This window comes from Microbacterium sp. NPDC055312 (assembly GCF_053645675.1).
In genome coordinates this window covers 1-114,645 of the sequence record NZ_JBSHMU010000001.1, presented here as the reverse complement: position 1 = coordinate 114,645, position 114,645 = coordinate 1, and the positions used below count along the sequence as shown (strand labels likewise).

At 69.1% G+C, this 114,645-nt stretch carries 102 protein-coding genes (1 of these 102 only partly in view); 44 read left to right on the top strand and 58 right to left on the bottom strand.

From position 1 onward, the window contains the following. The 5 genes in view from ACWIDW_RS00510 to ACWIDW_RS00490 are tightly spaced (each overlapping or abutting the next) and all read left to right on the top strand, a layout consistent with a single transcriptional unit that may run on beyond the window. Positions 1-501: the end of an ABC transporter substrate-binding protein gene (locus tag ACWIDW_RS00510; protein ID WP_454122087.1), read on the top strand. The gene continues 1,026 nt to the left of window position 1, outside the view; the window shows 501 of its 1,527 coding nt (coding positions 1,027-1,527); the start codon falls outside the window, past its left edge; the stop codon is at positions 499-501. Then, positions 498-1,451, top strand: a complete 954-nt coding sequence (locus ACWIDW_RS00505) for an ABC transporter permease (protein WP_454122085.1) — start codon at positions 498-500, stop codon at positions 1,449-1,451. The genes ACWIDW_RS00510 and ACWIDW_RS00505 overlap by 4 nt, the downstream gene beginning before the upstream one ends. Then, positions 1,451-2,317, top strand: coding sequence for an ABC transporter permease (locus tag ACWIDW_RS00500; protein ID WP_454122083.1), 867 nt, complete (start codon positions 1,451-1,453; stop codon positions 2,315-2,317). Before ACWIDW_RS00505 ends, ACWIDW_RS00500 begins: the two co-directional genes overlap by 1 nt. Continuing rightward, on the top strand, positions 2,314-3,117 hold the full coding sequence (locus ACWIDW_RS00495) for an ABC transporter ATP-binding protein (protein ID WP_454122082.1): 804 nt from the start codon (positions 2,314-2,316) through the stop codon (positions 3,115-3,117). The genes ACWIDW_RS00500 and ACWIDW_RS00495 overlap by 4 nt, the downstream gene beginning before the upstream one ends. After that, on the top strand, positions 3,114-3,926 hold the full coding sequence (locus tag ACWIDW_RS00490) for an ABC transporter ATP-binding protein (RefSeq protein ID WP_454122080.1): 813 nt from the start codon (positions 3,114-3,116) through the stop codon (positions 3,924-3,926). The genes ACWIDW_RS00495 and ACWIDW_RS00490 overlap by 4 nt, the downstream gene beginning before the upstream one ends. Before the next feature lie 11 nt (positions 3,927-3,937). On the opposite strand, the gene ACWIDW_RS00485 is transcribed toward ACWIDW_RS00490, so the two are convergent. The 3 genes from ACWIDW_RS00485 to ACWIDW_RS00475 are packed head-to-tail and all read right to left on the bottom strand — an operon-like array spanning position 3,938 to position 5,918. Next, the gene (locus tag ACWIDW_RS00485; protein ID WP_454122078.1) at positions 3,938-4,441 is read right to left on the bottom strand and encodes an N-acetyltransferase family protein; all 504 of its coding nucleotides are present in this window, start codon (positions 4,439-4,441) and stop codon (positions 3,938-3,940) included. After that, positions 4,438-5,136, bottom strand: a complete 699-nt coding sequence (locus ACWIDW_RS00480) for a uracil-DNA glycosylase (RefSeq protein WP_454122077.1) — start codon at positions 5,134-5,136, stop codon at positions 4,438-4,440. Before ACWIDW_RS00480 ends, ACWIDW_RS00485 begins: the two co-directional genes overlap by 4 nt. Next, positions 5,136-5,918, bottom strand: a complete 783-nt coding sequence (locus tag ACWIDW_RS00475) for an SDR family oxidoreductase (RefSeq protein ID WP_454122076.1) — start codon at positions 5,916-5,918, stop codon at positions 5,136-5,138. Before ACWIDW_RS00475 ends, ACWIDW_RS00480 begins: the two co-directional genes overlap by 1 nt. A gap of 151 nt (positions 5,919-6,069) precedes the next feature. Here ACWIDW_RS00475 and ACWIDW_RS00470 point away from each other — a divergent pair, with 151 nt between their 5' ends. Further along, entirely contained in the window at positions 6,070-7,392 is a 1,323-nt protein-coding gene (locus ACWIDW_RS00470; RefSeq protein ID WP_454122074.1) for a bifunctional o-acetylhomoserine/o-acetylserine sulfhydrylase, read from the top strand. A 306-nt stretch (positions 7,393-7,698) separates the two neighbouring features. Here ACWIDW_RS00470 and ACWIDW_RS00465 read toward each other — a convergent pair whose 3' ends face one another. Beyond that, on the bottom strand, positions 7,699-8,454 hold the full coding sequence (locus tag ACWIDW_RS00465; protein ID WP_454122072.1) for an endonuclease domain-containing protein: 756 nt from the start codon (positions 8,452-8,454) through the stop codon (positions 7,699-7,701). Between the two features lie 577 nt (positions 8,455-9,031). Between ACWIDW_RS00465 and metX the strand changes: the two genes are divergently transcribed. Further along, positions 9,032-10,237 (top strand): homoserine O-acetyltransferase MetX, encoded by a 1,206-nt coding sequence (metX, locus tag ACWIDW_RS00460; protein ID WP_454122070.1) that lies wholly within the window; start codon positions 9,032-9,034, stop codon positions 10,235-10,237. An 18-nt stretch (positions 10,238-10,255) separates the two neighbouring features. Here metX and ACWIDW_RS00455 read toward each other — a convergent pair whose 3' ends face one another. From ACWIDW_RS00455 to ACWIDW_RS00435, 5 genes are read right to left on the bottom strand one after another with little or no spacing between them, the layout of a single operon-like run. Beyond that, on the bottom strand, positions 10,256-10,900 hold the full coding sequence (locus ACWIDW_RS00455) for an NUDIX hydrolase (protein ID WP_454122068.1): 645 nt from the start codon (positions 10,898-10,900) through the stop codon (positions 10,256-10,258). A 9-nt stretch (positions 10,901-10,909) separates the two neighbouring features. Further along, positions 10,910-12,109: an MFS transporter gene (locus ACWIDW_RS00450; protein ID WP_454122066.1), complete on the bottom strand. Its 1,200-nt coding sequence runs from the start codon at positions 12,107-12,109 to the stop codon at positions 10,910-10,912. Positions 12,110-12,151: 42 nt separating this feature from the next. Continuing rightward, entirely contained in the window at positions 12,152-12,484 is a 333-nt protein-coding gene (locus tag ACWIDW_RS00445; RefSeq protein ID WP_454122064.1) for a thiamine-binding protein, read from the bottom strand. Positions 12,485-12,529: 45 nt separating this feature from the next. After that, positions 12,530-13,738: a hypothetical protein gene (locus ACWIDW_RS00440; protein ID WP_454122062.1), complete on the bottom strand. Its 1,209-nt coding sequence runs from the start codon at positions 13,736-13,738 to the stop codon at positions 12,530-12,532. Between the two features lie 16 nt (positions 13,739-13,754). After that, the gene (locus tag ACWIDW_RS00435; protein WP_454122061.1) at positions 13,755-14,606 is read right to left on the bottom strand and encodes an ADP-dependent NAD(P)H-hydrate dehydratase; all 852 of its coding nucleotides are present in this window, start codon (positions 14,604-14,606) and stop codon (positions 13,755-13,757) included. A gap of 52 nt (positions 14,607-14,658) precedes the next feature. Between ACWIDW_RS00435 and ACWIDW_RS00430 the strand changes: the two genes are divergently transcribed. Then, on the top strand, positions 14,659-15,741 hold the full coding sequence (locus tag ACWIDW_RS00430; protein ID WP_454122059.1) for an NADH:flavin oxidoreductase/NADH oxidase: 1,083 nt from the start codon (positions 14,659-14,661) through the stop codon (positions 15,739-15,741). A gap of 60 nt (positions 15,742-15,801) precedes the next feature. Here ACWIDW_RS00430 and ACWIDW_RS00425 read toward each other — a convergent pair whose 3' ends face one another. Both ACWIDW_RS00425 and ACWIDW_RS00420 read right to left on the bottom strand, forming a co-directional pair. Further along, positions 15,802-16,863, bottom strand: a complete 1,062-nt coding sequence (locus ACWIDW_RS00425) for a hemolysin family protein (protein WP_454122057.1) — start codon at positions 16,861-16,863, stop codon at positions 15,802-15,804. Continuing rightward, positions 16,860-18,176 (bottom strand): hemolysin family protein, encoded by a 1,317-nt coding sequence (locus ACWIDW_RS00420; protein ID WP_454122055.1) that lies wholly within the window; start codon positions 18,174-18,176, stop codon positions 16,860-16,862. The genes ACWIDW_RS00425 and ACWIDW_RS00420 overlap by 4 nt, the downstream gene beginning before the upstream one ends. A gap of 249 nt (positions 18,177-18,425) precedes the next feature. Between ACWIDW_RS00420 and ACWIDW_RS00415 the strand changes: the two genes are divergently transcribed. Further along, positions 18,426-22,097 carry a multifunctional oxoglutarate decarboxylase/oxoglutarate dehydrogenase thiamine pyrophosphate-binding subunit/dihydrolipoyllysine-residue succinyltransferase subunit gene (locus tag ACWIDW_RS00415; protein WP_454122053.1) on the top strand — a complete coding sequence of 1,224 codons (3,672 nt, stop codon included), beginning with the start codon at positions 18,426-18,428 and terminating at the stop codon, positions 22,095-22,097. A gap of 84 nt (positions 22,098-22,181) precedes the next feature. On the opposite strand, the gene ACWIDW_RS00410 is transcribed toward ACWIDW_RS00415, so the two are convergent. The 3 genes from ACWIDW_RS00410 to ACWIDW_RS00400 are packed head-to-tail and all read right to left on the bottom strand — an operon-like array spanning position 22,182 to position 24,367. Next, the gene (locus tag ACWIDW_RS00410) at positions 22,182-23,480 is read right to left on the bottom strand and encodes a GNAT family N-acetyltransferase (RefSeq protein WP_454122052.1); all 1,299 of its coding nucleotides are present in this window, start codon (positions 23,478-23,480) and stop codon (positions 22,182-22,184) included. Positions 23,481-23,534: 54 nt separating this feature from the next. Continuing rightward, positions 23,535-23,777 (bottom strand): zf-HC2 domain-containing protein, encoded by a 243-nt coding sequence (locus ACWIDW_RS00405; RefSeq protein WP_454122050.1) that lies wholly within the window; start codon positions 23,775-23,777, stop codon positions 23,535-23,537. After that, positions 23,774-24,367, bottom strand: a complete 594-nt coding sequence (locus tag ACWIDW_RS00400) for a sigma-70 family RNA polymerase sigma factor (protein WP_454122048.1) — start codon at positions 24,365-24,367, stop codon at positions 23,774-23,776. Before ACWIDW_RS00400 ends, ACWIDW_RS00405 begins: the two co-directional genes overlap by 4 nt. Positions 24,368-24,490: 123 nt before the next feature. Between ACWIDW_RS00400 and aroA the strand changes: the two genes are divergently transcribed. The 3 genes from aroA to bcp are packed head-to-tail and all read left to right on the top strand — an operon-like array spanning position 24,491 to position 27,339. Further along, positions 24,491-25,816 carry a 3-phosphoshikimate 1-carboxyvinyltransferase gene (gene aroA / locus ACWIDW_RS00395; RefSeq protein WP_454122047.1) on the top strand — a complete coding sequence of 442 codons (1,326 nt, stop codon included), beginning with the start codon at positions 24,491-24,493 and terminating at the stop codon, positions 25,814-25,816. Beyond that, positions 25,813-26,856, top strand: a complete 1,044-nt coding sequence (rsgA, locus tag ACWIDW_RS00390) for a ribosome small subunit-dependent GTPase A (RefSeq protein WP_454122045.1) — start codon at positions 25,813-25,815, stop codon at positions 26,854-26,856. The genes aroA and rsgA overlap by 4 nt, the downstream gene beginning before the upstream one ends. A gap of 9 nt (positions 26,857-26,865) precedes the next feature. Next, positions 26,866-27,339, top strand: a complete 474-nt coding sequence (bcp, locus tag ACWIDW_RS00385) for a thioredoxin-dependent thiol peroxidase (protein WP_454122043.1) — start codon at positions 26,866-26,868, stop codon at positions 27,337-27,339. Between the two features lie 25 nt (positions 27,340-27,364). On the opposite strand, the gene ACWIDW_RS00380 is transcribed toward bcp, so the two are convergent. Then, positions 27,365-27,781 (bottom strand): hypothetical protein, encoded by a 417-nt coding sequence (locus ACWIDW_RS00380; RefSeq protein WP_454122042.1) that lies wholly within the window; start codon positions 27,779-27,781, stop codon positions 27,365-27,367. A 201-nt stretch (positions 27,782-27,982) separates the two neighbouring features. On the opposite strand from ACWIDW_RS00380, the gene ACWIDW_RS00375 reads away from it, so the two are divergent. Next, positions 27,983-28,231, top strand: a complete 249-nt coding sequence (locus ACWIDW_RS00375; RefSeq protein WP_071641453.1) for a WhiB family transcriptional regulator — start codon at positions 27,983-27,985, stop codon at positions 28,229-28,231. A 112-nt stretch (positions 28,232-28,343) separates the two neighbouring features. On the opposite strand, the gene ACWIDW_RS00370 is transcribed toward ACWIDW_RS00375, so the two are convergent. Together ACWIDW_RS00370 and ACWIDW_RS00365 are read right to left on the bottom strand one after the other, a co-directional pair. Further along, positions 28,344-29,822, bottom strand: coding sequence for a sensor histidine kinase (locus ACWIDW_RS00370; protein ID WP_454122039.1), 1,479 nt, complete (start codon positions 29,820-29,822; stop codon positions 28,344-28,346). Positions 29,823-29,853: 31 nt separating this feature from the next. Then, entirely contained in the window at positions 29,854-30,246 is a 393-nt protein-coding gene (locus ACWIDW_RS00365) for an Rv3235 family protein (protein ID WP_071641457.1), read from the bottom strand. A gap of 148 nt (positions 30,247-30,394) precedes the next feature. Between ACWIDW_RS00365 and ACWIDW_RS00360 the strand changes: the two genes are divergently transcribed. After that, positions 30,395-30,988 carry a hypothetical protein gene (locus ACWIDW_RS00360; RefSeq protein ID WP_454122037.1) on the top strand — a complete coding sequence of 198 codons (594 nt, stop codon included), beginning with the start codon at positions 30,395-30,397 and terminating at the stop codon, positions 30,986-30,988. A gap of 21 nt (positions 30,989-31,009) precedes the next feature. Here the strand turns inward: ACWIDW_RS00360 and ACWIDW_RS00355 are convergent, their stop codons facing one another. Beyond that, on the bottom strand, positions 31,010-31,288 hold the full coding sequence (locus ACWIDW_RS00355) for a helix-turn-helix domain-containing protein (protein ID WP_454122036.1): 279 nt from the start codon (positions 31,286-31,288) through the stop codon (positions 31,010-31,012). Positions 31,289-31,385: 97 nt separating this feature from the next. On the opposite strand from ACWIDW_RS00355, the gene ACWIDW_RS00350 reads away from it, so the two are divergent. Both ACWIDW_RS00350 and ACWIDW_RS00345 read left to right on the top strand, forming a co-directional pair. Next, positions 31,386-32,000 carry an SAF domain-containing protein gene (locus ACWIDW_RS00350; protein ID WP_454122034.1) on the top strand — a complete coding sequence of 205 codons (615 nt, stop codon included), beginning with the start codon at positions 31,386-31,388 and terminating at the stop codon, positions 31,998-32,000. Beyond that, positions 31,997-33,205 carry an AAA family ATPase gene (locus ACWIDW_RS00345; protein ID WP_454122033.1) on the top strand — a complete coding sequence of 403 codons (1,209 nt, stop codon included), beginning with the start codon at positions 31,997-31,999 and terminating at the stop codon, positions 33,203-33,205. The genes ACWIDW_RS00350 and ACWIDW_RS00345 overlap by 4 nt, the downstream gene beginning before the upstream one ends. Here the strand turns inward: ACWIDW_RS00345 and ACWIDW_RS00340 are convergent. Beyond that, positions 33,153-34,376 carry a pyridoxal phosphate-dependent aminotransferase gene (locus ACWIDW_RS00340; protein ID WP_454122031.1) on the bottom strand — a complete coding sequence of 408 codons (1,224 nt, stop codon included), beginning with the start codon at positions 34,374-34,376 and terminating at the stop codon, positions 33,153-33,155. The two genes, ACWIDW_RS00345 and ACWIDW_RS00340, sit on opposite strands and share 53 nt — an antisense overlap. Before the next feature lie 69 nt (positions 34,377-34,445). Beyond that, on the bottom strand, positions 34,446-37,196 hold the full coding sequence (secA, locus tag ACWIDW_RS00335; protein ID WP_454122030.1) for a preprotein translocase subunit SecA: 2,751 nt from the start codon (positions 37,194-37,196) through the stop codon (positions 34,446-34,448). A gap of 215 nt (positions 37,197-37,411) precedes the next feature. On the opposite strand from secA, the gene ACWIDW_RS00330 reads away from it, so the two are divergent. Next, positions 37,412-38,005, top strand: a complete 594-nt coding sequence (locus tag ACWIDW_RS00330; RefSeq protein ID WP_454122028.1) for a PadR family transcriptional regulator — start codon at positions 37,412-37,414, stop codon at positions 38,003-38,005. A gap of 80 nt (positions 38,006-38,085) precedes the next feature. After that, positions 38,086-39,411 (top strand): hypothetical protein, encoded by a 1,326-nt coding sequence (locus ACWIDW_RS00325; RefSeq protein ID WP_454122026.1) that lies wholly within the window; start codon positions 38,086-38,088, stop codon positions 39,409-39,411. A gap of 201 nt (positions 39,412-39,612) precedes the next feature. On the opposite strand, the gene hpf is transcribed toward ACWIDW_RS00325, so the two are convergent. The 5 genes from hpf to mtrA all read right to left on the bottom strand — a co-directional run bounded on the left by hpf (position 39,613) and on the right by mtrA (position 45,248). Beyond that, positions 39,613-40,269: a ribosome hibernation-promoting factor, HPF/YfiA family gene (hpf, locus tag ACWIDW_RS00320; RefSeq protein WP_454122024.1), complete on the bottom strand. Its 657-nt coding sequence runs from the start codon at positions 40,267-40,269 to the stop codon at positions 39,613-39,615. A 101-nt stretch (positions 40,270-40,370) separates the two neighbouring features. After that, entirely contained in the window at positions 40,371-41,012 is a 642-nt protein-coding gene (locus ACWIDW_RS00315) for a ComF family protein (RefSeq protein ID WP_454122023.1), read from the bottom strand. A 92-nt stretch (positions 41,013-41,104) separates the two neighbouring features. Next, positions 41,105-42,823 (bottom strand): LpqB family beta-propeller domain-containing protein, encoded by a 1,719-nt coding sequence (locus tag ACWIDW_RS00310; protein ID WP_454122021.1) that lies wholly within the window; start codon positions 42,821-42,823, stop codon positions 41,105-41,107. After that, positions 42,820-44,553 carry an MtrAB system histidine kinase MtrB gene (gene mtrB / locus ACWIDW_RS00305; RefSeq protein WP_454122019.1) on the bottom strand — a complete coding sequence of 578 codons (1,734 nt, stop codon included), beginning with the start codon at positions 44,551-44,553 and terminating at the stop codon, positions 42,820-42,822. Before mtrB ends, ACWIDW_RS00310 begins: the two co-directional genes overlap by 4 nt. Before the next feature lie 14 nt (positions 44,554-44,567). Beyond that, positions 44,568-45,248, bottom strand: a complete 681-nt coding sequence (mtrA, locus tag ACWIDW_RS00300) for an MtrAB system response regulator MtrA (protein ID WP_454122017.1) — start codon at positions 45,246-45,248, stop codon at positions 44,568-44,570. 159 nt (positions 45,249-45,407) lie between these two features. Here mtrA and ACWIDW_RS00295 point away from each other — a divergent pair, with 159 nt between their 5' ends. From ACWIDW_RS00295 to ACWIDW_RS00260, 8 genes are all read left to right on the top strand, one after another. Next, positions 45,408-46,835, top strand: coding sequence for a glycerophosphoryl diester phosphodiesterase membrane domain-containing protein (locus ACWIDW_RS00295; protein WP_454122015.1), 1,428 nt, complete (start codon positions 45,408-45,410; stop codon positions 46,833-46,835). Beyond that, complete coding sequence (locus ACWIDW_RS00290) at positions 46,832-47,494, top strand: DUF4129 domain-containing protein (RefSeq protein WP_454122013.1); 663 nt, start codon at positions 46,832-46,834, stop codon at positions 47,492-47,494. The genes ACWIDW_RS00295 and ACWIDW_RS00290 overlap by 4 nt, the downstream gene beginning before the upstream one ends. Then, on the top strand, positions 47,491-48,681 hold the full coding sequence (locus tag ACWIDW_RS00285) for a DUF4350 domain-containing protein (protein WP_454122011.1): 1,191 nt from the start codon (positions 47,491-47,493) through the stop codon (positions 48,679-48,681). The genes ACWIDW_RS00290 and ACWIDW_RS00285 overlap by 4 nt, the downstream gene beginning before the upstream one ends. 56 nt (positions 48,682-48,737) lie before the next feature. Further along, positions 48,738-49,661: an AAA family ATPase gene (locus ACWIDW_RS00280; protein ID WP_454123219.1), complete on the top strand. Its 924-nt coding sequence runs from the start codon at positions 48,738-48,740 to the stop codon at positions 49,659-49,661. 1 nt (position 49,662) lies between these two features. After that, positions 49,663-50,970 carry a DUF58 domain-containing protein gene (locus tag ACWIDW_RS00275; protein ID WP_454122010.1) on the top strand — a complete coding sequence of 436 codons (1,308 nt, stop codon included), beginning with the start codon at positions 49,663-49,665 and terminating at the stop codon, positions 50,968-50,970. A gap of 53 nt (positions 50,971-51,023) precedes the next feature. Then, positions 51,024-51,461 carry a Fur family transcriptional regulator gene (locus ACWIDW_RS00270; RefSeq protein ID WP_454122008.1) on the top strand — a complete coding sequence of 146 codons (438 nt, stop codon included), beginning with the start codon at positions 51,024-51,026 and terminating at the stop codon, positions 51,459-51,461. Further along, complete coding sequence (locus ACWIDW_RS00265) at positions 51,454-52,950, top strand: catalase (RefSeq protein ID WP_454122006.1); 1,497 nt, start codon at positions 51,454-51,456, stop codon at positions 52,948-52,950. The genes ACWIDW_RS00270 and ACWIDW_RS00265 overlap by 8 nt, the downstream gene beginning before the upstream one ends. Before the next feature lie 140 nt (positions 52,951-53,090). After that, positions 53,091-53,867, top strand: coding sequence for an aquaporin (locus ACWIDW_RS00260; RefSeq protein ID WP_454122004.1), 777 nt, complete (start codon positions 53,091-53,093; stop codon positions 53,865-53,867). 43 nt (positions 53,868-53,910) lie between these two features. On the opposite strand, the gene ACWIDW_RS00255 is transcribed toward ACWIDW_RS00260, so the two are convergent. Then, positions 53,911-54,900, bottom strand: coding sequence for a stage II sporulation protein M (locus tag ACWIDW_RS00255; RefSeq protein ID WP_454123217.1), 990 nt, complete (start codon positions 54,898-54,900; stop codon positions 53,911-53,913). A 16-nt stretch (positions 54,901-54,916) separates the two neighbouring features. Between ACWIDW_RS00255 and ACWIDW_RS00250 the strand changes: the two genes are divergently transcribed. Continuing rightward, positions 54,917-55,726, top strand: a complete 810-nt coding sequence (locus ACWIDW_RS00250) for an RDD family protein (protein ID WP_454122002.1) — start codon at positions 54,917-54,919, stop codon at positions 55,724-55,726. A gap of 38 nt (positions 55,727-55,764) precedes the next feature. Here ACWIDW_RS00250 and ACWIDW_RS00245 read toward each other — a convergent pair whose 3' ends face one another. The 4 genes from ACWIDW_RS00245 to ACWIDW_RS00230 all read right to left on the bottom strand — a co-directional run bounded on the left by ACWIDW_RS00245 (position 55,765) and on the right by ACWIDW_RS00230 (position 59,116). Then, a complete protein-coding gene (locus ACWIDW_RS00245; RefSeq protein ID WP_454122000.1) occupies positions 55,765-56,976 on the bottom strand; it encodes an ABC transporter permease in 1,212 nt (403 codons plus the stop codon). Continuing rightward, positions 56,973-57,773 (bottom strand): ABC transporter ATP-binding protein, encoded by an 801-nt coding sequence (locus tag ACWIDW_RS00240; RefSeq protein ID WP_454121998.1) that lies wholly within the window; start codon positions 57,771-57,773, stop codon positions 56,973-56,975. The genes ACWIDW_RS00245 and ACWIDW_RS00240 overlap by 4 nt, the downstream gene beginning before the upstream one ends. Beyond that, positions 57,770-58,699 carry an efflux RND transporter periplasmic adaptor subunit gene (locus tag ACWIDW_RS00235; protein ID WP_454121996.1) on the bottom strand — a complete coding sequence of 310 codons (930 nt, stop codon included), beginning with the start codon at positions 58,697-58,699 and terminating at the stop codon, positions 57,770-57,772. The genes ACWIDW_RS00240 and ACWIDW_RS00235 overlap by 4 nt, the downstream gene beginning before the upstream one ends. Before the next feature lie 138 nt (positions 58,700-58,837). Further along, positions 58,838-59,116, bottom strand: coding sequence for a DUF3499 family protein (locus tag ACWIDW_RS00230; protein WP_454121994.1), 279 nt, complete (start codon positions 59,114-59,116; stop codon positions 58,838-58,840). A gap of 67 nt (positions 59,117-59,183) precedes the next feature. Here ACWIDW_RS00230 and ACWIDW_RS00225 point away from each other — a divergent pair, with 67 nt between their 5' ends. After that, a complete protein-coding gene (locus ACWIDW_RS00225) occupies positions 59,184-59,612 on the top strand; it encodes a hypothetical protein (RefSeq protein ID WP_454121992.1) in 429 nt (142 codons plus the stop codon). A 36-nt stretch (positions 59,613-59,648) separates the two neighbouring features. Here ACWIDW_RS00225 and ACWIDW_RS00220 read toward each other — a convergent pair whose 3' ends face one another. The 3 genes from ACWIDW_RS00220 to ACWIDW_RS00210 all read right to left on the bottom strand — a co-directional run bounded on the left by ACWIDW_RS00220 (position 59,649) and on the right by ACWIDW_RS00210 (position 64,364). Beyond that, complete coding sequence (locus ACWIDW_RS00220) at positions 59,649-61,019, bottom strand: DUF5719 family protein (RefSeq protein WP_454121991.1); 1,371 nt, start codon at positions 61,017-61,019, stop codon at positions 59,649-59,651. Beyond that, positions 61,016-63,979 (bottom strand): glycosyltransferase, encoded by a 2,964-nt coding sequence (locus tag ACWIDW_RS00215; RefSeq protein ID WP_454121989.1) that lies wholly within the window; start codon positions 63,977-63,979, stop codon positions 61,016-61,018. The genes ACWIDW_RS00220 and ACWIDW_RS00215 overlap by 4 nt, the downstream gene beginning before the upstream one ends. Before the next feature lie 67 nt (positions 63,980-64,046). Beyond that, positions 64,047-64,364 (bottom strand): WhiB family transcriptional regulator, encoded by a 318-nt coding sequence (locus ACWIDW_RS00210; RefSeq protein WP_191711837.1) that lies wholly within the window; start codon positions 64,362-64,364, stop codon positions 64,047-64,049. A gap of 202 nt (positions 64,365-64,566) precedes the next feature. Here ACWIDW_RS00210 and ACWIDW_RS00205 point away from each other — a divergent pair, with 202 nt between their 5' ends. From ACWIDW_RS00205 to ACWIDW_RS00190, 4 genes are all read left to right on the top strand, one after another. After that, on the top strand, positions 64,567-65,982 hold the full coding sequence (locus ACWIDW_RS00205) for an O-antigen ligase family protein (protein WP_454121987.1): 1,416 nt from the start codon (positions 64,567-64,569) through the stop codon (positions 65,980-65,982). Continuing rightward, entirely contained in the window at positions 65,979-67,304 is a 1,326-nt protein-coding gene (locus ACWIDW_RS00200) for an O-antigen ligase family protein (protein ID WP_454121986.1), read from the top strand. Before ACWIDW_RS00205 ends, ACWIDW_RS00200 begins: the two co-directional genes overlap by 4 nt. Before the next feature lie 70 nt (positions 67,305-67,374). Next, positions 67,375-68,334, top strand: a complete 960-nt coding sequence (locus ACWIDW_RS00195; RefSeq protein ID WP_454121984.1) for a glycosyltransferase family 2 protein — start codon at positions 67,375-67,377, stop codon at positions 68,332-68,334. Next, positions 68,331-68,930 carry a hypothetical protein gene (locus ACWIDW_RS00190; RefSeq protein WP_454121982.1) on the top strand — a complete coding sequence of 200 codons (600 nt, stop codon included), beginning with the start codon at positions 68,331-68,333 and terminating at the stop codon, positions 68,928-68,930. The genes ACWIDW_RS00195 and ACWIDW_RS00190 overlap by 4 nt, the downstream gene beginning before the upstream one ends. Before the next feature lie 57 nt (positions 68,931-68,987). Here the strand turns inward: ACWIDW_RS00190 and ACWIDW_RS00185 are convergent, their stop codons facing one another. The 10 genes from ACWIDW_RS00185 to rfbA all read right to left on the bottom strand — a co-directional run bounded on the left by ACWIDW_RS00185 (position 68,988) and on the right by rfbA (position 82,763). After that, positions 68,988-69,725 carry an ABC transporter ATP-binding protein gene (locus ACWIDW_RS00185; protein WP_454121981.1) on the bottom strand — a complete coding sequence of 246 codons (738 nt, stop codon included), beginning with the start codon at positions 69,723-69,725 and terminating at the stop codon, positions 68,988-68,990. Beyond that, positions 69,725-70,543 carry an ABC transporter permease gene (locus ACWIDW_RS00180; protein ID WP_454121979.1) on the bottom strand — a complete coding sequence of 273 codons (819 nt, stop codon included), beginning with the start codon at positions 70,541-70,543 and terminating at the stop codon, positions 69,725-69,727. Before ACWIDW_RS00180 ends, ACWIDW_RS00185 begins: the two co-directional genes overlap by 1 nt. Positions 70,544-70,550: 7 nt before the next feature. Continuing rightward, positions 70,551-71,699 (bottom strand): UDP-galactopyranose mutase, encoded by a 1,149-nt coding sequence (gene glf, locus ACWIDW_RS00175; RefSeq protein WP_454121977.1) that lies wholly within the window; start codon positions 71,697-71,699, stop codon positions 70,551-70,553. Between the two features lie 91 nt (positions 71,700-71,790). Beyond that, complete coding sequence (locus ACWIDW_RS00170) at positions 71,791-73,866, bottom strand: acyltransferase family protein (protein WP_454121976.1); 2,076 nt, start codon at positions 73,864-73,866, stop codon at positions 71,791-71,793. A 180-nt stretch (positions 73,867-74,046) separates the two neighbouring features. Next, a complete protein-coding gene (locus ACWIDW_RS00165; protein WP_454121974.1) occupies positions 74,047-75,942 on the bottom strand; it encodes a glycosyltransferase in 1,896 nt (631 codons plus the stop codon). 11 nt (positions 75,943-75,953) lie between these two features. Next, a complete protein-coding gene (gene glf, locus ACWIDW_RS00160; RefSeq protein WP_454121972.1) occupies positions 75,954-77,090 on the bottom strand; it encodes a UDP-galactopyranose mutase in 1,137 nt (378 codons plus the stop codon). 254 nt (positions 77,091-77,344) lie between these two features. Further along, positions 77,345-79,477 carry an acyltransferase family protein gene (locus ACWIDW_RS00155; RefSeq protein WP_454121971.1) on the bottom strand — a complete coding sequence of 711 codons (2,133 nt, stop codon included), beginning with the start codon at positions 79,475-79,477 and terminating at the stop codon, positions 77,345-77,347. Then, entirely contained in the window at positions 79,474-80,889 is a 1,416-nt protein-coding gene (locus ACWIDW_RS00150; protein ID WP_454121970.1) for a sugar nucleotide-binding protein, read from the bottom strand. The genes ACWIDW_RS00155 and ACWIDW_RS00150 overlap by 4 nt, the downstream gene beginning before the upstream one ends. A gap of 6 nt (positions 80,890-80,895) precedes the next feature. Beyond that, the gene (gene rfbB, locus ACWIDW_RS00145; protein ID WP_454121969.1) at positions 80,896-81,894 is read right to left on the bottom strand and encodes a dTDP-glucose 4,6-dehydratase; all 999 of its coding nucleotides are present in this window, start codon (positions 81,892-81,894) and stop codon (positions 80,896-80,898) included. Next, the gene (rfbA, locus tag ACWIDW_RS00140; protein ID WP_454121968.1) at positions 81,894-82,763 is read right to left on the bottom strand and encodes a glucose-1-phosphate thymidylyltransferase RfbA; all 870 of its coding nucleotides are present in this window, start codon (positions 82,761-82,763) and stop codon (positions 81,894-81,896) included. Before rfbA ends, rfbB begins: the two co-directional genes overlap by 1 nt. A 110-nt stretch (positions 82,764-82,873) precedes the next feature. Here rfbA and ACWIDW_RS00135 point away from each other — a divergent pair, with 110 nt between their 5' ends. From ACWIDW_RS00135 to ACWIDW_RS00120, 4 genes are read left to right on the top strand one after another with little or no spacing between them, the layout of a single operon-like run. After that, positions 82,874-84,922, top strand: a complete 2,049-nt coding sequence (locus tag ACWIDW_RS00135; RefSeq protein WP_454121966.1) for a hypothetical protein — start codon at positions 82,874-82,876, stop codon at positions 84,920-84,922. Positions 84,923-84,972: 50 nt separating this feature from the next. Next, positions 84,973-85,695: a glycosyltransferase family 2 protein gene (locus ACWIDW_RS00130; protein WP_271639675.1), complete on the top strand. Its 723-nt coding sequence runs from the start codon at positions 84,973-84,975 to the stop codon at positions 85,693-85,695. Further along, positions 85,692-86,102, top strand: a complete 411-nt coding sequence (locus ACWIDW_RS00125) for a DUF2304 domain-containing protein (protein WP_454121964.1) — start codon at positions 85,692-85,694, stop codon at positions 86,100-86,102. Before ACWIDW_RS00130 ends, ACWIDW_RS00125 begins: the two co-directional genes overlap by 4 nt. After that, entirely contained in the window at positions 86,086-86,994 is a 909-nt protein-coding gene (locus tag ACWIDW_RS00120; RefSeq protein ID WP_454121962.1) for a glycosyltransferase, read from the top strand. The genes ACWIDW_RS00125 and ACWIDW_RS00120 overlap by 17 nt, the downstream gene beginning before the upstream one ends. Here the strand turns inward: ACWIDW_RS00120 and ACWIDW_RS00115 are convergent. After that, positions 86,969-87,991 carry a glycosyltransferase gene (locus ACWIDW_RS00115; RefSeq protein ID WP_454121960.1) on the bottom strand — a complete coding sequence of 341 codons (1,023 nt, stop codon included), beginning with the start codon at positions 87,989-87,991 and terminating at the stop codon, positions 86,969-86,971. The genes ACWIDW_RS00120 and ACWIDW_RS00115 overlap by 26 nt on opposite strands. Positions 87,992-88,175: 184 nt before the next feature. Here ACWIDW_RS00115 and ACWIDW_RS00110 point away from each other — a divergent pair, with 184 nt between their 5' ends. The 3 genes from ACWIDW_RS00110 to ACWIDW_RS00100 are packed head-to-tail and all read left to right on the top strand — an operon-like array spanning position 88,176 to position 91,353. Beyond that, the gene (locus ACWIDW_RS00110) at positions 88,176-89,447 is read left to right on the top strand and encodes a lipopolysaccharide biosynthesis protein (RefSeq protein ID WP_454121958.1); all 1,272 of its coding nucleotides are present in this window, start codon (positions 88,176-88,178) and stop codon (positions 89,445-89,447) included. Further along, positions 89,447-90,547 (top strand): glycosyltransferase family 4 protein, encoded by a 1,101-nt coding sequence (locus ACWIDW_RS00105; protein WP_454121957.1) that lies wholly within the window; start codon positions 89,447-89,449, stop codon positions 90,545-90,547. The genes ACWIDW_RS00110 and ACWIDW_RS00105 overlap by 1 nt, the downstream gene beginning before the upstream one ends. Before the next feature lie 41 nt (positions 90,548-90,588). Then, positions 90,589-91,353 carry a glycosyltransferase gene (locus ACWIDW_RS00100; RefSeq protein WP_454121955.1) on the top strand — a complete coding sequence of 255 codons (765 nt, stop codon included), beginning with the start codon at positions 90,589-90,591 and terminating at the stop codon, positions 91,351-91,353. Between the two features lie 13 nt (positions 91,354-91,366). On the opposite strand, the gene ACWIDW_RS00095 is transcribed toward ACWIDW_RS00100, so the two are convergent. Both ACWIDW_RS00095 and ACWIDW_RS00090 read right to left on the bottom strand, forming a co-directional pair. Next, positions 91,367-92,257, bottom strand: coding sequence for a glycosyltransferase (locus tag ACWIDW_RS00095; protein WP_454121953.1), 891 nt, complete (start codon positions 92,255-92,257; stop codon positions 91,367-91,369). Positions 92,258-92,285: 28 nt separating this feature from the next. After that, positions 92,286-94,202 (bottom strand): DUF6541 family protein, encoded by a 1,917-nt coding sequence (locus tag ACWIDW_RS00090; RefSeq protein WP_454121951.1) that lies wholly within the window; start codon positions 94,200-94,202, stop codon positions 92,286-92,288. Positions 94,203-94,392: 190 nt separating this feature from the next. Here ACWIDW_RS00090 and ACWIDW_RS00085 point away from each other — a divergent pair, with 190 nt between their 5' ends. From ACWIDW_RS00085 to ACWIDW_RS00075, 3 genes are read left to right on the top strand one after another with little or no spacing between them, the layout of a single operon-like run. After that, a complete protein-coding gene (locus ACWIDW_RS00085) occupies positions 94,393-95,262 on the top strand; it encodes an ABC transporter permease (protein WP_454121949.1) in 870 nt (289 codons plus the stop codon). Further along, a complete protein-coding gene (locus ACWIDW_RS00080) occupies positions 95,246-95,986 on the top strand; it encodes an ABC transporter ATP-binding protein (RefSeq protein ID WP_454121947.1) in 741 nt (246 codons plus the stop codon). Before ACWIDW_RS00085 ends, ACWIDW_RS00080 begins: the two co-directional genes overlap by 17 nt. 46 nt (positions 95,987-96,032) lie before the next feature. Continuing rightward, positions 96,033-97,448 (top strand): hypothetical protein, encoded by a 1,416-nt coding sequence (locus ACWIDW_RS00075; RefSeq protein WP_454121945.1) that lies wholly within the window; start codon positions 96,033-96,035, stop codon positions 97,446-97,448. 27 nt (positions 97,449-97,475) lie between these two features. Here the strand turns inward: ACWIDW_RS00075 and ACWIDW_RS00070 are convergent, their stop codons facing one another. The 9 genes from ACWIDW_RS00070 to ACWIDW_RS00030 form a co-directional block, all read right to left on the bottom strand. Further along, positions 97,476-98,543, bottom strand: coding sequence for a glycosyltransferase (locus ACWIDW_RS00070; RefSeq protein ID WP_454121944.1), 1,068 nt, complete (start codon positions 98,541-98,543; stop codon positions 97,476-97,478). Positions 98,544-98,664: 121 nt separating this feature from the next. Beyond that, complete coding sequence (locus ACWIDW_RS00065; protein ID WP_454121943.1) at positions 98,665-100,281, bottom strand: RecQ family ATP-dependent DNA helicase; 1,617 nt, start codon at positions 100,279-100,281, stop codon at positions 98,665-98,667. Between the two features lie 166 nt (positions 100,282-100,447). Then, a complete protein-coding gene (locus ACWIDW_RS00060) occupies positions 100,448-101,920 on the bottom strand; it encodes an LCP family glycopolymer transferase (protein ID WP_454121941.1) in 1,473 nt (490 codons plus the stop codon). Then, entirely contained in the window at positions 101,917-102,384 is a 468-nt protein-coding gene (gene purE / locus ACWIDW_RS00055) for a 5-(carboxyamino)imidazole ribonucleotide mutase (RefSeq protein WP_313354700.1), read from the bottom strand. Before purE ends, ACWIDW_RS00060 begins: the two co-directional genes overlap by 4 nt. Before the next feature lie 101 nt (positions 102,385-102,485). Further along, positions 102,486-103,607, bottom strand: coding sequence for a 5-(carboxyamino)imidazole ribonucleotide synthase (locus tag ACWIDW_RS00050; RefSeq protein WP_454121939.1), 1,122 nt, complete (start codon positions 103,605-103,607; stop codon positions 102,486-102,488). Positions 103,608-103,670: 63 nt separating this feature from the next. Beyond that, positions 103,671-104,216, bottom strand: coding sequence for a PH domain-containing protein (locus tag ACWIDW_RS00045; RefSeq protein WP_454121938.1), 546 nt, complete (start codon positions 104,214-104,216; stop codon positions 103,671-103,673). Positions 104,217-104,273: 57 nt separating this feature from the next. Next, positions 104,274-105,032 carry a biotin--[acetyl-CoA-carboxylase] ligase gene (locus tag ACWIDW_RS00040; protein ID WP_454121936.1) on the bottom strand — a complete coding sequence of 253 codons (759 nt, stop codon included), beginning with the start codon at positions 105,030-105,032 and terminating at the stop codon, positions 104,274-104,276. Beyond that, complete coding sequence (locus ACWIDW_RS00035; RefSeq protein WP_454121935.1) at positions 105,032-106,303, bottom strand: CDP-glycerol glycerophosphotransferase family protein; 1,272 nt, start codon at positions 106,301-106,303, stop codon at positions 105,032-105,034. Before ACWIDW_RS00035 ends, ACWIDW_RS00040 begins: the two co-directional genes overlap by 1 nt. 31 nt (positions 106,304-106,334) lie before the next feature. Continuing rightward, positions 106,335-107,558: a hypothetical protein gene (locus tag ACWIDW_RS00030; protein WP_454121933.1), complete on the bottom strand. Its 1,224-nt coding sequence runs from the start codon at positions 107,556-107,558 to the stop codon at positions 106,335-106,337. Positions 107,559-107,675: 117 nt separating this feature from the next. Here ACWIDW_RS00030 and ACWIDW_RS00025 point away from each other — a divergent pair, with 117 nt between their 5' ends. Then, positions 107,676-108,695 carry a glycosyltransferase family 2 protein gene (locus ACWIDW_RS00025; RefSeq protein WP_454123214.1) on the top strand — a complete coding sequence of 340 codons (1,020 nt, stop codon included), beginning with the start codon at positions 107,676-107,678 and terminating at the stop codon, positions 108,693-108,695. Positions 108,696-108,863: 168 nt separating this feature from the next. Here ACWIDW_RS00025 and ACWIDW_RS00020 read toward each other — a convergent pair whose 3' ends face one another. The 3 genes from ACWIDW_RS00020 to ACWIDW_RS00010 all read right to left on the bottom strand — a co-directional run bounded on the left by ACWIDW_RS00020 (position 108,864) and on the right by ACWIDW_RS00010 (position 113,199). Beyond that, positions 108,864-110,300, bottom strand: a complete 1,437-nt coding sequence (locus tag ACWIDW_RS00020; protein WP_454121931.1) for a CDP-glycerol glycerophosphotransferase family protein — start codon at positions 110,298-110,300, stop codon at positions 108,864-108,866. After that, positions 110,297-111,550 (bottom strand): CDP-glycerol glycerophosphotransferase family protein, encoded by a 1,254-nt coding sequence (locus ACWIDW_RS00015; RefSeq protein ID WP_454121930.1) that lies wholly within the window; start codon positions 111,548-111,550, stop codon positions 110,297-110,299. Before ACWIDW_RS00015 ends, ACWIDW_RS00020 begins: the two co-directional genes overlap by 4 nt. Positions 111,551-111,621: 71 nt before the next feature. Continuing rightward, entirely contained in the window at positions 111,622-113,199 is a 1,578-nt protein-coding gene (locus ACWIDW_RS00010) for a trypsin-like peptidase domain-containing protein (RefSeq protein WP_454121928.1), read from the bottom strand. Between the two features lie 98 nt (positions 113,200-113,297). Here ACWIDW_RS00010 and ACWIDW_RS00005 point away from each other — a divergent pair, with 98 nt between their 5' ends. Further along, positions 113,298-114,497, top strand: a complete 1,200-nt coding sequence (locus ACWIDW_RS00005) for an aminotransferase class I/II-fold pyridoxal phosphate-dependent enzyme (RefSeq protein ID WP_454121927.1) — start codon at positions 113,298-113,300, stop codon at positions 114,495-114,497. The last annotated feature ends 148 nt before the right edge of the window (positions 114,498-114,645 follow it).

Genomic DNA, 114,645 nt, shown 5'->3' with positions numbered 1-114,645 from the left:
CCGGCGCGGGCGAAGAAGCTGCTGAAAGAGGCCGGTCACGAGAAGCTCGACCTCACCCTCACCATCCCGTCCTTCTACGGCACGACCGCGGCGCAGGTGCTGGTGTCCGATTACGCGAAGGTGGGCGTCTCGCTCGAGGTCAAGCGCGTCGAGTTCCCGACCTGGCTCGACGACGTCTACACGAACCACGACTACGAGCTCAGCTTCGTGCTGCACGTCGAGCCGCGCGACTTCGTGAACTTCGCCAACCCCGACTACTACTTCGGCTACGACAACCCCGAGGTGCAGAAGCTGTACGCGCAGTCCCAGACCGAGATCGACCCGAAGAAGTCCGCCGACCTGCTGCAGAAGGCCGCGCGCATCGTCTCGGAGGATCACGCGGCCGACTGGCTGTACAACGGCGCCACGCTCACCGCGCACACCGCCGCCGTCGCCGGCTTCCCGACCGACTCGATCAACTCGCGCATCGACCTCGCCGGCGTGACGAAGTCCGCGGAGTGATCCGCTACGCGCTCACTCGAGGAGCCCTGCTGCTTGCAGGGCTCCTCGTGTCGAGCGCGATCATCTTCCTCACCCTGCGGGTGTTCCCCGGAGACGTCGCGCAGCTCATCGCGGGCACCCAGGCCGACCCGCAGACCGTCGCCGCGCTGCGCGAATCGCTGGGCCTCGACAAGCCGCTGCCCGCACAGTACACCGACTGGATCGGCGGCATCCTGCGCGGCGACCTAGGCACCTCGCAGCTCAGCGGCGCCTCGGTCGGCGCCGAGCTGATCGAGAAATCACGGGTGACCGTTCCGCTCGGGCTGATGGCGCTGACCATCGCCCTGCTCATCGCCGTGCCGTTCGGCGTGGCATCGGCTGTGCTGCGCGGCCGCGCCGGCGGCACCGCTCTCAGCTTCGGAGCACAGGCTCTCGCCGCCGTGCCCGTGATCTGGGCAGGGATGATGCTGGTCGTCGTCTTCGCGCACTGGCTGGGCTGGCTGCCCGCGCAGGGCTTCCCCCGTTCGGGGTGGACGACACCCGCCAAGGCGTTCGAATCGCTGCTGCTCCCGGCGCTCACCATCGGCATCGTCGAGGGCGCCATGCTCATGCGGTTCGTGCGCAGCGCCACCCTGCAGGCCGCGGGGCAGGACTTCGTGCGCACCGCCGCGGCGAAAGGGCTGACCCGCCGCCAAGCGCTCATCCGTCACGGCATCCCCGCGGTGGGACTCTCGATCGTCACGGTGCTCGGGGTGCAGGTCGCCGGCATCATCGTGGGCTCGGTGGTCATCGAGCAGCTGTTCACGCTACCCGGCATCGGCCGCATGCTGGTGGCCGACGTCGGCACCCGCGATCTGATCAAGGTGCAGAGCGAGCTGCTCGTGCTCACCGGGTTCGTGCTGATCATCGGCTTCATCGTCGACCTCGTGCACCACGCCGTGGACCCCCGGCAGAGAGCGGAGGAGAGCTGATGCCCCGCTGGCTGCGCGTGCTGCTGTCGTCGTGGACGGGCCGGTTCGCCGTGCTCGTCGTGGTGCTGATCGCGCTGACCGCCGTCGTCTCGGCGTTCTGGACGCCGTTCGACCCGATGCTCACCGACGTGCGCGGACGGTGGGCCGCGCCCGGCTGGCCGCACCTGCTCGGCACCGACGGCACGGGACGCGACATCCTCAGCCTGATCATGGCGGGCGCGCGCACAACGGCCTTCGTCGCCGTCGGGGCGGGCGTCATCGCCACGCTCGTCGGCGTCTCGCTGGCCACCCTGGGGGCGCTGACCACGAGATGGGTGCGCGAGAGCGTCGCGGTGCTGGTCGACATCCTCATCGCGTTCCCCGTGCTGATGATCGCCATGATGATCTCGGCCGTCTGGGGCGGGTCGCTGTGGGTGGTCGTCTTCGCGGTCGGCATCGGCTTCGGCGTGAGCATCGCGCGGGTCACCCGCCCCGAGCTGCGACGCGTGCAGCAGAGCGACTTCGTGCTCGCGGGCCGGGCATCCGGACTCTCCACCGGGCAGAACCTCACCCGCCACCTGCTGCCGAACATCGCCCCGGTGTTCATCGTGCAGCTGTCGTGGTCGATGGCCGTCGCGGTGCTCGCCGAGGCGGGACTGTCGTATCTCGGATTCGGCGCCTCGCTGACCGAGGCCTCGTGGGGCACGCTGCTGGCCGACCTGCAGCGCTACATCGGCGTGCATCCGCTCACCGTCGTCTGGCCGGGCATCGCCATCACCCTCACCGTGCTGGGTCTGAACCTGCTCGGCGACGCGCTGCGCGAGGCCACCGACCCGACGCTCACACGCCGTTCCGCTCAGGTGCACGTGCCGGAGGTGGTCGCATGACGCTCGAGGTCGAATCGCTGGTCGTCGAGCTCGACGGCGCGCGCGTGGTCGACGGCGTCTCGTTCACCGTCGCCGACGGTCAGCGGCTGGGCCTGATCGGCGAGTCCGGGTCGGGCAAGTCGATGACCGCGCTGGCGATCCTCGGCCTGCTGCCCGAGAACGCGCGGGTCAGCGGCAGCATCCGCTGGGACGGCACCGAGCTGGTCGGGATGCCCGACCGCGACCTCGCGCGGCTGCGGGGCGACGAGATCGGCATGGTCTTCCAGGAGCCGCGCACCGCGCTCAACCCGATCCGCACCGTGGGCAGGCAGATCGCCGAATCGGTGCGCATCCACGAGCGGATCGGCAGACGCGAGGCGCGCGAGCGCACCGTCGCCGAGGCGGCGCGCGTGCAGCTGCCCGACCCGGCATCCATCGTCGACCGGTATCCGCACCAGCTGTCCGGCGGTCAGCGGCAGCGCGTGGCCATCGCGATGGCGCTCGCGTGCCGCCCCCGGCTGCTCATCGCCGACGAGCCCACCACGGCGTTGGACGTGACCATCCAGGCCGAGGTGCTGAATCTGCTGCTCGGTCTCGTCACCGATGAGGGGATGTCGCTCGTGTTCATCACGCACGACCTCGCCGTGCTCGCACAGGTCGCGACCCACGGCGTCGTGCTCGAGCACGGTCGGGTGGTCGAGCAGGCGCCGATCTCGACGCTGCTCAGCTCGCCGGAGTCTCCCGTGACCCGGGCTCTGCTGCGCGACGCCACAGCCACGCTGTGGCGAGCGGATGCGGGCGACGAGAGGACCGGAGAATGACCCCGCCCGCCCGCGCCGACCGCGCGCTCGTCGTCGCGGAGGGTCTCAGCCGCAGTTTTCCCGTGCGACGGCGCACGATGTTCGACCGCCCCCGCACGAGCATCGCCCTGCACCCGACCGACCTCGAGGTCGCCGAGGGTGAGTCGCTGGGGCTGATCGGCGAATCCGGATCGGGCAAGTCGACCCTCGTCAGGCTGCTGCTCGGTCTCGACCGGCCGACCAGCGGTCGGGTGCGTGTCGCCGGCCGCGACGTGAACGCCGCGGCGAGCGCGAGATCGCTGCACTGGCTGCGGCGGGAGACCGGGCTGGTGTTCCAGGACCCGTACGCATCGCTCGACCCGCGGATGAGCATCGGGCGGATCATCGCCGAACCGCTCTGGGCCCTCGACATCCCGGGTGACCGGCGTGCGCGGGTGCGCGAGGTGCTCGCACAGGTCGGCCTCGACGCCGACATGGCCGACCGGCATCCGCACGAGTTCTCGGGAGGGCAGCGCCAGCGCATCGCCCTGGCCCGGGCGATCGTGCACCGACCGCGGATCCTCGTCGGAGACGAGCCGATGTCGGCGCTCGACGTCACCGTGCGCGCGCAGATCCTCGCGCTGCTCGCCAGGCTGCGCGTCGATGAGGGGCTGACGATGATCACGGTCTCGCACGACATCGGACTGGTGCAGCACCTCAGCGACACGGTCGCGGTGATGAAGGACGGCCGCATCGTGGAGCGCGGCACGGTCGCCGCGGTGCTGCAGCACCCCGAGCAGGAGTACACGAAGCGGCTGCTCGCGGCGGTGCCGGTGATCCCGTCGCCCTGAGGCGCGGGGAGCTACAGCGTCTTCTGCAGGAAGTGCACACCCAGCCGGTCGCCGAACTTCTCCCCCACCTCGGTGAGCCGACCGGCGTCGACGAAGCCCGCTTTGCGGTGCAGCGCGATCGACGCATCGGCACCCCGATCGGCGATCACGGCGATGACCTGGCGCAGACCCGCGTCCCGGCACCGGTCGAGGAAGACCGCCAGCAGCGCCCAGCCCACTCCCCGGCCCGCCGCCGACGGGGCGAGGTAGATCGAGTTCTCGATCGTGAACCGGTATGCCGACTTCGCCGACCAGGGCACGCCGAGTGCGTACCCGAGCAGGTCGCCGTCGGTGGTCTCGGCGACGAGGAACGGGATGCCGGCGCCGGCGATCCGGGCGGCTTTGCCCTTCCAGTCGGCGACGGTCGACTCGACCTCGTCGAAGGTCACGGTGGACGATCGCACGTAGTGGTTGTAGATGTCGCGGATCGCGGGGAGATCGGCATCCGTCACCGCACGCACCCGCAGCTCGCTCACGCCTCTCCCGCCACGCGCCAGTCGACCGGGTCGGCGCCCATGGATTCGAGCAGCGCGTTCACGCGCGAGAACGGGCGGGAGCCGAAGAAGCCCCGGTTCGCCGAGAGCGGCGACGGATGCGCCGACTCGATCGTGGCCGTCTCGCCCAGCAGCGGCTTCAGCGCCGCGGCATCCCTCCCCCACAGCACCGCCACGAGCGGCTGCTCGCGGGCGACGAGTGCGCGGATCGCCAACTCGGTCACCTGCTCCCACCCCCACCCGCGGTGGGACGCCGGAGCACCCGGCCGCACGGTCAGCACCCGGTTCAGCAGCAGCACACCCTGATCGCTCCACGCGGTGAGATCGCCGTGCGGTGCCGGCGGGATGCCGAGGTCGCTGTGGCGTTCCCGGTAGATGTTGCCGAGGCTGCGCGGCAGCGGGCGCACCTCGCGCTCGACGGCGAACGACAGGCCGATCGGGTGCCCGGGTGTCGGGTACGGATCCTGCCCGGTGATCAGCACCCGCACATCGGCCAGCGGCCGCTGGAAGGCGCGCAGCACGTTCGCGCCGGCCGGAAGGTAGCCCCGGCCCGCCGCCTGCTCAGCCCGCAGCCGGTCGCCCAGTTCGGTGAGCAGCGGCTGCGCGGGCTCGAGCGACTGCGCCCAGCCGGGGTCGATCGAACCGTCCTCGGCGAGTTCGGCGAGGGTGCGCCGCATCAGTCGTCCGTGCGCACATGCAGCGCACCGCGCGCCAGCAGGTGCTGGGCGGCCTGCGCCAGCGGGCGCATGGTGACCAGGTCGAGGTTCACGCGACGCGGGGCGTTCAGCGCGTAGGCGATGAGGTCGGCCACGTCATCCGCGATCAGCGGCTCCGCGACGCCGTCGTAGACCGACTCGGCTGCCACCGCATCGCCGCCCAGACGGTTGAGCGCGAACTCCGCGGTGTGCACCATTCCCGGTGCGACCTCGACCACGCGGATCGGCTCGCCGTGCAGCTCCTGGCGCAGCACCTTCACGAGCATCGACTCGGCGGCCTTGGCCGCGTTGTAGCCGCCGCCTCCCGGGTACGCGGTCTGCGCAGCGGTCGAGGTGACGAACACCGTGTCGGCATGGCCGTCGGCGGCCGCCGCCCGGCGCAGCAGCGGAAGCAGGCCCGCGACCAGCCGCTGCGTGGCGAGAACGTTGGCGTCGTACATCCATTGCCAGTCGTCGATCGATCCCTGCTCGACGCTGTCGGTGCCGCGCGCACCGCCGGCCACCTGCACCAGCGCGTGCACCGGCCCGGTGCGCTCGAGCTCGGCGACGAGGGCGGCGACGGCATCCGGGTCGGTCAGATCGCACGCGATGGTCGACGCGCCGGTATCGGATGCCAGCTGCGCCAGGCGCCTCTGCCGCCGCGCGACGCCGACGACCTCCCAGCCCTGGGCGCGCAGCACGCGCACGGTCGCCTCTCCAATACCCGAACTCGCTCCGGTCACGACGGCTCGTCTGATCACCATGCTCTCCACCGTATGCGCAACACGGCTGGATCCCGCCATCCCACTGTGTTACGTAACATTTCCGGGCGCTTGTCGACGACCGCGCGGCTTCGTAGTGTCGCTTCCAGGCATCCGCCGACCGACCCCACGACCCGAACCCTGGGAGCACGTCATGACCGCAGCCGAGAACTGGCGCTTCGAGACCAAGCAGATCCACTCGGGCGCCGCGCCCGACCCGGTCACGAGGGCGCGCGCCACGCCGATCTACCAGACCACGTCGTACGTGTTCGACAACGCCGACCACGCTGCGAACCTGTTCGCGCTGGCCGAGTTCGGCAACATCTACACCCGCATCCAGAATCCGACGCAGGATGTTCTCGAACAGCGCCTCGCGGCTCTCGAGGGGGGCACCGGAGCCCTCGTGCTCTCCAGCGGCCAGGCCGCCTCGACCCTCGCGATCCTGAACATCGCTCAGGCGGGCGACCACTTCGTGGCCTCCAGCGCGATCTACGGCGGCACCTTCAACCTCTTCAAGTACACGCTGGCCAAGCTCGGCGTCGAGGTCACCTTCGTCGAGAACCAGGACGACCTCGACGAGTGGCGTGCGGCCGTGCGGCCGAACACGAAGCTCTTCTTCGCCGAGACGATCGGCAACCCGAAGATCAACGTGCTCGACATCCGCGGCGTCGCCGACGTCGCCCACGAGAACGACGTGCCGCTGATCGTCGACAACACGATCGCCACGCCGTACCTCATCCGTCCGTTCGAGCACGGCGCCGACATCGTCACGCACTCGGTCACCAAGTTCCTCGGCGGGCACGGCACCACCATCGGCGGCGCGATCATCGACGGCGGCACCTTCGCCTGGTCGCAGCACGTCGACAAGTTCCCCGGCCTCACCGAGCCCGACCCCTCGTACCACGGCGCGTCGTACACGACCGCTGTCGGCGACGGGCTCGCCTACATCATCAAGGCGCGCGTGCAGCTGCTTCGCGACCTCGGCACGGCCATCGCGCCGCAGAGCGCGTGGAACCTGATCCAGGGCGTCGAGACCTTGTCGCTGCGCATCGAGCGTCACGTGCAGAACGCGCAGGAGATCGCCGAGTGGCTCGAGAACCACGACGACGTCGCCTCGGTGAACTACTCGGGTCTGCCGTCGTCGCCCTGGTACGCCAAGGCCAACGAGTACGCGCCCAAGGGCGTCGGCGCGGTGCTGTCGTTCGAGCTGAAGGGCGGTGTGGAGGCCGGACGCGAGTTCGTCAACAGCCTGAGCCTGTTCAGCCACCTCGCCAACATCGGCGATGTGCGCTCGCTCGTCATCCACCCGGCGTCGACCACGCACTCGCAGCTCTCGCCCGAGCAGCAGCTCTCGGCCGGCGTGACACCCGGTCTCGTGCGCCTCTCGGTCGGCCTCGAGAACGTCGACGACCTCAAGGCCGACCTCGACAGCGCTCTCGCGGCGGCGCGCCGCGTCGCGGAGGCCGCTCGCGCCTGACGCTCGTCCTCGTCGAAAAGCGCGGATGCCCCGGACCGGTCGGTCCGGGGCATCCGCCGTTCCGGTCGAGGAGATCGGCGCGGGAGCCGGATGCCGGTACCCAGGCCCCATCACCGACATCTGGCTCCTCCCACGCCGCTCCTGGGCAGCATCGGATATCCAGACGAGCCAGAGTGGGAGCCGGATGCCGGTTCCCACGCCCCAGAGCTGACATATGGCTCCCCCCACCCGTCCTCACCCGCCGGCAGATCCCTGGCCGACGTCGAGCGGGAGCCAGATGCCGGCCCACGCCCCGTGGCACGAGCGTCATGCGCGGTCAGCGGTCGCCAGACGAGTCGCGCGGGCTCGCGCGAGCCGAGTGAGAAATGCCGATGGTTTCGTCAGGTCGGACTGTGTCAGCCGGATGACGATCCACCCGAGATCCTCGAGACGTCGTTGGCGCCGGATGTCCGCGCGCCATTGCTCCTTGTCCGTGCGGTGGCCGTCACCCTCGTACTCGATCGCGACCTTCAGCTCGGGATAGGCCAGGTCGACGCGCGCCACGAGAACTCCTCCGTCGTACACGCCCCACTGCATCACGGGCTCCGGCAACCCGCTCTCCATGATCCGCACGCGCGTCTCGGACTCCTTCGGCGACTCGGCGCCCTCGCGCGCAAGGTCCAACGCGCGACGCGCCCTGGCGCATCCCGAGAATCGGCCCCACTCCTCCAGCCGGCGCTCGATCTCGTCGCGGGTCGCCATCGGTCTGGTTGCGTTGATTCCCGGGTAGTTGTCCGCTGCGGTGAGGAGCGCGTCGAAAGCGGCGACGAGTTGAACGAAGTCGAGGTCAGACCGCGTCGTCAGCACCGCCGCGACGGGGTCGACCACCGCCGCCCCGGTGAAGATCATCCGCTGCGCCCGGTGAGGGACCAGCCGTCTGCCCTTCACTCGCTTCCCACGTGGTGGCGCGGCATCCGTCCCAACGCAGACATGCAGCGGCTCAGCAGGGGTCCAGACGCTCGGCACCGGCAAGCCCCACAGACGCATCGCGGTCAGACCGACGAACACCTGCCCGGGAAGCATGATGACGCGATAGCAGTCCACGAGAGCCCGAAATCCGGTCGGGACGCTCCTCGCGCGAGCACCGTGGAACGGACGAGCGAGGTCGTCGGCATCTCTTCTCGACCGCCCCACGCCGGCATCGGCAGCAGAACGGGTCGCGAAACGGTCACCGAGTCGACGGGGCAGAGGCTTGGTTCGGCGCATTCCGTCATCGTCGCCGAATCCGGATCGGCTCGGATGCGGAGATCCCGGTACCCGTGCACAACTTCTCGGATTCCGCACTCTGTGGAAATCTGCTCACGTTGAGGTTGCGGTCGCGCGAGTGTCGCGTCCGCGTATGCCCGGGAGCCAGATGCCGCCCTCACGGGCTAAGAACCAGCATCCGGCTCCTGCCCAGCACCCCGACGGCAGCAACCGGCACCCCAACCCCGCCCCGAGCCCATGCCCGGGAGCCAGATGTCGCCCACACGGGCTCAGAACCAGCATCCGGCTCCTGCCCAGCACGCCGACGACAGCAAACCGGCGCCCAGACCTCACCCCGTCCGCACCCGCCCGTAACCTGCGGCGGATCCCGAGGCGCACAGGCGAGAATGGACGCATGGACTGGCAGACGACCTCTGAGGACACGGTGCCGTCGGCTCCCGTGACCGAGGCCGATGTGCGTCTGCTGCGCGCCCGCCCGCCGGCGACCGGCGCCTGGCGCGACGGCGACCCTGCGGGCGATCGTCGCTTCACGTTCCTCGGCGACTTCCGCACCGAGAACGGCGAGCTGCTCCCGGCCACGCGCCTGGCGTGGGAGAGCTGGGGTGAGCTGAACGACGCCCGTGACAACGCGGTGCTGATCCTGCACGCGCTCACCGGCGACAGCCATGTCCGCGGCCCGGCGGGCGCCGGCCACCCCACCGCCGGCTGGTGGGAGGACATCGTCGGCCCGGGGTCGGCGATCGACACCGACCGCTGGTTCGTGATCGCCCCGAACATGCTGGGCGGATGCCAGGGTTCCACGGGGCCTGCGAGCATCGCCCCGGACGGCCGGGAATGGGCATCCCGCTTCCCGTACCTCACCATCCGCGACCAGGTCGCGGCGCAGATCGCCCTCGCCGACGCGCTCGGCATCGAGCGCTGGGCCGCGGTGATCGGCGGCTCGATGGGCGGGATGCACGCGCTGGAGTGGGCGGTGATGCAGCCCGAGCGGGTCGAGCGCCTCGCCGTGCTCTCGTCTCCCCCGGTGACGACGGCCGACCAGCTGGCGCTGAACTTCGTGCAGCTCGAGACCGTGCGCATGGACCCGCGGTTCGCCGGCGGCGAGTACTACGACGCGGCACTCGGCGAGGGCCCGCACCGCGGTCTCGCCCTCGCGCGCCGCATGGCGCTGCTGAACTACCGCAGTCCGATCGAGCTCAACCAGCGGTTCCAGCGGTCGTGGCAGTCGGATGTGTCTCCTCTCGGCCGCGGCGGACGCTTCGCGGTCGAGTCGTACCTCGACTTCCACGGCAACAAGTTCACCCGCCGCTTCGACGCGAACAGCTACCTCACGGTCGTCGAGGCGATGAACTCCCACGACATCGGCCGCGATCGCGGCGGGGTCGAGCAGGCGCTGCACACCGTCACGGCGCGCACGCTCGTGCTGGGCATCGACACCGACCGGCTGTTCCCCGTCGACGGGCAGCAGCGCATCGCGCGCAGCATCCCGAACCTCATCGACGACGAGACCGTGGTGCTCGCCAGCGATTTCGGGCACGACGGATTCCTCATCGAGACCGATCCCGTCGGAGCCCATCTGGAGCGGCTGCTCGCGTCGTGACAGGGCGCCGGATGCCGGTCAGCGCCGCTCGTACACCCACGGCAACGTGCTCATGGTCAGCCGGTGCCGCGCACCCGGTGCGCCCGGCGCATCCGGATGCTCCTCGTCGCCCGCCCACAGCGCCCGCATCCCGCGCTCGAGCTTCTGCATCCGCGTCTCGTAGCGGGCGAACCCGCTGACCGCCCCGAACGCGTCGTCGACCGTCGCGTGCTCACGCAGCCCATGCAGGGTGATCCAGGTCGGCGGGAACAGCGTGAGCTCTCCTCCCGCGTGTCCGGCGAAGGCGCGAGCGGGGGTCATCCAGACCGCCTCCTCGATCTCGCCCGGGTTCGGCCGCAGCGGCTCGCCGCTCTCCCGTGCGAGGAAGAACCAGGTGCGGAACCTCACCGGGGTCTCGGCCGGCGGCACCCAGCGCGAGAGCGTCGCCAGATCCCGGATGCCGATGCCGGCCTCCTCACGGGTCTCGCGGACGGCCGCGCGCAGGGCCGCCTGCTCCTCGTCGCCGCCGTCACGCTCGTCGTCGGGATCGACGCGGCCACCGGGGAAGACCCAGGCACCGGGAAACGACCCCGTGGCGGGGCGCCGCAGCAGCAGCACTTCCAGGCCGTCGGCCCCGTCTCGCAGCACCACGGCCGTGCCGGCGACGCGCATCGGGGCATCCATACCGGCACTCTAGTGCGCGCGTGCGGCACCCGCGGTCACCGGCGTCCGCGACTGCGCGCGGTAGGCGATCAGCGCGATGGCCAGGCCGAGCGCGGCCAGCACCGCACCCACCCATTCGGGTGCGGTGTAGCCGAGACCGAGCGAGATCGCCGCCCCGCCGAGGAAGGCGCCCAGGCTGTTGCCGATGTTCAGCGCCGAGTGGTTCAGCGCCGCAGCGATCGACTGGTTGTCGCCGGCGACATCCATCAGACGGGTCTGGATCGCCGGGCTCAGCACCGACGCGAGCGCGCCGACGAGCATCGCGGTGATGATCAGCGGCACCACCGAGAAGGCCAGCACGGCGAGCAGCACGAGCACTCCGGCTAGCGCGGCGAGGCCCCAGATGAGCGTGCCGCGCAGATCGTGATCGGCAAGACGGCCGCCCGCCAGGTTGCCCACGGTCATGCCCACCCCGACCAGCACCAGGGTCACCGGCACGACCCACTGCGGGGCGCCGGCGACCTCGGTGACCAGCGGGGCGATGTAGCTGTACATCGCGAAGAACCCGCCGAAGCCGATCGCCCCCATGCCGAGCGTGAGCCAGACCTGCGGCACGCGGAACACGCCCAGCTCGGACCGCAGCGTGCGGCCGGGATCCCCCGGATGCGCCGGCACGAACAGGGCGATGCACACCGCCGCGACGGCGAACACCGCAGTGACGACGAGGAAGGCGGTGCGCCACCCCCACTGCTGCCCCAGGTAGGTGCCCAGCGGCACGCCGACGACGTTGGCGACGGTCAGACCGGTCAGGATGAACGCGACGCCCTGCGCCCGCTTGCCGGGGCCGAGCACGTCGGCCGCCACGAGAGCGCCGATGCCGAAATACGCGCCGTGCGGCAGGCCGGCGAGCAGTCTCGACGCGCCGACCAGCCCGAAGCCCGGCAGCACCACGGTGAGCGCGTTGCCGAGGGTGAGCGCTATGGCGAGCGCCAGCAGCACCCGATGCCGCGGAAAGCGCGCCACCGCACCGGCGATGGTGGGCGCGCCGATCACGACGCCGAGGGCGTAGAGCGAGATGAGCCATCCGCTCTGGCCGATCGCCTGCTCGCTGCTCGCCGCCCACACGTCGGGCAGCAGGTCCTGGGCGATCTCGGGCAGCAGGCCCATGATGACGAATTCCGTCATGCCGATGCCGAAGCTGCCGATGGCGAGGGAGAGGAGCGCCCTCATCGCCGCCCCCCTCGAAGGAGTCGAGGGAGTCACCCGCTCATGCTACCGGCCGATCGCGTCACCGCCGGCGGATGCGTCGATGGCCTTCTCGAGACGCTCGATCTTGGCATCCAGCTCGCCGCTGTATCCGGGACGGATGTCGGCCTTCAAGACGAGCGAGACGCGCGACCCGAACGGCATGACCGCCTCGGTGGCCCTCTTGACGACATCCATGACCGAGTCCCAGTCGGGCCCTTCGATCTCGGTGAACATGCTGGTGGTGCGGTGCGCGAGGCCCGACTCGCGCACCACCCGCACGGCGGCCGCGACGGCATCGTGCACCGAATCACCCGAGCGGCCGTCACCGGATGGGGCGACCGAGAATGCGACGAGCATGGTTCCTCCTGTTTTCGTGGTCGATCTGTTTCGTGGTCGATCGCGTCAGCGACGCGGCGCGGGAGTGCGCAGCACGGCACGCGCGGCGACGACGAGCGTCACCACGAGCATCGCATTGCGCACGGTCAGCAGCAGCACGGGCAGCGGCTGGGCGGCGAGCAGTCCGTCGTAGGTGAGCGGGTAGACGCAGAACGTCAGGGCGCACAGCAGCAGCACGAGAGCGGTGGGCGTGTACGCGCGTGCGTGATCGAAGACGATCCACAGCATCGCGGGAACGATGAGCCAGGTGGTGAACTGCGGCGATCCCACCCGGTTCGTGACGATCAGCGCCGCGACCAGCGCGAGCGCGAGCGGTGGCAGCAGGCGCGTCCAGGCGGCACCCCGCCGTGCCCGCAGAACACCGAGCACGACGATCCCGGCAACGACCAGCACCATCGCCGGTGTCGTCGCCGCAGCGACGAATGCTGCCCCGGGCGCCTCGATCTGGAAGGTGAGCATGTCGAAGCTGTACTCGATCTTCGCGTCGCCGCGGACCGCCGCCCACAGGAAGGGCGTCGCGGCGACCGCCTCGATCTGCAGACCCCGGCCGTTCTGTGCGGTGATGAATCCGAAGAGCCGCTCACCGGATCCCAGCGCGAGCAGCGCGGCGGCGATCGCGGCAGACACCGCGGCGGCGGTCACCGCCAGATGCAGACCGCGCCGGCCGGCCGCGATCGCGGCGACCAGCAGCGCGCCGGGCCAGATCTTGATCCACGCGCCGATGGCGAGCGCCGCCGCCCCCACGCGCGGATGGCGGGCCAGCCACAGACCGCCCGCGAGCGCGAGTGGCACCGTGATCGCGTCGATCCTGTACATCGCGATCGGACCGAGCAGCAGCAGCGCGACGATCCAGAACCACGCGGCCGACTCGCGGTGCCGCCCCCGACCTCGCAGCAGCACGGCGAGCCCGAGCGCGTCGCACGCGGTGACCAGCAGCGCCCAGCCCACCAGGTACGCTCCCGGGGCGCCGAGCGCCGTCGTGAACGGCAGCGCCAGTGCGTGAGCGGCCAGCATCGGCAGCAGGGCGAGCTGCGGATACACCCAGCTCTGGGTGATCCCCACGATCGCCTCGCCGCTGAGCGCCGCCTGCGCCCACGGCTGGTACACGAGCACGACGTCGCCCATCGGCCGGCTCGGCAGCAGCCACCCGGCCGCCGCGACCACCGCATGCACGATCAGGAACGCCGTCCACACCGCCCAGCGTCGGGAGATCACCTCCGGCGCCCCGGCGTCATGTCAGCAGCTCGCCGATGGCGCCCGGCAGTGCCTCGGCGACGTCCAGCGCGACGATCGGATGCCCGGCAGCTCGTCGCTGTGCCGACGCCGCCCCCGCGATTCCGGATGCCCGTGCCGCGGCGTGTCCGTGCAGCCAGACGGCCGCTGCGGCCGACTGCGCCAGAGAACGGCTCGGGTCGGCGGCGATGAGCGCGCCGATCACCCCACCCAGCACGTCTCCGGTCCCGGCGGTCGACAGCCAGGCCGGGGCGTTGCCGACCACGATCGGTGCGCCGTCGGGGCCGGCGATCACGGTGCGGGCCCCCTTGAGCAGCACGGTCGCACCGAGCCGCGACGCGGTCTCGATGACCCCCGCGACACGGCGGTCCTCGGTGCCGAGGTCGATCTCGGCGAGCCCGAGCCCGGCGCGCAGCCGTCCGAACTCGCCGGCGTGCGGTGTGAGCACCATCGGCGCGGTGCCGTCTGCGGCGAGATCCAGCGCGCCCGCGTCGACGACGACCGCGGCGTCGCCGTGCAGAATCTCCGCGAGTGCCTCGCGCTCGTGTGCGTCGCGGTGCTCGGCATCCGTCCCCGACCCGATCACCCACGCGCCGACCCGGGTTCGCCCGGCGTCGGCCCTCGCCACGGTCTCGGGTCGGCGGGCCAGCACGGCCTCCCGCGCGCCGCCGGTGTACAGCACGTACCCCGCCCCGGCTCGCCAGGCCGCCTCGACTCCGAGCACCGCGGCGCCCGGATACGCGGCGGAGCCGGTCCGCAGCCCCACGACACCGCGCGAGTACTTGTCGTCGTCGGCGGTCGGCACGCGCAGCAGCGCACCGGTGTCGGCTCTCGTCCACTCCCGCAGCATGAAGAACACGCTAGCGCGCCCTGCTCCCCCGCCCGGGCGATAGCGTCGAGATGTGACCACCCCCTCGACGCCCCGTCTCTTCACCCCGTTCACGATCCGCTCGCTCACCGTGCCGAACAGGCTGTGGGTGTCGCCGATGTGCATGTACAGCGCCGTCGACGGCGTGCCGCAGGACTGGCACCGCACGCACCTGGCACAGTTCGCGTCCGGCGGCGCCGGGCTGATCGTCGCGGAGGCGACCGGTGTGCTTCCCGAGGGGCGCATCTCGCCGCGCGACACCGGAATCTGGAACGACGAGCAGCGGGATCTCTGGGCCCGCATCGTCGACGATGTCCACGCGCGTGGCGGGCTGATCGGCATCCAGCTCGCCCACGCCGGGCGGATGGCCTCGACCTGGTGGCCGTGGGCCGACCAGCGCGGCACGGTGCCCGCCGCCGAGGGCGGCTGGCCGACCGTCGCCCCCTCCGCGATCGCGTTCGAGGGGTACGCGGCTCCGTCGGCTCTGGACGCGGCCGGTGTCGAGCGGATCGTCACGGCCTTCGCCGACGCGGCCCAGCGGGCCCTGGATGCCGGGTTCGACGTGCTCGAGGTGCACGGCGCGCACGGCTACCTGCTGCACGAGTTCCTCTCACCGCTGGCGAACGTGCGCGACGACGAGTACGGCGGGTCGCTCGAGAACCGCGCCCGGCTGCTGCTGCGCATCGTGCGGCGGGTGCGCGAGGTCGCCGGCGTCGACATGCCGATCTTCGTGCGACTCTCGGCCACCGACTACGCCGAGGGCGGGTTCACCCCCGACGAGGCCGCACGGGTGGGCCGGTGGGCGGTGGATGCCGGCGCCGACCTCATCGACGTCTCGAGCGGCGGCATCATCGCCCGGCCCCGGATCGACTACCGTCCCGGCTTCCAGGTGCCGTTCGCCGAGACCGTGCACGCCGGCGGCCTCGTGCCCACCGCGGCCGTCGGCCTGATCACGACCGGCTCGCAGGCCGAGCAGATCCTCGCCTCGGGCGCCGCCGACGCGATCTTCGCCGGACGCGAATGGCTGCGCGACCCGCATTTCGGCCTGCGCGCCGCGCACGAGCTGGGCGCCGAGGTGCCCTGGCCGCCGCAGTACCAGCGAGCGCACTGGCGCTGACGCACGCGCACGACGGCCCGGCGGGTGGATCCCGCCGGGCCGTCGTGCGTCAGGTGCGGGTCAGCGTCCGTGACCGCGGCGAGTCGCGTCCTGCACCTCGCCGACGAGCTCCTCCAGGATGTCCTCGAGGAACAGCACGGCGGTGGTCCGGCCCGAGCGGTCGCGCACCTTGGCGAGGTGCCGTCCCGCGCGGCGCATCGAGGCCAGCACATCCTCGAGGTCGGTCTCCTCCTGCACCGGCAGCATGTGGTGGATGCGCTTGGCCGGCAGGGGCTGGGAGATCCGCTCGTCGGGCTCGGGGCCCTCGGCCGCACGCAGCACGTCCTTCAGGTGCACGTAGCCGATCGGCGACTGCTCGTCGTCGACGATCACGTACCGCGAGAACCCGTAGCGAGCGACCGCGCGCTCGACGTCGTCGGGGGTGGCCGTCTCGGGCAGGGTGATCAGGTCGGCGAGCGGCACGGCGATGTCGCGCGCCTTCTTGTCGGTGAACTCCACCGCCGCGGCCACGGCACCCGACGAGTCGGTCAGCACGCCCTCGCGCCGTGAGCGGTCGACGATCGTCGCGACCTCCTCGAGCGTGAACGTCGACGCCGCCTCGTTCTTCGGCTCGACCCCGAACAGGCGCAGCACGCTGTTCGCGATGCCGTTCAGCGCCCAGATGATGTGGCGGAACACGCGCGACACCCAGACCAGCGGGGGTGCGAGCACGAGCACGGCGCGATCGGGGATCGAGAACGCGAGGTTCTTCGGCACCATCTCGCCGAACACGACGTGCAGGAACGACACGAGCGCGAGGGTGATCACGAACGCGCTGACCGAGATCACCGCAGGATCCCAGCCGAGGGCGTGCATCGGCACCTCGAGGAGGTGGTGGATGGCCGGCTCCGAGACGTTCAGGATCAGCAGCGAGCAGATCGTGATCCCGAGCTGCGAGGTCGCGAGCATCAGCGTGGCATGCTCCATCGCGTACAGCGCGGTCTTGGCCGCACGGGATCCGCGTTCGGCGAGCGGCTCGATCTGCGAGCGGCGTGCGGAGATCACGGCGAACTCCCCGCCGACGAAGAAGGCGTTCGCGGCGAGTAGCACGACCAGCCAGACGAGTCCTGCCCAATCGCTCATCGCTCGTCCTCCGTCGCGTCGACGGCCGGGTCGGCGGTGTACCGGATGCGGTCGATGCGCCGACCGTCCATGCGCGCGACGCGCAGCACGCCGCTGTCGATCCTCACCTCGTCGTCGATGACGGGCACCCGCTCGAGCAGGCTCATCATGTAGCCCGCCACGGTGTCGTAGACCTCGCCTTCCGGCACCTCGATCCCCGTGCGCGAGAGCAGCTCGTCGGGGCGCAGCTCACCGGGGAACGTGATCGAGTCGGGCCGGCGCACGATTCCCGCCCGCGAGCGGTCGTGCTCGTCCGACACCTCGCCGACGATCTCCTCGATGAGATCCTCGAGCGTCACGATGCCGGCGGTGCCGCCGTACTCGTCGACCACGACGGCCATCTGGTAGCCCTTCGTGCGCAGTTCGGCCACCAGCACGTCCAGGTGCACCGTCTCGGGCACGCGCAGCGGCTCGGTGCTCAGCGCGCCGACCGGCACCTCCGCCCGCTTCTCCCGCGGCACCGACACAGCGGCCTTCACGTGCACCACGCCGGTGATGTCGTCGAGGTCGTCGTCGTACACCGGGAAGCGACTGTGACCGGTGCGCCTGGCCAGCCGGATCACGTCATCGGCCGAGTCCCCCACCGAGATGGCGTGCATGCTCGGCCGTGGGGTCATGATGTCGTCGGCGGTGAGCCGCGCGAAGTTCAGGCTCCGATCGAGCAGCGTCGCCGTGTCCTTCTCGAGCACGCCCTGGCTCGCCGAGCGGCGCACCAGCGACGAGAGCTCCTCCGCGCTGCGCGAGCCCGAGAGCTCCTCCTTCGGCTCGATGCCCATACTGCGCAGCACGGCGTTGGCGCTGCCGTTGAGCAGCACGATGGCGGGCTTGAAGACGGCGGTGAACACCGTCTGGAACGGGATCACCAGCTTCGCCGTGGCCCGCGGCAGCGCGAGCGCGAAGTTCTTCGGCACGAGCTCGCCCAGGATCATCGACAGGAAGGTGGCGATGAGCATCGCGACCGTCACCGAGATGGCCGTGGCCGCGGCATCCGGTGTTCCCCAGGCCTCGAGAAGCGGCGCGAGCAGCTTCGAGATGGCCGGCTCCATCGTGTATCCGGTCAGCAGGGTCGTCAGCGTGATGCCGAGCTGCGCCGACGACAGATGCGTGGAGGTGATCTTCAGCGCGCGGATCGTCAGGCCCAGCCGGGACTCGCCCCGGGCCTGGCGGGCTTCGAGGTCTGCGCGGTCGAGATTGACCAGAGCGAACTCGCTGGCGACGAAGAGTCCCGTCCCCACGATGAGCAGCAGCCCCACGCCCAGCAGCAGGAATTCCATCAGCTGCTTCCCTCGACATCCTCGCGGAGCGGGCAGTGGGGCGATGTACTGCAAGAAGGAGGGTCGTCCATAGTGCGCCCGATCTTACCGAATGCCGCTGTGCTCGCATCGGACGAAACGGCCGTCGGCGCAGACGATTCGGAATCCGTTTGGCGTTAGGCTTGATGACTGTTACGCAAGTGCGACCCGGGCGCTGCAGTCAGCGCCAGGTGGCACGTGAGCTTCAGCGACGAAAGAGGGCGATAGAGCGTGTCGAACCAGGTGACCGGCGTCGGTGGCGACGGGGGGTTCGGAGCCAACTCCTGGCTCGTGGATGAGCTCTACGAGCAGTTCCAGAACGACCGCAACTCGGTCGACAAGGAGTGGTGGCCGATCCTCGAGCAGTACACCCCGGATGCCGCGGCTCAGCCGGCCGGCGGTGCGCCGGCGGCCTCGGCGGAACCCGCGCACCCTGTCACCGCCCCCATTCCCGTGATCGGCGCGCAGCCGGTCGCCCGCACGACGGCCAAACCCGCCAAGCAGGCACCCATCCCCGCCCAGGCACCCAAGCGCGAGGCGAAGGACGACGCTCCCGCCGAGGAGGAGCGCGTCACGCCGCTGCGCGGCATGCCGAAGACCCTCGCGGCCAACATGGATCAGTCGCTGACGGTGCCTACCGCGACGAGCGTGCGCACGATCCCCGCGAAGCTGATGATCGACAACCGCATCGTCATCAACAACCACATGGCGCGCACACGCGGCGGCAAGGTCAGCTTCACCCACCTCATCGGCTGGGCGCTGATCCGCACGCTCAAGGACTTCCCGAGCCAGAACGTGTTCTACGCCGAGGTCGACGGCAAGCCGTCGGTCGTCGCGCCGGCGCACGTCAACCTGGGCATCGCCGTCGACGTCCCTAAGCCCGACGGCACCCGCGCCCTGCTCGTGCCGAGCATCAAGCGCGCCGACACCATGACCTTCGGCGAGTACCTCGCCGCGTACGAGGACATCATCGCCCGGGCGCGCGCGAACAAGCTCACCGCGGCCGACTTCGCCGGCACCACCGTCTCGCTGACCAACCCCGGCGGCATCGGGACCGTGCACTCGGTGCCGCGTCTGATGAAGGGCCAGGGCTGCATCATCGGCGCCGGCGCCCTCGACTACCCGGCCGAGTTCCAGGGCTCGAGCCAGCGCACGCTGACCGAGCTGGGCATCGGCAAGACCATCACGCTCACCAGCACCTACGACCACCGCGTGATCCAGGGTGCCGGATCGGGTGAGTTCCTCAAGAAGGTGCACGAGCTGCTGATCGGCGAGCGCAGCTTCTACGAGGACATCTTCGCGTCGCTGCGCATCCCCTACCAGCCGATCCGCTGGAACGCCGACATCGCGGTGGACCTGGCCGAGCGCGTCGACAAGCAGTCACGCGTGCAGGAGCTCATCAACTCGTACCGGGTGCGCGGTCACCTGATGGCGGACATCGACCCGCTCGAGTACGTTCAGCGCTCGCACCCCGACCTCGAGATCGAGAGCCACGGACTCACCTTCTGGGACCTCGACCGAGAGTTCGTCACCGGCGGCTTCGGCGGACGCCGCGTGATGAAGCTGCGCGACATCCTCGGTGTGCTTCGCGACTCGTACTGCCGCACCCTCGGCATCGAGTACATGCACATCCAGGACCCCGAGCAGCGCCGGTGGTTCCAGGAGAAGCTCGAGGTCAAGTACGTCAAGCCCAACCACGACGAGCAGCTGCGCGTGCTGCGCAAGCTCAACGAGGCCGAGGCGTTCGAGACGTTCCTGCAGACGAAGTTCGTCGGGCAGAAGCGCTTCTCGCTCGAGGGCGGCGAATCGCTCATCCCGCTGCTCGACGAGGTGCTGCAGGGTGCGGCGAACGCCGGCCTGGACGGCGCCGCGATCGGCATGGCGCACCGCGGTCGACTCAACGTGCTGACCAACATCGCCGGCAAGACCTACGGTCAGGTGTTCCGCGAGTTCGAGGGATCGCTGACCCCCGGCAACCAGCGCGGGTCGGGCGACGTCAAGTACCACCTCGGCACCGAGGGGACGTTCGTCGCCGAGGACGGCGCCGAACTGCCCGTCTACCTCGCCGCCAACCCCTCGCACCTCGAGACCGTCGACGGCGTGCTCGAGGGCATCGTGCGCGCCAAGCAGGACCGCAAGCCGATCGGCACCTTCGCCTGGCTGCCGATCCTCGTGCACGGCGACGCGGCGTTCGCCGGTCAGGGCGTAGTGGTCGAGACCCTGCAGATGTCGCAGCTGCGCGGATACCGCACCGGCGGCACCGTGCACGTCGTCGTCAACAACCAGGTGGGCTTCACCACGCTGCCGACCGACTCGCGCACGTCGGTGTACGCCACCGACGTGGCGAAGACCGTCCAGGCACCGGTGTTCCACGTGAACGGCGACGACCCCGAGTCGGTCATCCATGTCGCGCGACTGGCGTTCGATTACCGCGAGCGCTTCCACCGCGATGTCGTCATCGACCTGGTCTGCTACCGACGCCGCGGTCACAACGAGGGCGACGACCCCTCGATGACCCAGCCGCTGATGACCGATCTGATCGAGGCGAAGCGCTCGGTGCGCAAGCTGTACACCGACGGCCTGGTCGGCCGCGGCGACATCACCGAGGAGGAGTACGAGCAGGCCAAGGCCGACTTCCAGAACCGTCTGGAGATCGCCTTCGCCGAGACGCACGCCGCCGAGACGGGCGCGACTCCGATCGCCCCGGAGCTCAACCAGGTCGATGACCAGATCGGCGCCCCGGAGGTCACGGGTGTGCCGCTCGAGGTGGTCCACCTCATCGGAGACGCGCACGCGAACAAGCCCGACGGCTTCACGGTGCACTCGAAGCTGCAGCAGCAGCTCGACAAGCGCGTGAAGATGAGCCGCGAGGGCGGCATCGACTGGGGCTTCGGCGAGCTGCTCGCCTTCGGCTCGCTGCTGGTCGAGGGCACCCCGGTGCGCCTGGCCGGCCAGGACTCGCGCCGCGGCACGTTCGTGCAGCGTCACGCGGTGCTGCACGACCGCGCGAACGGCCAGGAGTGGCTGCCGCTGGCGAACCTGTCCGAGAACCAGGGCCGCTTCTTCGTGTACGACTCGCTGCTCAGCGAGTACGCGGCCCTCGGCTTCGAATACGGCTACTCGGTCGAGAACACCGAGGCGCTGGTGCTGTGGGAGGCGCAGTTCGGCGACTTCGCCAACACCGCCCAGGCCGTCATCGACGAGTACGTGTCCTCGGCGGAGCAGAAGTGGGGCCAGCAGTCCGGTGTGGTGTTGCTGCTGCCGCACGGCTACGAGGGCCAGGGGCCCGATCACTCCTCGGCGCGCATCGAGCGATTCCTGCAGCTGTGCGCGCAGGACAACATGCTCGTCGCGCGTCCGTCGACGCCGGCGTCGTACTTCCACCTGCTGCGACGCCAGGCCTACGCCCGTCCGCGCAAGCCGCTGATCGTCTTCACCCCGAAGGCGATGCTGCGCCTGCGCGGCGCGACCAGCCCGGTCGAGGACTTCACCCAGGGTCGGTTCGAGCCGGTGATCGACGACGACCGCGGTCTCGACCGCGGCGCCGTGAAGCGCGTGCTCGTGCACTCCGGGAAGATCCACTGGGACCTGCGCAGCGAGCTCGAGAAGAACCCGAACCCCGAGATCGCGCTGGTGCGGATGGAGCAGCTGTACCCCACGCCGATCGACGAGCTGAAGGCGATCACCGACTCGTACCCGAACGCCGAGCTGGTGTGGGTCCAGGACGAGCCCGAGAACCAGGGCGCCTGGCCGTTCCTCGCGCTGGAGTTCGCCGCGGTGCCCGGCCCCCGGCAGTTCCACGCGGTCACGCGGCCGGCTGCGGCGTCGCCGGCGACGGGCTCGTCGAAGGTGCACGCGGCCGAGCAGGTCGCTCTGCTGAAGACCGCGCTGACGCTCGACTGACGCCGGAGCGGATGCGAAAGGCCGCCGCCCTCATCGAGGGCGGCGGCCTTTCGCGTGCGGGCTCTCGCCCGGTGCCGGATGTGGTCAGTACCAGATGCCGAGGACGGGCGACGGGGTGGTCAGGAAGGCGCGGGAGAGTGCGCTCACCGCGTCGGCATCACCGCGGATGCGCCCGGCTGCGGCGAGCTGTGCGGGCGGCACTCCCCCGGCGTAGATCGCCGAGAGCTCGACGACGCCGAGCGTGACGTCCGGAGCGTCGGATGTCGCTGCGATCCGACCGCGACCGCCCTCATCGACCGTGACCCGCCAGTCGCCTGCGGCGAACCCGAGCGGGTCGTCCACACGGAGCACGATGTCGAGCGGCCCGCTGTAGGTGCGCGCGGTGAGGGCCGCGTCGACGTCGAGCACCCGCAGCCAGCCGTGGTCGTGCACCTCGGCCGTGACCGCGCGCTGGTCTGCGACCAGCCACGGCAGCGGGTCGTCGACAGGGCGCAGGTCGACGCGGGCCCTGGTGACCAGGTCGTGCTGCACGACGAACCGCCAGATCTCGCGCAGAGCCTCGTCGGAGGTCGTGATGATCGAGCGGATGCGCATCTCCGAGCGGAACACTCCGGCGAGCTCCGCGAGCGTATACGCCATGGCGCCCTGCACGGCACCGTCCGCGTCCGTGAACCGCACGCCGCGGACGGCGGCGGCCTCCTTGTCGCCCTCGGCCAGGCCCGCCATGCGCTGCCACCGACCGCGCCATCCCGCGACCTGCCCGGAACGCCGTGTCCGGGAGGTCTCGTGCAGGCGCTCGAGATCGGCGGCGAGGGTCTGCTTGTCGGCATACACGAGCCGCCCTGTCGACGGCTCTTCGCTGCCGCGCCAGCCGGCGCGGGCCGTGTCGACGGTGAATCGCATCACCGGGACGGCGGGTCCGAAGCCGTACCGGCCGTAGATCGTCGCCTCGGATGCCGTGAGGCCGGCGACCGCGACGCCGGCGCCTGCGGCTGCCCGCAGCTCGCCCTCGAGCAGATTGCGCGCGATGCCTCGTCGACGGTGGGTTCCGGCGACGGTGACCGAGCTGATCGCCCACATGTCGATCTCGCCACCGGGCAGGCTCAGCGGTGTCACCCAGCTGTTGACCGTCGCGATCGGCCAGCTGCCGGCCGCGGGATCGTAGACGCCGATGTTGCGGCGGGCACGCATGGTCTCGCGCATCTGAGCCAGCTCGGCGTCGGTGGGGTCCTCATCGAGGAATCCGCGCGAGTCGGCGCGGAGGAACCCCTCCGCGTCGGCGTCGACCGACATGTCGGCGATGCGGTAGTCCAGCCCGTTCTCGCGCAGGCGGCGCTGCGAGTCCGGGTCGACGGCGATGATGGTCTCGTCCGGTTCGGTCATCCACTCAGCCTACGGGGAGGCGGCGCGACCGATCTCGCCGTCGTCCGTGCTTCGTCAGTGGGTCGCCTGAACGGCGCGCAGCCTGGCGAGCACCTGGTCCCGCAGCTCTTCGGGAGCGGTCTCCTTGCAGGCGCGTGCCACGACCTCGGTGAGGGTCCTCGCGACCAGTGCCTCGTCCTTGCATTCTTCGCAGTTCTCGAGATGCTCGCGGATCTCGGTGTGCCCGGTGCGGCACACCTCGTTGCGGAGGTACTCCTCTAGATCCCGGCGCGCCTTCTCGCAGCCGCAGTCGCTCATTTCCTGCTCCTCGGTTCAGCCGCACGGATTCCCCGTTCAGCGGCGTAGTCGGCCAGCAGCTCGCGGAGCATGCGCCTGCCACGATGCAGACGGCTCATCACGGTGCCGATGGGGGTTTTCATGATGTCGGCGATCTCCTGGTAGGAGAATCCCTCGACGTCGGCGAGGTAGACCGCGAGGCGGAAGTCCTCGGGCACCTCCTGCAGGGCATCCTTCACGACGGATGCCGGCATCCGGTCGATCGCCTCCGCCTCGGCGGAGCGACCGTGCGTGGCGGTCGTCGATTCGGCGCCGCCGAGCTGCCAGTCCTCGAGCTCGTCGATCGTGCCCTGGAACGGCTCGCGCTGACGCTTGCGATAGATGTTGATGTACGTGTTCGTGAGGATGCGGTACAGCCACGCCTTCAGGTTGGTCCCCGGCGTGAAGCTCGACCACGCGGCGTAGGCCTTCACGAACGTCTCCTGCACGAGATCGGCGGCATCCGCCGGGTTGCGCGTCATGCGCATGGCCGCGGCGTAGAGCTGATCCATGAAGGGGATCGCCTGCTCCTCGAAGTCGCGTCGAGGATCGCGGGAAGCTGTCTCGTCCATCACGGGCCAGTCTAGGCGCGAGAGTGCGTCGGCACCGTGGACGTCAGAGCGATCGAGCATCGCGTTCGCCGTCATGTGTCTTCTCCGCTCCGTGTGTCGCAGCCTTCACTAGGCTTACAACCGATGAGCACTGAACGGTATTCCCCTGCACCCGCGAGCGGCCGGTACGCCGCCCCGGTCGCCGAGCACGCCGTGCACGCGTCCGTCACGATCCCCGGCTCGAAGTCGATCACCAACCGCGAGCTGGTGATCGCCGCGATCGCCGACGGTCCGGGCCGGTTGATCCGCCCGCTGCACTCGGACGACTCCCGTCGCATGGTCGACGCGCTGCGTCAGCTGGGGGTGGGCATCGAGGAGGAGCCGTCCGACGGCGAGTTCGGCCCCGATCTGCTCGTCACTCCCGCTCGCCTGCGCGGCGGGGTGACCGTCGACTGCGGTCAGGCCGGCACGGTGATGCGCTTCATCGCCCCGCTCGCGGGCCTTGCAGAGGACGAGATCCACCTGACCGCACACGAGAGCGCCCTGCACCGCCCGATGGGAGCGCTGATCACCGGACTTCGCGACCTGGGCGTCGACGTCGACGACGAGGGCACCTGGTCGCTGCCGTTCACCGTGCGCGGGCACGGGCGCATCCGCGGGGGCAGGGTCGAGATCGACGCCTCGGGGTCCAGCCAGTTCGTCTCGGGGCTGCTGCTCGCCGCGCCACGCTTCGACGTCGGACTGCACCTCGTGCACACCGGCGAGCGGCTGCCCAGCCTGCCGCACATCGACATGACCATCGAGTCGCTCAGCCGGCGAGGAATCCGCATCGAGCGTCCCGCCGCAGGCGAGTGGCTCGTCGAGGCGGGCGTCCCGCGGGCGAAGGACGTGGCGATCGAGCCCGACCTGTCCAACGCGGCGCCGTTCCTGGCCGCGGCGCTGGTGACCGGTGGAGAGGTCACGATCGCAGGGTGGCCGCTGCACTCCACCCAGCCGGGCGCCCTGCTGCCCGACATCCTGCACGCGCTGGGCGCGCACACCAGCCGGCACGGCGGTGCGCTCACGGTGCGCGCGGGCGACAGCATCCGCGGACTCGACATCGACCTGTCTGCGGCGAGCGAGCTCACGCCGACCATCGTGGGCCTTGCCGCCTTCGCCGACGGTCCCACCGTCATCCGCGGGGTCGGGCACATCCGCACCCACGAGACCGACCGCATCGCGGCGCTGGTGAACAACCTGCGCGCACTCGGCGGCGACGCCGAGGAGCTGCCCGACGGCCTTCGCATCACGCCGCGGCCGCTGCACGGCGGCATCTGGCCGGCGCATCACGATCACCGGATGGCGACCACGGGCGCCCTCATCGGGCTGCGCGTCGCGGGGGTCGAGATCGACGACATCGGCACGACCGCGAAGACCCTGCCGGAGTTCACCCAGCTGTGGGAGCGCATGCTGACGGGCGCCATCGCGTGAGCTGGCTCGGCGACGACGACGAACTCGACGATGTCGAGGACTTCGACGAGAGCCGCATCCGCACCCGCCCCAACCCGAAGGCGAACCGTCCGCGCACGAAGCGCCGCCCCGCCCACGACGATGCCGAGATCGGACGCATCCTCGGGGTGGACCGCGGCCGATACAGCGTCCTGCTGGGCGAAGACACCGCCGAGGAGCGCACGATCACCGCGGCCAGGGCCAGAGAGCTGCGGCGCACCCCGATCGTGACGGGCGACCGCGCGCGCGTCGTGGGAGACCGTTCCGGCGACGACGGCACGCTCGGCCGCATCGTCGGCATCGTCGAGCGCACATCGCTGCTGCGGCGGAGCGCCGACGACACCGATCAGGTCGAACGGGTCATCGTCGCGAACGCCGACCAGATGCTGGTGGTCGTGGCGGCGGCGGACCCCGAGCCCCGCGCCCGCCTGGTGGATCGCTATCTCGTGGCGGCGCTGGATGCCGGCATCCGCCCGCTGCTGGTCGTGACGAAGACCGATCTCGCCGACCCCGCCGACTTCCTCTCCCACTTCGACGGTCTGGATCTGACGGTGTTCACCAGCGCCCAAGGGCACATGCCCCTCGACGAGATCGGCGCGGCCCTCGTCGGCCACTCCACCGTGTTCGTCGGGCACTCGGGCGTGGGGAAGTCGACGCTCGTGAATGCCCTGGTCCCCGAGGCGCACCGCGCGACGGGCCATGTCAACGAGGTGACCGGCCGCGGCCGGCACACGTCGTCATCCACCGTGTCGCTGCGCTACGTCGGCGCGACGGGCAGCGGCTGGGTCATCGACACCCCCGGGGTCCGTTCGTTCGGGCTCGGACACGTCGATCCCGCGAACATCCTCACCGCGTACACCGAGCTCGCCGAGATCGCCCAGGACTGCCCGCGCGGATGCACGCATCTCGCCGACGCCGAGGACTGCGCACTGAATGAAGCCGCAGCCGACGGCGAACTGAGCGAGACCGGGCGGGCCCGGCTCGAATCGCTGCAGCGGCTGCTGGCCACCTTCGCCGGATAGGCTGGTCGGGTGACGACACGCCTGGAACCCGGTACCCCCGCCCCCGACTTCTCGCTGCTCGATCAGGACGGCACGGCCGTCTCGCTGGCCGACCTGCGCGGCCGGAAGGTCATCCTGTACTTCTATCCGGCGGCCATGACTCCCGGCTGCACGACGCAGGCATGCGACTTCCGCGACAGCATCTCATCGCTTCAGGGCGCGGGTTACACGGTCGTGGGCGTCTCACGTGACGAGCCCGAGAAGCTGAAGGCCTTCCGCGAGCGCGACGGGCTCACCTTCACCCTGCTCAGCGATCCGGACCACGCGGTGCACACGGCTTATGGCGTGTGGGGCGAGAAGATGAACTACGGCAAGGTCATCGAGGGTGTGATCCGCTCGACGTTCGTGATCGACGAGCAGGGCACGATCACCACGGCGCAGTACAACGTGAAGGCGACGGGTCACGTCGCCCGGCTGCGCAAGACCCTCGGCGTCGACGCCTGAGCCTCCGACGCTGCGGCGTCGCCCGTCAGCCGCGGTCGCGCGGCTCGTCGCCGGGGCGCAGGCGCGGATCGGACGCGCCGTCGCGGCGTGTGGCGCTGATCAGCAGCATCAGCCCGACCAGCGCCGTTCCGCCGACTCCGATCGTGAACAGCCACACCTTCGGCTCGAGGCTGAGCGATGCCAGCCCGAGGGCGACGCCGAGGACCTGGAACAGCACTCCCCCGGATCGAGCCCAGGACGCGCGCCGCAGCGTGCCCCACGAGAAGGCTCCGAGGGCCGCGGCGGCGACCAGCGTGAGCACGATGAGCGCGATGCCGCCCACGTTCGAGGAAGTGTCGCCCGCACCCAGTGCCAGCAGTTCGATGATGCAGACGACCCCCAGGGCGACGCCCTCCAGGGCGAGCACGATGGCGGCGGCGGTGGTCGGGCCGGATGTGCGCACGGAGCTCCTTTCAGGAGCGTGGAAAAACCTTGATTTCAGATTGTTTCTGTAACACAATGGTACGAGCCATGTGCTCCCACATCGGAGTGGGGCGGGCATCGCCCGCATCACCAGGGTAGCCGACCCCGATCCGCTCACCCGATCTGCGCGCCGCTCGAACGGCGCCCCACACCGAAACACCTATCTCTGAGGAGCCCCCGTATGGACTGGCGCGATAAAGCAGCCTGCCTGACCGTCGACCCCGAGCTGTTCTTCCCCGTCGGGAACACCGGGCCCGCGGTCGATCAGATCGAGAAGGCCAAGGCCGTGTGCGCCACCTGCACCGTGACAGAGATCTGCCTGCAGTACGCCCTCGAATCCGGTCAGGACTCGGGCGTGTGGGGCGGCCTGTCCGAAGATGAGCGCCGCGCTCTCAAGCGCCGTGCCGCCCGCGCCCGCCGCGCCGGCTGACCCACCCTCTCGACGCACTCCGCTCGGCTCCCGAGCACGCGATCCGCGAAGCGCCGGTCATCCTCCGGGATGACCGGCGCTTCTGCGCGACGTCGGGCCAGGGGTCCGACGGTCAGACGGAGATCCAGCGCATCGGGATCTCGATGATCACCTCGGTGCCCTCGCCCTCGGCACCCTTCCACTCGATGCTGCCGCTGAGCTCGCCCTGGATGAGGGTGCGCACGATCTGCGTGCCCAGTCCCTGCCCCACCCGTCCCTCGGGAAGGCCGTGTCCGCTGTCGGCCACGGTCACACGCAGCAGCTCGGAGGTGCGGCTCGCCTCGATGCGCACGATGCCCTCCTGACCGGCCAGGCCGTGCTCGACGGCGTTGGTCACCACTTCGGTGAGCGCCAGGGCCAGCGGGGTCGCGTATTCGCTCGGCAGCACCCCGAAGCGTCCCTCGAGCTGCGTGCGCGCGCGGGTGTTGGGCGCGGAGGCCACCTCTGCCACGAGCTTGAGCACCCGGTCGAACACCTCGTCGAAGTCGACCGTCTGCGCCAGACCGCTGGCGAGGGTGTCGTGCACGACGGCGATCGCCTCGACGCGGCGCATCGCCTGCGTGAGCGCCTCCCGAGCCTCATCGGAGTGCGTGCGACGCGCCTGGATGCGCAGCAGCGAGCCCACCGTCTGCAGGTTGTTCTTCACCCGGTGGTGGATCTCGCGGATCGTCGCGTCCTTGGTGATCAGCTCCTGCTCCTGATGGCGCAGCTCCGACACATCGCGACACAGCACGATCGCACCGATCCGGGTGCCGTGGTCCTTGAGCGGGATGGCCCGCAGCGACACGGTGACACCGCGCGCCTCCATGTCGGTGCGCCAGGGGGCGCGTCCGGTGACGACGACCGGCAGCGACTCGTCGACCTGACGCGACGGCGGGACGAGCCGGGTGGTGACCTCGGCGAGCGACTCCCCCTCGAGCTCGTCGTCGAAGCCCATCCGATTGAACGCCGACAGCGCGTTCGGGCTCGCGAAGGTCGTGATGCCGTCGACGTCGAGACGGATCAGGCCGTCTGACGCGCGCGGCGCGCCGCGGCGCGGCGCGGTGGGAGCGGACAGGTCGGGGAATTCTCCTGACGCGATCATGTGGAACAGGTCGTTCGCGCACTCGTCGAAGCTGATCTGCTGGCGCGACGGCATCCGCACCTCGCCGAGGTTGGTGTGCCGGGTGAGGACGCCGATGATCTCGCCCTCGTCCTTGCCCTCGCGGCGGCGGATCGGCACGGCGCGCACCCGGGTCGGGGTCTCCTCGAACCAGTCCGGCGAGGAGGAGTCGACGATCGCGCTGGACTCGAACGCCGCCTGCACCTGCGTGCGCCATTGCGGACGGACCTTCTCGCCGACGAGATCACGGTAGAACAGCGTGGCGGCGCCGCTCGGGCGCGAATGAGTGACCGCGATGAACGAGCCGTCTGAGGTCTCGATCCATATCACCATGTCGGCCGAGGCGAGGTCGGCCAGCAGCTGGCCGTCGCCGGCCAGGCGGTGCAGCCATTCGACGTCGGCATCGGTGAGGAGCCCCTGGGCGTGGACGAGGTCGCTGAGTGTTGACACGGTTTCAGCCTACTGGCGCGCCGTGCCCGCTTCAGAGGATGGCGAGGGAGCTGGCCCGCCAGCGTCCGTCGAAGCCCTCCAGCCGGATCGCGACCGCACGCGTGCGCCCGGGCCCCGCCACCACCACGACCGCTTCGATCACGTTGTCGACGGGTGCGCTCTCGCGGATCGAGAGGATCTGGAAGCTGGGGCGCGTCGGGGCCTGATTGCGTGCGCTGCGGGCGCGCGCCGACAGGTTCGCCCGGGTGACCAGGGCGCGGAACGCGTCTTCGCTGAACCATCGCGCGAGCTGATCGACCTCGCGGACACCGGCGAGAACCTCCAGCGCGCCCTGGGTGAGACTGCGCAGCAGTGGCACGGGATCGGGAAGCTCGGCCGCCGAGGTCGGCTGCGGAGCGAAGTACTCGTTCAACGTCGTCGTCATTCCCCGATACCCCCCGGCTCGTGGTGCTGCTCTTCTTCGTAGCGAACCCCACGAAAATAACACACGGCATCCGAACGGCCGAGGGTGATCGCACCCGGCTGTGGAGAACCCGCATCGCCCGCACCGGTTCTGCTCTACTGTCGACAGCGTGGAATGGGAGCATCTCTTCGACGACCTGGAGGGTCAGCTCGCGGCCGAGTGGGAGGCGGAGCGCGCGGCCCTGGATGCCGAGTCCGAGCGGCTGCGGATCTCGAAGCTGACCCTGCACGACCGGCTGCGGACGATGACCGCGACCGACGGCAGGATGGTGCTGGAACTGGCCGGCGGCGAGCGATGGGATGCCGTGCTGCGCGTCGTCGGCGCCGATTGGGTCGGGGTGAGCGCGGGCGGCGACTCACGCATGCGGATCGCCCCGCTGGAGGCCATCGAGTCGCTCGCGGTCGATCACGGCACCCTGCTCGGCAGCCTCTCCGCCGACGCACCGGACGGCGGCCTGCGCGGACGGATGACGCTCGGCTTCGTCCTGCGCGACCTCGCGCGGCGGCGCATCCCCGTGACGGTCGGCAGACGCTCGGGCGACCCTCAGCACGGCACCATCGACCGCGCGGGCGCGGATCACCTCGATCTGGCGCTGCACGATCCGCACGAGCCGCGGCGCGTGCGCTCGGTGCACGGATTCCGCAGCATCCCGTTCACCACGCTCAGCTGGGTGCGCGTGGAGGACGCCTCGGACGTCGTCTGAGCGGGCGGCGGTGAGCGCGGTTCAGTCTCGACGCAGCGGCGCCGTCCCCCACACCTCGGGGAAGCTGGCCTCGTTCGACTGCCGCCACAGCGCCATCCGACGTGCCTCCTCGGACTGCGCGTCGAGGTAGTCCGCAAGACTGGAGTACTCCACCCGCCACCGCGCCGGCGACCCCACCTGGGAGCCGCGCAGCCGACCCGCGTGCACGAGGTCGATGACTTCGTCGACCTCGATGCTGAGAAGCTCTGCCACCTGCGCGGGCGCGAGGAAGCGCGGAGCCTCTCGGGATGCGTCGGACATGCACTCATTCTCCCCCGTGCTGGCATGAAAGCCGTCACCGACCGGCCGCTGTGGATAACTTCGGCGGCGATCGTCCGACTTCTGTGACGATGTCTGCATGATCCGCTCCCGCGCCCACCGCCCGTTCTTCGGCGATCTGCGATTCCTGATCGGCGTGGCGCTCGTGCTCGCATCGGTCGCCGGCGTGTGGCTTCTGGTGTCGACCTCGCGTCAGACCGCTCCGGTGCTGCAGGCGACGAGAACGGTGCTTCCCGGCGAGACGATCAGCTCGGCCGAGTTGCAGGTCGTCGAGGTGGGGCTCGGCGCGCTCAGCGACTCGTACATGGCGCCGCAGAACCTGCAGCCCGGTGCCGTCGCGGTGCGCACCCTCACCGCGGGCGAGCTGGTGCCGTCCGCCGCCGTCGGCGACCCCGACGAGCTGCGCACGACGTCGGTCGTGATCCGCAGCACGGCCGTCCCCGCCGACGTGTCGGCCGGGGCGGTGGTCGAGCTGTGGCATGCACCCCCGATCGACGACGGGCGCGCGTTCGAGGAGCCGCGGATACTCGTCGCGGATGCGGTGATCGCGCGTGTCGCCGAGGAGGACGGGATGCTGGCGGGAGCGCGGACCGACGTCGAGGTCGTCGTCGACCGGGCCGATGTCGCGGATGTGCTGGCCGCGATCACCGGCGGGGACGCCGTCTCGATCGTCCCGACAGGGGCCGGGTCGTGATTAATCTGATCATCGTCGACGACGGCGTCGATGCGGCGCTGCTCGCGAGCGATCTCGAACTCGAGGGAGCGCAGGTCACGCTCGTGCGCCCCCATGATGTGCCGGCTCTGCACCTGGCGGGCATCGATGCGCTGCTCGTCCCGCCGACCCGCGCTCTGCTGACGTCCGACCTGATCAGCTCCTGCGATCGCGCCGCCGTGCGCGTCGTCCCGATCGGAACGGCGGACTCCCGGCTCGCCTCCCGCTTCGGCCTGCCGGCGCCGCTGCCGTCCGACACGCCGGCGGCGCAGGTGCTCGCCGCGATCACCGGCGGGGGCGCCGCCGTCGGATCGGACGACGCCGGCCGGCCGCCGCGCGTGCTCGCCGTGTGGGGTCCGCACGGCGCACCGGGGCGCACCACGCTGGCCATCCAGCTCGCCGTGGAGCTGACCAGGGCCGGGCGTCGCACCGCACTGGTCGACGCCGACAGCGTCGCTCCGTCGATCGCGCTTCAGCTGGGTCTGGGCGATGAGTCCCCCGGGCTCGCCGCGGCATGCCGACGAGCCCAGCTCGGAAGTCTCGACGTCGCGGAGCTGTCGCGACTCGCCGTGCCGGTGGAGACGTCGGCAGGAGTGCTCGACGTGCTGGGCGGTCTGAACCGTCCGAGCCGCTGGCCGGAGCTCGGCGCGGCGCGCCTGCGCGCGACGCTCGCGGTCGCCAGGGACTGGCAGGACGAGACCGTCGTCGACGTCGCCGCGGCGTTCGACGAGGACGACGATCAGCTCGGGCCCGACGCGCCGCAGCGCCACGCGGCGACCGCCGCCGTGCTGCTCGAGGCCGATGCGGTGATCGCCGTGCTCAGCGCCGATCCGCTCGGTGTCAGCCGGTTCCTGCGCGGATACGCCGAGCTGCGCCACCTGGTCGGCGAGACCCCGGTCACGGTCGTCGCCAATCGAGCACGTCCGGGCCCGCTCGGCATCGACGCCAGAGGACAGATCCGGCGCACGCTCAGTCGGTTCGCGGGCATCGACGACGTCGCCTTCGTGCCGCACGACCAGCGGGCGACCGATTCTGCGGCCCTGCACGCGAGAGCGATCGCGGACGTCTCGCCGCGGTCTCAGCTGGTGAGCGCGGTGCGGCGGATCGCCGCCGGGCTCGGCGCCCGAGCGGAGCTCACTGCCGGTAGCTCGCGAGGAAGTTCCCGAGGCGCTCGATCGCCTCGCTGAGCACGCGCGCCTCCGGCAGGGTGACGACCCGCAGGTGATCCGGGGTCGCCCAGTTGAATCCGGTGCCCTGCACGAGCAGGATCTTCTCGGACACGAGCAGGTCGTAGACGAGCTTCTCGTCGTCGCGGATCTCGTGCACCTCGGGGTCCAGGCGCGGGAAGGCGTACAGCGCTCCGGCGGGCTTCACGCAGCTGACGCCGGGGATCGCCTCGAGACCGCTCCAGGCGATGTCGCGCTGCTCGTGCAGTCGGCCGGTCGGCGCGATCAGCGAGTCGATCGACTGCACCCCTCCGAGTGCCGCCTGCACGGCGTACTGCGCCGGCACGTTGGGACACAGGCGGGTGGATGCCAGCAGCGTGATGCCCTCCAGGAACCCGCGGGCGTGCGACTTCGGCCCGGTGATGACCACCCATCCGGATCGGTAGCCGGCGACCCGGTAGGTCTTGGAGAGCCCGTTGAAGGTGAGGCAGAGCAGATCGGGGGCGAGCGTGGCGGTCGGGATGTGCTCGGCGTCGTCGAAGAGGATGCGGTCGTAGATCTCGTCGGAGAGCAGCAGCAGCTCGTTCTCGCGCGCGATCTGCACGAGGCCCTCGAGCACCTCCTTCGAGTACACGGCGCCGGTGGGGTTGTTGGGGTTGATGATGACGATCGCCTTGGTGCGCGGTGTCACCTTCGCGCGGATGTCCTCGAGGTCGGGCTGCCAGCCGTTCTCCTCGTCGCAGATGTAGTGCACCGGCGTGCCGCCGGCGAGCGAGGTCATGGCCGTCCACAGCGGGTAGTCCGGGGCGGGGATGAGCACCTCGTCGTCCTCATCGAGCAGCGCCTGCATGACCATGGTGATCAGCTCGGAGACGCCGTTGCCGAGATACACGTCGTCGGGGTCGAAGCGCGGGAAGCCCTCGACCTCCTCGTAGCGGCTGACGACCGCGCGGCGAGCGGAGATCACGCCCTTGCTGTCGCTGTAGCCGTGCGCGGTCGGCAGAGCCGCGAGCATGTCGCGCACGATCTGGTGCGGCGCCTCGAAGCCGAAGGTCGCCGGGTTTCCGGTGTTCAGCTTCAGGATCTGGTGCCCCTCGGATTCGAGGCGCGCCGCCTCGACCAGTGCCTTGCCGCGGATCTCGTAGAGAACGTTCCTCAGCTTCGACGACTGGTCAAGAGTGCGGCGGGTCATTCCGTCAGGATACCGGGAGCGGCGCGTGCTGCTGACGCGGGCGGTGCCGGCCGCCCGCGTCAGGGTGCACTACTTCTTCTTCTTGCTCTGCGCCCGGCGCTGCTCGCGGTTGCCGGCGGGCTGCTCATCGGCATCCACCGACTGACCGAATGCGCCGCGGGCGGAGGCGCGCGCGGTGGCCGCCTTCTGCACCTGACCGCTCTCGTTGCGCACCTCGACGCCGCCGGCGTCGTCGGGCGCCGAGTACTCCAGCTTCTGCACGGGCTGCTCATCGACCAGGCCCTTGGCCTCGACCTCGGTCTGGTCGTCGCCGGCGCGACGCACCTCGACTTCGAGGTTGAACAGGTAGCCGACCGACTCCTCCTTGATCTGACCCATCATCGCCTGGAACATCGCGTATCCCTCGCGCTGATACTCGATCAGCGGGTCGCGCTGCGCCATCGCCCGCAGGCCGATGCCGTCCTTGAGGTAGTCCATCTCGTAGAGGTGGTCACGCCAGCGGCGGTCTAGCACCTGCAGCACGACGCGGCGCTCGAGCTCGCGCATCGCGGCCTCGCCGAGCGTCTCCTCGCGCTTCTCGTACGCGATCCTGGCGTCGGAGAGCAGCTCGCGCTTGAGCCCCTCGGCGGTGATGGCGCCCTTGCGGTCTCCCGCCTCGGCGACGACCTCGTCGATCGTCACGTCCATCGGGTACAGGGTCTTCAGCTCCGCCCACAGCGCGTCGAAGTCCCAGCTCTCGGTGTGGCCGGTGCTCGTGTGGTCGTCGACGATCCCGCCGATCGCGTCCTCGACGAAGTGCTGCACGCGGTCGGCGATGTCATCGCCGTGCAGGATGTGACGGCGGTCGGCGTAGATCGCCTCGCGCTGGCGGTTCAGCACGTCGTCGTACTTGAGCACGTTCTTGCGCATCTCGGCGTTGCGCGCCTCGACCTGCGACTGGGCGCTGCGGATGGCGCGGCTGACCAGTCCCGACTCGATCGGCACGTCATCGGGGAAATTGGTGCGGGCCAGGATCGCCTCGGCGGCACCCGACTGGAACAGGCGCATCAGGTCGTCGGTGAGGCTCAGGTAGAAGCGGCTCTCGCCGGGGTCTCCCTGGCGACCCGAACGTCCGCGCAGCTGGTTGTCGATGCGGCGCGATTCGTGGCGCTCGGTGCCGAGCACGTACAGGCCGCCCGCCTCGGTCACCTTGATGGCGTCCTCGGCGACCTGCTTCTTCATCGCCTCGTAGGTGTCGTCCCACGCGGCCTCGTACTCCTCGGGAGTCTCCTCCGGGTCGAGCCCCTTGGCCCTGAGCTCCTGCACGGCGAGGAACTCGGCGTTTCCGCCGAGCATGATGTCGGTGCCTCGACCGGCCATGTTCGTGGCGACCGTGACCGCCCCGAGCTTTCCGGCGAGCGCGACGATCTCGGCCTCGCGTGCGTGGTTCTTCGCGTTGAGCACCTCGTGCTTGACGCCCTTCTTCGCGAGCAGGCGCGAGAGATACTCGCTCTTCTCGACGCTCACCGTGCCCACGAGCACCGGCTGACCGGCCTGGTGCCGCTCGGCGATGTCCTCGACGACCTGCGCGAACTTCGCCTGCTCGTTCTTGTACACGAGGTCGGGCTGGTCCTTGCGGATCATCGGACGGTTGGTCGGGATCGGGACCACCCCGAGCTTGTAGGTCGACATGAACTCGGCCGCCTCGGTCTCAGCGGTTCCGGTCATGCCGGCGAGCTTCTCGTACAGACGGAAGTAGTTCTGCAGCGTGACGGTGGCCAGCGTCTGGTTCTCAGCCTTGACCGGGACGGCCTCCTTGGCCTCGATGGCCTGGTGGATGCCCTCGTTGTAGCGGCGCCCGACGAGGATGCGGCCGGTGTGCTCGTCGACGATCATGACCTCGTCGTTCATCACGACGTAGTCGGTGTCGCGCTTGAACAGCGCGATGGCCTTGATCGAGTTGTTCAGGAACGAGATGAGCGGGGTGTTGGCCGACTCGTAGAGGTTGTCGATGCCGAGGTAGTCCTCGACCTTCTCGATGCCCGGCTCGAGGACGCCGATGGTGCGCTTCTTCTCGTCGACCTCGTAGTCGACGCCGGCCTCGAGCGTGCGGGCGATCTTGGCGAACTCGGTGAACCACCGGTTCGCCTCGCCGGAGGACGGTCCGGAGATGATCAGCGGCGTACGGGCCTCGTCGATCAGGATCGAGTCGACCTCGTCGACGATCGCGAAGAAGTGCTCGCGCTGGACGAGGTCCTCCTTGCGCCACGCCATGTTGTCGCGCAGGTAGTCGAAGCCGAACTCGTTGTTCGTGCCGTAGGTGATGTCGGCGGCGTACTGCTGGCGTCGCACCTCGGGGGTCTGGCCCGACACGATGGTTCCGGTCGTCATGCCCAGAGCGCGGTGCACGCGGCCCATGAGCTCGGACTGGTAGGAGGCGAGGAAGTCGTTCACCGTGATGACGTGCACGCCCTTGCCGGCGATGGCGTTGAGGTACGACGGGAAGGCGGCGACGAGCGTCTTTCCCTCACCGGTCTTCATCTCGGCGATGTTGCCGAAGTGCAGCGCGGCACCACCCATGATCTGCACGTCGTACGCGCGCATGCCCAGGGTGCGGCGCGCAGCCTCGCGCACCGCGGCGAAGGCCTCGGGCATGAGCTGGTCGAGAGTCTCGCCCTTCTCGAATCGCGCGCGCAGCTCGGCGGTCTCATTCCGCAGCTCGTCGTCGCTGAGCTTCTCGAAGTCGTCTTCGAGCGCGTTCACGGCCTTCGTGACCTGCTTGAGCCGACGGAGGATGCGTCCCTCGCCCGCGCGCAGCAGCTTCTCGAGAGGATTCGCCACGGATGTCTCCCTTGGATATACGTCCCGGAACAATGGTCTGCACCGGACATGCTTTGCCATGTTACCGGCGCGTGACCTGCGCACGCTGTGCACCTGCAGGTCGGTGCACGCTCACGGCGAACGGACACGCCGTGCGGGATCCCGCCGGCATCCGATGTTGCCGGATATGCATATACCGAGAAACGCAATACCGGTGCGTCCGGTCGAGGAGTCACATGTCCGTTCGCCAGAGCCTGCTCGCCATCCTCGATCAGGGACGGTGCTACGGCTATCAGCTGCGCGCCGAGTTCGATCGCCGCACCGGCTCGACCTGGCCGCTCAACGTCGGTCAGATCTACAACACCCTCGAGCGCCTCGAGCGCGACGGCCTCGTCGAGAGGGGCGCGACGGACGAGCGCGGTCACGTCTACTGGCAGATCACGCCCGCGGGGCGGGCCGAGGTGCGCGTCTGGCTGGACCGCCCGGTCGAGCGCGGACACGGCACCCGCGACGAGCTCGCCATCAAGCTGGCGGTCGCCGCCACACTGCCCGGCGTCGACGTCGCGAGCGTCATACGGCATCAGCGGACGGCGTCGTTGACGCAGCTGGAGCGGCTGACCGGCGCCAGGCCCGACGGAGCGGACCCGGGCGGCCCCGAGGAGCTCGCCCGGTCGCTGGTGGCCGATTCGATGATCTTCGCCGCCGAGGCCGAGGTGCGTTGGCTCGATCACATCGAGCAGCGTCTCAGCGATCATCCGCAGCACGCGATGCACCTGGAGCTCTCGACCGAGCGACCCAAGCGCGGGCGCCCGGCCAAGGCTCCGGCCTGAGCGGTCGCCTCCCCCGCTGTTCGCGAGGGGCGCACCCGATGCACAGCACGCACATCGGCCGACGACCGTAGGATCGTCACATGGCCGGATTCTGGGGCAGACGCAGACGTGAGGACGAGGCGCTGGCGGCGCAGGACGCGGATCTCGCGCGCCGCGCCGAGCAGGCGCTGGTCGCGGCGGACGAGCGCATCCGCACCACCTCCGACGAGCTCGCGTTCGCGCAGGCCGAGCTCGGCGACTCGCTGACCGCCGACCTCGGCAACGCGCTGCGGTCGGTGCGCACGCATCTGGGTGAGGCGTTCCAGCTGCACCAGCTGAACCACGACGAGATCCCCGACACCGTCGAAGAGCTGCGCACCCGCAACGCGCGCATCGTGCAGCTGTGCGAGTGGGCCGAGAACCTCCTCGACGAGAAGACCGGTGAGCTGGCCGAGACGGTCGCGACGGTGCGCCGGGCTCCCGAGATCATCGCCCAGGTGCGGCGGGATGCCGAATCCCTCGCATCTCGCATCCCTCAGGCGCGCGCGACGATCGAGCGCCTCTCGACGCGGTACTCCGAGACCGCGATGCGCCGGATCGCGTCGTCAGGCGATGAAGCGGAGCAGCTGCTCGCCTTCGCCACGCACAGCGCCGACGTGTCCGAGCGCCGTCGCGCGGCACGCCAGAACGAGGAGGCGAACCTCGCCCTCGAAACCGCGACCGAGGCCGTGCGCCGTGCCGGTGCACTGCTGGATGCCGTCGAGGACTTCGAGATCCAGGCGCTGCGCGCCGAGTCCACCCTCGCCGACGTGGTCGCCGACTCCCGCGGCGACGTCGTCGCGGCCCGCAACGCGCCGCAGACGCCGGAGGTCGCGAAGGCGACCGGCGAGCTCGAGGCGGCGCTGCTCGCGATCGCGCCGGCCGGCACCCGCAACGACCCGTTCGCCGAGCTCACCCGGCTGCGCGCCGCCAACACCGCTCTCGACGAGGCGATCGCCAAAGCGCAGTACCGCGCGCAGAACCCGCTCCCCTCGCTCGGTCACGTGCAGCACGCCCTCGATGACGCCGACCGTCAGCTGGGCGTGGCCCGCGGACTCATCGCGGGTCACCGCGGCTGGATCGGCGCCGACGCGCGCACTCGGCTGGCCGAAGCTGAGCGGCTGCGCATGGACGTGCCCGCGATGCTTCCTGCGGAGGACACCCGGGAGCAGGCGCTGGCGGCCGCCCGGCGCGTGGCGCTGCTGGCATCCGAGGCTCTGCAGCTCGCCCAGCGCGACATCGACTCGTCCCGCCCGCAGAACCAGAGCTGGGGCGGCGACGGCTGGGGCGGCGGCGGACGCCGCGGCGGCATGGGAGGCGGCGACATCATGGGCGGCGTCCTCGGCGGCCTGGTGATCGGCAGCATCCTGGACGGCATCTTCGACTAGCCCTTCGGCGGGGTCAGGGCCCTTCGACAGGCTCAGGGACCCAGACGGGGTCAGGGCCCTTCGCTCCCCACGCCCCACTCTGAGCGCCGCTCCGCGTCACTCAGAGCCTCGGGGGCGCGTGGGCCCGGCTCAGGGACCCAGACGGCTCGCGGACCCAATGACAGAGGCGCCTTCCCCGCGGGGAAGGCGCCTCGTGGATCGTCAGGAGGCGATCGCCTCCTCCGGCGGGGCCGCGGTGGTCAGCGAGATGACACCGTAGTCCCACCCCTTGCGGCGGTAGACGACGCTCGGGTGGTCGGTGCGGGCGTCCACGAAGAGGAAGAAGTCGTGCCCGACCAGCTCCATGCGGTCGACGGCCTCTTCGACGGTCATCCATTCGGCATCGAAGTTCTTCGTGCGGATGACGACGGGCGAGTACTCCTCTTCCTCGTCGGCCTGCACGGGGATCGCCCCGGTCGCCACGGCGCGCAGCACCTCGACCGACGCCGGCTGCACATCGATGCCGGCGAGTGCCCCGCTCTCCTTCTCGAAGTGAGCACCGCGGGGGTGGTTGCGGCTGTCGATGCGCTTCTCCTTGGCGCGGCGCAGCTGTTCGGCGAGCTTGTCGAGCGCCAGGTCGAACGCGGCGAACTTGTCGGGATCGACCGCCTCGGCCCGGATCACCGGTCCCTTGCCGAGCAGGGTGAGCTCGACCGTCTCATCGGGGATCCGCCCGTTGCGGTAGGCACGATGGGTGACCTTGATCTCGAGTCGCTGCGCCCGCGGGGCGAGCGTCTGGATACGGGCCGTCTTCTCTTCGACAACGGTGCGGAATCGATCGGAGATGCTCACTCCGACGCCGACGATGCTCGTTTCCATCACTGTCTCCTTGTCCCGGTCCGCCCGGCCAAGGGCGGACCGTGGTCGCCTTGTGAACACCTACGCTAGTCGCCGTGCAGCGGCATGTCACTATCCGTGCATCATGAGATGAGCGTGTCGCGCAGACGCGGCGTGGCGGCGAGCGCGATGGCGCACACGGGGGTGTATCCGCCAGCGAGCAGCGCCCGTGCCGCCTCGTCGAGTGTCGCGCCCGTCGTCACCACGTCGTCGACGATGACGACCCTCCCGCGCCCCGGGTGAGCGGCGCGCATGCTGGCCGTGACGTTGCGGGCTCGCGCCTCACGCCCCAGGCCGCGCTGATCCCCCGTGCGCCGCGCGGGCACCAGCAGCCGGTGCGGCGCGACGCCGGCGCGCCGCACCAGCAGATCGGGCACCCGGTAGCCGCGCCGGCGGAACGCCGCTCGGCTGGTCGGCACGGGCACGATCAGCGCGTCGTGCGCCGTCGTGGACAGGATGCCCGCCAGCGCGGCTCCGAGCGGACGGGCCAGCATGGTCGTGCCGTCCTCCTTCAGGCGTCTGATCGTCCGCGCGGGGACGCCCTCGTACCGCAGCGCGGCGTGCACGGCCATGCCCTGCGGTGTGCGCACCACGTGCGGCGCGGGGCGCAGCAGCATCCGGCATCCGTCGCACAGCAGAGTGCCGCTGCGGTCGCAGCCGGGGCAGCTCGCGGCGAGCAGCAGGGCGAGGACGTCGCCGGCGAGCCGCCGCAGATCCGCATCCATGCTCCGACTGTGCCCGATCCCGCACCACCCGGATGCCCGGCGGCGCACCACCCGGGGAGAACCGGGCGGCACGACATCCTGTGCAGGGCGAGTCAGTACCCGGCTCTGGTGCCGAGCACCCGCACGTCGGCGATCGCCTCCTGCCAGAACGAGCCGCGCTTGGCGTACACCGACTCGTCGGTGGAGAGCACCCGCACCCCGGTGACCGTCTTGGCGCCGGCGAGGGCGGCCGCCCCGGCCGGTGCCGACGACACCGTCGACGGGCCGCCGATCGTGTACGTCGTCAGCGTGGGATCGGATGTGGCGCTGAGCACCGCCACGGCATCCGCTCCGACCCACGACAGTCCCTGCACCGCTCCCGAGAGCTGTGCCACGTCGAAGTAGGGCGCACCGAGGCTGACCGGACGCTGCTCCTCGTCGCGGATGATGGAGGCGACGACGAGCCGGCGCTCACCCCCGGAGGTGACGATCGCGGCGACTCGCGCGCCGTCGGCCGACACGCGCAGCTGGCTGATGGCGTCCGCCGACGGCCAGGCGTCGACGACGGTCGACGGCTTCGCCTGCGCAGTCGAGACCTGCACCGCGGCGGGGTTCGAGGTCGGCACCGTCCAGATCAGTCCGAACGGATCCAGCGACGGGGCGATCAGCCCGCTGCGGCCGTCGACCTGGTTCGTGTGGCCGTCACTCACCGCGAACACGCGTCCGTCCCGCAGCTGCACCGAGGCGAGCTGCGCGTCGGCGGACACATCGATGGCGGCGATCGGATCGACGGTCTTCGCGATCTGCGCGGTGAGGCCGCTGACCGGGGCGATCTTGCCGCTCGACGTGGCCGTGCCGAACATCTCGTCGTCGAGCACCAGCACGCCCGGGTCGACGATCGGGTCGTCGACGGTGATGCGACCGGCATCGAGCGGCACTCCGTCGACGAGCAGACGCACCTCGCTCACCCCCGAGCCGTCGAGGCTCGCCTCGAGCTGGGTGCGCATCCGCGCCAAGTCGGTCGGCGAGGCGGACAGCGCCGCGCGGTTCAGGGGCACGGAGGCCACCTGCGACGCGTCGACCGTCACCGCGTCGCCGACCATCTCGACGTCGGACGAAAACGATCGCACGGCCGGGGCGAGCCATTCGCTCGGCTCGCCCGAGATCAGCGCCCGCACCACTGTCGTCGCCATGGCGGCGCGGCGCGGGAACCAGCGCACATCGGGCACGAGATGGGTCCAGGTGGGATCGAAGTACTTCAGCGAGAACTTCTCGTAGACCTGCCCGAACGTCTCGATGTCGAGGGTGATGCCGTCGGGCGCCTCGGCGATGCGCCACTCGCCGCCCTTCTCGCGCGCGAGCCGGTAGCTGGCGGTCGCCGCGCCGGTGTCGGCGCTGTAGGCGCCGGTGCCGTCGACGCTCGCGACCTGCCCGAGCGTGACGCTGACCTCCGCCGACGTCGCGTCTTCGTCGTCCGGTTCGACCGTCGAGTCGTAGTCGCGGTCCTCGACCGACCTGTCGATCGTCACGCCCGCATCGGGCTTCCAGGCGCTCTGGAAGTCGTCGGTGAGGAACTTCCGCGCGGTGCCCCACGAGTCCGCCGGTGACATGGACGCGTCGAGGAAGCCCTCGACGATCCGGGCCGGACCCGCCCCCGGCTCCGGGTCCTCGGCGAGGAACGAGAACGGTGCCTCCTCGATCTCCTCCCCCACCGCGAGTCCGGCGTTGGGAGGGCCCGAGGTCGGCAGCCCCGTGCAGCCGGCCAGCACGAGGGTGGCGGCGAGGGCGGCGCCGATCGCCGACAGGCGACGGATGCCGGTGCGCGAGCTCATGATGTCTGCCGGCCCTTCTCGCCGAGGTCGCGGGCGTGACCGGACTCGTCGTGCGGTGTGCTCGGCTGCGCGTCGTCGTGCACGCCGCGCAGGGTGATCGGCTCGGTGACGTCGACGACGTCGACGATGCCCTCCGCCGGCTCCAGCGGGACGGGACCCCGACCGATCTCGACGTCGGGGCTGCGCGGGATGGTCAGCACGAAGTTCGTGCCGACGCCGAGCTCCGACCACACCTCCAGCGTGCCGCGGTGCAGTCTGGCGTCGCCGAGCGCGATCGAGAGCCCCAGCCCCGTCCCGCCGATCGTGCGCTTGCGCGACGGGTCGGCCCGCCAGAACCTGTCGAACACGTGCTCGACGTCTTCGGGGCGCATGCCGAGTCCGAAGTCCCGCACGCCGATCGCCACGGCGTGCTGATCGCTGTCGACGGTGATCACGATCGGCTCGCCCTCGCCGTGCTCGATCGCGTTGCCGATGAGGTTTCGCAGCACACGGCGCACACGGCGGGGGTCCATGTCGACGGGTGAATAGCCTCCCGGCGCCACCAGACGCAGCTCGGTGTCGTGCGCGGCGGCGAGCGGACGCATCTGGTCGACCATCTCCTCGGCGAGCTGGGCGAGACTGGTCGCCTCGACCTCGAGCTGCACCGATCCGGCGTCGTACCGGCTGATCTCGAGCAGATCCGCCAGCAGCGTCTCGAAACGCTGCACCTGGGTGTGCAGCAGCTCTGCAGTGCGGGCGGTGACCGGATCGAAGTCGTCCCTCGTGTCGTTGATCATCTCGGCGGCAAGGCGGATCGTGGTCAGCGGCGTGCGTAGCTCGTGCGAGACGTCCGACACGAAGCGCTGCTGCACGAGCGAAAGCTCTGCGAGCTCTTTGATCTGACTCTGGATGCTGTCGGCCATCGCGTTGAACGAGCGCCCGAGGCTCGCGAGCTCGTCTTCCCCGTACACCGGCAGGCGCACCTCCAGATCGCCCGCGGCGAGACGCTCACTGGTCTCGGCCGCCTCGATGATCGGCGCGGAGACCGAGCGCAGCACCAGCCACAGGATGCCGGTGATCAGCGCGACGAGCGTGATCCCGGCGAACCACAGCGTGCGCTGCACGAACAGCAGGGTCTCGTCGGCATCCACCAGGTCGTAGGCGATGTACACCTCGTAGGTGCCCACGCCGCGGAACTCGAGCAGCTGGCCGACGACTATTCCCGCAGCGACCGTGCCGTCCGCCTGGGGCAGGGCGATCGACTGCCAGGCCTGGCGGGTCGCCACCTGCTTCACGCGGGTGCGCAGCTCGTCGCTGAGCGCCAGCTGTGCCGACGAGTACTCGAGGCTGCGGAAGCCGGTCGGCGTGTAGCCGTCGCCCTGGGCCGAGGAGATGAAGCCGACGATGCGGCTCGACGAGGCCGTCCGGCCCAGCACGCGCTGCGCTTCGCCCCACACCGCGGCGATCGTGGCGCGGTCATCACCGGTCTGTCCCGAGTCGAGCTGCTTCTGCGCGGCCGAGACCGCTGCTCGGGCGTTGTGCAGCGCTTCGTCCTTGCGCGATTCGAAGAGGTCGCCGCGGATGACCAGGGCGATCACGACGCAGATGATGAAGATGGCGAGCGAGGTGAGCACCAGCGTGATCGCCGTGGCGCGGAACCGCATCGACGTGCGCCACAGGGCGGAGAGCACCTCGGGCCACCGGCGCGGCCCGCCCCAGAGCGCTGCCGTGACGCGCGTCGGAGGATTCACGGCCACGATCGGACCTAGCCGACGCTGCCCGCGCGATAGCCCACGCCGCGGACGGTCGTCACGATGCGCGGGTTGTCGGGGTCGAGCTCGACCTTCGCGCGCAGCCGCTGCACGTGCACGTTCACCAGGCGCGTGTCGGCCTTGTAGTGGTAGCCCCACACCTGCTCGAGCAGCATCTCGCGTGAGAACACCTGCTGCGGCTTGGATGCCAGGGCGACGAGCAGCTGGAACTCGAGCGGTGTCAGCGCGATGGGCGCGGTGCCGCGGCGCACCTCGTGCGCGTCGACGTCGATCGTCAGGTCGCCGACCCGCAGCACCTCGGTCTCGGTCTGCGGTGCAGGCCGGAGACGGGTGCGGATGCGCGCAACCAGCTCCTTCGGATTGAACGGCTTGACGATGTAGTCGTCGGCGCCGACCTCGAGGCCGCGCACGACATCCGCCGTGTCGCTGCGGGCGGTGAGCATGATGATGGGCACGCCGGATTCGGCGCGGATGCGGGTGCAGATCTCGATGCCGTCCATACCCGGCAGCATCAGGTCGAGCAGAACCAGGTCGGGGCGGCTGGAGCGCCACTCGTCGACGGCCAGCGCGCCGTCGGCGCAGAACAGCGCCTCGAAGCCCTCGGTGCGCAGCACGATGCCGATCATCTCGGCGAGCGCCGTGTCGTCGTCGACCACGAGGATACGAGAGGTCATGTTCCGCTCAGCCTCAGCTTTCTTCCCTGTGCGGCATCGGCAGCGCCCTGTGAGGCGGCTCGGATCAGCCTACTTGACAATGCGCCGCACGCGCGGAGGTCGGCGCACGCGCCCGCCGGACGGTATGCCACGATGGGAGGGCGCAGGGAGGGAGTGCGAATGAGCGGTCAGACCTGGACCCCAGCACCGAAGAAGAGTGCGATCCCGTTGCACCCGATGACCTTCGGGATGATCCTGGGGCGGTCGTTCAGCGCTCTGCGGCACAACCCGAAGGTGCTGTTCGGATTCGCGGTGGCCGTGCAGTTCGGCATCACCGCCATCGCCGTGATCGTGATCGTGCTCGTCGCCGGTTTCTCGGCGGCGCGCATCGCGAGCGTCCCGGCGGGCTCCCCGGATCAGGGACCGATCATCGCCGGCACCGTCGCGATCAGCATCGTGGTCGGCATCGTGCTGACCCTCGCGAGCGTCGCCTTCACCTCGATCGTGCAGGGGCTCGTCGCCGCCGATGTGTCCTTCGCCGCGCTCGGCCGCAAGGCCCCGCTGCGTTCGCTGTGGTCGCGTGTGCGCCCCGCGTTCTGGCGACTGTTCGGCTACGCGCTGCTGCAGGGTGTCGCCGTGCTGCTCTGGATGCTCGCGGTCGCCGCCGCGGCGATCGCGATCATGGCAGGCAACGACTTCTCGGGCGGCTCGATCGGCCTCGCGGTGGGGCTCGTCGTGCTGCTCGTGCTGGCCAGCATCCCGCTGGTGGTGTGGCTGGGCACGAAGCTGCTCGTCGTGCCCGCAGCCCTCGTGCTCGAGCGGGCGACGCTCGGCACGGCGCTCGTGCGATCGTGGCGTCTCATCCGCGGCCGTTTCTGGCCGGCGCTCGGAGTGATGTTCCTGATCGGCGCGATCATGGGGCTGGCAGCCCAGGTGGTCAGCGTGCCCGGCTCGATCATCTCGGGGGTTCTCGGCGGCGTCGTGGCGCCGTCAGGATCACCGGATGAGAGCGAGGTGATCGCCGTGCTGACGCTGACGATCCTTCCGCAGATCCTCGTGCTCGCCGTCCAGGCGATCACGCTCGTCGTGCAGGGAACCGGCGCGACCCTCATCTACCTCGACAGCCGCATGCGGTACGAGGGCCTGGACCAGACGCTGATCCGCTTCGTCGAGCACAGCGCGCACGGCGCGTCCGACGCCGAGCTGGGCGACCCGTACGCGGTCGATCCGGCCCGCGCGGTGTCGAAGACTCCCCCGCCCAAGCAGCAGGCTGCCGCGTACGCCGGGTACCCGGCGGGCGCGTACGCGGGCCAGCCGTACGCCGGTCAGCCGTACGCAGGTCAGCCGTACGCGGGTCAGCCGTACGCGGGTCAGCCTTACCCGGGACAGCCTTACCCGGGACAGCAGACCCCGGCACAGCAGACCCCGGGACAGCAGACCCCGGGACGGCCGTACCCGGCACAGCAGTACCCGGGCCAGCCCTCGCCGGCACAGTCCTATCCGGCACAGCCGTCGCCGGCGCAGTCCTATCCGGCAGCGCAGCCCCCGGCGGCCCCGCCCGCGGCATCCTCCTCCGACGACTGGGCAGCGCCGGGCGGAGCCGGATGATCGCACTGCTCGCCGCCGCAGACGTGTTCGTCCCCGACGGCGACGAGGCGCGTCGCCGCGCGCAGGAGGAGCTGTCGAAGCCGGAGTACCAGGCGGCGAAGCCGAACTGGTTCGACCAGCTCGCCGCCGACGTCGCCGACTGGTTCTTCGGCCTGTTCGACGGAGACGGCACCGGCGCCGTCGCTCCCCTGGCGCTCACGATCATCACGATCGTCGTCGTCGCCGCGGTGGTCGTCGCCCTCGTCGTGTGGGGCCGGCCCCGCTCGTCGCGGACGGTGCGCGGCCGCGCGGATCTGCTCGGCGAGAAGGACGACCGTACGGCGGCCCAGCTGCGCGCCGAGGCCGAGCGTCGCGCGCGCGACGGGAACTGGGACGGCGCCGTCGTGCTGCGCTTCCGCGCCCTCGCCCGCGGGCTGCTCGAACGCGACCTCATCGACCCCGCCCCCGGCGCCACCGCGCAGGGCATCGCCCGGGAGGCGGCACCCGCGCTTCCGCAGCTCGCGGAGCCGCTGCACGACGCGGCCACCCTGTTCGACGCGGTGCGATACCTGGGCACGTCGGCGAGCGAATCCGACTACCGTGCTCTCGCCGCGACCGACGAGCGCATCGAGACGACCGCACCGCATCTGCACGCCGGCACCGGGACGGTGCCTGCATGAGCACCACGGTCTCCCCGCCCGACACCCTCGGCAGCACCGCCGCCCCGCCACGACCCGGCCGACGTGCCGACGTGCTCGGCTGGGTGTTCGTCGTCGCCCTGCTGGTCGGCATCGCCCTGCTCTCGCTGCGCCTGGTCACCACCGCTCCCCCGCTCGAGGGCGTGCTCCATCCCGAGTCGCCGGCACCGGGCGGTGCGAAGGCGATCGCCGAGCTGGTGCGCCAGCAGGGCACCGAGGTCGAAGTGGTGCGCAGCCGCGCCGCGGCCGTCGCGGCGCTCGATCCCGGCAGCACGCTCGTGCTCACCGACCCGGTCGCTCTCACCGACGACGCGGTGCTCGACCTGCTCGGCGGCGCCGACCGCGTGGTGCTGCTCAGCACGAGCGCCCGCATGCTCGACCTGCTCGACCTCGGCACCGGAACCGGCGGTCTCGGCGCGGTCGACTCCGGCTGCGACCGCGCCGAGTTCGCCGAGACGGGCACGGTCGAGACCGAGCGGATGTTCCAGCCCGCCGGCGGCGTCGACGGATGCTTCCGTGGCGCGGACGGCGGCGCCGCGCTGCTCATCGCCGATCGCGACGGAACGCGGATCTCGTTCATCGAGGCGACCCGCATGCTCTCCAACCGCCATCTCGCCGAGAACGGCAACGCCGCCCTCGGGCTCGCCCTGCTCGCGCAGACCGATCACGTGGTCTGGTACGTCGGGTCGCTCGACGACGGCGATCGCGTGGCCGACGATTCCGCGACCCTCGGCGAACTCACCCCCGCGTGGCTCACGCCGGCCATCCTGCTCCTGCTCCTCGCCGGCATCGCCGCGATCTGGTGGCGGGGAGCGCGCTTCGGTCCCCTGGTCTCGGAGTCGCTGCCCGTGACGGTGCGCGCGTCCGAGACCATGCACGGCCGGGCCCGCCTCACGGCGAAGGCCGCGGATGCCCCGCATGCCGCCGCCGCGATCCGCGCGGGCACGCGCGCCAGGCTCGCGCGACGCCTCGCCCTCAGCCCGCGGGCGACGGACGTGGAGGTCGCGGATGCGGCATCCGACCGCCTCGGCGTGCCGCGCGGGTCGCTGCACGACCTGCTCGGCGGCGCCCCACCCGCCGACGACCGCGAGCTCGTCGAGCTCGCCAGACGACTCGCCGAACTCGAGACGGCCGTCGACGCCGCCCATACCGAAAGGAATCGCCCGTGAGCGACGAGAGCACCACCCCCACCGCGACGCTGAATGACGATGCGCTGCGTCAGGCGATGCACCGCGTGCGCACCGAGGTCGACAAGGCCGTGGTCGGTCAGGCCGGCACCGTCACCGGCCTGCTCGTCGCGCTGCTGGCCCGCGGTCACGTGCTGCTGGAGGGTGTGCCGGGAGTGGCGAAGACCCTCGTGGTGCGCAGCTTCGCGCGCGCCGTCGGGCTCGACACCAAGCGGGTGCAGTTCACCCCCGACCTCATGCCCGGAGACGTCACCGGCTCTCTCGTGTACGACGCCCGCACCGGCGAGTTCGAGTTCCGCGCGGGCCCCGTGTTCACCAACATCCTGCTCGCCGACGAGATCAACCGCACTCCGCCGAAGACGCAGGCCGCCCTGCTCGAGGCGATGGAAGAGCGTCAGGTGTCTGCCGACGGCCTGAGCCGGCCGCTGCCGGACCCGTTCCTCGTCGCCGCCACGCAGAACCCCGTCGAGCACGAAGGCACGTACACGCTGCCCGAGGCGCAGCTCGACCGGTTCCTGATGAAGCTCGTGGTCGGGATGCCCGAGCGCGACGCCGAGGTGTCGGTGCTGCGACTGCACGCGAGCGGATTCTCACCCCGTCTGCTCACCGGCGTCCAGGCCGCCGTCACCGCCGACGAGATCCGCGCCGCGCAGGACGCCGCGGCACGCGTGCAGGTGAACGACGACGTGCTCGGCTACGTCGTCGACCTCGCCCGGGCCACCCGTCACTCGCCCTCGGTCGAGCTGGGCGCGAGCCCCCGCGCCTCGACCGCCCTGCTCGCGGCCGCCAAGGCCTGGGCCTGGCTGAACGCGTCGACCGCTGTGACGCCCGATCACGTGCAGACCATGCTCATGCCGGTGTGGCGTCACCGCCTGCAGCTGCGACCGGATGCCCAGATGGAGGGTGTCTCCCCCGACGCCGTGCTGCAGTCGGTGGTGCAGCAGACCCGAGTGCCGATCTGACATGTTCGTCACCGCCCTGCTCGCCCCGCTGATCGCGCTGGGCGTCGTGCCGACCGCGCTGCTCAGCGCTGCCGGCGCGCCGCCGTGGGCCGTGTTCGGAGGCTGGATGCTGCTGTGCGTCCTGCTCGTGACGATCGACGTCGTGACCGCTCCCGATCCGCGTGCGCTGATGGTCACCCGGTCGATCCCCGCGCGGGCACGACTGGGTGAGCCGGTGCAGACCAGCGTCGCCGTGCAGAACGTCGGCGGCCGCACGCTCCGCGGGCAGCTGCGCGACGCGTGGCAGCCGACCGCAGGCGCTCCCGCGGAGAGGGTGCCGCTCAGCATCCCGGCTGGCGAGCGTCGCCGGTTCGAGGTGCCGCTGCGGCCGCGCCGCCGCGGCGAGCTGGCCAGCGACTTCGTCGTCGTGCGCTCGCGCGGCCCCCTGGGACTGGCCGGACGGCAGGCGCGGCACGACGTGCGGGGGGCGCTGCGGGTGCTGCCCGCATTCAGCTCCCGCAAGCACCTGCCGTCGCGCCTCGCCCGGCTGCGCGAGCTCGACGGGAACACCTCCATCCAGGTGAGGGGGCAGGGCACCGAATTCGACTCGCTGCGCGAGTACGTGCGCGGCGACGACATCCGCTCGATCGACTGGCGCGCCACGGCTCGCGCCGGCACCACCATGCTGCGCACCTGGCGCCCGGAGCGCGACCGCCAGGTCGTCATCCTGATCGACACCGGCCGCACCGCCGCCGCGCGCGTCGGCGACAGCACCCGGCTCGACGCGTCCCTCGAGGCCGCTCTGCTGCTCTCCGCGCTGGCCGCGCGTGCGGGCGACCACATCAACCTGCTCATGTACGACCGGGTGACCCGCGCACGCGTCACCGGGGTCGAGGGTGCCGCGCTTCTGCCCGCGCTGACCGACGCCATGGCACCGGTGCACGCGCGGCTGGTCGACACCGACTGGGCCGGCGCATTCGCCGCGATCCGCACGCTCACCACCCGGCCCTCGCTGATCGTCGTGCTCACCGCGCAGGATGCGGCGGAGACGGCGCGGGGCTTCCTCGGTGCGTTCCCGGCCGCCTCTCGGGCGACGACCGTGCTGGTCGGCTCGGTCACCGACGAGTCGATCGGCGACCTCGCCCGCCGACGCGAGTCGCGAGCCGACGTCTATCTCGCCGCCGCCGCCGAGCAGACGATGGCGGATGCGCAGGTCGTCGCCGACGCCATCCGTCGCGCCGGCGGGGAGGCGATCGCGGCGGATCCCGAGCAGCTGCCGCCGCGCATCGCCGACCGCTACCTGGAGCTGAAGGCCGCGGGCCGCCTGTGACGGGCTGACCCGATGCATTCGCTTTTCTGAGTCATTGAGAATAAGGTGGGGGCATGCACCTCACCGACACCGCTGCACAGCAGCGCCTGCGCGAGGCGGGACTGCGCGTCACCGTGCAGCGGATCAGGGTGCTCGAGGCTCTCGCCGCGAGACCGCACGCCTCGGCGGATGTCGTCTTCACCGGCATCCGCGATGCGCTTCCCGGCATCGCGCTGGCGACGGTGCACGGCATCCTGAACGACCTCACCGACGCCGCCGTCGTGCAGCGCGTGAACCTGCCCGACGTCGGCAGCGCGCTGTACGAGCTGCGCAGCGACGACAACCACCACCACGTGCAGTGCGTGAGCTGCGGGCGCGTCGAAGACGTCGCCTGCGCGATCGGCGCGGCCCCCTGCCTGCACCCCTCCCACGACCACGGCATGCGAATCCTCGAAGCCGCGGTCACCTACCGAGCCCTCTGTCCCGAATGCGAAAGGAACGCCAATGGCTGACAAGCCCGCAACCACCACCCAGACAGGAACCCCCGTCGCGAGTGACGCGCACTCGCTGACCGTGGGCGCCGACGGCGTCACGGCACTGCACGACCGCTACCTGGTCGAGAAGCTCGCCTCGTTCAACCGCGAGCGTGTTCCGGAGCGCAACCCCCACGCCAAGGGCGGCGGAGCGTTCGGCGAGTTCGAGGTCACCGAGGACGTCTCGGCGTACACCCGCGCGGCCGTCTTCCAGCCCGGCGCGAAGAGCGAGACGCTGCTGCGCTTCTCGTCGGTGGCCGGCGAGCAGGGCTCGCCCGACACCTGGCGCGACGTCCGCGGCTTCTCGCTGCGCTTCTACACAACCGAGGGCAACCTCGACATCGTCGGCAACAACACCCCGACGTTCTTCATCCGCGACGGCATCAAGTTCCCCGACTTCATCCACTCGCAGAAGCGCCTGGGCGCCTCGGGCCTGCGCAACGCCGACATGCAGTGGGACTTCTGGACCCTCTCGCCCGAGTCGGCGCACCAGGTCACCTACCTCATGGGCGACCGCGGCATCTCGCGCTCGTGGCGCCACGTCAACGGCTACGGCTCGCACACCTACCAGTGGGTCAACGCCGCCGGCGAGCGCTTCTGGGTGAAGTACCACTTCCTCTCCCAGCAGGGCGTCGAGCCGATGTTCGCCGACGAGGCGGAGCGCATCGCCGGTGCGGACGCCGACTACTACCGCCGCGACCTGTACGAGGCCATCGAGAACGGCGACTTCCCGAAGTGGGACGTGCACGTGCAGATCATGCCGTACGAAGAGGCGAAGACCTACCGCTTCAACCCGTTCGACCTCACCAAGACCTGGTCGAAGAAGGACTACCCGCGCATCAAGGTGGGCACCTTCACGCTGAACCGCAACCCGCAGAACTTCTTCGCCGAGATCGAGCAGGCCGCCTTCTCGCCCGGCAACCAGGTTCCAGGCACCGGCATCTCGCCCGACAAGATGCTCATGGCGCGCGTGTTCTCGTACCCCGATGCCCAGCGCTACCGCATCGGCACGAACTACAACCAGCTGCCGGTCAACCAGCCGCACGCGGCCGAGGTGCGCAACTACATGCACGAGGGCCAGATGCAGTACCACTACGCCCCCGCCGAGCACCGGGTGTACACGCCGAACTCGTTCGGCGCGGCCGGCGGCCCCGTGGCCGACCCGCTGCTGGGCGTCGAGGCGAGCTGGGAGTCCGACGGCGAGCTGGTGCGCTCCGCCGCCACGCTCCGCGAGGACGACGGCGACTTCGTCCAGGCGAGCATCCTCTACCGCGAGGTGTTCGACGATGAGGAGCGCGAGCGCTTCGTGCAGACCCTCGTCGGTCAGTACAACGGACTGACCATCCCCGCCATCCAGGAGCGCTTCTTCTGGTACTGGGGCCAGGTCGACCAGGACCTCGAGGCTCAGCTGCGTGCGCTCGCCGGCGCACCGATCGGCGAGCCCGAGCCGATCGGCATCGGCGAGTAGTCCGACTCACGCGAACACGAGGCCCCTTCATCCCCCGCCGCGATGGAGGGGCCTCGGCGTGTGCCGGCACGGCCGGCATCGCGATGCGGGATCATCGAAGGACGACCCGGCGCGAGGCCGGCATGATGAGGAGAACCGGCATGACCGAACCCCGCACGTCCGTCGCAGCCGCGGCGCCCTCCCGCAGCGCCCGGCTCACCGCCGAGGGCTTCGGCTCGTTCCTGATCGTGTTCCTCGGTGTCGGGGCGTCGCTGTTCACCGCGACCCTGTTCGCCGACCCCGGGGCGGGGTCGGCGGTCAACCTGACGGTGGCTCTCGCGTTCGGCATCGCCCTGCTCGCCGCCTTCGCCTCGTTCGCGGGGATCTCGGGCGGCCACTTCTCCCCCGCCGTGACCATCGGCGCCGCAGCGGCCGGCCGTCTGGCATGGCGCGACGTGCTGCCGTACGTGCTCGCCCAGGTCGTCGGCGGCGTGATCGCCTCGACGGCGCTCATCGTCGTCGGCCTGTTCGGCCCCGAGCGGTGGCTGGAGCGCGTCCAGGATGCGGGCTTCGCGAGCACCGGCTGGGGCACGCTCTCACCCGGCGGGTTCGGGATGCCCGCGGTGATCGTCATCGAGGTCGTCCTCACCGTGCTGCTCGTGCTGGTGTTCCTCAGCGTGACGCACCCCGTGCGCCGCACCGCAGCGGGCGGCGTGGCGATCGGCCTCACCTTCGCGGCCATCCAGTTCGTCGCCATCCCCGTGGCCGGGGGCGCCGCGAACCCGGCGCGCGCCATCGCCACCGCCATCTACGGCGGGATCGGACCGCTCGCCCAGCTCTGGGTGTTCCTCGTCTTCCCCGCCCTCGCGGCGGCGGCCATCGGCGTCGCCTACCGCGCGCTGTTCGACGGCACGGTCGAGTCCGACGGCACGGTCTGAGTTCGACGGCCGCGGGTCCGCGCTCAGCCGGCGGCGCCCGCGCTCAGCCCGCGGTGAGCGTCGGCGTGCCCGCTTCGTACTCGACGAGGTCGCCGCTCTCGCCGCGGCGCGCGGCGCGCCGGCCGATGACGAGCATGTAGAACAGGAACGCGCCCAGAGCCAGCGCTCCGATCCCGATCTTCACCGGCCACGGCAGAGCCGAGCCGGTGACGAAGCCCTCGACGAGGCCGGAGAGGAACAGCGCGAACACCAGACCGATCGCGACCGTGGCGAGCGAACGCCCGCCCGCCGCGAGCGATTCGGCCCTGGTCCGCCGTCCGGGGGCCGCCCACGCCCAGAAGATGTGCAAGCCGGCGGCGGCCGCGACGAAGATCGCGGTCAGCTCGAGCAGCCCGTGCGGCAGGATGTGCAGCAGCATCGTGTCGAGATGCCCGTAGGCCGACATCACCGCAGCCGCGACGCCGAGCCCGAAGGCGTTCTGGATCAGCATCCACACCGGCCAGATGCCGGTCACGCCGAACAGCACGCACTGCATGGCGATCCAGGCGTTGTTCAGCCACACCATTCCCGCGAACGACGCCATCGGGCCGTAGTAGTCGACGAAGTCCTCCTCGGCGTACTGCCTGAGCACGTCGGGCGATCCCAGCGACGCGATCCGCGTCGGGTCACCGGCGATCCAGACGCCCGTGATCGCGACCACGAGCACGAACGCGAGCGCGATGATGCCGGTGGTCCAGCGGATCCGGTAGAGCGCCGCGGGCAGCTGCAGCGCGAAGAAGCGTGCGGCCTGCGCGAGCACGTTGTCGCTCGCCCCGGTGAATCGCAGCCGCGCGGCGGCGAGGATCGTCGACAGGTACGCGCCCTGCGGCGAGTCACCCACCGAGGTCTTCAGCTCGGCGAGATCGGCGGATGCCGCGCGGTAGCGGACGATCAGCTCGTCGACCTCCGCGCCGCTCAGGCGCCGTCTGCGGCTCAGCGCATCGAGCCGCTCCCATTCCGGGCGGCGGGCGTCGGCGAGAGCATCGGCATCCACCTGATTTACTGTACTCATGTCTGCCACGATCACCGACGAGCAGGAGATCCTGTCCGGCGAGGCCGTCGCCATCGACGTGCAGCCGGTCGGCTTCGTGCTGCGCGCCGCCGGCGCACTGATCGACATGGCCATCGGGTTCGCACTGTTCCTCGCCGTCACCTTCGTGCAGGTGTGGCTGATGACCGAGGGCCTGCTGACCGAGCACACCTTCCGCATCCTGGTGATCTGCGCGGCCGTGCTCAGCTTCCTCGTGCTGCCGATCACCGTCGAGGTCGCGATGCGCGGCCGCAGCGTCGGCAAGCTCGCCGTCGGCGGACGCATCGTCCGCGTCGACGGCGGGGCGATCACCTTCCGGCACACGTTCATCCGCGCACTCGTGGGCGTGCTCGAGGTGTACATGACCTTCGGCGGCGCGGCGGTGATCACCGGTGCGCTCACCGCGCGCTCGCAGCGCCTCGGGGATCTCGTCGCCGGGACCTACTCGCAGCGTGTGCGCACGCCCGCGCTGCCCTCGCATCAGCCGCACCTGCCGCCGTCGCTGCACGGGTGGGCGACCGTCGCCGACGTCGCCCGGATGCCCGATCGCCTCGCTCGGCGCATCTCCCAGTTCCTCGCCAACGCGCAGCGTCTGTCGCCCTCGGCGCGCGCGAGCGTCGCGCACGAGCTCGCCCTCGAGGCGCAGCCGTACATCTCACCGCTGCCCGCCGCGACCCCCGAGGAGCTGCTGCGGGGTATCACGGTGCTGCGTCGCCAGCGCGAGCAGCGGGCGCTGGCCCTCGCCGATGAGCGAGCCGAGCGCCTGAGCGGGCGGCGCATCGGCCTCTGACGTCGAAGCCCGCGGTGCGTTCGTCGTCGACGCGGGAGTCAGAACCGGATCGCGTCGATCACCTTGACGCGCAGCGCGACGAGCGCGGGGACGAACCCGGCGATCGCCCCGACGACGACGGCCGCCACCAGACCGATGACCGCTGCCCGGATGGGGAACGGCGGCACGTCGACGAGCGAGGGGAACATCGACTCGACGATCAGCGGCGAGCGCAGCACGGCGACGACGACGGCGATGCCGATGACACCGGCGACGGTCGTGGCCACCAGGCTCTCCAGAAGCACCGTGGTGAAGATCCGCCTCGCCGTGGCGCCGAAGGCGCGGCGGACGCCGATCTCGCGCACCCGCTGCCGCATCGCCACGAGCTGGATGTTCACCAGGCTCAGCGCACCGAGTGCGAGGATCAGCACCGCGATGCCGCTGAGGATGAGCTCGGTCATCGCCTGGCTCTCTCGGAACCCGGTGGACGCCGCCCAGTCAGCCCGGCTCACCGAGACCTCCTCGCCCTCCGGCATCCCGGCTCTCAGGTCGGCGGCGAGGGATCTGCCGACGTCGGAGGCGTCGTGCTCGCCCACCCAGACGTCGTACCGCAGCGAGGCGTCCTCGGGCAGCGCGTCGACGCGTGAGGCGAACGAGTCGTACAGCAGGTCGATGCGCTTCTCCGCGTCCCACGGGCCCTGACGGGGCCGTACGCCCACCACCTGGAAGGTGCCCCCGGCGCCGCCGGTGAGGGTGAGGGTGGGATGCTGATCCATCGGCACGCGACCGAACACGTCCCACATCGCCTCCGAGATGATCACGGGCGGGGCGAGCGCCTCGACATCGTCGGCGCGGAACTCGCGGCCCGCGAGCAGCTTCTCGCGATGGATGACGGCATAGGCGGGGTCCATCAGTCGCGCGGCGGTGCTGTGCACCCCGTCGGGCGCCTGCACCGGCAGCATCATGTTCTCCACGAAGCGCGACGAATGGCTGAACCCGAAGCGCTCGCCGACCTTCTCGAAGCGCTCGTGGAACGCGTTCGCGTCGACCGGTCCCTCCGCGCCGAACGGAGCGACGACGAGGGTGGCGACCCGGCCGCCGTAGCGGTCGTACTCCTCCGTCTGCGCCTGCACGGCGATGTCCGAGAGCGCCACCACGGCGGTCAGAGACGCGACCGAGACGGCGATGCCGATCAGGCTGAGCAGCACGCGCAGCTTGTGCACCCGGATCTCCGACCACGCGTCGGACAGGGCGCCGATGACCGCGCTCACCGCGCCACCTCCGCTCCGGCCACTGCTGGAGTGCCCGCGCCGGACGGCACGCTCGCGGACAGCCCGGCCTCGGCCGTGTCGTCCTGCAGGGTCGAGGCGGCGAAGGCGCGGCGCAGATCGGCAGGGGTGAGGATGCCGCCGTCGAGCCGATAGTGGCGTCGAGCCCTGGCTGCGACGTGCAGGTCGTGCGTGATCGTGACGAGAGCGGCATCGGTCTCGGTGGCGACGTCGTCGAGCAGCGCCATCACACTCGCGCCGGTGTCGATGTCGAGTGCGCCGGTCGGCTCGTCGGCGAGGATCAGCGTGGGCCTGCGCACGAGCGCTCGCGCGATGGCCACGCGCTGCTGCTCCCCGCCCGAGAGACGATCGGCGATCTGCTCGATGCGGTGTCCCAGCCCCACCCGTTCCAGCATCTCGCCGGCGATCCGGTGGCGCTGGCGGAACATGCGCCCTCTGGCGTGGCCCAGCGGCATCATCACGTTCTCGAGCGCGGTGCGGCCCGGAAGCAGGTTGAACTGCTGGAACACGAAGCCGACGTGATCGCCGCGCATCCGGTCGAGGCGGCCGGTGCGCATCCGGCGCACCTCCCTGCCGGCGAACGAGACCGTGCCCGTCGTGGGAGCGTCCAGCATTCCGAGGATGTTGAGCAGCGTCGACTTGCCCGACCCCGAACGGCCCACGATCGACACGTGGTCACCGGCCTCGACCTCGAGGCTCACCCCGCGCAGGATCTCGAGCCGCGTGTCGTCCGCGAGCAGCACGCTGCGGGTGACGTCGCCCAGCGCGACGAGGGTCACCAGCTCGTCCCCGATTCGCAGATCTCGCCGCCGGCGCCGTCGTCGTAGCACTGCTCCTGCACGGGCACGGCGAAGCCCGGCACGAACTGACGGATGGAATCGCCCTCGGCGAGCCCGTCGAGCACCTCGACCTGCTCGCCGTCGTTGACGCCGAGCGTGATCTTGCGCTCCTCCGGCTCGGTGCCGTCACCGGCATCCACCCACACCACTCCGCTGCCCGCGCCGCCCTTCACCGCGGTGACCGGGATGACGAGCGCGTCGTCGACCTTGCCCAGGGCGAGGGCGAGGGATGCGGGAAGGCCGGCGAACACCGTCTGATCGGCCGGCACCGCGCAGCGCACGCTCGCCGTTCCGTCTTCGGCGATCTGCACCCGCACGCCCGTGCAGGCGAAGGGCGCCGGCCCCCCGGTGATCGTGACGGTGGCTTCGGACGGAGCACCCACGAGGCGGTAGAGCTGAGCGGGCTTGATCGTGGCGAGAACGTGATGGCGAGCGGGCGTGAGGGTGAGCACCTCACCGCCGATGGTCGTGCCCTGCCCCTTCACGACGGCGAGGTCCGAGACCTCACCTGCCTCGGGCGCGACGAGCGTGACCGTGCGCACCGGGTCGTGCTGCTTGATCGTCACGAGCAGCTGACCCTGCTGCACCGTGTCGCCGTCTGCGACGTGCACCGCGGTCACCACCCCGTCGGTCGCGCTGCGCACGGCGTACTCCTCGTCGCGGGCGACGCTGGCGTCGAGGTCGAGCTCGTTCACGAGCGATCCGCGCGCCACCGGGATCACCGGGTCGGCGACGCCGGCCGAAGGGCCGGCGGGGTCGGCGCTCGCGGCGTCGGGCAGGAACGCGATCTTCATGAGCGCCAGTGCCGCAGCACCGAGCACGACGAGGAAGAGAACGGGGAGGACGATACGACGCCAGACGACCATATCTGCCTTTCCGGGGCAGCCTCTCGCTCCCCCCTGACGCTCAGATTAGGGCACGGCGCGCCGATCGAACGTCAGCGCCGTCATGCGACCTCGGCGAACGCGACGGGCGTCACGCGCGAGTTCGTCAGGGCCGCCCCGTCACGAGCGCATCGCCTCGTGGCGGATCACCAGCCATCCGGCGGGCACCGAGAGCCGGTCCGCATGCTGAGCGCACAGGTCGTGCGCGTGCGGGTCGCCACCGGGGCCGAGCGGACCGAGCGCGGCCATCTGCTCGCCGTAGTCGAAGGTGAGCGTCGCGACCGCCTCGCGCGCACAGGCGACCTTCGAGCACAGCCGTTCGCCGACGGCCAGATACGCGTCGAGGCGCGGCCCTTCGTCGAGGCGCGGTGTTCGGTCATGGCGGAGTCGTTCGTCCATCGCGTCCACACTACGACCGGGTCGGGTGAGAGAGGTGCAGCCGCGCGGCAGCGCATAGACTTTCGGCATGCCCGCCCGACGCTCCTCCCCCGCACCGCGGCGCGGCGCACGTCACGGCCGCCACGGCCGACTCGGGCGCAGTGAGGTCGTCCGACCACCCCTGCCTCCGCTCGACGGGCGACTCGACCGGTTCGAGATCACGGTCGGCAGCGCCGTCGAATACCTCCGCGGCACCTGGGAAGAGCTGCGCGAGGTCCGCTTCGAGATCGCCGCGATGCCCGCACACGACCGCGCCGACGGCATCCCGCTCTGGCGCGCCGACCCGGCCGCCCAGCGCGTGACGCTGTATCGCGTGCCGATCGAGCGTCTGCTGCCGAAGGGGCACGACGACGCAGCGCACCGCCGCATGGCCGTCGAGAGCGCCGTGTTCCACGCGGCGGCGGAGTATGTCGGGCGCGAGCCCTGGGAACTCGGCCCCGAGGGCCGCGACCACTGACCCTCACCGGCATTCCTCCGGCCGGGCGCTCGGTCGTCAGGGGCGGACGATGATCGGCTGCTGCGTGGCCGGAGGCGCCCACAGCGGCCAGCCCGCGATCGCCGCGTCGCCCAGCATGCCGATTGCGGCGTGCACCATGCCGTCGGCGCGCAGAAGATGCTCGCCGGGCTGCAGCGGCACCTGCTCCACGCCGTTGCCGGGCAGCTCGATGGTGCGCCCGTCGACGCCCTCCAGGGTCACTGTGGCGGTGCTGTCCTCGGCGTTGCTCAGGTACAGCGTCGCCGACGGGCCGCTCGGCACGCTGAACGGCACGCTGCCGGTCAGCTGCGGAGCGGGCAGCATCCAGGCGAAGTCCTCGCGTCCCTCCGCGCGCACCGCCTGACGGGCGCCGGCGACGATCGGCGCGGTCGCATCGATCTCGATGTCGTGCGCGCCCGCGCCCATCCCGGTCAGGGAGATCTCGGTGGGAGTGGCCGCGGTGAGCTCGACCACGTACTCGTCGGAGTCCACCCGGCCGTCCGCACCGCGCACGCGCACGGTCGCGGTGGCGTTCTCCTGCGGTGCGAGAAGGCGCAGCAGGATGCCGGTCGAGTCGTCGCCGTCGGAGATGGGCTGCGACTGCGCACCCAGCAGGCGCAGACTCCGCTGTGCGCCGCCGACGCCGTCCTGCACGTCGATGCCGACCGCATCCAGCGTGCGCACACGCGCCGACTGGAGCGCGGCCCGCACCGGGGCACCGGTGGCCACGACCTCGACCACCGGACGCGGTTCGGCGCCGGCGACGGATGCCAGGGTGAGCGTCGTCTGGGTCTTCGGCGGCACGATCTTGGTCGTCGTCCTGCGCTGCGAGCCGTAGACGTTCAACTCGACGGTCGAGGGCACATCGGCCGGGTTCGACAGCATGATCACGTCCGACGATCCCGTCGATCCGTCGCCGCCGACCAGCCACGAACGCATCCCCGCCTCCCGGCAGGGGGCGGCGGCGTATCCGCGCAGATCCTCCTCATCGAGGCTCACCGACTCCGACGCGGAGATCAGCGGCGCGGTGCGGTCGGCGACCGCCGCCGTGATGCTCTGTGCGCCCTCCCCGCCCAGCACGCCCGGCATCGCCAGGTCTGTGGTGCTCGTCTCGTGACCGCGATCGTCGACCTGCAGGGTCGGTGCGGCCGCCGAGACGAGAAGATCGGCCCGGGTCGAGTCGCGACCCAACGCCCGGAACGCCCCGTTGCAGACGATCAGCGCGTCTCCGGGAACGGGGGTCACGGTCGTCGCCGCCGGCTCGTTCTGCACACTGGGCCAGGGGGCGGCGACGGCCGCCCCGACGCCCAGCACGCACGCCGCGGCGACGGCTGCTCCGGTCGCGATGCGGGCGCCGGTGGTCGCGAGTCGGATCGTGCTCTGCTTCATCGGATCTGCTCCTCGGCGGCGGGATGCGGTGATGCGTGATCCGCGGCCGCGGCGGGTGGCACTCCTCCGGCGGGTTCGGGCACGCGCTCCCCGGACGGCGAGCCGGTGTCATCCGCGTGCGCGTCGGTGTCGTCGTGCGCGGGTCGCTGGGTGACCGGCTCATCGAGCGAGCGTCCGACCACACGGGAGCGGGAGCGCGCCGCTCGACGCGACGCCCGTGTCGGGATCGCCAGCAGCACGGCGGCGAGCACCACGATGAGCTGACCCAGACCGATGAGACTTCCGAGGGTGCGCTGCGCGTGCGACGGCTGGGCGCGCTCCGCGGGCGTCTCGGCGGTCTGCCACAGCATCCCGTTCGGCGTGCTGCCCGCCTTCACGAACCCGGCGCGCTGGTCGATCGCCGTGATCGCGGCGTCGCTCATGCGGCGGGCCTGATCGCTCTGGCCGGGACGCGACGAGAGCAGCACGAAGCCGATCCCGCGATCGACGAGCGCGGACGCGGCGTCGAAGTCCCGCGACGAGAGCAGATCGACGGCGTCGGCGGCGAGAGAGTCGTCGTGCACGCGCGTCGCCGTGGTGAGCATCGTGGTCTGCGCGCTCAGCGTGGCGCTCGGGCCCCACACCAGCTGCGTGGCGAGGGAGCCGTCGTCGAGGGGGGTCATGACGAGCGTGCCGCTGTCGACGTCGTCCGAGGCGTGTGCTGCGACCAGAGCGGGCAGCGTGCTGGTGGCGCCGTTGCGGATCTGCGCTTCGCCGAGGTTGACGGCCAGCAGGCCGGGCACGGCGCACACGAGCACGCCGGCGGCGGTGATGAGCGCCGCCGCCGACCGCAGCGCCGGCAGAGCCACGACCGTGTCGAGGGTGACCAGAGCGGCGCCGACGGCGCCGAGCCAGGCGAAGCTCAGCCCGGTGCCGGGCCAGATGCCGACCGCGTCGCCCTGCGCGAACGACACCTGCACGCCGACCGCGAGCATCGCGGTGAGCAGCCCGACCGCGGTGGTGGCAAGCAGCGCGAAGCCCGCGCGCCAGCGGGGTGAGAGCGCCGAGGTCAGAGCGAGCACGGCCACGGGTACGAGCAGCAGGGCGGCGAACGGCGCGAAGCTGCCGTCGAGCAGCCACTCCCATCCGCCGCGGTCGGGGGCGGGGAACCCCTGCGCGATGAGCAGGCGTCCCGCGGCATCCGAGGTCGCCTGGGCGAGCGGGGCGACCGCGCCCGGGTCGGCCAGCAGCGCCCACGGGTCGCCGTGGCGCAGCTGCCAGTAGATGAGCGGCGCGAATAGCGCGGCCGCGGGGATGAGCAGCCAGAACACGCGCACGGCTCCGCGCACACGGCCCGCGGCGAGCATCGCCATCACCGTCAGACCCCAGAGCGCCGCGAAGGCCGGGGCGAGCGACGGGGCGCAGGCGAGGGATGCCGCCGTAAGCAGGGATGCCGCTCCCGCCGCGCCCCAGGACCGGTGCGCCACCACCGCGGAGTGGAACAGCCAGGGCAGCAGCAGGTGCAGCAGCACCGCAGCGGGCCGGCCCTGCACGAGAGCGGCGAGGAAGGTGGGCGCCAGCGCCCAGAGCACGCCGCCGAGGATCCGAAGGCCCGACCGGTCGGTGACCCGGGTCGCGGCGAACCACCCGCCGAGCACGGCGAGCGGCAGGGCGCCGAGCCACAGGAGCACGACCGCGAACGACGGCGAGCCCGGCCAGAGCGTGCCGAGCACGGCGAGCACGGCCGCGAACGGGTCGGCGGGGCCGATGATCCCGGGACCGAGGTCACGCAGACCCCATCCGGCGTCGTTCCAGAGGTCGGCGACGCTCTGCTGCATCGGCAGCAGCTCGCCGCCGCCGATGCTGGGCCAGGCGAGCAGGGGGAAGAACGCGGCGACGCTGACGACGAGCGCGGCGAGCACCGCCCACGCGCCGCCGCCGCTGAAGAAGTGCAGCTCGCTGACGGCGCCGCGCTCGCTGCCGTGCCCGTCGTCGAGGCGGTGCCGCAGCTGGGTGCGCGTCACGCGCAGCGGCGCGATGCCCGCCCACGACGCGGTGCGGAACGAGCGGATGGCGCGTCGGGAGCGGGTGACCGCCGGCACGGCGAGCATGGCAGCCAGAGCCGCACCCCATTCGGGGGCGACCGACCCCGGCCGCTTGCCGATGAGGTGGACGATCGAGCGCCACAGCGCCAGTGGCAGCAGGCTCAGCCAGTGCAGCGGCACGGCGACGGCGGGCGCGTACGCGAGCCGACGGTGCAGCTGAGCGCGGCGGCTCGTCCAGGTGCGCGCCGCCTGTCGCTGCGGGAGCGCGGCGACGCCGTCGGGTCGCACCCCGACGCGCGCCTTCGGCACGAGCACGATGCGCGCGCCGCCGAGGCGGGCGCGCACGCCCAGGTCGAGTCCTTCGTCGGCACCGCCGAGGCCCGGGTCCGGACGCAGCACCACGGGTGCGGCTCCGCGGATGAGCATGCCGCGCACATCCGCGCCCAGGGCGTCCTCGGCCGCGTCGTGCTGCCCCTGGTCGAGTTCGTCGGATGCGAGCTCGACCGTGCGGCCGAACCGGCTCATGCTGACACCCAGCGAGATGATCTCGCGGTCGTCGTCGTACCGGACGAGCTTGGGCGCGGCGAGAGCCGCCGACGGCGAGCGCTCGAGCGATCCGGCGAGAAGCTGCAGCGCCGTGCGACGGGGTCGCGAGTCGTGAGTGAGCATCCAGACCGAGCTGCCGCTCGCCACGCGCGGGTGGGCAAGCGCCACGGCCTCGGCGAACGTCGTGGTCGCGCGTGCCTCGATGATCGCCTCGACGCTGTGCCCGATGCCGTCGATGGCTCTCACCTGTGCGCCGCTGCCCAGCACCACGACGGTGACGGCGTCGGGCGGCGTCGTCTGACTGCGGAGGGCGTCGAGGGTCTCGCTGAGCTGTGCGGCTGCGGAGTCGCCGGTGCGTGCGACGACGATGGCGTGTACTCGGGATGGCATGGCACAGTCAGCCTAGACAGGCATCCGCGGGGCGCCGGTCATCGGACCCGGCGTGCCCGCGAAGCCGTCAGCTCGCGCGGCGCTTGAGCTTGCGACGCTCGCGCTCGCTCAGACCACCCCAGATGCCGAATCGCTCGTCATTGCTGAGGGCGTACTCGAGGCACTCGCCCCGCACATCGCACGATGTGCAGATGCGCTTGGCGTCTCGCGTCGAGCCGCCCTTCTCGGGGAAGAACGCCTCGGGGTCGGTCTGCGCGCACAGCGCGTCGACCTGCCAGGCGAGTGCGCCGTCATCCTCGGCGTCAACCCGGCGTACACCGGGTACGCCGAGGTTCACTGGATCGACGAACCAATTCTCGGGAACGTCCGACCGGTAACCCGTCATCTCGATCTCCCAACCCTGCATGTGCCCCCTCCGGGCCGTGCACCACTAATTACACCCGTGTCATTCGCCGCGGTCAAGTCGCGGATCGTAAACCCTCAACGGGGCGTTTAAGGTTCATTCGACCTCATCGGCGTGTCGCGTCGGTGCGAACGGGTCGCGGCGAGACGGGTGCGAGCGGTGCCGGCGCGATAGCCTGAACCCGATGGCCGTGTACAGCAAGCACCCCGTGGCCCCTCTCCCCGCGGCTCCGCCCCGCGAGACGACCGGGCATCTGCTGGTGCGCGCGTACAGCGTGCTGGCCATGTTCTGCCTGTTCGCGCACACGGCGGTGTACAACACCTTCGGCGCGCTCGGGTCGGGCATCGTGCTCGTGATCCTTGCGGCCGGCGCCCTGGCCATCTGGGTTCCCGAGGTCGTCGCGCAGCGTCCCACCCGCTTCCCCTGGCGCCGGCTGCCGTGGGCCGCGCTCGGCTACGCGGCCCTCGCCCTGGCATCCACCCTGTGGTCGCGCTGGCCCGCCGCCACGCTTCTCACCTGGTCTCTGCTGGCCGCCATCACCGTGACGGCGGTGCTCATCGCGACGACGCTCACCTGGAACGAGATCGCCCGGGCGATCTCGAGTGCGCTCAAGCTGATCCTGGGTCTCTCCCTGGCGATCGAGCTGTGGGTCGCGCTCGTGCTGCGGCGTCCCCTGCTGCCGAACTTCGTCGACCTGCCCGAGGGGAAGATCGACCCCCACCTCTACTGGGTGCGCGGAAACCTGTTCGACGACGGCCGGATCCAGGGGGTGGTGGGCAACGCCCACACCCTCGCGATGATGTGCCTGTTCGCGCTGATCGTCTTCGCGGTGCTGTACGCCACCCAGGTGCGCCGGCGCACCATGCTCATCTTCTGGGCGGTGCTCGCCGCCGTGCTGCTCGTGAAAGCCGCGTCGGCCACCGTGTACCTCAGCATCGCCGTCGTCGTGGTCGTGCTGGCCGCCGTGTTCATGATGCGCGCCGCATCCCCGCGACGGCGCGGCCGGCTCTACCTGCTCTTCGCCGCGGTCGCCGTGGTCGGCATCGGCGGTGCGGTGCTGCTGCGCGAGCGGATCCTGTCGGCTCTCGGCAAGGACAACGACCTCACCGGGCGCATCGAGATCTGGCAGGCGGTGTGGGAGCGCGCGATCACCCGGCCGGTGTTCGGCAACGGCTTCTCCTCCCCGTGGGTGCCCTGGGACCCGGCATTCGACGGCTGGATCCTGAACCACGGCCTCAGCGTCTTCCACGCGCACGACATGTGGCTCGACGTGTTCCTGCAGCTCGGCGTGGTCGGCGTCGTGCTGATGGCGGTCGCCTGGCTGGCGCTGCTGTGGCGGGCATGGTTCTTCGCCGTCGACCGGCCGCGGTGGGACCTCGACGCCCGCCGCCCCTACTCCCCTCTGTCTCTGCTGCCCGTGCTGTTCACCACGGTGCTGCTCGTCGAGGGCCTGGCCGAGTCGGCGCCCATCATGCTGTGGGGCTGGCTGCTGCTGATCCTGCTCTCGTTCAAGATGAAGGCCGTGCCGCTCATCGGCGTCGGCGTCGGCGAGCGCACCCCCGTCATCTCGCACGGCCCGCAGCCGCGGCAGGTGCCATGACGCCGCGGCGCTTCGTCGTCTCGCTGCTGGGTTCAGCGCTGTTCGCCCGCGCCTACACGCTGACCGCGCTCACAGCCGTGTTCTCGTCGTTCCTCATCGAGCGGATGATGTCGCCGGTGAGTCTGGCGGCGATCATCGGCGTGCTCGCGGTGCTCGGCGTCGCCGTGCTCGTCGTGCGTCGGGACGAGCTGTCTCTGCTGCGCTTCGCACCGACGTCGCTGCTCGGCTTTCTGCTGCTCGCGCTGCTGAGCGCGCTCTGGTCGTCGGATGTCGGGGGCACGGTCGCCGGCTGGTTCACCCTGCTCGGGTACGCCGTGATCGCGATCACCATCGGGCACGTGCGCGACACGCTGCAGACGGTGCGCGCCATCGGCGACACCCTGCGTTGGCTGCTGGCCCTCTCGCTCGGGCTCGAGATCATGTTCGGCATCTTGCTCGACACCCCGTTCCGGCTGCTGGGCATCGAGGGCTCGCTCGCCGACGGCGGCCCCGTGCAGGGCATCTTCGGCACGCGCAACATGCTCGGCTTCATCGCCGTGGTCGCGCTGATCACCTTCGTGATCGAATGGCGCACGCAGTCGATCGGCCGCATCGCGGGCGTGCTGTCGATCGCGCTCGGCGGCTCGCTCGCGCTGTTCTCGGCCTCGCCGACGGTCGTCGTGCTCGCGGCGGCTGTCGCCGTGGCGACGGTCGCGCTGACGATCGTCCGGCACACGCCCGCCCACCGGCGCAGCGCCGTGCAGGCGGCACTCGGCGGGCTGGTCGTGGTGGGGCTGATCATCGCGTTCGCGTTCCGGCATCGGATCATCCGGATGCTCGACGCCGGCTCGGATTTCTCGACCCGCGCCGATCTGTGGAACATGATGCTCGACTTCATCGCCCAGCGACCCGTCACCGGCTACGGCTGGTTCGGCCCGTGGCCACGGGGCGAGTACCCGTTCACGTACATCAACTTCCTGCTGTCGGATCGACACCAGTCGGCGCTGAACGCGTACTTCGACACGCTGCTGCAGCTCGGCTCGGCCGGGCTGGCGCTCTTCGTCGTGCTCGGCGGCGTCGCGCTGGTGCGCTCGTGGCTGGTGGCGAGCGTGCGACGCTCGGTGGTGTACGCGTGGACGCCGCTCGTGCTCGTCACGCTCGGCGTGGAGTCGATGTTCGAGAGCTTCGCGCTCACCGCAACCGGCTGGCTTCTGCTCGTGCTCTGCGCCCTGCGGGCGGGGCAGACCAGGTCGTGGCGGGAGAGCATCGATGCGGCCCACACCGGCGCGATCCCGACGCTCGGGCCGGAGCGTCCTCCGCTCCCGGGCAGCACAGGATCATGAAGATAGACTGTGATCCCGTGACCCTCGTGACAGATTCCTCGCCCGTCCGCCCCCGCGCGGAGGCTCGGGCATGACCGGCAGCGCGTTCGATCCGTCCACCGCGTCGATCGTCATCGTCACCTACAACCGCTCGCACCTGTTGAGCGGGCTGCTCACCAGCATCCGGTCGATGGACCCGAAGCCGGGCCGCGTCGTGATCATCGACAACGCGTCATCGGACGACACGACCGACGTCGTCGGCTCGTTCCGCGACGGCATCGGCACCGAGATCGTCTACCGCCGGCTCGAGACCAACACCGGCGGCTCGGGCGGGTTCAGCGAGGGCATGCGCACGGCGTACGAGCTGGGATCCGAATGGATCTGGATGATGGACGACGACGTCGAGGTGCTGCCCGACGGTCTCGCGAAGATGGGCCGCTGGTCGAGGCGCTTCAAGAGCATTCAGGGTCGGCGCTACGACTACGACGGCAGCGAGTTCTACTGGCAGTACCGCATCGCCGACCGGATGGGCATCCCGATTCCGTTCGCGCCGTCGAAGTTCGACTCGTCGGGGTTCAAGGAGATGAACAGCGGATGCTTCGAGGGCATGTTCATCCATCGTTCGATCGTGGCCAAGATCGGCCTGCCCGATCCGCGCTTCTTCATCTACTGGGATGACCAGATGTACGGCTGGCTGGCATCGCGCCTGACCACCGCTGTGATCGTCGACGAGTTCGTGCTGCGCCGCACGCGTGAGATCAAGCAGTGGGACATGGGCATCCGGCACATGAACGCGTCGAGCAACGCGTACCGGTACTACATCATGCGCAACCGCGCATTCATCAAGAACTACTACCGGGTGCACGGGGTGTACAACCCGGTGCTGTTCGGTCTGGGCACCTCGGCGACGTTCGCCAAGGAGCTGATCCGACTGCTCTTCGTCGAGCGCACGGTGCGCGGGACGAGCAACCTGTTCCGCGGTCTGCGCGACGGGGGCCGGATCGGCCGCGATCGCACCTGGCAGCCCATGCCGGCACTGGAGGGACGATGACCGAGCAGCAGCCCGAGTACGTCTGGGCGTATCCGGACGAGAAGCCCAAGCGCGGGCGCACGTGGCTGATCGTCGGCCTGGCGGTGGCTGCGGTCGTGATCGCGGCGCTGGTGTTCTGGCTGTTCCTGCGGCCCGGTGCGCCGCTCGCGAGTGCGACCGCGACGCCGAGCGCATCGCCGTCGGTGAGTGCGTCGCCGTCGGCGTCTGAGTCTGCGAGTCCTTCTGCGACGCCTTCTGCGGAGCCCGAGCCGTCGATGACGCCCGTCACCACGCCTCCCCCGCCGGTCGACCCGAGCGTGGAGGCGTTCCGCGGACAGGTCGGCGGCTGGCTCGATGATGCCCTGACCGGTCTCGAGATCGTCGCGGACAGCAGCGGGCAGGATGCTACGGCCGTCGTCGACAACCTTCGGGACGACGCGCAGCGTCTGGCGGAAGTACCCGCACCGTCTTCGATCAGCTCCGACTGGAACGCAGCGGTGTCGGACTACAGTGGGCGCCTGGCCGAGCTCCGAAAGGCGGTGGCGTCGGGATCGGGAGCTTCGGTGGACGCCGCGCGCGCCTCGGCTCAGCGCCTCAGAGACCTGGCCGGGCTCTGATCAGCACCCCGCACCGAGCTGGGTGAGCAGCAGCGGAGCGCCACTCGGCCGGACTGATCAACGTCCGTTGTGATCGGCGTTGTACCGGTCGAGCACATCGCCGATCGGCCCATCGAGCACCAGAGCACCCTTGTCGAGATAGAGCCCGCGCTTGCAGAAGCGGCGCAGGTCGCGCTCGTTGTGGCTCACGAAGAAGAGCGTGCGGCCCTCGGCGAGGAGCTCGTCGATGCGCTTGTAGCACTTGTCACGGAACGCCTTGTCGCCGACGGCGAGGACTTCGTCAACGAGGAGAATCGGCTCATTCAGCTGAGAGACGACGGAGAACGCGAGACGCACCTTCATCCCGTTGGAGAGATGTTTGTAGGGCGTCTCCTGAAAGTCCTCCAGCTCCGCGAAAGCGATCATCTCGTCGTAGCGCGAAGCGACCTCGGCCTTCGACATGCCATGTAGACCGGCGGTGAGACGCACATTCTCGCGGACAGTCAGGTCGCCGACGAATCCGCCGGTGAGCTCGATGAGCGGAGCCACGCCCCCGCTGACATGCACGCTGCCCTCGTCCGGCAGCAGAACGCTCGCCACAAGGCGGAGCAGCGTCGACTTGCCCTGACCGTTTCGCCCCACCACTCCGATGGATTCGCCGGGTTCGACGGTGAACGACACATCTCTCAGGGCCCAGAACTCGCCAGGACGGGATCGACGACTCGCTCCCGCGAAGAGATCCTTGAGAGTGCGTCGTCCGCGACGATTGCGGCGAAAGCGCACGCCGAGATCGGCGACTTCGATCGCGGCTTTCATCACAGCTCCTTCAGCACGGGTCGTTCCAGCGTGCGGAACACCCAGATCCCGAGGGCGAGGATCGCGAAGCTCATCAGCGCGCTGATTGCCACCACTTCTGGATGCCATTGGTCCGGGAAGAATGCCATCCGATACAGGGAGAAGATCCCGGCGAGCGGATTGAACATCCCCAGGGTCTGGAATACCCCGGGCAGGTCGTTGACGCTGTAGATGATCGGGGTTGCGTAGAAGAGCGCTCGGAGGATGAGCGCGGTGGTGCGCTCGAGATCGGTGTACAGGGCGCACAGCGGCGCCACCAGCAGCCCGAGGCCGACGAGCAGGACGGTCTGCAGCAGCATCGCCAAGGGGAACAGCAGGATTCCCCATCCAACGTGCGCCGTCTTCGCGGGGTCGCTCTCGAGGAGGACGTTCGCCACGACGAAGATCGCCAACACGGGCAGCGAGAAGCAGAACTCGATGCCCTTGCTGAGCACGATGCGGTTCACCCAGATCGAACGCGGGATCGCGGTCGAGCGCACCAGTCGTGCATCCTTCTTGAACGCGCGGGTGAAGTCGCCGACCGATGAGTTGAACCACACCCAGGGCAGCAGAGCCGTGATGAGGAAGATGATGTAGGGCTGCTCGCCGACGGTTCGTTCGAACACCCGCGTGAACACGAACCAGTAGATCGCGCTCATCACCAGCGGGTCGAGCACCGACCAGAGGTACCCCAGGGCGCTCGTCGAATAGCGCACCTTGAGGTCGCGCGCCGATAGCAACCACAGCGAATGGAAGTAACGCTGCGGGGTGCCGGGGGCACCGACGGCGGTCCTGCTCATGTTCTCGTCAGTCGTCCTGACCCGACAGCTCGTTTCGCCACATCGAGAGGGCGGAGCCGATCGCCATGTGCATGTCGAGGTACTGGTAGGTGCCGAGTCTGCCGCCGAAGTGCACATCCGTCTCGCCCTTGGCGAGGTCCCGATACGCGAGAAGGCCCTCGCGGTCGGCCGGCGTGTTCACCGGGTAGTACGGCTCGTCGTCTCGGCTCGCGAAGCGTGAGAACTCGCGCATGATGACCGTCTTGTCAGACTCGAAGATCTCTCTCCGCTCCGGGTGGAAATGCTTGAACTCGTGAATGCGCGTGTAGGGAACATCCAGGTCGGGGTAGTTCATGACGCTCGTCCCCTGGAAGTCCCCGACATTCAGGACCTCCTGCTCGAAATCAAGCGTGCGCCAGCTGAGTGCACCCTCGGCGTAATCGAAGTAGCGGTCGACCGGACCGGTGTAAACCACGGGCAGCTGCCCGACCGTCTCACGCTTGTTCAACGGCTGGGTCTCGTCAAAGTAGTCGACGTCCAGCTTCACATCGATGTTGGGGTGGTCGGCCATGCGCTCCAGCCATGCCGTGTAGCCGTCGGTCGGCAGTCCCTCCCACGTGTCGTTGAAGTAGCGATTGTCGTAGGTGTACCGCACAGGGAGACGGCTCACGATATCGCCCGACAGCTTGTGCGGGTCGGTCTGCCATTGCTTCGCCGTGTAGTCGCGGAAGAACGCCTCGAACAGCGGACGCCCGACGAGGGCGATGCCCTTCTCCTCGAAGTTCTGCGCCGACTTCACGTCGAATTCGCCCGCCTGCTCCTTGATCAGCGCTCGCGCCTCATCGGGCGAATACGCTGCACGGAAGAACTGGTTGATCGTTCCGAGGTTCACGGGCATGGGGTACACCACGCTGTCGTGATTGGTGTACACACGATGCACGTAGTTCGTGAACGTCGTGAACCGGTTGACGTACTCCCACACCGTCGGATTCGACGTGTGGAACAGGTGCGCGCCGTAGCGGTGAACCTCGATGCCCGTCTCAGGCTCGGCTTCGCTGTAGGCGTTGCCTCCGATGTGCGAGCGGCGGTCGATGACTGTCACCTTGCGACCGGCTTCAGCGGCGCGCTCGGCGATGGTGAGGCCGAAGAAGCCCGACCCGACGACGAGGAGATCCATTTTCCTGCTTTCTGACCGTTGAGGCCCACTGATGCGCGGTTCGCCGCTGCACAGCAGACAACTCTACCCGGGGCGCGTGGTGTCGCACCTGTCAGGCGGCATTCACATCCATTCGCTCTCCTGCTTCGAGCATCCGCTTCAGCATCGGCGCAAGCGTGCGACCATACATGCTGGACAGGTGGTTGTCGTCGATGTAGACCGCGATGTTGCCGATCATGCCGCGACAGACCCCGTCGGGGCAGAGCCAGGGGCGGAAATCGACCAGAGTCACACCAGGGGTCTCCGCGAGCCCTTCAAGAGATTCGCGGCTCTCCAGGGCCACCTCGGGGACGCTGCAGGGCTCGACCCCCTCACCCGGCGCGGCATCGGATTCCTCGAGCGCGCATTCATACATGTTGAAGTCGAAGCGCGGGTTGTCTCTGACGGCTATGACCTCGATGCCCTGTGTGGTCAGAGCATCGATCACCACGTCGATGCCCTCCACCAGCACCTCCGGCGATGCAGGCGTCGCGCGTGTCACGACGAGATAGACGGCATCCGGCTGGATTCGCAGGGCATAGTCGACGGCGGCCGCCCTCCAGTCATCGCAGGGAACGCCGCTGGCCGACCACGACGGTGCGCCGATACCTATCGAGCAGCCGCCCTTGAGGAGAGCGATCAGCTCCCACTCCTGCTCATCAGCGAGCGTGACAAGCGGTGACATCAGCTGCTGTGCGTGGGAGTCTCCCATCACCAGCACGCGCATAGCTCGAGGATCTTGGGCACCTGGTGTCTGTACGCAGGTGCCGCTCAGCGCAGGGTGCGTGGGCTCCAGCGGTCCGGAGCACGAGAGTCCGAGGTTCACCCATTCGTCGTCAAGCGCGGTGGGGAACGGTCTCAACGGCAGGTCGACGCCAGCAAGGTCCACGGGGCTCTCGACCTGCGCGGCGCCCGGGTAACCCCCCGATTCGCTGGCCATCAGCGCCGCTTCCTTCTGCTTGATTGCGAACTGCCACGCGCCGAGAGGGATCGCGACGACGGCGATCGAAGCGACGAGCACCACCGCGCCCAGTCGCGGCAACCGGTCGAGTGCCGTGGCAGCACGAATCGGGTGCTCGACGAGTGCCGACACGAGGCGCGCCAGCACGAACGACAGCCCCACGATCCCCAGGCCGGCTAGCCACCCCGGTTGCGAGCGTCCGGTCAACACCATCCAGGTCACCAGCACGGGCCAATGCACGAGATAGAGGGCGTAGGCGTCGCGGGAGACGTATCGGAGAACCGCAGACTCGAGGAACGCGGACGGCCCTCCCGGGACGCGTTCGACTCCCGCGATGATGACCAGCGCGGTGCAGCCCACCGGCCACAGCGCCAGATAGCCGGGGAACCCGCCTCGAACGTCGAGGACGACACCGCACAGCACGATCCCGAGGATCCCGACCCACCCCAGGATGACCGCGCCCCACCGTGGAATGCGCAGAAACGGGAGTGCGAGCGCGACGAGCGAGCCTGCGGCGAACTCCCACAATCGTGTGCGGGTGTCGAAGTAGGCGAAGGACTGGGCGTGAGAGGTCTCAACGATCGAGAAAGCCAGGGAGCCGACGAAGATGGCACCGAACGCCAGCGCCAGTGCCGGGACGATGACATGCCTACGGTCTCGAAGCATCAGCCAGACGGCCGCGATGATCAATGGCCAGAGGATGAAGACCTGCCCCTGGACGGACAACGACCAGAAGTGCTGGAACGGGCTGGGTCTCACTGAGTCCCGCGCGTAGTAGTCCACCTCTGAGAACGCGAGAGTCCAGTTCTCTACGTAGAAGAGACTGGACCACCCCTCCGACCACACGCGAGGCCACTCTGTCTGCGGGTAGCTCAAGAACGCGACAGCGAGCACGCCCGCGATCGTGACGGCGGCTGCAGGGAGCAGCCGCCGAAAGCGTCGAAGCCAGAACGTTCCGAGCTCGAGCGGCCGGTGGGATTGCACGCGGCGCACGAACGAGGCTGTGAGAAAGAACGCGGACACCATCAGGAAGACGTCGACGCCACCCGAGACGCGTCCGAGCCAGACGTGGTACACCACGACGAGGAGGATCGCGAGCGCCCTCAGCCCATCGATGTCGGCACGGTAGCCGGGAGCAATGGTCGCGTCCGGTGCGTTGTCGCGACCTCGGAGGGGATCGAGGTTCATAGCAGGTTATCGTGACGTAGGAGCGCCGCAGTCATCCGCGCGGCCGAGCCAACTTCCCACCCTAGCGCTCCACGCCGAGCACCGCGTCCGAGGCGTCCTCGCGAGGCGTGCCAGCGGTGGCCCTGCTCTCTCTTGCGCGCCGGAAAGACCCGCACTCCGTGTAGTGGAACGAACTCGGCCCTACATGCTGTCGAAGGTCTTGCGCCACTGCTCAGCAGACGTGATCATCGGTGCGCCCTTCGAGTACTGCCCGGCGAGTCGTTTCCATCCGAGTGCCAGCTTGAGGTTCAGGCGAAGGCTGCGCCACAGGAATCGTCGCATCATCGCTCGGTCACGCTGATACCACGCGACACCTAGACCATCCGGAGAGGTGACCAACGCCGAATCGATGTCTGCAAACCGCCACCACGTGATGTCGGGCGCGGGGATGACTCGCTCGGGGTTGCGTCGACTGCCGGCCGATTGTTTGATCAGCAACTGACGCATGGCGACACGGACGGCAAGCACCAGAGTGGCCACTGGGTTGGTCGGCTTGCGCACACCTCCCAGGATCGCCATGGACGATCGACGAACCGGAGGGAGAGCAGAGAAGTCGTCGACGACTTTGGAGTCGATGTACTGCATGCGCAGCTCGCGGATGTCCGTTTGCTTGCTGGGAAGCAATGCCGGAAGTGCGGAAGGCCCACGGAATGCATCCTTCAGCGCTTCGTGGCGAAGGCGAACAGCTGAGTACTGCAGCATGAACAACAGTTTGATGTCGCCGAGGAAGGAGTGGAGCGGAAGGTACCCGCCGTTGCGCACATCTGAGTGGAGAAGGCCTGTGATGACACGGTTCCGATGGATGAAGTACTCCTCCCAGGTACGAGTCGGGTCTTTGTCGTGCCAGGCCATGTGCCAAACCGCAACGCCGGGCAGGCACACCGTGGGATATCCCTTCGCCCGTGCACGCAGAGAGAACTCGATATCGTCGAACTTCAGGAAGACCGGGAGCGAGAGGCCGATCTCCCGCAGGATGGACGTGGGAATGAGGCACATCCACCAGCCGTTGAAGTCGGCGCCGAGGTAGCGATGCAGTTCAAGTGTCTCGCGCAGCGGCTCGTCCGCGAAATCGTGGTCATACTCACTCCCGCCGGAGGGTCGCATCCAGGATTTGCGCGGGTCCCACACCTCGCCCTGCGTGTACAGCACAGAGCGGTCGTCGAGATGGAGCATGCCCCCACCCACGATGGTCGGTGTCACTGCGAAGTCGGCGAAGCGGACCGCGCGCACGATCGCCTCGGGCTCGGATATCGCGTCGTCGTCGAGCAGCAGGACGTAATCGCTGTTCTCAGAGCTGAGCCCTTCGAGCATGGCTCGCGAGAAACCACCTGAACCACCCAGGTTCGGCTGTCGGACGACATCGAGCGTGTCGCCCAACCTCGCCGCAGCGTCGGCGAAACCGGGCTGCTCCGACACGAGCTCCGTGCCTTGATCGACCACGATGACCCGATCGAGCACCTCGTGCACGTGTTCGTTCTGCCCGACCGCGATGATTTGATTGAGGCAGTAGGACGGGCGGTTGAAGGTGGTGATCCCTACCGTCGCCCTTCCCGGCTTCCAGTTCTCGGGGGCCGCGACCTGCCACTCTGCCGAGACTAGTGTGACGTCCTCGTCGCCAGATGCGATGTCGAACCAGTACGAGCCACCGTCGATGAAGGAGGTAATTGGAAGATCGAAAAAGACGGTCTCGTCCGCGAAAGACTTCGATGCCAGCGCCGACGCGCGCCCTCGCGCACTCGACTTATACACCGAAATGAGGCCGCGCCCCTCGACGGTGGCCACCAGGCGCACCGACCGGACTCGGGTCCAGTGCTGCCAGTAGCTCGCGGGAAAGGCGTTGAAATACGTGCTCAGCGACACGCGGCGGTGGGCGTAGACACGGATGCTACGCCGGTCGATGATCTGATACGCCTCTCCGGGCTGCGATCCGTCACCCGAGCCTGTGTCGACGTACAGAGCCGAAACTTCCGCCACTCCCTCGATGGGGAAGACGGTGTGGTTGACGGCAATGTAGTTCTTGTTCTGTTCGTCAGTCATGTCGCCGTCCTTCACGCGAGCTGGTTGTTCCACATGGTGAGGGCGGAGCCGATCGCCATGTGCATGTCGAGGTACTGGTAGGTGCCGAGCCTGCCACCGAAGTGCACGTCCTGCTCGCCCTTGGCGAGCTCGCGGTACGCGAGCAGACCGTCACGGTCGGCCGGAGTGTTGACCGGGTAGTAGGGCTCGTCGTCTCGGCTCGCGAATCGTGAGAGCTCACGCATGATGACGGTCTTGCCCGACTCGAAGATCTCTTTGCGCTCGGGGTGGAAGTGCTTGAACTCGTGGATGCGGGTGAACGGCACGTCGAGGTCGGGGTAGTTCATCACGCTCGTGCCCTGGAAATCACCGACGTTCAGAACCTCCTGCTCGAAGTCCAGCGTGCGCCAGCTCAACTCACCTTCCGCATAGTCGAAGTACCGATCCACGGGACCGGTGTAGACGATCGGCAGCTGCCCGACAGTGTCGCGCTTGTTCAACGGCTGAGCCTCATCGAAGTAATCGACATTCAGCTTGACCTCGATGTTCGGATGATCCGCCATCCGCTCCAGCCACGCGGTGTAACCATCAGTGGGCAGACCCTCCCAGGTGTCGTTGAAGTACCGGTTGTCGTACGTGTACCGAACAGGGAGCCGGCTGACGATGTCGCCCGAGAGCTTCTGCGGATCCGTCTGCCACTGCTTCGCGGTGTAGTCGCGGAAGAACGCCTCGAACAGAGGGCGACCGACGAGCGCGATGCCCTTCTCCTCGAAGTTCTGCGCCGTCTTGACGTCGAACTCCCCTGCCTGCTCCTTCACCAGAGCACGCGCCTCATCGGGCGAATACGCAGCGCTGAAGAACTGGTTGATCGTGCCGAGATTCACCGGCATCGGGTACACGACACCCTTGTGCCTCGAGTAGACACGGTGCACGTAGCTCGTGAAGGTCGTGAACCGGTTCACGTACTCCCACACCGTCGCATTCGACGTGTGGAACAGATGCGCACCGTAACGGTGCACCTCGATACCCGTCTCGGGCTCCGCCTCGCTGTACGCGTTCCCACCGATGTGCGATCGACGATCGATCACCATCACCTTCCGGCCCGCTTCTGCCGCGCGCTCAGCGACAGTAAGGCCGAAGAAACCCGACCCGACGACGAGGAGATCCATGTATGCAACTTTCGTGACGCTAGACGGCGAAGGGTGCTCCTCCAGGGAGAGGAGCACTCATCCGCAAATTCTACCCGGAGGTGAATGTGATCAGTCTGAGGGCACACCAGACCGTAGGTCCACACGAAGCCGAATTACGCGATGCACGTGAGACGTTCTCCTCCCCGCGATATGGGCTTCCTCAGACACGATCAGGGCATGAGCTCCACTGCTGAGCTTCACCGCCCTGCGTCAGCAGATCCCGAACGCTTCCCTTATCCGGCGTCAGGGCGCGGGGACGAAAGCGCACGATTCACAACGTCTTCGAGCTGCTCCGACAGCAGGCGCGAGTAGGCGCTGCTTAGATGGTCGGCGTCGTAGAAGACGGGCACTCCTCCGACCGCCGAGAAGCAGACCGCGTCGTCGCACAGGGAATTGGTGAAGTCCGCCGGCCAGAGTCCGGTCATCGGATCCTGCGTCGCCAGGGCGACGGGATCGGCCGGGGCCGCCGCCGTTCGTGGCACCACGCACTTCCGCGGAGTGCGCGCGTTGAGCACCAGACAGTCGAGATCGCGGACGTCGCCGTTCAGAGGGGTATCCGCGATCGGCAGCACACGGACACCAGCCGCAGTCCACGTTCCCCACGTGCGCCGGAGACCGTCGACGAACTGCTCGTGGTGCGAACGCCGACTACCGTCGTCCACGAGCTGCTGTCGCGCCGCCATCGAGGTGATGACGAGGTCCGGCTTCTCTTTCACGATCTCATCTGCGACCGCGCGTGCCCACTCCCGACAGCGTTGATAGTCGGACGGCCCCCATGCCGAGTCGAAACCGATGAAGGAGACGTCCGCCGGCGGGCAGCCCGGGAACGAGCTGATTGTGAGACTCCACCCTTGTTCTGCGGCGAGCGGGAAGACGGCGGCCTGCCACTGCTCTATATGGGAGTCTCCCAGCAACCACACGCGAGTCCCTTCACCCGCGCTCGAGAACTCGCACGTCCGGGTAGTCTGGCGGCCATCGATCGTCAGAGCGTCTTCGAGATCGCCGCACTCAGGAGCAAGACCGAAGTATGCGTGACTCCCAGTGACGATCGGATCCCCCACCGGCATGCTCGGATCGCAGCCACTGCCGACCTCAAGCGCGCGCGGTCCGTGGCACTCCCCTGTGTTCGCCGTCTCCGCGGACGGCCCATCAAACGGCATCGCCGCTCCTCCGATAAGGAGTACCCCCGCGAGAAGGACCGCGAGCATCATTCCTGCCGCACCAACAAAGGCTTGCCTCGTCCGCTTCCAACAGCGTGCTCCCATCGCCGGCTTCTCAATCCAGCGACGGCTCGCCCACGCCAGGATCAGCGAGACGACGAGGACGAGCGCCTTCGACCACGCGGACAGTGGCTGGACGATAAGGAAGGGCATGAGGACGATGAGTGGCCAGTGCCAGAGGTACAGAGAGTACGAGACGTCTCCCAACCACTGCACCGCGCGCAGGTCGGTGACCGACGATACCCCGAACAACGGCGCACGGCGTCCTGTGCCAGCGACGAGGACCGCTGCTGTGCCGATCACAGGAAGGAGCGCCGCCCCTCCCGGGTACGGCGTCTGCGCGTCGAACAACAAGGCCGCGATCCCAATGAGTGCGTACCCGACGACGGCGGTTGCAGCTGCGAAGAGTGCGTTGAGACGCCCGAGCAGCGCCACCGGCATAAGAGCCACAAGTGCCCCGACGGCGAACTGCCACGCACGCGCGAAGGTGACGAAGTATGCCTGCGCTGGGGAGAGTCCGGTGAACAGAATGCTTGCCGCGAGTGACCCCGCGCCGACGACGAGAACGACGACGAGGATCCCGGGGCGCGGGTTCGCCGATCCCGCGAGGCGAACCACGAGCAGCGCGGTGACGAGCAGCAGCACCGGCCACACCAAATAGAACTGCTCCTCGACCGAGAGCGACCAGAAGTGCTGCACGGCGCTGGCCGACGCGTTGTGAGCGGAGTAATTGATCGACAGGGATGACAACACCCAGTTCTCGACGTAGAACGCGCTGGCGACCGCCTGCAGCGCGTTGTCCACCCAGCGGGTGTGAGGGAGCAGCCACCAGACGCCCAGAAGCGTGATGAGAAGGACTACGACGGCTGCCGGAAGCAACCTCCGCACGCGACGTGCGTAGAACGTCGCGAGGCGTACGCCTCCGGTCTTCTCCATATCCCTTAGCAGGTGTCCTGTGATGAGGAACCCGGAGATGACGAAGAAGACGTCGACCCCGACGTAACCGCCGCTCAGACGCCCAGGCCAGAGGTGGTTGAGCACCACCAGACTAATCGCCAGAGCCCTTAGCGCTTGGATGTCCCGACGGAATATCTGTCGGCGAGCAGCCGCACGAGAAATGATGCCCGCCGGAGCGGGCGCGCTCACGAGCTCAGGTATTCGCGCAGCTGGTGCCCGGCATCCCGGGGCGCAAAGCCCGTCGCCTCGATCTTCGTGAGCGACAGCACGCTGTTCCGGGGCCGGGGCGCGATCGGACCGGTCGCGTTCGCGAAGTACTCCTCCGTGCTGACACCGGAGACCCGGGCGCGTTCCGCACCTGTGATGTCGAACACGTCGGCGGCGATCTCCGCCCATGTGCGCGGTTCTCCGGCTCCGGTGAGGTTATACGTCCCGTAGGGCGCTCCCTCGCGCAGCAGATGCGCGATGGCTCGCGCGATCTCCGATGCGAAGGTCAGTCGTCCGCGCTGGTCGTCAACCACCTTCGGATCGACCCCCTTCTCCGCGAGGCTCGCCATCGTCCGGACGAAGTTCTTGCCGTCGCCGATCACCCAGGAGGTGCGCAGGATGTAGTGTCGCGGGGTGGTGCTGACAGCCACATCGCCCGCGGCTTTGGACTGGCCGTAGACACCGAGCGGCGCCAACTCTCGCTCCTCGTCGTATTCGCCCTCCGCGCTGCCGTCGAAGACGTAGTCGCTGGAGACGTGTACGAGCGCCAGGCCGAATTCCGAGGCGACGCGAGCGAGCTTCGCGGGGCCCGCCGCGTTGGCCAACCAGGCATCGGTGCGGCCCTCGGCCGTCTCGGCGAGGTCGACCGCAGTGTAGGCCGCGGCATTGATGATCGCCTCGTAGTCTCGCCAGCGCCGCGCGGAGCGAAGATCGGGAGCACGGAGATCGAAATCCTCCCGCGTTGTCCACTCGACGTGCGAAGCATCCCCGAATTCGGCCCGCAGCGCACGCCCGAGCTGACCGCCGGAGCCGACCACGAGGATCTTCCGAGGCGGGATGGGAGCCACGCCGGCCAGGCGCGGGTGTGCGAGATCCTTCTCGGAGATCTCGACCTCCGATAGCGGGATCGGCCATTCGATCGCGGCGGTCTCGTCGGCGAGATTGAGGAACGAATACGACGCCTCGGGCGACCAATGATCGTTCACGAGATACGTGTAGGCGGTGTCGGGTTCGAGCGTCTGGTACGAGTTTCCGACGCCCCGGGGGACGAAGATCGCCTTGGACGCATCGAGCTCGGTCGTGTAGACAGCACCGAACGACGGTCCTTCGCGCAGGTCAACCCAGGCGCCGAAGATCCGCCCGGCGGCGACCGACACCCACTTGTCCCATGGCTCGGCGTGGATACCTCTGGTGGTTCCCACAGCATCGTTGAACGAGATGTTGTTCTGCACCGGACCGAAATCGGGCAGGCCGATGGCCGTCATCTTCTCGCGCTGCCAGTTCTCCTTGAACCACCCTCGCGAATCGCCGTGGACGGGCAGATCGAACACGACCAGTCCCGGGATGCCGGTCTCCGCCGCGCCCAGCTTCTTGCCGAAATCGATGTCAGTCACCCTGTCCTACTGCCCCTTCGACGCGTAGAAGGCCTCGGTGGAGTCCTTCGACGGCCCCCACCATGCCTCGTTGTCGCGGTACCAGCGGATCGTGTCGGCGAGTCCGGACTCGAAGTCAGCAAATTTCGGCAACCAGCCGAGCTCGGTGCGCAGCTTCGTGGATTCGATGGCGTAGCGGAGATCATGCCCTGCGCGGTCGGCCACGTGGTCGTAGGCGTCGCGCGGCTGTCCCATGCCCTCGAGGATCAGCTCGACGACCTCCTTGTTGTTCCGCTCGCCATCGGCACCGATCAGGTAGGTCTCGCCGATTCGACCCTTCTCGAGGATGGTCAGCACCGCCGATGAGTGGTCGTTGGCGTGAATCCAGTCGCGTACGTTCTCTCCCGCCCCGTAGAGCTTGGGACGGATGCCGCGGATGACGTTCGTGATCTGACGAGGGATGAACTTCTCGACGTGCTGGTACGGACCGTAGTTGTTCGAGCAGTTTGAGATCGTCGCCTCGACGCCGAACGAGCGGACCCAGGCGCGGACAAGCAGATCGCTGCCCGCCTTCGTCGACGAGTACGGCGACGACGGGTTGTACGGCGTCTGCTCCGTGAACCGCTCGGGTTCGTCGAGTTCGAGGTCGCCGTACACCTCGTCGGTCGAGATGTGGTGGAAACGAGTGCTGTGCTTCCGGACCGCCTCGAGCAGCGTGTAGGTGCCCACGATGTTCGTGTCGAGGAACGGGCGGGGGCTGTGCAGCGAGTTGTCGTTGTGCGACTCGGCTGCGTAGTGCACGACCGCGTCGGCGTCGGAAACGAGACCGTCGACGAGCTCGGCATCCGTTATGTCGCCGTGTACGAAGGTCAGACGATCTTCGGGGAGCCCGTCGAGCGAAGCGCGATTGCCTGCATAAGTGAGCGCATCGAGCACGGTGACCGTGTGATCGGTGTTCTCCATGACGTAGTGGACGAAGTTCGACCCGATGAAGCCGGCGCCGCCAGTAACGAGGAGGTTCGACATCAGCGACCTCTTTCCAGGGTCTCGAGGAGATAGGTTCCGTAGCCGGACTTGACCAGCTTCTCCGCACGCTCGCGGAGTTCGTCGTCTGTGAGGAAGCCTTGGCGCCAGGCGACCTCCTCCGGTACTCCGATACGGAGTCCGGTGCGACGTTCCATCGTGCGGACGTAGTCGCCGGCATCTGACATCTGATCGAACGTCCCCGTGTCGAGCCATGCCGTTCCCCGCGGAAGCACCTCGACCTGGAGTGATCCGCGCTCAAGATAGGCGCGGTTCACGTCAGTGATCTCGTACTCGCCCCGCGCGCTCGGCTCGAGGTTTCGTGCGATCTCCACCACGTCGTTGTCGTAGAAGTAGAGTCCGGGAACCGCGTAGTTGCTCTTCGGCTGGGCAGGCTTCTCCTCGAGAGAGATCGCGCGGCCCTCGTCGTCGAATTCGACCACCCCATAGGCGCCGGGCTCCGCGACCCAGTACGCGAAGACCGCTCCACCCTCGACGTCGGTGTAGCGCTTGAGCTGCGTCCCTAGCCCAGGACCGTACAGCAGGTTGTCGCCGAGGACGAGCGCGACTTTGTCGTCACCGATGAAGTCGGCGCCGATCACGAACGCCTGCGCAAGACCGTCAGGCGACGGCTGCTGAGCGAATGTCAGGTTCACGCCGAACTGCGAGCCGTCGCCGAGCAGGCGCTCGAACTGCTCGGCGTCGTGCGGTGTGGTGATGATGAGGATGTCCCGGATGCCTGCGAGCATCAGCGTCGACAGCGGGTAGTAGACCATCGGCTTGTCGTACACGGGGATGAGCTGCTTAGAGATGCCGATGGTGATCGGGTGCAGTCGCGTTCCGGAACCGCCAGCGAGAATGATGCCTTTCACCCCAACATCGTGCCACACAGTCCGCGAGTCCATTCCGTCCGCCTCTCGATTCACTCAAGTAACATCAGCCACAGTGGCGACATCTGTTGCTTTCCGCCACAATGGGTCAGGTGAATGGCACCCCCATCCCCCGCCTGCGAGCGCTCGTCGCCACTGCCGCCGCCCTCCTAGTCGCGGCATCCGTTCTCGTCGCCGTTCCAGCGGACGCCGTGTCAACCACCTCGAGCCAGCCGTCCAGCGTCTCCGCGGCAACCGGCGTGGTCAAGGCCGCAGACCTCTCGCAGTTCCGCGCGGGGAACATCATCTCTGACGCCGTCTTCACAGACAGCACCACGATGTCGGCGGCCCAGATCGACTCGTTCTTCCGCAGCAAAGTGTCTACCTGTCAGTCCGGGTACACCTGCCTCAAGGACTACCGCCAGAGCACTCCGAACCGCGCCGGAGACAAGTACTGCGATGGATATACGGGCAGCAGCAACGAGTCGGCGGCGACGATCATCCATAAGGTCGCACAATCGTGCGGCATCAATCCCCAGGTCTTCATCGTCATGCTCCAGAAGGAACAGAGCCTCGTCACGCACACGTGGCCGAGCGATTGGCGATACTCGATGGCACTCGGGCAAGGATGCCCGGACACCGCGCCGTGCGATCCCAGCTTCGCTGGGTTCTTCTATCAGATCTACGGTGCGGGTCGGCAGATGAAGATCTACACCGAGGGCCGATACTTCACGTACTACGCGCCCGGCAAGACCTGGAACATCCTCTACAACCCGGATAGCGCTTGCGGTCGCGGGCCCGTGCACATCGAGAATGCCTCGACCGCAGCGCTGTACTACTACACGCCGTATCAGCCGAACGCCGCTGCGCTGCGCGCGGGGTACGGCACCGGCGACGGCTGCTCCGCGTACGGTAACCGGAACTTCTTCAACTACTTCACCGACTGGTTCGGCTCCACTCAGATGCCTGCGACCAGATTGATCAAGGCGTCTAACTCCGCCGAGATCTACCTCCTCGCCGAATCGCGCAAATACCACATCACCGACGGCACCGCTTTGGCGGCGTACATGGCACAGCTGGGGTGGTACCAGACGGTCGCCTCCAGCTACATCTCCTCGATTCCGAATGCGACTTCAGCCACGCGCTTCATCAGAGACGCGCGTGACGGCGGGATGTACCTTCTCGAACCGGACGGCACCAAGCACCGCTTCACCGCGGCCGACGTCGTAACGCGATTCGGGTTCAGCATGTCCGTCTACACTTCTCTTCCCGGCAGTGTCATCGACCGGTTCCCAACAGGCGCCAATGTCGGCACCTCGTTCACTGACGATGTATCCGATCCCTATTACCGGTGGGAGAACGGCGCCAAGCGCCACATCGTGAACTCACAGGCCTGGTCGGAACTGCCCACGTCGGAACGTGTCTACGTGGCTACGCTGCCCGCAGCGAATGTGGCAGCTATTCCCAGTGGCCCGTCGATCCTCCCTTCCCGCACCCTCGTCCGCGAAGCGAGTTCTCCAGATGTCTACCTGACTGGTGTGGGCGCGGAGATCGTCCACATCCCCACCTGGGGTGTGGCCTACGACGCAGGAGTTAGGCGGACTGCCGTAGTGCCCGACGGGACACTCTCCGCGAACCCACGAGTGACAGGCGACCTCGCGCCCTTCTCGGAATGCGCAGGTACCGTGTACGCCGCCGACGGTGGAGCTCTGACTCGCATCCTCACAAGGCCGACGGGAGCGCCCATCGTCTCGCTTCCCGACTCGATCTGCTCCGCTCTGCCCAAGACGGGACGAACGATCAACGAAGCGGTCTTCGCGCAGACGCCCGGTTCGGATCCTGTCTACTTGATCGCCGGCGCTCAACTTCGCCATGTCCGCAGCCAGGCGCGACTTCAGGAAGCCAACGGCACCCGCGCCCTCTACTTCTTCTCGTGGTCTTCGGACACTCGGAAAGCCTTCACCGTCGGCGCCCCGCTTCTCGCCGACAAGACGTTCGTGAGTTTCGGCACCGACGAGATCTTCTATGTCGAAGCAGGAAAGATCCGCCACGTGCAGTCGAACGCGACCCTGCTCCGGCTCGCGAGCCCGTCCTGGCCGTCAGTGGAGAAGCTCGCACCGGAGTGGCGCGCCGCCTACAGCGTCGGTACGCCGCTGCCGTGACCCAGCGGCGCGGCAAGGATCAAGTGAACGGCTCCCCTAGACTTGAGCACATGTGTTCGGGGACTGACGACTTGCTGGTCATCGTGCCCGCGTGGAACGAGGAGAACAACGTCGGCGCCACGGTTCGTGAGATCCTCAGGGCGATCCCGGATGCGGACGTGCTCGTGGTCGACGACGGCTCCCTCGATACGACCGGCGATGTGGCCCGTGCTGCAGGCGCGGCGGTGCTCACCCTCCCCTACAACATGGGAGTCGGCGGTGCGATGCGAGCCGGGTACGCTTTCGCCCAGCGCAACGGGTACCGAACAGCTATCCAGGTCGATGCCGACGGTCAGCACAATCCCGAGGACATACGTCGGGTCCTCGCCGGATTGAAGAATGCCGATATCTCCATCGGGGCTCGGTTCGCCGAGGTTGGATCCTATAAAGCCAGCGGACCGCGCCGTTGGGCGATGCTCTTCCTCGCGGGCGTGATCTCCCGCATAACGAAGACTCGGCTGACGGATGTCACGAGTGGCTTTCGCGCCGCCAACGAGCGAGCAATCGATCAGTACGTGGCCTACTACCCCGCGGAGTATCTCGGCGACACGATCGACAGTCTGGTCGCCGCTGTGCACGCCGGTTTGCGAGTCACCCAAGTTCCTGTTGCCATGCGCCCCCGCATGTCGGGCGATCCGAGTCAGGGCTTCGCCAGCTCCACCGTCTATCTCGCCAGGTCGGTCTTCGCCCTCACACTCTCGATCGTACGTCGTCCCATCAGGGGGCGCGCATGATCTCCTTGGGAGCTCTCGCTCTGGGCCTCGTGATCGTCGTTTCCGTGACGACGCTGCTCTTGCGCCGTCAGCTTCGTGAAAAATATGCGGTGCTGTGGCTTGCCATCGGACTGGCCGTGCTTATCCTCGGTGTGTTCCCGCAGGCCCTCTTCTGGTTGACGGCCGTGCTGGGGTTCCAACTCCCCGCCAACCTCATCTTCACGCTGGCGATCGGTCTGCTTCTCGCCGTCACACTGCACCTGTCCTGGGAACTCACCCGCGCAGAGGAGCGGCTTCGGCGGCTCGCTGAAGAAGCGGCGATCACCCGCCTGAGGCAGGAACAGCTCGAACGGGACATCGCGGCTCTGAGCCACGACGACGGGGATTCATCGACATCGGGCGAGCACGAGCATGACGACATCGACTGATGTCGCGGTGATCTTCACCACCTTCAACCCCACCGCTCAGTTCACGGAGACAGTCATAGCTGTTCTAGCCGACTTCCCGGTCGTCGTCGTCGACGATGGATCGACGACGTCGACCACGGTGCTCGACGATGTCGCAGCCGCCGGAGCCCGGCTGATCCGTCAGCCGATGAATCTGGGGATCGCCGCCGCACTCAACGCAGGGCTGCGATACGCATTCTCCAACGGCGCTGGATACGCCGTGACGTTCGATCAGGATTCCGCGCCGGGCGCGGAGACGATCGGGGAGCTGAGACGGACGTTCGATCGTCTCAATTCGCGCGCTAACCTCGTCGTCGTCCCCGAGCAATTCGCAGGTGTGCGACAGGCGGTGTCCAATCGTCCGCTCCCCGATGCGAGAAGAGTCATCCAGTCCGGCATGATGATCGACGCGGGTACTTACGAGCGTATCGGCGCGTTCGATGAGGCCCTCTTCATCGACCTGGTGGACACCGAATTCGAGTTGCGGGTCATCGCGTCAGGCGGCCGGATCGTGGCCGCACCCACGAAGATCGATCACGAGCTGGGAAGCATGGCCCGTCTTCGACCGTTTGGCCGCTTTCCCGTGACGATCGCAACCATGGTGAGCACGCCGTTCCGCTACTACTATCGCGCGCGAAACCGGATGCTGCTCACGCGAAAGTACGCTCGCACCTCACCTGGCCGCCTGCTCGGTGATCTCCTCACGGATCTCGCGTACTTCACGGTGATCGTCGCCTCTGCAAGACCTCGGCGAGCGATGTGGGCTGTCCTCCGCGACGGCTTCCGGGACGGCCTGCACGGAAGCGGTGGCCGGATACCCGAAGGCACACGTGCGCAGGCGACATCCATCACGTGGTCGACAACGGCTGAGTGACGGTCGAACGACGTCCGCCGATCACCACCCCCATCATCCAGCTTCCGAGATACTCGATCACGAATCGCGCAGGCGCGTGACCTGCACGACGCGCATCTCGGAGCAACCGCCAGGTCGGCCAGAATCGACGCTCGACGCCGAACACTGAAACGATCCGTGCGTCTCCGTCAGGTACGCGGGAGGCAAGGGTCATCGCCATCAGTTGACGCCATCCGACGTATACCTTGAAGTACATACGCATCATCGACAGTAGCGAGCCGGTGGGTTCGTACCGCCGCGTGAATGCCCTGGCATTCTCGATGGCACTCACGACAGCACGCAATCCCGCCTTGCCATCGAGCCTGCTCGGATCGCCGAAGACATTCGAATCGTGTTGCACGTAGTCCTGCACGACGTCGTCAAGAATGCGAGTGCCGCCGTCCGCAGCAGCAAGTACCGCCAACCAGTGATCGTGGGCGGCTGCGCGGGTCGACATCCGTGGGAAGGGGAGGCTCCTGGTAGCGAGCTCACCGCGCAGAACGCAGAGCGAACCCGTGAACTGGTTGTTCAGAGTGGTCATGATCCCGCCGAGGTCACGGCGCTCGGTGAACCCGGTGGTCACCTCGTCAGGATGAGTCACGAGCCTCGCTTGACCGGACACAAGAGCTACCTCATCGAGGTGAGGCACCAGTGTCTCCAGCTTCTCCGGGTACCAGTAATCGTCCTGGTCGCAGAGAGCAACCCACGACGTCGTTGGATCCATCGCAGCGAGGCCCCGTTCGAAGTTGAGGTAGAAGCCCAAGCGAGTACCGTCAGCGATCACACGGAAACGAGGATCCTCACCTGCGGCTTCGGCGACGACGCGTCGAACGGTCGAATCGTCCCCGTCCACCGAGATCACGCATTCCCAGTCCTGCAGAGTTTGTCCCCGCAGCGATGAGATCTGCCGAGCGAACAGCTCGGGATTGGGCTCGTAGGCTGCGAGCACGATGGTCCCGCGTCCCGGATTGCTGACCATCGTTCTCGCTCCACTTCCGTGACTTCTCCACGCCCAGTCTAGGGTCGCCTACGCAGCTGCTCGGGGCAACCGACAGGGTTTGGCACAACGCCACCGCCTAGGATCAATACATGACCTGCCTTCCTCACCCGCAGCTCGCTATCTCGGCCTTGCTCGGCTCGGACGACAGCTTCGCGCTCGCCTGATGGGTCGCATCCGCAACGGGGGCTCTCCTGCCGCCGCCCTCGCGCATCGTCTGCTCGGCTTCTCCACTCTGCCATTCCTCGCCTCGGCGCTGCCACTCATCGCGCTTCCGATCGTTGCGAGAGCCGCCAGCACCGATGATTGGGCCGCAATGAACGTTGGGCTCAGCGTGGGCGCCTTTGCAGCCGCCGTCGGACTTGTGGGCTGGAATATTCTTGGCACCCCGCTCGTGGCCTTGGCTCAGAGCGAGGACGAGCGACACGGACTTTATGCCCGCTCGTTCTACATTCGCATCGTGGTCGTCGTGATCGCGAGCGCGATCAGCGCCGTTGTAGCGAGCGCAATCTCTCCATCCGGGACGTGGGCAGTCGCCTCGACATTCGCTACGGCAAGCGCGCTCAATGGGATCAGCCTCAGTTGGTACGCCGTGGGTGTAGCCGCACCTCGACTTGTGCTGCTCTACGAAGTCCTCCCGCGAACGATCGCGACAGCAGGAGCGCTCGGGATCGTCCTCCTGACAGGAGATGTGGTCTACTACGGGCTGCTGCTCTGCCTGTCCGTCTTCATCGGCACGATCGCGTTCCATACGACACTTCACGGACGGCTCTTCCCTGAATGGCCAGGATTTCGGGCGCTTCGCAACGATGTCGAAGACATGCGGCATGCGTGGGGAACCGAGTCCGTCGGGAGCTTGTATGCGAACGCTCCTGTACCGCTCGCAGGCATAGTGGCGGCTCCCGCTGCTGCGGCAGTGTTCGCTTCGAACGACAAGATCTACAGGTACGGCATCCTTGGTGTCGGCGCTGCCGGAAACGCCCTCCAAGGATGGGTTCTGGAGGCGCAGGATCATCACCGTCGAAAACGCAACGTTGCTGCTCTCCTCCTCATGGCCGTGATCGCGGTCATCGGATGGCTGGTGCTCGCCGTCTTCGGGCCGGCGCTCAGCGGCTGGATGTTCGGCGCGGACAAGCAGGGCGACCCAGTCGCGTTCGGCTACTTCGCTATCGCGTTCATCGGCGTGACAATGTCGACACCGCTCATCCGCAACGTTTTGATCCCGGCGCGTAAGGAACGACAAGTGTTCGTGTTCACTCTGATCGCTGCGTTGGCCGGTGTTCTCGCGATGGCGCTCCTCGGCGCGAATTTCGGCATCGTCGGAGTCGCGGCGGGCTTCGCGATCAGCGAGATCGCGACTTTGATCGCCTGTATCTATCTGACCCTGCGCACCGGTCTTGCGCATCACGAGACGTCGACAGGTCTGTCGGAGGCATGATGAATTCTGAACAGCTCACCAGTCCTGCAGTGCATATCCTGCTTCTTGCGCCGTCCAAGACGCCGATCGGCGGCTACAAGGTCGCGTACGAGTACGCCAATGCACTCGTCGACCTCGGAATCGCAGTCACTGTCTGGCACTCCGAGGCATTCTCGGCAGCCTACGGGAGCCGGCGACGCACGCCGCGGGCAGTGAAGAGTCTCCTAGCCTGGTGGCTCCGCGGGCACAGGGCCGACTGGGCCAAGAACGGTGTGACCTGGTTCGACCTTGACCCGCGCGTCACGGTGCGCGCCACCGGATGGTTTCCGAGAATCGGACTGGCTAGTGGCGACGCTGTGATCGCGACGGCGGTTCAGACCATGTCCTTCGCCGGCAGATTAGCCGACAGACGTCATGCTCGTTCGGCTGCTCTCATCCAGCACTATGAGACGTGGGCTGCTGCGCCGGAGGCGATCGCCTCGGCATGGTCAGCCGTCGACGAACGAATCGTGATCGCGCCCTGGTTGGCCGAGAAGTGCGCAGAGCTCGGACTGGACTCGCACTTGGTGCCCAACGCCCTCGTCGCGGAGAGCTTCCCTCCTGGCCCGTCCCTCGACCAACGTCCCCGACGCGTTCTGTCGCTGCTCGCACCGCATCGATACAAGCGTCCCGACGTGGTCATCGCGACATTGAGCCGTGTTCTGGAACGCGATCCGGCTGCCGAGTTGTACACCTTCGGCCAGTCGCTCGACCGACCAGACATGCCTGCCTCCATCCGTTACGTGGCCGACCCTTCCCCGACCCGTCTGAGCCACCTGTATCGGACATGCCGTGTTTATCTCTGCGGCAGCGACGAGGAAGGGTGGCATTTACCTCCCGCCGAAGCAACTCTGTCCGGGGCAAGCGTCGTGTCCACGGACATCGGCGGCGTGCGAGCGTCAATGAACGATGATGCCCTCTACGCGCCACGCGGCGACGCTGACGGCCTAGCCGAACAGATCCTCGTCGCGTTGGACAACACCGAGGACTCGCAGCAGCGCGTGGAGCGCGCGCGTACGCGCATCTTGGGAACGACGTACGCAGGAAACGCGCAAGAGATCCGCCGCATCCTCGGGGTTTGAACTCCGCAAATGATGCTGCCGCAACCGATACGCTGAGTCAGATGTTCGCAGAATTCACCGCGCACGCCGTCTCGGCCTCGATCTGCATGGCCACCTTCAACGGCGAGAAGTATCTGCAGGAGCAACTCGACTCGATCCTCGCCCAGCTTCATGACGGCGACGAATTGCTCATCGTGGACGACGCGAGTTCTGACCGCACGCTCCAGATCCTGTCGGCGGTCGATGACCCTCGCGTTGTCGTCGTTCAGAACTCAGAGAATCTAGGGTACGTGCGAACCTTCGAGCGTGCAATGAACCTCGCGACGCGGGACGTACTGCTGCTCAGTGACCAAGATGACGTGTGGGTCGAAGGAAGACGTGACGAACTCGTTCAAGCTGCCCGGCACTCCGCGGTCGTCGCCTCGAACCTTCTGCTCCTTGGCACGCAGCAACCGCTACCCTCTCCACTGACCGGTCACCCCTGGTTGCTCTCCCACGACGATCGAAGGTTCCTGCTCAACGAGCTGCTCATGCTCATCGGCAATGCCCCCTACTTCGGCTGCGCGATGGCGGTTCGGCGTGATGCTCTCGATCTGATCCTGCCGTTTCCGCCGTACCTCAACGAGTCCCACGATCTGTGGATCGCGACTGTCGGCAACGCGTCCAGAGCAATGCGTCACGTCCACAAACCGTCGATCCTGCGCCGAATTCACGACGACAACACCTCTCCGTCGAGGCCTCGCGGCGTCGCGAAGGCGCTCCGATCGAGGTTCCTGCTCCTACGGCTATGGCGGGAAGCACGCGCTCGCGTCAGGCATTCCTCTTGACGGTCGGGCGGTGTCAGCGCGCGAACACGTGTGCCAGCGCTGCTCGTCGACCTTCCCCGTCCCCGCGACGGAGGACATGCGGCAGCACCGCAAGACCATGCAGCCGTGCGATCAGACGGTTCCGAGCCACGCGCTCGGTCTGCCGCCATCCCTTCTCAGCGGCCAGGCGCGCCGCTAAGGCGAAGTAGTCGCGCTCATCACGGAACCGGCGTCCGTCGAGCAGCGCGCGTTGAGACGCACTCGACTCGTGCCGCCTGTACAGGAACGCCTTTTCCGGGACGTACGCGAGCGTGCCTCCATCGAACGCAATGTCCATCAGCAGAGCTAGATCTTGAATGATCGGCAATCCGTCCCGGAAGTCGATTCGCTTCAGGGTCTCCGTGCGAAACGTCAAGGACGGCCAATACAGCCAATCGCCGCGGATGAGGCTGGTTGCCATCTCCTCCCCCGTGAGAACCGCAACGCCGTCGACGGCCTTGGGGGCGAGCAGTCGTTGCTTCACTCGGTCGACGAGCGGAAGAACGCGTCGACCATGCTCGTCGATCACGTCCACGCCCGGCTGGATCACATCAGCGTCGGGCATCCCGCCTATCACGCTCTTGACAACGCGCACGTAGTTGGGATGCAGCAGATCGTCGCAACCCGGGATCGTGACGTGCGAGCTGGTCGCTCGCCGAACTGATTCTCGGAAGTTCTCGGTGATGCCCAAGTTGCGATCATTGAGAACGTACTCGATTCGCGGATCATCGATCGCGTCGAAGTACGCGGGCACTGACTCGTCGGGATACCGGTCGTTGATGACCACAAGCCGCCAGTCGGGATCATCCTGCGCCCGGACGGAATCAACCGTCTGAAAGAGCAGTCCGGGATCTCCCCAGTAGGGGACGAAGATGTCGAGGGTCATCATCAATAGTCCGTCCGAGTCCCGAGAGTCAGTCGCACAGCACCACCTGGTACAACACCGCGTCGCCGACTCTGTCGATCTCCTTCACCGAGTCGGAGTCGCTCAGTTCGTCGAGGCCGTCATAGGGATGTTGACCACCGTTGACCTCCTGTGTCCCGAAGTCCAGGACGTAGTTGATGCCCAGTCGATCGATCGCGTCGCACACCGCAGATCCCGGTCGCGGGTCATCGAGACCGAGGAGCACGGTCTCCATGTCCTCGGTGATGTCCATGAGCGTGTGCGGCATCACCACGCGTCGATCCGCCAGCGCGTACGCAAGCCCTGTTCCCGTCCACGGACTGCCGAGGATCACGGCATCTTCGGGGGTCTCGTCGTCGAGTCGCTCAATCAGCGCGAGTTCATCCGACGTCACCAGTTGCGCCGTGTCGGTGACGGCGAAGGCGCCGTGCGCGCTCGTCACTGCCTGTCTCATACTCCAGGCTTGAGGCACCACGAAGAGCACGATCACCGCCGAGGCGGCCGAAAGCACTCGCCCCGCGTAAGCGCTCGAGCCCCGGTCGTACGCGCGATGGGTCAGTGACCACAGCCGTTCGCCACCGATCGCCGCGAGCGGAATCCACGCGAGCGGCAGGACCGCTGCCAGCCGCGGTGCGTTGTTGTACCAGGCACCCGTGATGATGTCGCGTAGCTCCAGATACGGCAAACCCGAGACGACGATGTAGAGGCCGGCTGCCACGGCGAACAAGGCGATCGCGATCCAGTCGGTCGTGCGGCGACGTCGCAGGGCGACCCCGCCTCCCATGACGACAAGCCCGGCCAGGACGATGTTCACGGGCGCGAACCAGACGGAGCCCGTGAGCACCTCACCGATCGCCTGCCCGACAGTCTCGGTAGTGAGCCACGTGCGAGCAGCGGCCGGCGGCCGCAAGACGTACCACAAGCCGGCGGCGAGGATCACGAATGCCGCCATCCAGATCGATGCCATGATCTTCGCGCGGGGTGAGGCATTGGCGGCGAGCAGGCGTACCCACAGGATCAGAAGAATCGCTCCGGTGAAGACCAGGAACACCACGAGGGCCCCCGGATGCGCCACGGCGATACCAGGCAACGAGCCAAGGGCGGCAACGATGAGCCGCACACGTTCGCCCCACGTCGTACATCTGCTCGCTTGGATCAGCATGGCGGTCGGCACCGCAACGAGGCTCAACCCCATCATGTAGGGGAACAGGACGCCGTAGTCGATCATGAGAAGCGGAAAGGCCGGCGTGGCGACGCTCATCGCTGCCGCGGTGACGAGCAGTGAGCGTCCGCTACCGAACAGCGTCGACACGAGGAACAGGATCGCTGTCGGCCACGCAACCGCGCCATAGAAGAACATCACCGCGTTGGACGCGACGGGGATGCTCACCCCAGCGATCTGCACAGCGATGGCGGTGACTGCGTGCCATCCTGATGGATAGAACGGAAGCCCGCCGCTGGGCGCGCTAGTCATCGACCCGATGGTCAGCGGCGACACCGATCCGGTGTCGAGGGCGTACCGGACGGCGTTCAGATGGAAGATGTTGTCGAACGTCTGCGAGAAGTTCTCGGGAGACCCGATCACGAGGGAAAGCTGGATCAGCACGACGATGGCGGCGCCACCGAGCAGGAGGAACGGAGTCGGGCTCCGTTCCGTCGTTCGCTCGGCCGCGGAGAAGCGGGTCAGGACCAGCCGGATCACAGCGACCACGGCTGTCAGCGCAAGGGCCGTCACCGCGATCGGCAGCAGTCCCCAAGGCAGGTCGACGACGGGGCCGATCAGCGCTGCCATCACCACCACGGTCGTACCTGCGGGGGCGGCCAGCGCAAGTCGTGCGAAGCCCCGCATTCCCAGGGCGAAGGAGAGCAGGAATCCGGGGATCAGGATGACACCGACCACGGTGATCACAGCCAGCGCGAGGTTCAACCATCCCATGTACGAACGCCTTCCTGTTCGGCGGCCGAGAAGAGACACACCGGCGTTGATCCTACCGGTGAGCTGCTGGACGACACCCGACACACCTGCCGACGTGCGCCCTCACGGTTCAACCAACGGCGACAACCTATGATTGGTGAGGCGTTCGCCCGAGAGCGCCGGGAAGAGGTGAGGAACCGCCGTGTCCCAGACATCGGTGCCGTCCGACCAGAGGCTCGCGCAGCCCGGCGGAACCAACGGTCTCTTCGACGTGTTCCGACGTCGCTACTTGCTCAGCCTGATCGTCCGCAAGGAGGTCGGCATCCGCTACCGAGGTTCCTTACTCGGCTGGCTCTGGTCGTACGTGAAGCCGCTGATTCAATTTCTCGTCTTCTACTTCGCCCTCGGCGTCTTCCTCAATCTGAACAAGACCATCGAGTTCTATCCCATCTACCTGTTGTCGGGAATCACGGCGGTCACGTTCTTCAACGAGTCGTTCCAAAACGCCACCAGATCGCTGGTCGACAACGCCGCGCTGATCAAGAAGATCTACTTCCCGCGACAGATGTTCCCCGTCGCGAGCACGTTCGTCGCGGCCATCAACACGATCCCGCAGATCATCGTCGTCATCGTGATCGCGTTGTTCTTCGGGTGGACGCCGACTCCCATCGGCGTGGCCGCCCTCCTCCTGGGCCTAGCAATCATCGCGCTCCTCGCCACCGGTCTCGGCATGCTCTTCGGTGCGATCAACGTGACGTTCCGCGACGCGCAGAGCTTCGTCGAAATCATCGTCATGATCTCTGTCTGGGCGTCGCCCGTGATGTACCAATGGCAGATGGTCGCCTCCAAGGTGCCGGACTGGCTGTTCCAGCTCTACGCGCTAAACCCGATCACCGTCGCTGTGGAGCTGTTCCACTACGGGATCTGGCACGCGCTGAGCCCTGCCGATGTCGGGGCCCTCCCCGCTATGTGGGTCCACGCCCTGATCGCCGTCGTCGTCTCCATCCTCATCCTCGTCATCGGCGAGGCCGTCTTCCGTCGCCTGGAGGGTCGTTTTGCCCAGGACCTCTGAACCGTCGACACCGCGCATCGTCGTCGACGATGTCCACAAGCACTTCAAACTGCGCCATACCCATTCGATCAAGGAGACTTTCGTCGCCGCCATGCGACGCAAGGCTCTCTCCTCGGAGTTCCAAGCGCTCGACGGCGTGTCCTTTGAGATCGGCGAGGGCGAGTCCGTCGCCTTGCTCGGCTTCAACGGCTCCGGCAAGTCGACGATGCTCAAGATGATCTCCGGCGTCCTCCGCCCCGACCAGGGCAAGGTCATGACCCGTGGACGCGTGGCTGGGCTGATCGAGGTCGGTGCGGGATTCCACCCCGACCTCTCCGGGCGCGAGAACGTTTACCTCAATGCGGCCATCCTCGGGATGTCGAAGCAGGAGACTCAGGCGCAGTTCGACTCCATCGTGGAGTTCAGTGAGATCGAGAAGTTCATCGATACCGAGGTCAAGCACTACTCCTCCGGCATGTTCCTCCGCCTCGCCTTCTCGGTCGCGATTCATACGCAAGTCGACATCCTCCTGATCGACGAGATCCTCTCAGTCGGTGACGAGCCTTTCCAGAAGAAGTGCTTGGCGCGGATCCGGGAGTTGCACTCGAAAGGCAAGACCCTCGTGGTCGTGAGCCACGACCTCGACATGGTGTCAACCCTCTGCGAGCGTGGGATCCTGCTACGAGACGGCAAAGTGCGCTTCGACGGCCCCAGCAAGGAGGCGGTGGAGGTCATGCGGGCGTGACCTCCAGCTTTCGCAACCCACGCCTTCAGAAGCCATAATGCGAGATATGCCGAATCTCAATCCGTTGACTGCGGTTCAACGTGCCGTTGCGTGGATGCGACGCGTGAATGCCTCGCTTGAGCAGCTGGGTGAACAGCAGGCGGGACTGCGAACACAGCTCGAGTCGATGGCAGGGGACCTCTCCTCTCTCACCGCGCTCACACGCGCCACTTCGGAGACTGTCGACGAATCTCGGCGCGCCAGTATGATCGCGGTCAGACGTCTGGGCTCCATCCGAGCCCGTATCCGGGTCGTCTTCCTGGTGCACAACGCCACGGCGTGGGGCTCCATCGCCGAACTGATCGACCTCATGCAGCGCGACGCGGAGTTCGATCCCGTGGTTGTCACCATCCCCCGGCATTACTCCGGTGTTGGTCCTGCGAAGGGTGAAGGGCGCACTCATCGGTTCCTGCGGACGGCTGATGTCCCCCATCTGCGGCTCCAGAGGGACCGACTCCACGAAGCGACACAGCTGCTTAGCGCGTTGGACCCGGACATCGTCGTGCGCCAGAGCCAATGGGACGATGACATCGACCGCGCCTTCAGCGCGGAGGCTCTGACCTGGGCACGTCTCATACTGATCCCGTACGAGACGATGAATACCACCGAGAACGTGCCGGTCGGCGATCCCCCGATCAATTCCGCCGTCGACACAGTCATGCACCGCCACGCTTGGCTGGTCTTCCTCGCCAATGAGGAGGCGCTCAAGATCGCACGCGCGGATTCCCTCACCGGTGGACTGCAGTTCCGCGCGGTCGGACACCCGAAGCTCGACTACGTTCGAGCCACCGAAACGCACTGGCCGATCGAGGGCGTCGAACTACCTGCCCGCCGTGTCGTGTGGTCTGCTCATCACTCGATTCTCACCGGCTGGAACGACTTCGGGATGTTCCCGCACGTGCGCCGGGACATGCTCGAATGGGCGAAGGGGTCTCCGGATACGGAGTTCGTCTTCACACACCATCCCCTCCTTCCTGGCACGATCGAGCGCGAGGGCGGTCCGATCTCACCAGCCGAGTACGAAGCGTGGCTGGACGAGTGGAAGAGCCTGCCCAACACCGCCGTCTGGCGCGGCGACTATTCGGCCGTGATGTCCGCCGCCGACTATCTCGTCACGGACGGCCCCAGCATGATGATCGAGGGACAGCTGCTGGACGTCCCGACCATCTTCGTAGAGCGACCGGATCACATTCCTTTCAACGAGATCGGACGCGAGATCGCGCGGGGTGTGCACCGTGTCCGCTCCGTCGAGGAAGCACAGAAAGCGATCCGAGACATCGAAGCTCACGGAAGCGATCCCCTCGCCGAGCGTCAGGCAGCGAACGTGAGCCGCTTCTTCGGAGAGCCGGGGGCCGCAGGGCGCATCCTCGAGGTCATTCGCGCAGAGATAGCTGCGGATCGGATCGTCGCCAGCCGAGCCTGATGATGAGGGTCAGTTTGAGGTCGACTCTCAGAGTTCCGCGTGCAGTGCCCACACGCGCTCGGCTGAGCTCGCCCACGAGAACGCACGTGCCCGATCGGCGCCGAGTACACGCAGCCTCTCGCGCCCCGAGCCCAGCGCATCGATGAGCGCGTCGTCGAGCTGACCGGCGGGCACCACAGCTCCCCCGTCCGCGATCACGTCGCGGTGCACCCCGGAGTACACGGCGACGATCGGCACGCCGAGCTCCATCGCCTCGACGAGCCGCCACGGCCAGGCCGATGCGGTCGAGGTCGCCACGACTGCGCCGGCTCCCGCGAGCAGCGCGGCTCGTGAGGAGTCATCGAGCTCATCGGTGATGTGCGTCCGACGCTCAGGAAGGCCCACCGACGCAGCCAGATCGATCAGTTCAGTGGCCGCACCTTCTCGGACGTCCACCACCACCGCATCCACCTCTGCACGCGCAGCAGCGCGGAAGCCGTCCGCGAACGACTCACCGTCGCCCGTGATCACGATGTAGCGCTCCGGCAGCTGCAGGTCCGCCCGCAGCAGTGCGGCATCCTCCGGCTCACGGAAACCCATCGGCGCAGCACCCGCGATCACGCGCACGCGGTCACCGAGCGGAGCGATCTCAGCAACCCGCTCTGCGATCGCATGTGACGGCACGACCACCGCATCCGCGTGCCTGACGGCTCTCTTCAGCATCGCGCGCTGCCACACGACGCTCGTCTTCGACAGCGTCTCCGGAGCCTCCCACGCGCACAGGTCCCAGAGCGTGACCGTCGTCTGGTCGTTGTCGTGCAGTCGGTCGTGTCTCACCAGCGGTGCGAGCAGGGTGGGCGAATGGATCAGCCCGCCGCCGACTCCGACCGCGATGCCCATCTGCCAGGCGGCGGCCAGCTCGCGCCGCGCGAGCGGCAGCGTGCGCACCTCGCGCAGACCGGGGATCGGCGCCTCCGCGCCGTTCGGCGCGATGCCCGAGACGACGCAGCCACGCGGCGCGGTGCGGATCAGCCCCTGCGTCAGCCCGCGAGCCGCACCCGCCAGATCGGCGTCCACGCCGACCTGGTCGATGACGACACGCAGCTGAACAGTCATGGTTTCAGCGTAGCCGCGACCTGAACCGCGCTCGAACGGCGCTCCGGGCGCCGAGCCGTGCCCGCTGCATACTCCCAGCTGTCGCACGCACCGCCCCGAAAGCGAGGAATCGACGTGCTCCTCAGCGCTGGAGCTCGAGCAGCTCCTTCTCCTCGACGAGTTCGAGTGAAAGCACTCGATACCCTTCGGCGTCGAAGAACACGGTCATCCGGTCGTCCTCGACAGACATCACGGTGCCGGGTCCCCACTCGCGGTGCCTCACGACGTCGTCGACCTGAAAGCCGCCGTCGTGTCCGCCGTCGGTCTCATCGTCGACGACACCTGCCGCACACGTGTCGCAGGTGCCGCACGGCTCCGCCAGCTCTTCCCCGAAGTATCCGAGGAGCACCTGACGGCGGCACCGGCGCGTCTCGGCGTACGAGCGCATCATCTCGATCCGGGACTGATCGATGCGCTCGCGCTCCTCGACGCGCTCGAGCGCGTCCGAGACCGCCCTCGTCGCGTCGCGAGTGAGCAGCCGGGCGCCGGTACGGCCGATGCGCACATGCCCGGTGTCGGACAGCAGAGCGAGCAGCGCGGTCACGCGTCGGGCTGAGAGTCCGGATGCCTCCGCCAGCTCTGCGCGCCTGCGGGAGCCGCCGTCGAGGGCGCGCAGCAGCCGGCGGATCTCACCGCCCGCGGGCTTGCGTCCCGCGAAGTACTTCCGCAGCGCGAGATCCTCGGGACGGAAGTGCAGGGTCGCCTGGGCAGGCTCGCCGTCCCGGCCGGCGCGGCCCACCTCCTGGTAGTACGCGTCGACCGAATCCGGCGCATCGGCGTGCACCACGAAGCGCACGTTGGGCTTGTCGATGCCCATCCCGAATGCCGAGGTCGCGACCACGACATCCAGCCGGTCGTCGAGCAGATCCTCGTGCGCCTGGGCCCGCGACTTCGCCGGCATACCCGCGTGATAGGCGGCCGCGCGCAGACCGCGCTCCTGCAGCTGCTGCGCGTACTGCTCGGTGTCACGTCGCGTTGCGGTGTAGACCAGGCCCGGCTTCGGCAGCTCGACGACCTCGTCCACCACCGCGGCTCGCTTGTCGGCATCGCGGGTGTGCCGCCGCACGGTCAGCGTGATCTCGGGTCGGTCGAGCTCGCCGATGCTCTCGAACGGATCGCGCAGCCCGAGCCGCCGCGAGATCTCGGCGCGCACCGGCGTCGATGCCGTCGCCGTCAAAGCCATGATCGGCGGGCGCCCGAGGCGCTCCGCGACGGCGCCGAGCATCAGGTAGTCGGGTCGGAAGTCGTGGCCCCACGAGGCGATGCAGTGCGCTTCGTCGACGACGAGCAGAGAGACGTCGAGCTCGGCGAGGGCCGACAGCACCTCCTCCTTCGCCAGCTGCTCGGGGGCGAGCAGCACGAACTCGGCTCGTCCCGAGCGCAGCATCCGCCACGCCTCGCGCTTGCGGCGCGCCCCACCCGCGGAGTTGAGCGCGACGGCGGCGGGTGCGTCGGGCGCGCTCTCGATGCCGACCAGCTGATCCTCCTGCAGCGCGATCAGCGGCGACACGACGACGGTGACGCGCTCGCGCAGCGTGGCCGCGATCTGGTACATCACCGACTTGCCGTAGCCGGTCGCGAGCACGCCGAGCACGTCGCGGCCGGCCACGGACGCCTCGATCGCGTCGCGCTGGGCGGGCTTGAGCTGGTCGATTCCGAAGGATTCGCGGGCGACGCGATCGATGTCGTCTGGGATCACCCGCTCATTCGATCGCAGGAGGCCGGTCGACGCGACAGGGTTGCGTGAGGAGGCGGGACGGCGTAAGTGATTCGACGGGGGCGGGGGCCAAGGGGGTCAGGGCCCTTCGGCAGGCTCAGGGACCCAAAAACGGCTCAGGGACCCAGGGTGTCAGGGGGCCAAGCGCTCAGGGGGTCGGAGTCGCGGTGGGCGTCGGCGGGTGCAGCGCCTGCTGCACCATCTCGTGGATCTGCGCGAAATCCGGCTCGTGCTCGTCGACCCCGAACTCGGGAGTCAGCTCGATCTGCGCGACCGGCTGCTCCTTCGCCTTCATGACCAGGTCGAAGAACTCCGGCAGCTTGTCACGCGGCATGTCCGTCTCGATCAGCGCCGTACCTGCAGCCGCGATCTCGTTGAACCGGCCCAGCACGTTGCGCGGCGTGAACTGGTCGAGGATGGCGACCTGCAGCTGACGCTGGCGCTTCATGCGATCCCAGTCGCTGGTCGTGTAGCGCGAGCGGGCGTACCACTGGGCGGTGTCGCCGTCCATATGCTGCGCTCCCGGCTCGATCCAGCCGGTCGCCCACTCCTCGGCGGGCTCGCCGGGATACGACGGACCGCCGCCCTTCGGCAGCCGCTCGGTGACCTCGATGTCGACGCCGCCGAGCGCATCGATGAGCTGCGCGAACGCGTTCATGTCGGCGAAGACGTAGTACGGGATCTTGATGCCGAGCACACCCTCGGCCGCGTCCTTGGTGGCCTCGATCTCGGGGGTGGATCCGTGCGCCGCGGCATCCGGGTAGAGGCCGGCGCCGTCGTCGTCACGGCACACCTGCACCGCGTTGGTGAGCTGGTTGATGCCGGGGCCCCAGCCGCACTTGCGGTCGTCGTGGCCCTCGAAGTAGTTGCGGTAGTCGAATCCGACCAGATCGGGATCGCGCATCGGGCTGTCTTCCGCGAACGGCACATTGGGCATGTCGCGCGGGATGCCGGTGATGGTGACCGCGCCGGTCGAGGCGTTCACCGAGACGACGGAGATGCTGTCGAATCGCATCGAGTCGCGCCCGTCACCGCTGTCGGCGCCGAGCAGCAGGATGTTGTAATAGCCGTCGCTGGGCGGCAGGCTCGGCCCGCTGCTGCCGAAGATGGTGCCGATGGCACCCCGGCTGGATGCCGTCACGGTCGACGCGTAGACCGCCGACGAGGCGGCGAGCGTGAGCACCAGAACGGATGCCACCGCCATCGCCCACCGCGAGAAGACCGGCACCCGCACCAGGCGCACCAGCCGCAGGGTGTCGACGGTCAGCACGATCCACAGGATCGCGTACCCGATCAGCAGCACCTGCACGAGCGTCAGCGCGAGAAACGACAGCGGCCCAGTGACGAACCACACCAGCGCGTCCTGCGCGAACAGCCCCATCCCCGCGCCGACGATGAGCAGGAACCACCCCAGCAGGGTGGCTCCGAGCCCGAAGCGCCCCAGACGGCGGTTGCCGGCGAGCACCTGCGCCGAGCCCGGGATGAGGGCGTTCAGCGCCACGAGCCACCATCCGCGACGGCTCATGACCGACGGGTCCGACGTGTCGGGGTGCCGCAGCGGCCGGGTCTCGATCAGCGGCCGCCCGCCTCGCGCCGGGGCGTGCGGTGCGGCCAGGGTCACAGCGAGTCCTTCAGCCGCTGGTTCTTCTGCTCGACCTGCTGCTCGAGGTCGCGCGCGTACGCCTCGACCCGATCAGCGAGATCGGCGTCGGAGGTGCCCAGGATGCGCGCCGCGAGGATGCCGGCGTTGCGCGCCCCGCCGATCGAGACGGTCGCCACCGGGATGCCGGCCGGCATCTGCACGATCGACAGCAGCGAGTCCATTCCGTCGAGGTAGGCGAGCGGCACCGGCACGCCGATGACCGGCACGGCGGTGACCGAGGCGAGCATGCCCGGCAGGTGCGCTGCTCCCCCGGCCCCGGCGATGATCGCCCGGATGCCGCGGCCGCGCGCCTCGCGCCCGTAGCTCATCAGCTTGTCGGGAGTGCGGTGCGCCGAGACGACCTCGACCTCGTGCGGGATGCCGAAGTCGGTGAGCGCCTGGGAGGCGTCGCTCATCACGCGCCAGTCGGAGTCGGATCCCATGACGACGCCGACGAGGGGCGTGCTGGCGGAGTGCAGTGGCTCAGTCACCATGACAGGCTACGATGCGCCGCTGGGAGAAGGTCGCAACGGCACGCGCGCGCTCAGACGAACAGGCCGGCCGCCGCGCGGGCGGTGTAGACGACCTCGTCGAGGTCGTCACCCGAGACGTTCACGTGCCCGACCTTGCGGCCCGGACGCGGGTCTTTGCCATAGGTGTGGATCTTGGCATCCGGGTACTCCTGCATCGCGGGCGCGAAGCGGTCGGCGAGCGAGCCCTCGGCCGGTCCGCCGAGGATGTTGATCATCACCGTCCACGGCTGACGCGGCTCGATGCGCCCGAGCGGCAGATCGGCGACCGCACGCAGGTGCTGCTCGAACTGCCCCGTGGTGGCGCCGTCCTGGCTCCAGTGCCCGCTGTTGTGCGGACGCATCGCCAGCTCGTTCACGAGGATGCGATCGTCGTCGGTCTCGAACAGCTCGACAGCGAGCATCCCCGTCACGCCGATGCCCTCGGCGATCCGGCGGCCGATCTGCTCGGCGAGCGCGATCACGCGGTCGGTGGTGCCCGGGGCCGGGGCGATGACCTCGGCGCACACGCCGTCGCGCTGTACGGTCTCCACGACCGGGTACGCGGCCATCTCGCCGCCGGGCCGTCGGGCGATCTGCTGGGCGAGCTCGCGGCGGAACGGCACCAGCTCCTCCGCGAGCAGAGCCCCGCCGTCGGCGGAGGCGAACCAGTCGGCTGCCTCGGCGCCCGAGCGCACGACCCGCACGCCCTTGCCGTCATAGCCGCCGCGCGGCGTCTTCACGACCGCTCCCCCGCCGTGCTCGTCGATGAACCGCTGCAGCTCGTCGGCGTCGTGCACCGCCGCCCACTCCGGCTGCGGCACGTCGAGCTCGGCCAGACGCGCTCGCATGACCAGCTTGTCCTGCGCGTACTGCAGGGCGTCGGGGCCCGGATGCACCTGCGTGCCGTCGGCGACGAGCGCGCGCAGCACCTCCTGCGGGACGTGCTCGTGATCGAAGGTGATGACGTCGACGTCGCGCGCGAACGCACGCACGGTCTCAAGGTCGCGGTAGTCGCCGACGGCGGTCGCAGCCAGCTGCGCCGACATCCCCTCGTCTTCGGCGAGCACCCGGATGTCGAGCCCGATCTCGACCGCCGGAGCGATCATCATCCGAGCCAGCTGTCCTCCGCCGATCACACCCACGCGCACGGTCATGCAGCGCCCCTTTCGTCGCCTCCATTCTCGCGCACTCCGTCGCGGCCGGAAGACGATCGAGGCTCAGTACCCCCGGCTCGCGGTCTGCGCGTCGCGGTGGGCGAGGATCTGATTCACCTCGACCTGATCGGCGAGCACCTCGTGCACGAGGCTCGCCATGGGCACGTTCACCAGCCGCACCGGCTCATCGGCGCCGTTGCTCAGCGTGATCGTCCCCGCACCCCACATCCGCTGCAGCGGGCCGCGGCGGATGCTGATCGAGTAGCCGCGCATGTGCGACAGCTCGCGGCGGCGGCGTGAGCCGAGCCCGTCCCGCACGATCACCCGGCGGGTGGTGATCGTGAAGGTGCGCGAGATCCAGAACAGGAACGGCATCACCACGAGCAGCAGCACGACGATGCCCGCCGCGGCGAGCAGCATCCAGTTCTCGAACGGGGCGGGCAGGTTGTCGTAGAGGTAGCCGGTGGCGCCGGCGGTGGCGATCAGCAGCGCAGCCGGCCAGAACAGCCGGCGGGCCTGACTGCGCAGACGCGCCACGAGCAGCTCTTCGGCGGGCGCACCCGGCGGCGGCATGTTCGGCCTGCCTCCGAGGGTCACGGGCTGGGTCACCCCTCCATTGTGCCTGCGGCGGCGCGGGTACGCGGAAGGCCCGCCGGGCGCGTCGGCTCAGGCGAGTCGGGCGTGCACGACGTCGCCGGACGCCACGGCGTGCTCGGCCCCGTCGACGTCGACCACCAGGCATCCGTCGTGCTGCAGTCGCACGGCGCGGCCGCGCAGCGTCTCGCCGTGCGGCAGGGTCACCTCGACGTCACGGCCGAGGCTGAGACAGCGCTTCTCGGCGTCGCGGTGGAGTCCGGATGCGATGGCGCCGACCCGGGCCAGCTCGGCGACCCGGTCGCGCAGGGAGGTCAGGTAGTCCGAGAGCAGGCGGTGGATGTCGGCCTTCGCCTCGAGCGCGGCGAACGACGTGGCCGTCGACACGGGCAGCTGGTCGGTCGTCATGGCCGTGTTCACGCCGCTGCCCATGATCACGCCGTGCGGGGTGACTTCGGCGAGGATGCCGCAGATCTTGCGCCCGTCGACGAGCACGTCGTTGGGCCACTTCAGCCCCACGTCGTGCGCCGGCAGCTGGGCTGCCACGGCATCCGTCATCGCCACTCCCGCCGCCAACGGCAGCCAGCCCCACGCGTCGCCGTCGGCGGGCAGATCGCGCAGCAGCACCGACACGGCGAGCGCAGCGCCCGGTGGTGTCGTCCAGGTTCGATCCAGCCGCCCGCGGCCGGCGGTCTGCGAGTCGGTGACGACCACGGCGAGATGCCCGAGCCGCTCGTCGGCGAGCCGCTCGCGCATCTCGGCGTTGGTCGAGCCGCACGAGTCGAGCACGATGAGCGGGTCGGCGAGCGCATGCGCGCGGGGCAGCCGCATCAGATGTCGCCCTCGTCGTTGTCCTCCGCCCCGGATGCCGCGGGGCCGACCTCCCGGGCGTGCCAGTCGTCCCATTTCTGCATGAGCTGCTCGATCGCGCCGTGGAACTTCGCGGTGGCGGCGCCCGGGGTGGTGTCGCCGAAGTAGTGCTGCACCCAGTGGCGCAGCCGCGCGACGGCCTCGTCGTCGGCGGCGACCCGCTCGACCTCCTCGACGATGCGCCCGGCGCCCTCGACGGTGAGCCACTCGCACGCCGACAGGTACCCGGTGGTGTCGATCGAGGCGCGCTCGTCGGCCGGGCGCGTGATCAGCAGCGGCTTGCCCGCGGCGAGCCGGTCGTACACCATCGCCGAGATGTCGACCACGGCAACGTCGGCGGCCGCCAGCTGCCAGCCGAGCTCGGGGCCGTCGTCGTGTACGTGCTGCGCGCGGGGGTCGGCGGCGTTGGCCTGGTCGATCGCGGCGAGGATGCGGCGGTGCGCCGCGCCGTACTCGTCGTCGACGACGCCGCTGCGGGGATGCGGACGGTAGATCACCCGGTGGCGCCCCGTGGCGAGCAGCCGGGTGACCAGCATCTCGCCGTGCGACGAGATCGAGCCGTAGTGCGCCGAGGGGCGATCGCCCTCCCAGGTCGGCGCGTACAGCACGACCATGCGCTCGTCAGGGGTGTACGGCAGGGTTCCGGAGTAGTGATCGGCCTGCGGCCGGCCGATCTCGATCGTGCGCGTGTCGAGGTCGTAGTCCCACAGGGTGCGGCTGAGCCGGTCGCGGGCTGCTTGACCGGCGATCAGGGCGTAGTCGTACGCCTTGTACTGGTTCGTGGTCATGTACATCTTGTCGGACTCGCCGTGGTTGATGAACACGTGCCAGCGGCGGCCGTAGCGGAACATCTGGAAGTTGCGGGTGTTCTGGTTCACGTACAGCACGACGCGGATGTCCTGCTCGGCGATGAACCGCTCGAGGTCGCGCACCGTGGGCACGAAGGCGACCGGAGGGGCGTCCTCGGCGATCAGTCGCTCTGCGCCGGTCGCGCTGCGGGCGAGCACGACGACGGGCCACCGCTTCGCGAGCTCTGCGAGCGGGCGGTACCACTGACGCATCTGGTACATGTTGACCGCGCCGTCGGCGAAGTACACCGCGACGCGGTAGTGACCGTGCGGGTGGGGGCCCTGTGCGATGAGGCGGCGCCTCACCCGCTGCACGGCCGATCGGGAGGTCAGCGCCTTCTGCAGCAGTCGATACGCCTTCTTGCCGTCTGAGACCACACCCATCCCTCCAGGATACCGGCGGTAGCGACCGCCCTCAGGAGTCGGGATGCCCGGCGGCGGCGTCCCAGAGCCGATCGATCGCGGCTTCGAAGCGCGCGGTCGCGGCTCCCGGTGACGTGTCGCCGAAGTAGCGCGTCGACCAGCGGCCGAGACGCTCGATCGCCTCCGCGTCGATGCGCACGCGCTCGATCGCGGCCGCCGCCTCGGTGCGCGCGGCGGTGGCGCTCAGCCACTCGCAGGCCGAGAGATAGCCGCTCTCGTCGATCTCCGCCTCCGCGCTCACCGGGCGGGTCACGAGCAGCGGCCGCCCGGTGGCGAGGCGGTCGTAGATCATCGCCGAGACATCCAGCACGGCGACGTCTGCGACGGTGAGCTGCCAGCCGATGTCGGGGCCGTGGTCGTGCACGTGGTGCGCGGCGGGATCGGCGGCGTTCGCCTCGGCCAGCATCGCGATGATCCGCTCGTTCGCGGCGCGGTACTCGGCATCCATCACCCCGGTGCGCGGATGCGGACGGTAGATCACCCGGTGCCGGCCGGTGGCCAGCAGGGCCTCGACCAGGGCGACGCCGTGCGTGCGCACCGATCCGTACGCCATCGACGCCCGGTCACCCTCCCAGGTCGGCGCGTACAGCACCACCGTGCGCTCATCGGGCGTGAACGGCACGTCACCGGCGAAGTGGTCGGCCTGCGGCCGGCCGATCATGCTCGTGCGCGCGTCGACGTCGTACTCCCACAGCGCGTCGAGCAGTCGGTCGCGCGCGGCCTGCCCGGCGATGAACGCGTGGTCGTACGCCTTGTACTGATTGCTGCTCATGTAGACCTTGTCGGACTCGCCGTGGTTGATGAACACGTGGATGCGCCGGCCATAGCGGAACATCTGGAAATTGCGCGTGTTCTGATTCACGTAGAGCACGATGCGGATGTCCTGCTCGGCGAGGAACGCCTCGAGGTCGGTGACCTCGGGCACGAAGGCCACCGGCAGCGCGTCGTCGCGCAGCAGCGCCTCCGCCCCGCGCGCAGAGCGCGAGAGCACGACGACGGGGTGCCGGTCGGCGAGGCGCTGCAGGGGGCGGTACCACTGACGGATCTGGTACATGTTCACCTCGGTGTCGGCGAAGTACACCGCGATGCGGAAGTGACCGGCCGGCAGGGCGGGTCTGATGGCGAGCGCCTCCCGCACGTTCCGCCGCGCCTGGCGCAGCCGCATCTCACGCCGCACCAGCCGGACGGCCTTCTTCGCATCTCGGAGAACGTCCATCCCGGGACGCTATCGAGGCAACCTCCGAATCGTCCGTGCTGACCCGCCGAAGGCGCATGACATGATCGACACGTGCAGGATGACGACAGGATCACCTCCGCCGGCGTCTCGTTCGTGATGCCGGTTCTGAACGAGCGCGACTACCTCGAGCACGCCGTGCGCTCGGTGCTCGAGCAGGACATCGACGGTCCTGCCGAGCTCGTGCTGGCGCTGGGACCGTCCAGTGACGGCACGACGGAGCTGGCCAGACGCCTCGCCGACGACGACCCGCGGATCATCCTGGTCGACAATCCCGCAGCGCACATCCCCGTCGGCCTGAACGCCGCGATCCGCGCCAGCCGGCACCCCACGATCATCCGCGTCGACGCGCATTCCGAACTGTCTCCCGGCTACGCCCGCCGCGCCCTCGAGACGCTGCAGCGCACGGGCGCCGCGAACGTGGGCGGGATCATGCGCGCCGACGGGCGCACCCCGTTCCAGCGAGCCGTCGCGCGGCTGTACAACTCCCCCGTCGGGCTCGGCGGCGGGGCGTACCACGGCAGCGAGCACGAGGGCGAGGCCGAGTCGGCGTACCTGGGCGTGATGCGCCGAGACGTGATCGAGCAGGTCGGCCTGTTCGACGAGACGATCCGCCGCGGCGAGGACTGGGAGCTGAACCTGCGGATCCGGCAGGCCGGTCATCTGGTGTGGTTCGACCCCGCCTTGTCGGTCACGTACTGGCCGCGCGAGAGCTGGCCGCGGCTGGCCCGGCAGTTCCGCGCCACGGGCGCGTGGCGGGGCGAGCTGGTGCGCCGCTTCGGGCGGCGCAACGGACTGCGCTTCTTCGCGCCGCCCGTTCTGGTCGTCGTGACCGCGATGGCGGTGCTCATCGGCATCCTGCAGCTGCTCGGGGTGCTGCGCGGCGTCGCCGCGGTGGTCGCGTCGGTGATCTACCTGCCGCTCATCGCGTACGCCCTGCTGGTCATCGGCGTCGGCCTCGTGAGCCCCGGCGGCATGCGCCAGCGACTGTGGACGATGGCCGTGCTGCCGACCATGCACCTCTCGTGGGGGCTCGGCTTCATCGGTGGCGCGCTGCGCGGTGCCGGCGACACGGTCGACGCGTCGCGGCTGGGATCGCGGAACACGCCGCTGCCGTAGCTGTCGGGTGGGGCGCGGGCCCTTCGGCAGGCTCAGGGACCCATCGGGGTCGGCTGTCAGGGGTGAAGGCAGGGCCCTTCGACAGGCTCGGGGGCCCATGTGGGCTCAGGGCCCTTCGACGGGCTCAGGGACCCAAAAAACTCAGGGGTTTGAGGTGAGCCCGAGGGGTCAGGGGGTGAGCCATCCCTGGTCGAGGATGCGCGACACGACGCGATCCGCGGCCTGCCCGTCATCGCGTCGGTTGAACTGCGCGCGCCACGCGGCGTAGCGCTCACGGTAGGCCTCGGGCACCTCCGGCTCGTCTATCGCACGCACCAGCTCGTCCTGACTGTGCACGAGCGGCCCCGGGGCGCGCTCGGCGAGATCGAAGTAGAACCCGCGCAGCTCGCCACGGTAATGCTGCAGGTCGGGCACGAGGAAGAACATCGGCCGGCCGGTGACGCTGAAGTCGAACATCACCGACGAGTAATCGGTGACGAGCACATCGGCGATGAGCAGCAGCCGGGCCGTCTCGGGGTACCCGGTGACGTCGATGACCCTGGCGCCGGTTCGATCGCGCCCCGGCCGGATGGTGCGCGAGTGGCCGCGCACCAGCACGACCGAGTCGGTCTGCTCGGCCAGCAGCTGCGGGTCGACGAAGTCGACCATCTCGGAGCGGTCGTCACGCCACGTGGGTGCGTACAGGATGACGCGCTCGTCGTCGCCGATGCCCAGGGCCTCGCGCACGGGAGCCGGGTCTGCGTTCACGAGCACGTCGTTGCGCGGGTAGCCCTCGACCCAGATCGGCTTGCCGAAGAACGCGTACGCCTTCTTCAGGATGCGTGCGGCGTACGGGTTCTGCGCGAGCAGCACGTCCCACCGGCGGGACTCCTTGACGACCGCCGCCATGCGTCGCGGGTCGAAGCCGGGCCGGTGCAGCGCGAGGCGCTTGAGGGGCGTGCCGTGCCAGGTCTGCAGCACGATCTGCCCCGGCTTGCGCACGAACCGGCGCCGCAGCCAGTCGTTGACGACGAGGATGCGCGACTCGGCGCGGGCTCGCCACCAGTCCGGACCGCCCTCGACGACGGGGATCGCTCCCGGCGGCACCTCGACCGACAGGTCGGTGACGCTCCAGTACCTGGTCACCGCTGGTGCGCGCTCGGCGAGCACGCGGTCGATGGCCCGCGGATTGCATCCGGCGGTCTGTCCGTAGAAGCTCTCGAAGAAGACCGCGTTCTCGCCGGCGCCGATCTGTGACGCGTATCGCTGCTCGAGCGTGCGCTGGCCTTCCGGGGTCTCGTAGATGGGGGCGATGGGCGCGGCGATCACGGCATCCGGTCCGTGCACCTCGACGCGAAGACCCGGCAGCAGGGTGGGCTCGATCTCGACGCCGTCGAGGTCGACGCCCTCCACCGTCAGCCGGTACGCACCGGCCGGCAACGGCAGTGACTCCCCTCCCCACCGCGAGGTGTGCAGCGGCAGGGTCGCCTTCCACGTCTTGCCGCCGCCGGTCATCCGGGCGGAGACACGAGCTCGCGGCCCGACGAGGTCGGCGGATGCCGGGCGGGCACCGGTTCCCGAGACGATCAGCGTCTGCGTCTGCTCATCGATGCGAGCCGTGGTCATCGTGCTCCCTTCGGCGCGGGGATGCCGCGCGCGCGGATGGCCTGGTACACGCGACGGGCGTTCTGCCCGTCGCGATGCGCGTGCATGTGCGCACTGAGTTCGGCCGAGCGCGCCGAGCGCTCCGCCCTGACCGCGTCGTCCGAGAGCACGGCGTCGAGCTGCTCGAGAGCCGCCGACCAGTCGGCGGCGTGATCGTCTCCCGCGACGTCGGAGTACGGGCCGTAGAAGCCGCGCTCGCGGGCGTACTGCTCGGCATCCGGCGCGAGGTACACGACCGGCATCGCCAGCAGACCCACGTCGTAGGCCATCGACGAGTAGTCGGTGATGAGCACGTCCACCCTCGGCAGCGCCGGGGTGACGTCGACGAGCAGATCGGAGTTCAGCATCCGCACCCGTCCACTCGACCACGGCGGCGCGTACGCGCCGGCGCCGAGCGGATGCGACCGGATGAACAGGATGGCGTCGTGCTTCTCGAGCAGCCGGACGATCTCGACCCACTGCGCGGCGGTCGGCACCGCAGGGTCGGGGGCGCCGTCGCGCCAGGTCGGCGCGTACAGCAGCACGCGCTGACCGGAGAGGACAGGACCGGTGCGGGTGAGCAGCGTGGTGGCGGTCGCGCGCCGCTGCGCCTCGGACCCCTGCGAGAGCACGTCGACGCGCGGCTCGCCGGTCACGACGACCCGGTCGTCGCCGAGCCCGAAGGCCGACTCCAGCCGGCCGCGCGAGCGATGCGATGCCGCGGGCAGCACCTGGATGCGCTGCGCCGCGCCGCGGTACATCGTCGTCAGCAGCCGGCGCAGCACGGCGGCGCCCGGCATCCACGGGGGAACCTGCGCGGTGACCGGCGAGTCGAGCCCGATGCGCTTGAGCGGGATGCCGTGCCAGAGCTGCACGACGAACGCGTCGCTGCCGCCGTATCGGTTCACGTCTCCAAGCCCGTGCGTGACGATGATCACGCCGGCGCGGATCGTCGCCCACCAGCCGCGGATGCCGTCGCGCGGGACGGTGCGGATGCCCAGGGCTCTGGCGTCATCGGCATCCCGGGAGGAACGCGCGAGCCACAGCACGCGGTGCCCCTCGTCGACCGTGACGCGGTACAGCGCGAGGGCTCCGTCGCCGACGCCGGCGCCGCAGCCGAACACCCATCTGTCGCCGCGCGGGATCAGCAGCGCGGCGATGCGCCCTGCGGCATACAGCGGCATCCGGAGCAGCTTCGCCGCGTTGCCGGAGCCGAATGAGAAGGACGCCACCTCGCGAGCCTATCGCGGGGCGGCGTCCTTCTCGGGGAGTCGGCTGGGCCGAGCTGTCGGCTGGGCCGAGCTCAGAGCTTCAGCTCGCCGAGCGTCACCTTCGCCTCGTACGTCTTGCCGGAGCGGACGTAGCTCAGCGTCGCCTCGCTGCCGGCGGCCGCGGCGCGCACCTGCGCGGTGAGGTCGCTGGCGCTGGTGATCGGCACACCGTTGAACCTGGTGACGACGTCACCGCGCTGCAGGCCGGCCGCCTCCGCTGCACCGCCCGGGGTCGGGGTGTCGATCACGGCACCCGCGACCGACGCGTCCTTCACGCTCGAGGCGTTGCGCACGGTGGCGCCCAGCAGGCCATGGGTGGCTGCGCCGTCGGCGATGATCTCGTCGGCCACGCGCTGGGCGATGTTCGACGGGATCGCGAAGCCGAGGCCGATGGACCCCGCCTCGCTCGAGGACGACGAGCCGCCGGCCGTGGCGATCGCGACGTTGATGCCGATCAGGCTTCCTTTGCTGTCGACGAGCGCACCGCCCGAGTTGCCGGGGTTGATGGCCGCGTCGGTCTGGATGACGGCGATCGAGATCGACTGCTTCGCCTGCTGCTGGCCCAGGCCCGGGATGTCGAACTGGAACGGGTTGCCGCTGCCGCCCTGCTCGCCTTCGCCGTCGGGCTGCGCCGAGTTGTCGGGGAGCGCCGACGAGGCGACCTCGATGCTGCGGTTCAGCGCGCTGACGATACCCGTGGTGACCGAGTTCGACAGGCCGAGCGGGGCGCCCACCGCGACGGCGGTGTCGCCGACGTTGAGCTTGCTCGAATCGGCCATCTCGATCGGCGTGAGGTCCTTCGCGCCGTCGAGCTTGATGACGGCGAGGTCGTACACCGGGTCGGTGCCCACGACGCTCGCCTGGAAGATGCGACCGTCGGAGGTGGTGACCCGGATCGTCGGGTCGGCGGCCGCGCCGCCGAGGGTGACCACGTGCGTGTTGGTCAGCACGTGACCCTCCTTGTCGAGGATCACCCCGGATCCGCTGCCCGACTCGCTCGAGCCGGCGACCTCGATCGTGACCACCGACGGCAGCACCTCGGTGGCGATGGCCGTGGTCTCGTTGACCGAGCCGGGGTTGTTGACGGTGACGCTCTGCCGGCCGGTGGCCGACTGCGATGCGGGCCTGTCGAACACAGACGTGCCGATGGCGCTGCCCCCGAACCCGGCGACCCCGCCGACGAGCGCCGCGGCGAGGATGAGGCCGGCGACCTTCACCGGTCCGCCGCTCTTCCTCTGCTGAGGATCGTGCGACCCGGTCTGTCCGGTCGGCGCGGCGACCAGCGTCGGGTCGAGGCTGAGCGTCGGCTGCTCGGAGGGCGCCGGCGATCCGTTCGGGTACGGCGGCACCGGCATCCCGGGCTGGGCGGCGCCGTACGCAGTGCCACCCGGCTGGGCGCCGTACGGTGCCTGGGCGGCGTGCCCGAAGCTTCCGCCGGGCTGAGGCGGGGTGCCGTACGGCGCGCCCGGCTGCGGCGATGCGGGTGCCTGCCACCGCGACTGGTCGGAGCCGAAGTGCGAGGGCACGTGCTGACCCGGCGTCGACGACGGCGGGTTCTGAGCCGAGGCCTCGGGGTTCGAGGGCTGGTCGGGGGTGCTGTTGTCGTTCATCTTCTGCTCCTTCTCCAATGCCCTCTCAGAGTGACAACCGAGTCTGTGCGTTTCGTATGCCGCCGATGACATTCACCTATGGTCTTAGCCTGTTCTGCATGGATGTCATACCAGGAGCATGGCGCCGCACTGCCGCGGGGGCCGGTCTGCTCTCCCCGGACGGACGGGTCGCCCCCACCATCTTCGCCGAGATGTCGGCCGCCGCGGTGAGAACCGGGTCGGTGAATCTCGGTCAGGGATTCCCCGACGAAGACGGTCCGCCGCAGGTGCTGGAGGCGGCGAGGGATGCCATCGCGCACGGCGCGAATCAGTATCCGCCCGGGCGCGGCATCCCGGATCTGCTCGCCGCGGTGAGCGAGCATCAGCGCCGCTTCTACGGACTCGAGGTCGATCCCGACACCGAGATCCTCGTGACCGCGGGCGCGACCGAGGCGCTGACCGCCACCCTGCTCGCGCTGATCGACGGCCCCGACGACGAGGTCGTCGTCTTCGAGCCGTACTACGACTCGTACGCGGCCGCCGTGGCGCTGGCCGGTGCACGGCTGCGCACCGTCGCGCTGCGCCGCCCCGACTTCCAGCCCGATCTCGACGAACTGGGCTCGGTGGTGAACGACCGCACCCGGCTGATCCTCGTCAACGATCCGCACAATCCCACCGGCGCGGTATTCACGCCCGAGGTGCAGGCCGAGGTCGTGCGCCTGGCCGCGCAGCACGACGCGGTGATCGTCACCGACGAGGTGTACGAGCATCTGTCGTTCCACGCGCCCCACGTACCGATCGCCACGCTGCCCGGCGCCGCCGAGCGCACCCTCACGATCTCATCGGCGGGCAAGACGTTCTCGACCACGGGGTGGAAGATCGGCTGGGTGCACGGCCCGGCAGCTCTCATCACCGCGGTGCTGACCGTCAAGCAGTTCCTCACCTACGTGAACGGGTCGGCATTCCAGCCTGCGATCGCGGTGGGGCTGCGCCTGCCCGACGCCTACTTCGATGAAGCGGCGGCCACGATGCTGCGCAAGCACGAGCTGCTCGGCGACGCGCTGCGCACCGCCGGCTTCGAGGTGTTCGCCCCGCAGGGCGGCTACTTCACCGTCGCGGATGCCACGGCGCTGGGCGGCTCGGACGCCGCGACGTTCTGCCGCGCCCTGCCGGAGCGGGCGGGGGTCGCGGCGATCCCGATCAGCGCGTTCGTCGCGCCGGAGAACCAGGATCGGTACGCCGGCCTGGTGCGCTTCGCCGCGTGCAAGCGCGTCGACGTGATCGAGGAGGCCGGCCGCCGGCTGTCCGCCCTGCGCTGACGCCGCGGTCACAGGCCCCGGGCCCCGCGGCCCGATACGTTCCGGCCCCGCGGCCCGATACGTTCCGGCCCCGCGGGCCGATACGTTCCGGGGGCCGACACTCCAGATGTCGGACGCTTCACGCGGATCGGTCCGACATCTGGAGTGT

Coding starts and splice junctions, on each gene's coding strand:
- glf (WP_454121972.1), bottom strand. CDS start 77,090: ATGGATCTCCTCGTCGTCGGGTCGGGTTTCTTCGGCCTTACTGTCGCT.
- ACWIDW_RS00500 (WP_454122083.1), top strand. CDS start 1,451: ATGCCCCGCTGGCTGCGCGTGCTGCTGTCGTCGTGGACGGGCCGGTTC.
- ACWIDW_RS00330 (WP_454122028.1), top strand. CDS start 37,412: ATGTCCGTTCGCCAGAGCCTGCTCGCCATCCTCGATCAGGGACGGTGC.
- ACWIDW_RS00120 (WP_454121962.1), top strand. CDS start 86,086: ATGACGACATCGACTGATGTCGCGGTGATCTTCACCACCTTCAACCCC.
- ACWIDW_RS00005 (WP_454121927.1), top strand. CDS start 113,298: ATGGATGTCATACCAGGAGCATGGCGCCGCACTGCCGCGGGGGCCGGT.
- mtrA (WP_454122017.1), bottom strand. CDS start 45,248: ATGACCTCTCGTATCCTCGTGGTCGACGACGACACGGCGCTCGCCGAG.
- ACWIDW_RS00355 (WP_454122036.1), bottom strand. CDS start 31,288: ATGTCCGACGCATCCCGAGAGGCTCCGCGCTTCCTCGCGCCCGCGCAG.
- ACWIDW_RS00420 (WP_454122055.1), bottom strand. CDS start 18,176: ATGGAATTCCTGCTGCTGGGCGTGGGGCTGCTGCTCATCGTGGGGACG.
- rfbB (WP_454121969.1), bottom strand. CDS start 81,894: ATGTCGAACCTCCTCGTTACTGGCGGCGCCGGCTTCATCGGGTCGAAC.
- ACWIDW_RS00455 (WP_454122068.1), bottom strand. CDS start 10,900: ATGGATGCCCCGATGCGCGTCGCCGGCACGGCCGTGGTGCTGCGAGAC.
- purE (WP_313354700.1), bottom strand. CDS start 102,384: ATGGGATCCGACTCCGACTGGCGCGTGATGAGCGACGCCTCCCAGGCG.
- ACWIDW_RS00165 (WP_454121974.1), bottom strand. CDS start 75,942: ATGACTGACGAACAGAACAAGAACTACATTGCCGTCAACCACACCGTC.
- ACWIDW_RS00470 (WP_454122074.1), top strand. CDS start 6,070: ATGACCGCAGCCGAGAACTGGCGCTTCGAGACCAAGCAGATCCACTCG.
- ACWIDW_RS00450 (WP_454122066.1), bottom strand. CDS start 12,109: ATGAGGGCGCTCCTCTCCCTCGCCATCGGCAGCTTCGGCATCGGCATG.
- ACWIDW_RS00230 (WP_454121994.1), bottom strand. CDS start 59,116: ATGGACGAACGACTCCGCCATGACCGAACACCGCGCCTCGACGAAGGG.
- ACWIDW_RS00365 (WP_071641457.1), bottom strand. CDS start 30,246: ATGACGACGACGTTGAACGAGTACTTCGCTCCGCAGCCGACCTCGGCG.
- ACWIDW_RS00100 (WP_454121955.1), top strand. CDS start 90,589: ATGTTCGCAGAATTCACCGCGCACGCCGTCTCGGCCTCGATCTGCATG.
- ACWIDW_RS00295 (WP_454122015.1), top strand. CDS start 45,408: ATGAGCGGTCAGACCTGGACCCCAGCACCGAAGAAGAGTGCGATCCCG.
- ACWIDW_RS00215 (WP_454121989.1), bottom strand. CDS start 63,979: ATGCCATCCCGAGTACACGCCATCGTCGTCGCACGCACCGGCGACTCC.
- ACWIDW_RS00205 (WP_454121987.1), top strand. CDS start 64,567: ATGGCCGTGTACAGCAAGCACCCCGTGGCCCCTCTCCCCGCGGCTCCG.
- ACWIDW_RS00105 (WP_454121957.1), top strand. CDS start 89,447: ATGAATTCTGAACAGCTCACCAGTCCTGCAGTGCATATCCTGCTTCTT.
- ACWIDW_RS00475 (WP_454122076.1), bottom strand. CDS start 5,918: ATGGTGATCAGACGAGCCGTCGTGACCGGAGCGAGTTCGGGTATTGGA.
- aroA (WP_454122047.1), top strand. CDS start 24,491: ATGAGCACTGAACGGTATTCCCCTGCACCCGCGAGCGGCCGGTACGCC.
- ACWIDW_RS00250 (WP_454122002.1), top strand. CDS start 54,917: ATGTCTGCCACGATCACCGACGAGCAGGAGATCCTGTCCGGCGAGGCC.
- ACWIDW_RS00020 (WP_454121931.1), bottom strand. CDS start 110,300: ATGACCACGGCTCGCATCGATGAGCAGACGCAGACGCTGATCGTCTCG.
- ACWIDW_RS00050 (WP_454121939.1), bottom strand. CDS start 103,607: ATGACCGTGCGCGTGGGTGTGATCGGCGGAGGACAGCTGGCTCGGATG.
- ACWIDW_RS00235 (WP_454121996.1), bottom strand. CDS start 58,699: ATGGTCGTCTGGCGTCGTATCGTCCTCCCCGTTCTCTTCCTCGTCGTG.
- ACWIDW_RS00350 (WP_454122034.1), top strand. CDS start 31,386: ATGATCCGCTCCCGCGCCCACCGCCCGTTCTTCGGCGATCTGCGATTC.
- ACWIDW_RS00185 (WP_454121981.1), bottom strand. CDS start 69,725: ATGAAAGCCGCGATCGAAGTCGCCGATCTCGGCGTGCGCTTTCGCCGC.
- ACWIDW_RS00070 (WP_454121944.1), bottom strand. CDS start 98,543: ATGACTGTTCAGCTGCGTGTCGTCATCGACCAGGTCGGCGTGGACGCC.
- ACWIDW_RS00095 (WP_454121953.1), bottom strand. CDS start 92,257: ATGACCCTCGACATCTTCGTCCCCTACTGGGGAGATCCCGGACTGCTC.
- ACWIDW_RS00270 (WP_454122008.1), top strand. CDS start 51,024: ATGCACCTCACCGACACCGCTGCACAGCAGCGCCTGCGCGAGGCGGGA.
- ACWIDW_RS00225 (WP_454121992.1), top strand. CDS start 59,184: ATGCCCGCCCGACGCTCCTCCCCCGCACCGCGGCGCGGCGCACGTCAC.
- ACWIDW_RS00200 (WP_454121986.1), top strand. CDS start 65,979: ATGACGCCGCGGCGCTTCGTCGTCTCGCTGCTGGGTTCAGCGCTGTTC.
- ACWIDW_RS00075 (WP_454121945.1), top strand. CDS start 96,033: ATGCCGAATCTCAATCCGTTGACTGCGGTTCAACGTGCCGTTGCGTGG.
- ACWIDW_RS00290 (WP_454122013.1), top strand. CDS start 46,832: ATGATCGCACTGCTCGCCGCCGCAGACGTGTTCGTCCCCGACGGCGAC.
- ACWIDW_RS00405 (WP_454122050.1), bottom strand. CDS start 23,777: ATGAGCGACTGCGGCTGCGAGAAGGCGCGCCGGGATCTAGAGGAGTAC.
- ACWIDW_RS00025 (WP_454123214.1), top strand. CDS start 107,676: ATGCCGGTTCTGAACGAGCGCGACTACCTCGAGCACGCCGTGCGCTCG.
- ACWIDW_RS00445 (WP_454122064.1), bottom strand. CDS start 12,484: ATGCTCGTCGCATTCTCGGTCGCCCCATCCGGTGACGGCCGCTCGGGT.
- ACWIDW_RS00465 (WP_454122072.1), bottom strand. CDS start 8,454: ATGCTTCCCGGGCAGGTGTTCGTCGGTCTGACCGCGATGCGTCTGTGG.
- ACWIDW_RS00325 (WP_454122026.1), top strand. CDS start 38,086: ATGGCCGGATTCTGGGGCAGACGCAGACGTGAGGACGAGGCGCTGGCG.
- ACWIDW_RS00010 (WP_454121928.1), bottom strand. CDS start 113,199: ATGAACGACAACAGCACCCCCGACCAGCCCTCGAACCCCGAGGCCTCG.
- ACWIDW_RS00110 (WP_454121958.1), top strand. CDS start 88,176: ATGGGTCGCATCCGCAACGGGGGCTCTCCTGCCGCCGCCCTCGCGCAT.
- ACWIDW_RS00310 (WP_454122021.1), bottom strand. CDS start 42,823: ATGAGCTCGCGCACCGGCATCCGTCGCCTGTCGGCGATCGGCGCCGCC.
- ACWIDW_RS00280 (WP_454123219.1), top strand. CDS start 48,738: ATGCACCGCGTGCGCACCGAGGTCGACAAGGCCGTGGTCGGTCAGGCC.
- ACWIDW_RS00260 (WP_454122004.1), top strand. CDS start 53,091: ATGACCGAACCCCGCACGTCCGTCGCAGCCGCGGCGCCCTCCCGCAGC.
- ACWIDW_RS00130 (WP_271639675.1), top strand. CDS start 84,973: ATGTGTTCGGGGACTGACGACTTGCTGGTCATCGTGCCCGCGTGGAAC.
- ACWIDW_RS00180 (WP_454121979.1), bottom strand. CDS start 70,543: ATGAGCAGGACCGCCGTCGGTGCCCCCGGCACCCCGCAGCGTTACTTC.
- hpf (WP_454122024.1), bottom strand. CDS start 40,269: ATGGAAACGAGCATCGTCGGCGTCGGAGTGAGCATCTCCGATCGATTC.
- ACWIDW_RS00435 (WP_454122061.1), bottom strand. CDS start 14,606: ATGCTGCGGGAGTGGACGAGAGCCGACACCGGTGCGCTGCTGCGCGTG.
- ACWIDW_RS00190 (WP_454121982.1), top strand. CDS start 68,331: ATGACCGAGCAGCAGCCCGAGTACGTCTGGGCGTATCCGGACGAGAAG.
- ACWIDW_RS00400 (WP_454122048.1), bottom strand. CDS start 24,367: ATGGACGAGACAGCTTCCCGCGATCCTCGACGCGACTTCGAGGAGCAG.
- ACWIDW_RS00410 (WP_454122052.1), bottom strand. CDS start 23,480: ATGACCGAACCGGACGAGACCATCATCGCCGTCGACCCGGACTCGCAG.
- ACWIDW_RS00340 (WP_454122031.1), bottom strand. CDS start 34,376: ATGACCCGCCGCACTCTTGACCAGTCGTCGAAGCTGAGGAACGTTCTC.
- ACWIDW_RS00275 (WP_454122010.1), top strand. CDS start 49,663: ATGTTCGTCACCGCCCTGCTCGCCCCGCTGATCGCGCTGGGCGTCGTG.
- ACWIDW_RS00425 (WP_454122057.1), bottom strand. CDS start 16,863: ATGAGCGATTGGGCAGGACTCGTCTGGCTGGTCGTGCTACTCGCCGCG.
- ACWIDW_RS00375 (WP_071641453.1), top strand. CDS start 27,983: ATGGACTGGCGCGATAAAGCAGCCTGCCTGACCGTCGACCCCGAGCTG.
- ACWIDW_RS00495 (WP_454122082.1), top strand. CDS start 2,314: ATGACGCTCGAGGTCGAATCGCTGGTCGTCGAGCTCGACGGCGCGCGC.
- ACWIDW_RS00285 (WP_454122011.1), top strand. CDS start 47,491: ATGAGCACCACGGTCTCCCCGCCCGACACCCTCGGCAGCACCGCCGCC.
- ACWIDW_RS00210 (WP_191711837.1), bottom strand. CDS start 64,364: ATGACGGGTTACCGGTCGGACGTTCCCGAGAATTGGTTCGTCGATCCA.
- ACWIDW_RS00480 (WP_454122077.1), bottom strand. CDS start 5,136: ATGCGGCGCACCCTCGCCGAACTCGCCGAGGACGGTTCGATCGACCCC.
- ACWIDW_RS00195 (WP_454121984.1), top strand. CDS start 67,375: ATGACCGGCAGCGCGTTCGATCCGTCCACCGCGTCGATCGTCATCGTC.
- ACWIDW_RS00170 (WP_454121976.1), bottom strand. CDS start 73,866: ATGAACCTCGATCCCCTCCGAGGTCGCGACAACGCACCGGACGCGACC.
- ACWIDW_RS00115 (WP_454121960.1), bottom strand. CDS start 87,991: ATGGTCAGCAATCCGGGACGCGGGACCATCGTGCTCGCAGCCTACGAG.
- ACWIDW_RS00030 (WP_454121933.1), bottom strand. CDS start 107,558: ATGGACGTTCTCCGAGATGCGAAGAAGGCCGTCCGGCTGGTGCGGCGT.
- ACWIDW_RS00265 (WP_454122006.1), top strand. CDS start 51,454: ATGGCTGACAAGCCCGCAACCACCACCCAGACAGGAACCCCCGTCGCG.
- ACWIDW_RS00220 (WP_454121991.1), bottom strand. CDS start 61,019: ATGAAGCAGAGCACGATCCGACTCGCGACCACCGGCGCCCGCATCGCG.
- ACWIDW_RS00490 (WP_454122080.1), top strand. CDS start 3,114: ATGACCCCGCCCGCCCGCGCCGACCGCGCGCTCGTCGTCGCGGAGGGT.
- ACWIDW_RS00040 (WP_454121936.1), bottom strand. CDS start 105,032: ATGCGGCTGCCCCGCGCGCATGCGCTCGCCGACCCGCTCATCGTGCTC.
- ACWIDW_RS00315 (WP_454122023.1), bottom strand. CDS start 41,012: ATGGATGCGGATCTGCGGCGGCTCGCCGGCGACGTCCTCGCCCTGCTG.
- ACWIDW_RS00035 (WP_454121935.1), bottom strand. CDS start 106,303: ATGGGTGTGGTCTCAGACGGCAAGAAGGCGTATCGACTGCTGCAGAAG.
- metX (WP_454122070.1), top strand. CDS start 9,032: ATGGACTGGCAGACGACCTCTGAGGACACGGTGCCGTCGGCTCCCGTG.
- ACWIDW_RS00125 (WP_454121964.1), top strand. CDS start 85,692: ATGATCTCCTTGGGAGCTCTCGCTCTGGGCCTCGTGATCGTCGTTTCC.
- glf (WP_454121977.1), bottom strand. CDS start 71,699: ATGGATCTCCTCGTCGTCGGGTCGGGCTTCTTCGGCCTCACCATCGCC.